Here is a 113,113-nt window from a genome sequence, read left to right as displayed (position 1 = left end):
CCGGCCGGCGGTGCGCTCCTCGCCCTGGGCGTGTTCCGGAAGACGGTGCTGCAGACGGCCGTTCCCGACGGGATGCGCGGCCGGCTCCAGGGGATCGACACGGTGGTGGCGGTCGGAGGACCACGGCTGGGCGACCTCCTGCACGGCACGGTCGGCGCCGCCCTCGGTGTCACCTGGACCGTCATGGGCGGCGGCGTCCTGACCGTCGTGGCGGCACTCGCCCTCCTCCTGTTCTTCCCGGGGTTCCGGCGCCATCGGGCACCGGACGGGAGCGAACAGGAGGCGCTCGGCGAGTGAGTCACACTTCGGGGTCGGCGGCAAGGAGTTGCATCCGCCGCCCCATGAACTCCCGTGCCCCCGACTCAGGGTGGCCGGGGCGGGCCGGCGCTGCTCCCAGCCCTCCCATGACGGTCGTCCTCAGACGTTGCGGCGGTACTGGCCACCCACCTCGAAGAAGGCCTCCGTGATCTGCTGGAGGGAGCAGACGCGGGTGGCGTCCATGAGGACGGCGAAGACGTTCTCGCCGCGTACCGCCGCGTCCTTGAGGGCGTCCAGGGCGGCCCGGGCCTCCTCGTGGTGGCGGGCGTGGAAGTCACGTACGCGTGCCAGCTGGGACTGCTTCTCCTCCTCGGTGGCCCGGGCGAGTTCGACGACGCCGGGCTGGGCGGTGTCGGCGTGGGGGTTGCGGAAGGTGTTGACGCCGACCAGGGGCAGGGAGCCGTCGTGCTTGCGCTGTTCGTAGAGCATCGACTCGTCCTGGATGCGGCCGCGCTGGTAGCCGGTCTCCATCGCGCCTAGCACACCGCCGCGTTCGTTGATCCGCTCGAACTCCTGGAGCACGGCCTCCTCGACCAGGTCGGTGAGTTCGTCGATGATGAACGACCCCTGGAGCGGGTTCTCGTTCATCGCCAGGCCCCACTCCCGGTTGATGATCAACTGGATGGCCAGGGCCCGGCGTACGGACTCCTCGGTGGGGGTGGTGACGGCCTCGTCGTAGGCGTTGGTGTGCAGGCTGTTGCAGTTGTCGTAGATGGCGATCAGGGCCTGGAGCGTGGTGCGGATGTCGTTGAAGTCCATCTCCTGCGCGTGCAGGGAGCGCCCGGAGGTCTGGACGTGGTACTTCAGCTTCTGGCTGCGCTCCCCCGCGCCGTACTTCTCCTTCATCGCCACCGCCCAGATACGACGGGCAACCCGGCCGAGGACCGAGTACTCGGGGTCCATGCCGTTGGAGAAGAAGAACGACAGGTTGGGGGCGAAGTCGTCGACGCGCATGCCGCGCGCGAGGTACGCCTCGACGTAGGTGAAGCCGTTGGCGAGGGTGAAGGCGAGCTGACTGATGGGGTTCGCGCCGGCTTCGGCGATGTGGTAGCCGGAGATGGACACCGAGTAGAAGTTGCGGACCTGGTGGGCGATGAACCACTCCTGGATGTCGGCCATCATCCGCAGGCTGAACTCGGTGGAGAACAGGCAGGTGTTCTGGCCCTGGTCCTCCTTGAGGATGTCGGCCTGCACGGTGCCGCGCACGTTCGCCAGCGCGTGTGCGCGCAGCTCGGCCGCCTCGTCGGGTGAGGGGTCGCGGCCCTCCTCGGCGCGGAACCGCTCGATCTGCTGGTCGACCGCGGTGTTGAGGAAGAACGCCAGGACCGCCGGCGCGGGACCGTTGATCGTCATGGAGACCGAGGTCGTGGGCGCCACCAGATCGAAGCCGTCGTAGAGCGCCTTCATGTCCTCCAGGGTGGCCACCGAGACGCCGGAGGTGCCGACCTTGCCGTAGATGTCGGGGCGCTCGTCGGGGTCACGGCCGTAGAGAGTCACCGAGTCGAAGGCAGTGGACAGGCGGGTCGCCGGCTGGCCCTGCGACAGGAGCTTGAAGCGACGGTTGGTGCGGAACGGGTCGCCCTCGCCGGCGAACATGCGCGCCGGGTCCTCGCCGTCGCGCTTGAAGGGGAACACCCCTGCCGTGAAGGGGAAGTGACCCGGCAGGTTCTCGTTCCGCCAGAACCGCACCAGCTCGCCGTGGTCGGTGAAACGGGGCAGGGCGACGCGGGAGATCTTGTTGCCCGACAGGGACTCGCGGGTCAGCTTGGTGCGGATCTCACGGTCGCGGACCTTCACGACCTGCTCGTCGCCGGAGTAGGAGGCGATGACGGCGGGCCAGTTCTCGATCTGCCGGACGATGTCATGCGGGAGGCGGGTGCGGGCGTCGTCGAGCAGCGCGTGCACGTTCGCGGCATCGGAGCCGGCGTCGGTGAGCTCGGCCCCGACCAGCTCCAGGCGCTGCACCCGCCGGGCCGCCTCGGCCAGCCGCTCGGTGTCGGCGTGGTAGGCCCGGACGGCCTCGGTGATCTCGGCGAGATAGCGCACCCGGTCCGGTGGAACCACCTGCCGGATACCGGAGGAGTGGCGTACGTCGACCCGCGGCAAGGAGCCCTCGGGCAGCGGCAGTCCCTTCTCCGCGAGAACGGCCGTGAGGTGCTGGTGGAGAGCGGTGACGCCGTCGTCGTTGAAGGTGGCCGCGGAGGTGCCGTAGACCGGCATGTCCTCGGGCCGCCGGCCGAACGCCTCACGGTTGCGGACCAGTTGGCGACCCACGTCCCGCAGGGCGTCCTTGGCGCCGCGCCGCTCGAACTTGTTGATCGCCACGACGTCGGCGAAGTCGAGCATGTCGATCTTCTCCAGCTGCGAGGCCGCACCGAACTCCGGCGTCATCACGTACAGGGAGGCGTCGACGAACGGCACGATCGCCGCGTCGCCCTGGCCGATGCCCGGCGTCTCCACGATCACCAGGTCGAACCCGGCGGCCTTCACGACGTCGATCACGTCGGAGAGGTGCTCGGGCAGCTCGCGGCTGCCGCGGGTGGCGAGGCTGCGGAAGAACACCCGGTCGCCGTCGAGGGAGTTCATCCGGATCCGGTCGCCGAGCAGTGCTCCGCCGCCTCTGCGCCGGGTCGGGTCGACCGCGATCACCGCGATGCGCAGGGTGTCGCGCTGGTCGACACGGAACCGGCGCACCAGTTCGTCGGTCAGCGACGACTTCCCCGAACCGCCGGTGCCGGTGATTCCGAGCACCGGCACCCGCCGCGTCGCCGCCGTAGCCCGTAGCTCCTGCCGGAACTCCTCGGACAGCTTGCCGAGTTCGGCGCCGGTGAGAGCGCGGGCGATGGCGAAGCGGTCGCCGGTCAGGACCGCGGTGAGGTCGGCCGGCTTGCCGTCCCAGAGGTCGAAGTCGCAGTCCTTGACGACCGTGTTCACCATTCCCGCGAGCCCGAGTCGCTGCCCGTCCTCGGGCGAGAAGATCGTCACCCCGCTCTCCCGGAGCCGGGCGATCTCCTCCGGCACGATCACCCCGCCACCGCCGCCCACCACCCGGATGTGTTCCGCGCCCTGCTTGCGGAGCGAGGCCACCAGGTACTCGAAGTACTCGACATGTCCGCCCTGATAGGACGAGACCGCCACGCCGTGCGCGTCCTCTTCGAGAGCCGCGTCCACGACCTCGCGCACGGATCGGTTGTGCCCGAGGTGGATGACTTCGGCGCCCTGCGACTGGAAGATCCGTCGCATGATGTTGATCGAGGCGTCGTGCCCGTCGAACAGCGCCGAGGCGGTGACCAGGCGGACGGGGTGGACGGGGCGATGCAGATCGCTCATGGCGGAGCCTTCCCGGAGCACATCGGAAGAACACGGGCTGAGAAAATAGTAGGACGTCCTAGTAAATATAGAGGGGTCCGGGTGACGAGAAGCACAGCGGCATGCGCATGGATGACGGACGGACCGGACGGACCGGATCCGGCCGCGGGCACCCGCCGGCGCCGAGCACCCCACCTGATGGTCCCGTTCGGCGCGCAAGAGGCGCGCAGGATGCGGTTCAGGCAGGCCATCGAGGGCGCCGCGGTCCCGGTCCCCCGCCTGGCCGACACATCGGCCGGTTCAACCTGACTCCCGGTCAAGCGATCTCGATCCTTGATCTCTACGATGAGAGCTCAAGACAACCATTCCGGCCGGTCCAACGGGGGGACCCTGAGGGACCGGCCGGGGGTCGCCGATGCCAGGGTCCGCTCCCCGGGCTGCGGTGATCTTCCTTCCCAGGAGGACCTTCCGCATGTTCCGAAGTATTGGCAACGCTGTCGTCCGACATCCCGTCTGGACGATCGTTGCGTGGTTGATCGCTGCTGTGGCGATCGTGGCCACCGCTCCGAGCCTGCCCTCGAACAGTGACGAGAGCAGTTTTCTCCCCAGAAGTTATGAGTCCATCAAAGCGGCGGAACTTCAGGAGAAGGCGTTCCCCAGCGCCTTCACCCCGTCCGCGATCGCGCTGTACAAGCGCACCGACGGCGGCAAGCTGACCGCCGCCGACCAGAAGGACGTCGCCCGGATCACCTCCGAGCTGGGCAAGAAGAAGATCGACCAGGTGCAGAAGGTGATCCCCGGCCAGCCGTCCTCCGACGGCAGGTACGCCCTGACCCTGGTCCAGATGGACAGCAAGAACGCCGGCCAGCCGAAGCAGGCCGACGCGGCCAAGGTGTTGCGCGACGACGTCAAACAACTGGCCAAGGGCACCAATCTCGACGTCAAGCTCGGCGGCTCCGCCGCCCAGGCCCTCGACCAGCAGGACTCGTCCAAGCGTGGTGAGGCGCTGATCGGTATCGGCACCTTCCTCATCATCCTGGTGACGCTGCTGATCATCTTCCGGGCACCGATCCTGGCCTTCCTGCCCCTGATCACGATCGGGTTGGTGTCGGCGATCGCGAACGGGCTGATCGCGTACGCCACCAAGCTGTTCGACCTCCAGGCCAACAGCTCGATCTCGTCGATCCTGATCGTGGTGCTCTTCGGCGTGGGCACCGACTACTTCCTGTTCCTGATGTTCCGCTACCGAGAACGTCTGCGACTCGGCGACGAACCGAAGCAGGCCATGATCAACGCCGTCGACCGGGTCGGCGAGGCCATCGCCTCCGCCGCCGGAGCGGTCATCATCGCCTTCCTCGCGCTGGTCCTGTCGACGCTGGGCTTCCTCAAGCAGATGGGTCCGGCGCTCGCGATCGCGGTCACCGTCACCCTGATCGCGGGCCTGACGCTGATCCCGGCCGTCGTCTCCCTCATCGGCCCGAAGGTGTTCTGGCCGTCCAAGTCCTGGCAACGCGAGCCGGAGAACGCCCGGTTCGCCGCCCTGGGCCGAGGCGTACGGAACCGTCCGGCGCTCACCGCCGGGCTCTCCGGGCTCATCCTGGTCGCGCTGTCGCTCGGGACGTTCGGCTACAACGCCACGTTCGACCTGGCGTCCGGCTCCATGCCCAAGACCAAGGAGTCGATGGTCGTCCAGGACGAGATGCAGAAGGCGTACTCGGCGGGTGCCGCCGCGCCGACCGACGTCTATCTGTCCAGCACCGACGGCAAGCCGATCGACACGACGGTCTTCGACGGGTACGTGAAGAAGCTCGGGGCCGTGGACGGCGTGGCGAACGCTCGCCTGTCGCAGTTGAACAAGGACGGCACGACCATCGACTTCACGGTCACCCTCAAGTACGAGGCGTCGACGGACAAGGCGATCGAGACGGTGGGCCGGGTCCGCGAGGTGGCGCACTCCGACGCCCCGGAGGGCACCGAGGCCGTGGTGGGCGGCATGTCCTCGATCTTCAAGGACATCGACACGGCGGTCAACCACGACTACCGGACGGTCTTCCCCGTCGCCGCCGCGCTGATCATGCTCATCCTGGGGCTGCTGCTGCGCAGCGTGGTCGCCCCCCTGTACCTGATGGCGTCGGTGGGCCTCGGCTTCGGCGCGACGCTCGGTGCCACGGTCTGGATCTTCCAGGAGGGCCAGGGACACTCGGGTCTGATGTTCATGCTGCCGGTGATCATGTATCTCTTCGTGGTCGCCATCGGCACGGACTACAACATCCTCATGATCGCCCGGCTGCGGGAGGAGGCCCGCGAGGGCCGCGAACCACGTGAGGCAGCCGGTATGGCGCTGCGGCACGCCGGTCCCACGGTGGCCGCGGCGGGCTTCATCCTGGCGGCGACCTTCGCCACGATGATGCTGGCGGGCAACGCACTGCTCACGGAGATGGGCTTCGCGGTCTCCTTCGGCATCGCCGTCGCCGCCTTCGTCATGGCGATGTTCTTCACGCCCAGCCTCACCGCCCTGATCGGCCACGCGGCCTGGTGGCCGGGGCACGCGGACCGGGCGAAGCAGCCAGCGACCGCGCCCGCACCGGTCTCCGGCGATGACCGCGACACCGCGGTGCAGGATCCGGCCGGTCGCCGCAACTGACGCCGAGGTGACGGGAGGGACGGCGTCCGCCGGGCCGCACGGCTCGGCGGACGCCGTCCCTTCGTCCGAGCTGCCGTCTCTTCCTCCCGAGTCACCCCCGCCCGGCCGGATGCGGCGGTTCTCTGCCACCCTGGACCCCGTGGCGAACCCCGCTCCCGTCACCCCGGACGCCCCCTCCCTCGTACGGGTCCCGCTTCTCACCCAGCAGTGGCTCGACCTCGCCTTCATCCACTGGGCCGTCGAGCCGGGCGTCGTGGCCGGGCTGTTGCCGCGCGGCACGGTCCCCGACACCCACGACGGGCTCACCTACGTCGGGCTGGTCGCGTTCCGGATGCACCGGGTCGGCTGGCTGGGGCTGCCGGGGGTGCCGTATCTCGGGACGTTCCCGGAGACGAACGTGCGCCTGTACTCGGTGGGCGGACACGGGCGGCGTGGCGTGGTGTTCCGCTCGATGGACGCCTCCCGGCTGATCCCGGTGGTGATGGGACGCGTCGGCTTCCGGCTGCCGTATCTCTGGTCCCGGATGAGCGTCCGCACGGCCGCTGACACCGTCACCTACACCAGCTCGCGCCGCTGGCCCGGCCCGCGCGGCGCCCGCAGCCTGATCACGGTACGGACCGGCGAACGCATCGAGGAGCCCACCGGTCTGGAGCACTTCCTCACGGCCCGCTGGGGCATGCACAACGCCTTCTTCGGCGGATCCGAGTCGCTGGCCTACCTGCCCAACGACCATCCGCGCTGGCCCCTGTACCGCGCCGAGCTCCTCACCTGCGAGCAGGACCTCGTCACCGCGGCCGGTCTGCCCGCCCCGACCGACCCCCCGGTCAGCGTCCTGTACTCCCCGGGCGTCCCGGTCCGCCTCGGCCGTCCGGCCCGCCCGGCAGGCATCCCCACGCCCTGACCGCGGGGGCGGTGTGTTCCGGGGCCGGTCGGTGATCTCCGGCCGACGCGTCCTCGAGTCGGCCGAACGGCGGCAGCGGCCACGTCGAGGTCGTACCCATTGCGCGCCCGGGCCACCGCGGCGAGGAACTCGTCGGCCACTCCACGAGAAGGAGATCTGTCCGCCTGGCCCCGGACCCCGACAGGAACGTCGTTCCTCGGACATTCACAGTGGGATCACGTCCGAGCACTTGAACCGGTCCACGACCTCACTAGCGTCTGTGTACGTCCCGACCCACACGAGTGAGGTGTCGATGTCCACAAGACATGTCCTCGCCGGCCTGGCGCTGGTGCCGGTGCTCGCACTGCCGGCCGCCACCCCCGCGACGGCGCACGGCGGCCACCAACTCCCGCCGCCCAAGCCGCACTTCGACCTGCAGGCCCACCGCGGCGGCCTCGGCATGACGACCGAGGAGTCCCTGGAGGGCTTCGGGAAGGCGATGCGCCTCGGGGTGTCCACCCTGGAGCTGGACACCCATGTCACCAAGGACCGCAAGGTCGTCGTCAACCACGACCGCCAGATCAGCGCGGTCAAGTGCCGTGACACGGGGCCGGTGGCGGCCGGTGACCCGATGTACCCGTATGTCGGCAAGTACATCAAGGATCTGACGCTGGCTCAGATCAAGAGCCTGGACTGCGGATACCAGCAGCTGCCCGGCTTCCCGGAGCAGGAGGTCGTCAAGGGCTTCCGGATGGTCGAGCTGAAGGACGTGCTGAACCTGGTCAAGAGCTACCGCGCCAAGCGGGTCAAGCTCAACATCGAGACGAAGGTCGAGGCCGGTGCACCCGAACAGACCGCGCCGCGTGGGGTGTTCGTGCGGCGCGTGTACGAGGAGATCCACCGCTCGGGCATCGAGAGGCAGGTCACCGTCCAGTCCTTCGACTGGGGCGCGCTCAGGGCGATGCACGAGCTGGCCCCGAAGTGGCCGCTGGTGGCGCTCACCAACTACGACTTCCTCCAGGTCGGCAAGCCCGGCGCGTCCCCCTGGCTCGGCGGGATCGACGCCGACGACTACGGCGGCGACTTCGTCAGGGCGGCCGCCACGATCCCCGGCGTCAAAACCCTCTCCCCCAACTACGGCTTCCCGCAGAGCGGCAAGGTCGGCGACCCCGACTTCCGCTTCTACGCCGACCGCACGATGGTCGAGGAGGCCCATGCCCGGGGCCTGAAGGTCGTTCCGTGGACCTGCGACGACCCGGCCACCGTGGAGGCGCTCATGGACATGGGCGTCGACGGCGTCATCACCGACTATCCGAACCGCGTACGGCAGATCATGGCCGAGCGCGGCATGCCTCTGCCGAGGGCGTACCGGCCCCACTGACGCGGTGGCGCCACCGCGAGCCCGTCGCGGCGCCACCGCCGGGCCGCCGGGCTGCCGGCCCGGCGGCCCGGCGGCCCGGCGGCCCGGCGGCCCGGCGGCCCGGCGGCCCGGCGGCCCGGCGGCCCGGCGGCCCGGCGGCCCGGCGGCCATGACACTGTGCCGTCGGGCTCGTCGGGCTCGTTCTACAGTGTCCCCAGACCCGTTCTGCGAGCTTGACGCCGCGTCTGGTGCCAGAAAGAATCCCCGAATGAATGTGACCGGTCACACGAGCAGTTCCGCGAGCATCCGGGATGTCGCCGCGGCCGCCGGGGTCTCCTACCAGACCGTCTCCCGGGTGATCAACGGTCACCCGAGCGTGCGGCAGTCGACGCGGGACCGGGTCCTCGCCGCCATCGACGAGCTGGGTTTCCGGCGCAACGCCACCGCGCTCGCCCTGGCCAGGGGCCGCAGCAGGGCCGTGACCGTGCTCACCGCCGACACCACCCACTACGGCTACGCCTCGATCCTCCAGGGCGTCGAGGAGGCGGCCCGCGCGGCCACCTACTCGGTGGGCGTGGGCGTCCTCGAATCGGCCGACGAGGCCGCCGTCGTCGCAGAGGTGCAGCGGGCCGCGGACCTGGGCGGCGGACTGATCGTGATCGCCTACGATCCGGCCGGCGTCCGGGCCCTGGAGGCGGTCCCGGCCGGGCTGCCGGTCGTCGGCGTGGTCGAGACCCCGGCGAGCGCGCCCACCGACAACCGGCCGTGGGTGTGGACCGACGACCGCGAGGCCGCCTACGAGGTGACCCGGCATCTGCTGTCCCTGGGTCACGAGACCGTGCACTACGTCGCCATCCCCTCCGGCACCCGGCGCACCAGCGCCCGTACCGGTGGCTGGCGGCAGGCCCTGAAGGAGGCCGGTGCTCCGGAACCCCGTCCGGTGCAGGGCAGTTGGGGCCCCGCCGGAGGTCATGCGGCCGGCCTGGAACTCGCCCGGGACCCGTCCGTCACGGCGATCCTGTGCGGCAACGACGACCTGGCGCTCGGCGTGCTGCGCGCTCTGCACGAGGCGGGCCGCCCGGTGCCGGGCGAGGTCAGCGTGGCGGGGTTCGACGACGCCCCGCACTCCGCCTATCTGACGCCGTCCCTGACGACCGTGCGCCTGGACTTCACGGGCCTGGGCCGGTCCGCGTTCGCCCTGCTGCACGCGGCACTGGAGGAGTCCGCGCCGATCACCCCGCACCCGGTGTCCGCGCCGGAACTGGTGATCCGGGAGAGCTCGGGACGGCCGCCCGCCTGAACGTCCCCCACACGGGCCCGCTCCGCCCGGCATGCCAACGACACGCCTATGGGCGGTAGTCGACCGCCGGGAGAGCCGGTCTCGGGGCGGGGCGCCTGCTCGCCCATCCGTACAGGTCCACCGAGCAGACCGCCGCCAGCGCGCACCAGATCGACACGAACTCCAGCCGCCACAGCAGCCAGCACACCAGCGCGCCAGCCCCGGCCAGGGCTCCGAGCCCGGTGAGCCACCGGTCGCCGGAGAGCAGCAGCGAGCCGACCGTGGCGATCAGGTAGCCCGCGACGAGCAGTTCCGCCCGGGGCAGTCCGATGACGTAGGCCATGGTGTGGCCGCGGATCTCGGCCCGGACCGGGCGGGTGGCGAGGTCGTGGGCGAGGAAGGCGGCGGTCAGCGCCCCCACCGCCACGAGCGCCGCGACCCGGCGTCCGGCTCGGCGCGGGGCGGCGCACCACACGCCCACCGGCACCCACACGGCGAGCACGGGCAGGGCGATGACGGCCCAGGTGACGGTGGCCGCCCCGGTCCCGCCCCCACGTGCCAGATCCGGGCCTCGACCAGTTGGTGGGCGCCGAGCAGCAGGGGCAACGCGGCGAGGGGCAGGTCCCCGGCACGGCGGGTCCGGATCAGGCAGGCCGCCCCGACGGAGGCGATGGCCGCGCCCGCCACGACGTCCGCTGTCGCACTCCAGCACATGACACCACCATGTCAGGCCGTGGCCCCCGGCCGTGCGCTCCGCCACGACACGCACCCGGCGGACCGCTCACGCGCAGATGCTCTGCGGTGGCCGGAACGTGCGGTCGGTGCCTGAGTCCGAGTTCGCCTGGACCCGTATGGTCTCCAACTGCTGGAGCAGCGAGTCGAGTTGCCGCTGGGTCGGGTCGCGGAAGAACTCCAGGACCGCTCGGTGGAAGGCGTCCCGCAGTTCGGGCGGCATCACGTCGGAGGCGTCGAAGCACAGGACGCGGGCGCGGGAGGTGAGCAGGGAGTCGAGCTTCCGCTCGACCGGCGTCGCGGAGGTCGACGGGGACAACCCGGCCGTGTCCGGGAACAGCGGCCGTACCGGGGGATCCGCCTGCTCCCGCCAGAGCTTCCTCCCGGCCGGGCTCGACAGCCGCTCCACCAGTTGCTGGGCGTCCGGGTCGTCGCTGAAGACGGCGGCCATGTCGCCCGCGACCTCGAAGGCGTCCTGGTATGCGGGCTCTCCGTCCAGATAGCGGGCCGACGGCTCGACCTTCACATCGTCACCCGTGTAGACGTACCGGATGAAGGCGCTCTGGTGCTCGTGCGTGCAGTCGAATCCGGGTGAGCCGAGCAGGCCGCGCGGCTGTCCTCCGGCGCCGGACACGCCCTCGAACGACGTGGTCAGGGACCGTTTCACCGACTCCGGGGGACGCTTGCCGAGCAGTCTCGCCCAGGTGGTCCAGGCGCGCTCGACGGCCGGGTCGCGCCAGTCGAGGAGGCCTCTGGCCCATGCGTCGTAGAGGGTGGGGCCCGCCTGGTGGAGCAGGAGGTCCTCGATCCAGTCGGTGCCGGGCCAGCCGGAGGTGGCCTGGGAGGCGAGCCCCACGCACCAGGTGGGCCTGTCGTCGGGCGCGTCCCGTCTGCTCCACACCAGGCTCTTGAGGTCGGCCTTGAGCGGCACCCAGTACGGACGCGCCTTGTTGTCCACGATCACGGTCGGCACCCAGGGCGGGTAGGCCCGCTGGGCGGTCTCCGCGTCGAGCGGCTTCAGCTGGTCACGGCGGGCGTACTCGGTGAGTTCGCCGATGCTGTTGAGGACCGCCACGTCCGGCGGGTCGTCGGCCTCCAGCTGTGAGACGAGGGTCTCACGCAGTGAGCGGGTGCCCTCGTAGGTGTACGTCCGTCCGGTCCCGTCGTCCAGCTTGTCGAGGACTGCTTCGAAGGCCTTGCCCTCCTCGCCGGTCCAGGGGCCGAGGACGACCAGCGGGTCGCGGGTGTCCGCACCGCAGCCGGGGACGAGGGCGAGCAGACACGCCACCAGGAGGACGCGCAGCACACGGCTCATGCGACGGCTCCCGGGCGGGCGACGACCAGGTACTCGCGGCGGTAGGCGTGCAGCGTGCCGGCGATCACGGCCGCGCCGGCGAGGCCCGTGGGGAACACGAACGGGGCGATGCCGTCGAGGAGGGCGAGCCGCCCGTCCGCCAGGTCCTCGTCGATCCGGGCCCGGAGCGTCTCGATGGCCTGCGGCTCCGGTCCGGCGAAGGGCCTTTGCTCGGCGACCGTCTCCGTCCTGGGCGAGGTCCGCTTCGCCAGCGCGTCCGCGACGGGGACGGTCTCGTGCTGGGCGTCCAGGGCCAGCAGGGCGTCAACCGTCAGGAACGGTACGGCGAGCAACGGCAGGGCGGCGGCCGCGAGGGGGATGCTCAGCCGGATCCGGAAGCGGCGGCGCAGGAAGGACACCGTTCGCCACAGCCCGACGGCGAGCAGGGCGAAGGCGAGCGCGGCGATCACCGCCGCGGCGATCGTGTCCGCACCCCAGGCGGCCCGGTCGGCGAGCCGTGCGCGCAGCCGCCCCTCCAGCCCGCTCACCCGGTCGACGATCGTGGTCGCGGCGGATCCGGTCTCGGCCGGACAGCTCGGATAGGGGTTCTCGCCGGTCGCTGCGACGGCCTGCGAGCAGAGCATGCTGCGCGCGTAGGTGAGTTCGGCGTCGCGCAGGACCGGGTCGGTCGCATGGCCCTGGGCCCGGCCGATCCAGCCGGTGTAGTCGACGACCAGCGCGGACACGACCCGTAGTTTCTGCTCCTCGGCGACGGTGAGGGCGCCGCTGCGGGTGACCTGGTTCAGGCTCTGCGTGGCGCGGGCGATCCGGGTCCGGTACCGCTCGCTGAGCCCGCTGAGTTCGGCCGCCCGTCCCTCGGCGAGGTTCCGCTCGGCCTCGCTCTGCGCGATGAGCAGTGAGGCCCGGGCGTCCGCGAGGTCGACCAGCGCGGGCGCCGCGCGTTCCCGGATGTACGCGGAGTCGCCGCGCACGCCGGCGTAGGCCCAGCCGAGCGCGCCGAAGGCCACCACGGCGAGCAGCGGCAGCGCGACGAGCCGGTCCCGCAGGTAGGCACGGTTGCGGTGGCCGACGCCGGAGGGCCAGGCGTAACGGTGGACACGGCGGACGAGTTCGCCGGTTACGGCGGCGACTGCCCGCGTGAGGCGGAGGGTGTCCTGTGTGACGGTGCGTGGGCGACCGTACGGAGCCAGTCGGCGACTCTCTTGCCGAGCCATGGGCTGTCCCTGTGGTGTCGGTAGGCGAGCGGGCGGATCTCGTAGGCGCGGTCCAGGAGGATTTCGGCCACGGCCGCGTCCTCGGGTGCGGCGGAGCGGGCGGCCTGGTGGGCGAGGGTGACGTAACGGCGGGACAGGTCCTCCCGCAGGCCGTGCTCGTCGGGCGGGAGGCCGAGCCGGGGGTCGGCGCCGGCGGACAGGGTCGCGAGGCCCGCCGCGTCGAGGGCGCCACGGGCGAGGGCGCCCTGTACGGCCTCCCAGACCTCGACGGTCATCCGGACCCTGGCCTCCTCGTCGGTCAGGCCGTGCGCGTGGAAGAGCAGAGCGAGGCGCTCCAGTGCCTCGCTCAGCCGCTGCGGCACCTCGTCGTCGTGCCCGGCCCTGCGCACGTACTCGATGCCGATGCGCACGGCCGCGGTCCGCGCGGCGGTCCGGTGCCGCGAATGCTGCGGTACGGCGTCCAGTTCGCGTACGGCCTCCTCGCGCGCCCTTTCGCCGTCCAGGGCGAGCCGGGCCCGGGCGGCGCCGAAGGCCGCGCTGCCCAGGGACGGGTTGCGCAGCCGGACCGCCTCGTAGAAGGTCAGGGCCTCGTGCCGGCGGCCGAGGCGTTCCGCGCAGTGTCCGAGGGCCAGCTTGGGCGCGTACTCGCCGGGGATCGCCGCGTACACCCGGTCGAAGTGCCGCCGGGCCGTGGCGACCTGGTCGCGGGCGAGGGCGAGGAGCCCGTGGTGCCAGTCCAGCCGCCAGTCGTAGGGGGCGCGTTGGGGGCCGATCCGAGCTTCGGCCGCCCGCAGTTCCCGTTCGGCGGCTTCCGGTCCGTCGGCCGGGTTCCGCAACCGCAGCCGGCAGCGCAGGAGATGGACCTCGGTGGAGTCCCGCCAGTCACCGATGTGCTGGAGCAGGGCCTCCGGGGCGGCGTCGGCGAGTCTGCTCAGCTCGGCGTGGTGCTCGTCGTGGGGGTCGGATCGCGGGACGGGCAGGCGCTGGGCGACTTCGGCGGGCGAGGGCGGGGCGAACGGCGACGGGGCGTCGGGGGCGGCCCAGTGGGCGAGGGGTGGGGCGGAGCCGAGGGCGCCGTCGAGGGCGTAGGGCGACTGGAGGAAGAGCGGCGAGGGCTCGAAGGTCTCGGCGCCGGTGCGCAGTGACCTCAACTCACGGAAGACACCCCGTAATTGCTGCTCCATCTCCCGCGCGTCGGCGAACCGAGCGGCGGGCCGGCTCAGCGTGGCGCGGTGCAGGACCCGGGCGAGCGAGAGGAGCCCGAGCCCGCGGGGCACGGGGGCAGTGGCGTCACCGGGCACCCACGGTTCCTTGCCGGGCCCTTCCCCGTCCCCCGGCAGATCCTCGGCGTCACCGGGTGCCTCTCCGTGGCCGGACAGGTGTCCGGAGCCCGGCGCCGCCCCGGCGTCCGGCGCCTGAAGGGGACCCGGAGAGTCCGGGTCGTCCCACGACTGCGCCGGCGCGGGGACTGGTGCCCGGCCCACTTCCGAGCCCTCACCGGCCCGCCGTGCCGCGCTGATGCCGGGCCCCTGGTCGACACCCGCCGCCTCGTCGCCGCCCGCCGGTTCCTCGACACCCGGCGCTTCAGCCACACCCGAGGTCTCACCGACGCGCGATGCCTCCTCGCCGCCTGACGTCACCCCGCAGCCCGACAGCCCCTCAGCTCCCGGCGTCCCCCCGGCATCTGGGGTCTCCCTCGCGCACGAGTTTTCATCGACGCCCAAGCTCCCCTCGACGCCCGGGGTTTCCTCCACGCCCGACGCCTCACCGACGCCGATCCCACCCTCGCCGGCCGGAACCCCCTCGCCGCCCTGCGTTTCAGTCACGCGCGAGGCCTCACCGCCATCCGGCGCTCCCTCAGCAGCCGTCCCCTGCGCAGCGGTCGGCGTCTCGCCCGTCGCCAACGCGTCCTCGACAACCCGTGTCCGTTCGGCGGCCGACAGCGCGCCCTCTGCCGCCTCGGCCACCTCCGCAGTCGACGCCGTTCCGGCATCCGCCCCCGCTGCCGTTCCGACACCCATCCCCGTCGACCCGCCGGACTCTTCCTCTTCCCCCTCCCCCAACGTCCCAAGGTCGCCCAAGCGAGCCAAGTCCTTCGCCGACGTGCCCAGTCCGCTCAGTCGGCGCAACGTCTCGCCCAGGCTGAACAGGTCGTCCTGTTGCCGGGACTCGCCGTTCGGGCCCACGGTCGGGGCCTTGAAGCCGGCGGTGGTCATCCCCGGTGCCCCGGCCGGGCGCACGCTGCCCACGTCGATGATCTTCGTCGTGGTGCCGTCGTGCATGACATTGTCCGGCTTCAGGTCGCCGTAGACCTTGCCGGGCCGGTCGGCGTGCAGATACGCGAGGGCGGACAGGATCCGTACGCCGTAGGCGAGCACGAACTCGTGGAAGCGTTCGTCGCCGAACTCCCCCGGGTTCAGTTTCGCCCGCGCCCGCACCTCCTCCAGCGTCAGCCCGTCCACGTACTGGAGGACGAGGAAGTCACCGACCCCGGGGTGATGGCCGTAGTTGAAGACGCGGATGATGTCGTCGTGGCCGAGGTCGACGAGGGCCCGCCGCTCCCGGGCCAGGGCGGCCGCCGCGGTCGCCGCCTGATCCGGGTGCAGCATCTTGATGGCGACCTCGCGGTTGTCGACCTTGGTGTCGAGCGCGAGGTACACCTCCCCCATGCCGCCGTAGCCGAGCGGCCGGATCAGCCGGTACTGGCCCGCGAGCAACTGCCCTGGGTGCAACGGCAGTTCTCCGGGGTCGATGCCGGGGCCCCAGCCGCGTCCCAGGAGCGTGATCGTGGGCAGCACGGTGGGGCCGGGGTTCTCCGCGGGAAGGTCGACATGCGCCGCCCTCAGATACATCGGCGGTCCGGCGACGACAAGCGGACCGAACGACCCCTCGGATTCCGGTACTTCACCGAACGCACTCCCGCCCCGAGCCCCCTTCATGCCTCCTCAGAATAGGGCCAGGTGCCCGGATCGACCCCTCGCGTTCCCCTTCGGACCCGGATGTCGCCGGGTTCGGCCGGTCGCAAGGCCGGGATCGGCGTCCCTCTCGACGCGGCGCCCCTCTAGAGTGAGGGGTCCCTGTCAGAAGCGTCCGGACCGCAGCCGTCCTGGCCAGCAGCGGTGAAGGAGACACGGTGACCCTGCGCGAGAGCGATCCGGAGTCTGTCGGCGGCTACCGGATCGAATCGCGGATCGGGACCGGCGGCATGGGTGTGGTCTATCTCGGCCGGTCGGCCTCGGGACGGGCCGTCGCGGTGAAGGTCGTCCACACGCGGTACGCCGACAACCCCGAGTTCCGGGCCCGGTTCCGGCAGGAGATCGCCGCCGCCCGCCGGGTCAGCGGCGCGTTCACGGCGCCGGTCGTGGACGCGGACCCGGAGGCGGCACGGCCGTGGATGGCCACCGCGTTCGTCCCGGGCCGTACCCTCGCGGAGCTGGTCGACGAGTCGGGACCGCTGGACTGGCCCGCACTGCGCCGCCTCGGCACCGAACTCGCCGAGGCGCTGCGGGAGATCCACCGCGCGGAGGTCGTGCACCGGGATCTGAAGCCGAGCAATGTGCTGCTCCTGGAGAGCGAGGGCGACGACGGTGCCGTACGCGTCATCGACTTCGGCATCTCGCGCGCGGCCGACAGCGATGTCCGTACCCAGACCGGCATGGTGATGGGCTCGCCGCCCTTCATGGCACCGGAGCAGTTCAGCCGCCCGCACGAGGTCGGCTCCGCGGTGGACGTCTTCTCGCTGGGTGCGGTGCTCGTGTACGCGGCCACCGGGCACAGCCCCTTCGAGGCGGAGAACGCCTATCTGGCCGCGTACAACACCGTGCACGGCGAGCCGCGGCTGGGGAAAGTGCCGGAGCAGCTGCGCCCGTTGGTCTCGCGCTGTCTGGCGAAGGAACCCGCGGACCGGCCGACGTCGGGCGAGGTCCTGGAGAGGCTGGCGGGCCTCCCGGAGGAACTGCCCGCCGGGACGCCGGCCGACGAGACGTCCCGGGCCCCGGAGGCCGGGACGACTCAGACGGTGACCTCGCCGCTCGGTGCCGGCGGGACGGTCCCCCGCAGGCGCCGCGGGAGGAGACTGTGGGCCGCCGTCGCCGTCGTGGCGCTCCTCGGCGGGGCAGGGGCGGCCGCGGTCGCCGTGGTGGGCGAGGAGCCGGCGGGCACGGTCGACGAGTTCGACGCTCTCGCCCCGCGGACGACGCCCGGAATGACGGCACCCACGGGCTGGCGGCCCTGGCACAACGCGCTGGGGTCGGACGGGAAGGACCAGCCGATGGGGATCGGCCCGTCGTGCACTCCGGACGCGCTGGGCGTCTTCTGCGCCTCCGAGGAGGTCGCCCTGATGCGGCTGGACCCGGCGACGGGAAAACTCGATTGGACGAAGTCCATGAGCCGCAAGCAGGTCAGCAGCTTCTCGGTGCGCAGGCCCGTCGTCCACGACGGTGTGGTGTTCGTCTACGGCACGGACCGCTCGCAGGGCATCGACGCCTATGACGGGAAGACCGGCGAGCGGCTGTGGCAACTGAAGGGCCCGCTCGGCCAGTTCGATGCACTGGGCGGAGTGCTGCTCGTGCCCCTGGACGAGCCGAGTCCCTCCAACACGGCACGCTATGCGGCCTATGAGCCGCGCACGGGCAAGGAGTTGTGGCGGCGCGAGCTGGCCTCCACCTCGTCGAGCCCCTTCTACGAAGGCCCCGGGGACACGCTCTACGCCGATCTGCGCGGCGGCGAGGGCGGCATCGCCCGCCTCGACGCGCGGACCGGCAGGACACTGAGCAGCGTCGACGCGCCCAAGGGCGACCTGTGGCTGGCGACGGTCCACGACGGCACGGCGTACTACGCGCGCTGGGAGGACGACTCCGGTGTGTCCGCGGCCTTCTTCGTCCAGGACCTCGCCAGCGGGAAGACCCGCCGGATCGACTTCCCCTGGAGCGTCGAGCCGGAGGCGCCGCCGCTGGTGCAGGGCGACACCATGTACATCTTCGACTACGGCAACGAGACCCTGCTCGCCCTCGACGTGAAGCGGGGCAAGCCGCTGTGGTCCAGCTCGCGCGACCTGCGCGTGTTCAGTGAACCGGCCTACCACGCGGGCCGGTTGTACGTCACGTTGCCGGACACCCGCATCGTGGCCCTCGACCCGAGGACCGGCAAGGAGATCGGCCGCACCGCCCCGTCCTTCGACACGGCCGGCCGATCCTTCGAGGAACTGTCGCCGACTTCGGTGCCGCCGCTGCTGGTGGGTGACGTGCTGTACGGGGTCAGCGGCCCGGGGATCTTCTCGGTGGCCGACGTCACCTGAGCCGGGCGCCGGTCGCACGGGGGTGGGCCCGGCCCGGAGGCCGGACCCACCCGGACGCTCAGGCGGTGTGCAGGGTCAGGCCGTACCGGTTGAGGATCTCGTTGACGGGCTGGAACCAGGTCTCGCCGCCACCGGCGCAGTTGCCCCAGCCGCCGGAGGTGACGCCCTGGGCCTGGTCGCCGCTGATGAACGAGCCGCCGGAGTCGCCCGGTTCGGCGCAGACGCTGGTCTTGGTCATCTGGTGCACCGCGCCCTGGCTGTAGTTGACGGTCTCGTTCATGGCGAGGACCGTGCCGCAGTGCCAGTGGGTGGTCGAGCCCGAGCGGCAGATCGAGGAGCCGACGGGTGCCACGTTGGAGCCGCGCACGAGCTGGTCGGAGACGGTGCCCCAGCCGAGCACGACGGGGACGGTCCACCAGCCGCTGCCCACGTTGACCCAGGCGTAGTCGTTGTCGGGGAAGGACGAGCCCTGGAAGTTGCCGACGTAGCTGCGGTCCCAGCCGTAGACGCTGCCGGTGTGCTGGTCGCAGTGGCCGGCGGTGATGAAGCCGCCGTGGACCGAGAAGCCGATGGAACAGCGGACGTTGCCGGTGTAGTAGGGGTCGCCTCCGACGGTTCCGGCGGCGAAGGTGGTCGGCGCGGCGGCCACCTCCCGCACGGTGACGGGGCCTGCCTTCCGGGCCCGGGCGACGAACGTCCGGACATCGTTGTCAGCCTGTCGGCCGCCGACGATGTTCACCACCACCGCGCCGGCCTTCGGGTCGACGTGCCAGCTGCTGACGGCGTCCGGTGCGGGGAGTTTGTCGATCCGGGCCTGGGTGGCGGAGAGTTCCCGGGCGGTGTGGGCGGCGGTGCGGACCGTGGCGCCGGTCGCGCGTATGTCGCGCAGGGCGGCGGTGGAGGCGTCGGAGGTGACGGCGACGGTCAGCGTGCCCTTGGCGGCGTCGAACCAGGAGCCGCCGTACGAACTGCCCGCGGCCCGGCGGACCTTGGGCTCCAAGGCCGTGGCTCGTTGCTCGGCGGCGAGCCTCGCCTCGGCCTGGGTCTTCGTGAGGTGGAAGTCCCGCTGCATCGCCGTGAGGAGTCCGGACGAGGCGGGCTGCTTCTCGTCGGCGGCCGCGGGGACCGTGCCCGCGGTCGCTCCGACACCGAGCAGGACCAGCACGGCCAGACCCGCGCGCAGGATTCGGCTGCGTCTCATGGAGATTGCCCTTCGTCGTTCCAACGGGGTGGGGGTGGAACAGCAGAGTTCTCTGAGAGCGCTCTCAGTGGTGTGGCTCGGCAGAGCGTAGCCGCTCGTGATTGACAGGTCCATACCAATACCGAGGTTGTCGAAATCCTGGCCCCCGGAACGGGGATTTCCCCGGGCCCGTGCGGGGGAACTCCCCAGGAGCCCTTTTCTGCCTCACGAAGGAAGAAGATGACACGTAAGAAAGCCCTTGTGGTCCGCGGCGGTTGGGAGGGACACCAGCCGGTCAAGGCCACGGAGCTGTTCCTGCCCTTCCTGGAGGGCAACGGCTACGACGTCCGGATCGAGGAGTCGACCGACGTCTACGCCGACACCGCCGAGATGGCCGCCACCGACCTCGTCGTGCAGTGCGTGACCATGTCCGAGATCACCGCGGAGCAGGTGTCGGGGCTGAGCGCGGCCGTCGCCGCCGGTACCGGTCTCACCGGCTGGCACGGCGGAATCGCCGACTCGTTCCGCGCCTCCTCCGACTACCTCCACCTGGTGGGCGGCCAGTTCGTGACCCATCCGGGCAAGGAACCGTGCGAACGGCGGGGCGGCGAGGAGGACAACTTCCTGCCGTACACCGTCACCCTCACCGAACTCGGCCGCGAGCACCCCGTCACCGCGGGCCTCGAGGACTTCGAGCTGAACACCGAGCAGTACTGGGTGCTCCACGACGCCCTGATCGACGTCCTCGCCACCACCACCCACCCGGCACAGCCGTGGCAGCCCTGGCACCGTCCGGTCACCTCCCCGGCGGTCTGGACCCGTCAGTGGGGTGCCGGACGGGTCGTGGTGACGACTCCCGGGCACAGCCTCGACGTCCTGGAGAACCGCGACGTCCGTACCGTCATCGAGAGGGGCATGCTGTGGGCGACGCGCACCGCATAGGCGTCATAGGGCTCGGCGTCATCTCCCGCGCCTATCTGGACACGCTCGTCGGCCACTCCGCCGTGCGCGTCACCGCGGTCGCCGACCTGGACGCCTCCCGCTCGGCCGCCGTCGCCGCCGAACTGCCCGGAGTGCGGGCGCTGTCCGTCGAGGAACTGCTGAGCAGCCCGGACGTCGACACGGTGCTGAACCTCACCGTCCCCGCCGCGCACGCCGAGATCGCCCTCGGAGCCATCGGCCACGGCAAGCACGTCTACGGCGAGAAACCGCTGGCCGCCCGACTCGCCGACGCCCGTGCCGTGCTGGAGGCCGCGGCGAAGGCGGCGGTCGGGGTGGGATGCGCGCCGGACACCGTCCTCGGCACCGGCGTCCAGACGGCACGGGCGGCGGTGGAGGCCGGAGCCGTCGGCCGCCCCCTGTTCGCCTCGGCCGTCATGGTCACCCCGGGCCACGAACGCTGGCATCCGCACCCGGACTTCTACTACCAGGACGGTGGCGGCCCCCTGCTGGACATGGGCCCGTACTACCTGTCCTCCCTGGTGCATCTGCTGGGTCCGGTGCGGGCCGTGATCGGGGCGTCCAGCCGGCTGCGCACCGAGCGGGTGATCGGGTCCGGCCCGCGCGCGGGCGAGCGGATCCCGGTCGAGGTGGACAGCCATGTCTCCGGAGTCCTGGAACACGAGAGCGGGGTCCTGACGACGATCACGACGAGCTTCGACGGTGTCGCCGCCACGGGCGCGCCGATCGAGGTCCACGGCGAGACCGGCACCCTCACGGTCCCGGACCCGAACCACTTCGACGGTGAGGTACGGCTCCTCGAACTCGGTGCGGACCAGTGGCGCACGCTCCCGCCCTCGGCCGGATACGTCGGTGCCGCGCGGGGCGTGGGGCTGCTCGACTTCGCCGCCGCGGACGGGCACAGGGCGCCGCGCGCGAGCGGTGAACTGGGCCTGCACGTGCTGGAGACGATGACCGCGCTGCTGCGTTCGTCGGCCGAGGGGCGGCGGATCGAGCTGTCGACGTCGGTGGAGCGGCCCGCGCCGGTGCCGTTGACGCCGTCGGAGAAGTGGCGCTGATCAGTCCACGGGCCAGGTGTGCGCGGGTGCGTTGAGGTGCATGTAGTCCATGTACGTCATCGTCATCCGCCGCAGCGCTTCCTGGCGGTCACAGCCCGCCTTCTCCAGATGGTGGACCGTCTCCGCCTGCCACAGGGCGCCGTTGCGGCCGGTGACGCACCGCTGCTCGATGACGCCGAGCAGGGGCTCACGCCACTCCGCGTCCATGCCGGCCAGCTCCAGGCCCCGGTGGGCGAGGGGCAGCAGCCGCCGCAACACCAGTTCCGTGACCGGCACTTCGCCCACTCCCGGCCAGTACAGGCGGGCGTCGATGCCGTCACGGGCGGCGGTGTGCAGGTTCTCCTCGGCGACCGAGAAGGACATCCGCGTCCACACCGGCCGGTCCTCGTCGACCAGGGCGCGCGTCAGGCCGTAGTAGAAGGCGCCGTTGGCGATGATGTCGGCCACCGTGGGCCCGGCGGGCAGCACCCGGTTCTCGATGCGCAGGTGCGGGCCGCTGTCGGTGACGGCGTAGATCGGGCGGTTCCAGCGGTAGATCGTGCCGTTGTGCAGGGTCAGTTCGCCGAGTTCCGGGACCCCGCCGGCGTCGAGTGCTTCCTGCGGGTCCTCGTCGTCGCAGATCGGCAGGAGCGCGGGGAAATAGCGCACGTTCTCCTCGAACAGATCGAAGACGCTGGTGATCCAGCGCTCCCCGAACCACACCCGGGGCCGTACGCCTTGTGCCTTGATCTCCTGGGGGCGGGTGTCGGTGGCCTGCTCGAAGAGCGGGATGCGGGTCTCGCGCCACAGCTCCCTGCCGAAGAGGAACGGCGAGTTGGCCGCCAGCGCGATCTGCACGCCCGCGACGGCCTGGGCCGCGTTCCAGTAGTCCGCGAACTCCTTGGGGGCGACCTGGAGATGGAACTGCGTGCTGGTGCAGGCGGCCTCGGGGGTGATGGCGTCGGCGTACATCGCGAGGCGGTCCACGCCGTCCACCTTGATGCGCAGGTCCTCGCCGCGCGCCGCGAAGATCTGCTCGTTGAGCAGCCGGTAGCGCGGATCGCCGGACAGGGCGGTCTCGCCGACGTCCGCCTCGCCCAGGGTCGGCAGGATGCCCACCATGATCAGGTGCGCGCCGACCGCCGAGGCGCGTTCCTCGGCGTGGTTGAGGGCGTCGCGGATCTCCTGCTCCCAGGAGCCGGGGCCGCCCGACAGCAGACGGCGCGGCGGGATGTTGATCTCCAGGTTGAAGCGGCCCAGCTCGGTCGACCAGGCGGGGTCGGCGATCGCCTGGAGCACCTCGGTGTTCCGCATCGCCGGGCGCCCGTCCTCGCCCACCAGGTTGAGCTCGATCTCCAGCCCGACCTGCGGCCGCTCGCTCTCGAAGCCGGACTCGCGCAGCATCTGCGCGAGGACGTCGAGGCAGGTGTGCATCTTGCCCCGGTACCGTCGGCGGTCCTCCCGCGTGAACACCAGAGCCGGCACGTCACGTCCCATAGGGCCCTCCCGAGTCCCCTCGGCGGATACCTCTCCCGTCCCAGAGTCCCACCTCCGCAGCACCCCGGACAGTCGGCGCACAGCGCCCGGGCGGTGCGCGACCCCCCGCTCACAGAACGTGCGCCCCGGCTCGCAGCCAGAGCGGGGCGGCGGTGAGGGGGATCCGGACCCGGCGCCAGGCGGGACCGGCGATCGGCCCGCCGGAGCCCGCGTACGGCAGCCACTCCCCCGGCGGGAACCACACCTGTCTCCGCCCGCCCGGCGCGTACAGCGGGGCGACCAGCAGATCCGGACCCAGCAGGTACTGCAGGTCGGCCGCGTGGGCGTCCGGGCGGTCCGGGTGGTCCAGGGCCATGGGGCGGGCGAGCGGCTCACCGGTGCGGACCGCGTCGGCGGCGGCCGAGTGGAGGTACGGCAGCAGGCTCCTGCGCAACCGGGCCGCGTGCAGGACGGCCGCGTACGCCTCCTCGCCGAAGTCCCAGGGCAGCCGGGAGGTCATGCCGTGGAACCGGCTGAGGGGCGACAGCAGGCCGAAATGGGCCCAGCGGGCGAAGAGTTCGGGGTCCGGTGTGCCGTGGAAGCCGCCGATGTCGTGGCTCCAGAAGGGGTGCCCGGAGAAGGAGAGCGAGAGGCCCGCGCGCAGGGTGGAGGCCAGGTCCTGCCAGCTCGCGTCGGGGTCGCCGGTCCACTTGGCGCCGTGTCGCTGGCCGCCGGTCCAGGTGGAGCGGCCCCAGGTCAGGCCGTGGCCCGCGACCTCCCGGGTGACCTCGGCGACCAGGTCGTTGAAGAGGAGGGGATAGAGGTTGTGCAGTCGGTCGCCCGTCATGCCGTTGTACGCCACCGCCGCCACGGGGACCGCCTCGCCGAAGTCGGTCTTCAGGACCGACACCCCGGTGGCCAGTACCCGGCGGACCCGGCCCCGGAGCCAGTCGGCGGCGCCGGGATGAGTGAGATCGAGGACGGCCGAGTCCGGGTGCGCGCCGCCCCAGACCTGGCCGATCCACGTGCCGCCCGAGGCGGTGCGCAGGAACCAGCCGTTCCTTTCGGCCTCGGCGAAGTGCGGGCTGTCGACACTGAGGTACGGGTTCATCCAGAGCGAGACGTGAAAGCCCTGTCCGGCCAGGTCGGCCATCAGCCCCTGGGGGTCCGGGAACGCCTCGGCGTCCCACTCCATGTCCGACCAGCAGCCGGATCGCTGCCAGTAGGTGTCGATGTGCAACACGTCGCAGGGGAAGCCCAGTTCGCGGATACGGCGGGCCCGCTCGCGTACCTCCCGCGCGCTGTCCCGGCAGAAGCCGCCGGAGATCCAGGGACCGAAGGCCCACCGCGGGGGCAGCAGGACGGGGCCGGTCAGGTCGCGGTAGGTGCGCAGGCACTCGCTGGGGGTGCCGGTGATCAGGTAGTAGTCGAGTTCCTCGTCGGGGACTATGAGCGACCAGGCGCCGGTGTTGTGGTGGGCGAGGTCGAAGGAGGCCGCGGCGGTGGTGTCCACGAGGACGGCGTAGCCCCGGCTGGAGAGCAGGAACGGGACGGCCTTGTAGGAGCGGGTGCCGGTCGAGCCCTGGGCGTCCTCGACCCAGCAGTCGACGCGTTGGCCGCGCAGGTCGGGGCCGGTGAAGCGTTCGCCGAGACCGTAGAAGTGCTCGTCGGGCTCCGTGAACCAGCTGTCGTGGTAGGCCGGTTGGCCGTCGGCGAGTTCGGTGACGCCGAGCGGCAGGACGGTCCCGCGGCCGCTGGGGTCGCTCACGTCGGTCGCCTGCCGGAGGTGAGGGTCGGTCAGTTCGAGTGCCAGGGGCGAGAGATGGATGTCCAGACGCAGGGCGTCGAGTCGGAGGGTGAGTGTGTCCGGTGACCGCTCGACCAGGCAGCCGGTGGTCGTGGGCGCGGTGACGACGGAGACCCTGGGTGTCGTGGGTACGCCGTCCAACCGCAGGGTGATCCGCAGGGAGTTGGCCGTCGCGGGGCGCAGGCGGAGCGTGCCCGTACGTCCGGCCGCCGTGCGTACGTCGAGGGTCACGCCGTCCGTGTCGGCGACGGCGACGCAGGCACCGGCCAAGGGGTCCAGCAGGGCCGGGACCAGGGGTGGAGGCGGTGCCACCCAGGGCGTGCGGTCTCTGGGATGCATGGCGTTCAGCCCCTCACGCTGCCCGTGGTGAGCCCGCCGACGATGAAGCGCTGGAAGACGGCGAAGACGCAGACCACGGGGATGCTGATGAGGGTGGCGGTGGCCATCAGGGCGCCCCACGACGTCCCGTGCTGCCCGATGAAGGCGTTCAGCAGGACGGTGACGGGCTGGACGTCGGGGTCCTCGGCGAGCGTGAGCCCGAACAGGAACTCGCCCCAGCCGATCAGGAAGGACAGCCCGGCCGCCGCGACCACACCGGGCACCATGAGCGGCAGCACGACCCGCAGCAGCACACCGGGCAGCCCGCAGCCGTCGACCAGGGCCGACTCCTCCAGCTCCGGAGCGACGCTGCGTATCACCGGACGCAGCACGATCACCGTGAAGGGCAGCGTGAGCGTGGTGTCGGCGGCGATCAGACCGAGGTAGGTGTCGGTGAGACCGGCCCGGCGTTCGAGGATGAACAGTGGGGCCGCCAGCACGATGGCGGGCGGGAGCTGGGCGACGAGGAGCGCGAGCACCATCGCGCCCGAGCCCCGCATCCGGACCCGGGCGAGGGCGTAGGCGAGCGGGACACCGAGCAGCAGGGTGAGCGCGACCACTCCGCAGGAGATGACGAGACTGTTGAGCAGGGCCCGGGTCAGGCCCTCGTAGCCCAGGGCCGTGGAGTAGTTCTCGCCGGTGACGGGAGTGGGCGCCCACTGCGGGTCGGGGGTCTGGATGCGGTCCGGGCGGGTGAGGCCGGTCTTCACCATCCAGTACACCGGCAGCAGGAAGACGGCGGTGATCAGCGTGGCGAGCGCGGTCAGCAGCCAGGGGTGGCGCGGTGGTCTCATCCGGCACCTCCCGCCGGCGCCTCGTCCTCGCGCCGCAGCCGTCGTACGTACCAGGCACCCGCCAGCAGCGGTACGACGAGCAGCAGCAGGCCCGCCGCGGCTCCCTGGCCGAACCGGAAGAACGTGAAGAACACCTCGTAGACGTAGAGGGACAGCACGCGGGTGGAGTCGACCGGGCCGCCGCCGGTCATCACGAAGACGAGGTCGAAGACCTTGAAGGTGTAGACGAGACCGAGGAGGAGGACGGTCACCGAGACGGGCCGCATCAGCGGGAGGGTGATGTGGCGCAGGCGCTGCCAGGCGCTCGCTCCGTCGATGGCGGCGGCCTCGTGGAGTTCGGGGTCGATGGTGTGCAGTCCGACCAGGAGCAGCAGCATGTTGAAGGGCACGCCGACCCAGACGTTGGCGAAGACGACCCCCGCCATCGAGGTGGAGGGGTCGGTGAGCCAGTCGTGGGACAGGCCGGCCGGCTTCAACAGGGCGTTGTAGGCGCCGGATTCGGCATCCAGCATCCAGCGGAAGAGGGTGCCGCTGACCACCGGGGGCAGCAGCCAGGCGACCAGCAGCAGGGAGCGCAGGAGGCCGCCCAGGGGGAACGGGCGGGCGAAGAGCAGGGCCAGGGCGAAGCCGATGGTGAACTGGAGCAGCAGCGAGCCCAGGGTGAAGACCAGGGAGAGGCGTACCGAGTGCCAGAAGGCCGGGTCGTCGGCCACGGTCCGGTAGTTGTCCAGTCCGTTGAACCGCGCGGCCCCGCCGAGAAGTTGGCCCAGGTCGACGTCGTGGACCGAGGTCCACACGGTGTAGAGGAGCGGGTAGGCCAGGAAGAGGGCGAGGAAGGCCATGCCCGGCAGGCAGAACAGGTAGCCGGTGCGGCGGCGGTGCGCGGAGAGCGAGAGGGGTTGTCTCATTGCTCGCCCAGAGCTTTGTCGATCTTTCCGGCCGCGGTCCTGGCCGCGGCGGACGGGGACGCGGACCCGGTGAGGACGGCCTGCTCCGCCTCCGCGACGGCCTGCGAGGCCTCGGCGTAGTGGGCGCCGTACTGGCGTGGCCGGGCCAGGGGCAGCTGGCTGAGGAAGAGCCTGAGGGCCGGGTCGGAGGCCCAGCTGCCCCGGTCGGCGAGGTCCTTGCGGGCGGGCAGCTCGCCGAAGGACACCAGGTACGGCACGAGGACCGAGGGGCGCTGCGTGTACTGCAGGACCTCCCACGCCTTGTCGACGTGCTTGCTGTTCGCCATCACTACCCAGTTCTCTCCGCCCAGGCAGGTGGCGGCCTCCTTGTCGCGGGGCAGGGCGACGACGTTCCAGTCGAAGTCGGCCTTCTTCAGGGTCGGGATCTGCCAGGGGCCGTTGATCTGCATCGCGGCACGCTGGTTGAGGAAGCGGGTGTTGACGTCCTGCTGGGTCCAGCCCACGCACTGCTCGGACAGGGAGCCCTTGGCGATCAGCTCGTCGAGGAAGGTGAGCGCGGTGGCGCCGTAGGTGCTGAAGGTGTCCAGGTCGCCGCCCGCCTGCCAGAGGAACGGCAGGAACTGGAAGACACCTTCCTCGGTCTTGATCGCGCTCAGGGCCAGGCCGTAGCGGTCGCCGCTGGTCAGTTTCTGGGCGGTGGAGGCGAGTTCGTCCCAAGTGGTGGGGGGCTCGACGCCGGCGGACTTGAGCATGCGGGTGTTGTAGTAGAGGGCGAGGCAGTTGCTGTTGTTGGGGATGCCGAGGGTCTTGCCGCCGACCTGGCAGCCCTCCCACGGGCCTTTGTAGTACTGGTCGGCCTGGCCCCACTTCTCGACTCTGGCGGTGAGGTCGGCCAGGAGCCGGCTGCCGCCGAGGGTGTTCATGGCCACGTTGTCGACGATGGCGAGGTCGGGGAGGTCGCCGGAGATCGCGCCCAGGGTGATCTGCCGTTCCAGTTCGGCGAAGGGGAAGGTGCGGCGCTCGATCCTGACGTCCGGGACACCGGCCTCGATGTCCTTGATCAGGCGGTTCATCCCGGGCTGGAAGTTGTCCAGGGTGAAGTAGTCCCACCAGCGCAGGGTCACCGGTCCCGACTCTTCGGAGCTGCACGAGGTCAGCCCGAGGGCGGCGGTGGCCGCCGCCACGCCGGTGACACGCAGGAAGCCACGGCGGTCGACGGGGTACGACATGGTCTGCTCCCAGAGGTTCGATGATCGGGCACAGAAACCGACGTATCAGAAATCAAGGTCAATATCGGGGAAATCGGGCAGGTCGGGGAGGTCGGACTCGGGTTCCGAGCCGGGCACCGGTCGGCAGCGTCCCGTGCTTCCGCGCAGGGTGATCAGCGGTTTCAGCAGGACGTGCCGGGCGGGCGCGTCCGGTGCGCGCAGCCGCCGCACCATCAGGTCCACGGCGACCCGGGTCATCTCCTTGGCGGGAATCTCGGCGGCGGTCAGGGGCGGGTTCACCTGTTCGGCCCAGGGGCTCGCCGCCACGCCGACCACGGAGAAGTCGCGCGGCACGCTGCGGCCGTTGCGGGTGAGTCCGCGGTAGACGCCCTCCAAGGCCGCTTCGTTCATGGTCACCAGCGAGGTCGTCGCCGGGTCGTCGCTCAGGATCCGCTCCACGGCCTCCTCCCCCGAGGCGACGTCGTCGCCGCACAGATAGGCGTGCGGGGTGAGCAGCAGTTTCTTCATCGCCTCGGTGTAGCCCTCGTCCCCGAGCCGGGCGAAGCCGTAGCCGCTGTCGAAGAGCTGCTCGGACCGGTTGACGAAGGCGATCCTGCGGTGGCCGAGGTCGGCGAGGTGCTGGACGCAGCCGCCGGCCAGACCGGCGAAGTCCAGGTCGACCCAGCCGGCCGCGTCGGCCCGGTGGTTGCGGCCGATGGCCACGAAGGGGAACCCCGCCTCGGCCAGGTACTCGACGCGGTCGTCCTCGCGGCGGATCTCCATGACGATGACGCCGTCCACCCGCCGGTCGTCGACCATCCGGGGGAACGAGGGGTCGTCATGGGCGCCGGCGGGTGCGAGCAGCAGGTCGTAGCCCTGCGCGGCGGCGGCCTCGGCCACGCCGCCGACGAAGGCGAGCTGCATGGTGGTGTACTCGCCCAGGCGGCCGGCGGGCGGGTAGAGGAGCCCGAGTGTGTGCGTGCCACGGCCGGGGTCGTCGGTTGCTGGTCGCGCTGCCATGGTCAGCCGGCCGGGAGGGACTGTTCGGCCCAGATGGTCTTGCCCGCGGGGGTCTGGCGGGTGCCCCAGCCCTGGGTGAGCTGGGCGACCATGTGCAGCCCGCGACCGCCCTCGTCGTAGGTGCGGGCGCGGCGCAGATGCGGGGCGGTGTTGCTGGCGTCGGAGACCTCGCAGATCAGGGTCCGGTCGCGGATGAGCCGGAGGCCGATCGGTACGGCGCCGTAGCGGATGGCGTTGGTGACCAGCTCGCTCACCACCAGCTCGGTGACGAACGCCGCCTCCTCCAGGCCCCACGCCCTGAGCTGGCGGGTGACCTGGGCGCGGGCGTCGGCCACGACCGACGGGTCGGAGGGCAGCGACCAGGCGGCGACCTGGTCGGCGTGCAGGGCACGGGTGCGGGCCAGGAGCAGCGCCACGTCGTCGGAGGGGCTCGCGGGCAGCAGGGCCTTCAGGATGGTGTCGCAGGTGGCCTCCAGCGAGGTGGCGGGGCCGGACAGCGCTGCACAGAGTTTTTGGAGACCCAGGCCCACGTCGCGGTTGCGCGTCTCGACCAGGCCGTCGGTGCAGAACGCCAGCAGACTGCCCTCGGGCAGCTCGATCTCGGTGCACTCGAAGGGCAGCCCGCCGACGCCGAGCAGCGGGCCGGGGGTCAGCTCGACCACGCGGGCCGTCCCGTCGGGGAGCAGCACGACGGGCGGGACGTGACCGGCGCTGGCGACGGTGCACACCCGGGACACCGGGTCGTAGACGGCGTAGAGACAGGTCGCGCCGATCTCGCCGCTGACGAGGTACGGCTCGTCCGGGGCGATGTCCTCCTTGTCCGTGGCGAGATGCGTGACCAGGTCGTCGAGGTGGGTGAGGAGTTCGTCCGGGGGCAGGTCGACGTCGGCGAGGGTGCGGACGGCGGTGCGCAGCCGGCCCATGGTGGCGGAGGCGTGGATGCCGTGGCCGACCACGTCCCCGACGACCAGGGCGACCCGGGTCCCGGACAGCGGCACCACGTCGAACCAGTCGCCGCCGACGCCCGCGCCGGTCCCGGCGGGCAGATAGCGGTACGCCACCTCGACGGCCGCCTGCCTGGGCAGGTCCCGGGGCAGGAGGCTGCGCTGGAGGGTGAGGGCGTTGGTGCGTTCGCGGGTGTAGCGACGGGCGTTGTCGACGCCGACCGCCGCCCGGCCGGCGAGCTCCTCGGCGAGGAGCAGGTCGTCCGGTTCGAAGGGCGGGGAGCCTTTCGCCCGGGTGAAGACCGCCACTCCGAGGGTGATGCCGCGGGCGCGCAGCGGGGTGGCCATGACGGAGTGGAAGCCGAACTCCGCCACCCTGGCGGTGCGCGTCTCGTGCCCGGCGATCCAGGCCTCGACGTCGGGGTCGTCCACGCCGCTGAGCACCGGTTTCCCGTCGGCCAGGCAGCGGGCGGGCGGTGAGAACGGCGGGTAGGTGTCCATGTCGCCCAGGTCGATGGCGGCCTCGGGCACATCCTCCCCCTCGGCGGTGGACTGATGGGCGGCCCTGCGCAGCACCACGGCCGCGTCGACCGGTCCCGGTACGGGTTCGTCGCCGCGCAGCACGGAGTCGAGGAGGTCCACGCTGACGAAGTCGGCGAGGCGGGGCACGGCGAGGTCGGCGAGCTCCTGGGCGGTGCGGGTCACGTTCAGGGTGGTGCCGATGCGGGCGCCGGCCTCCTGCAACAGTGCCAGCCGCTGCCGGGCCGCGTGCTGGTCGGTGCTGTCGAAGGCGGCGGTGCCGACCCCGACGATCTCACCGGTGCCGGGGTCGCGGAGGGGCCACAGCTCGATGACCCAGGCGCGGTGGTGGGTGGCGGTGAGGAGGGGGGTGGCGGGTGTGGCCCCGGGTGCGCAGGACGGCTCCGGGGCCAGACACTCGTAGCGCAGCGGGACGCCCTCCTCGGCGACCCGGCGCACAGTCCGCAGGAAGCCGTCGTCGGCGAGGGCGGGTGCCTGCCGCTCCCCGTCCGTCTCGGGAGCGCCCTCGCCTCCGCCCTGGGCGGCCGCGTTCCGCTGCCATGCGCCGGACGCCGTGGCGTGGGTCGAGAGCGCGATCGTGGCCTGGTCGAAGGCCCACTGCACCAGGGGCGCCCCGGAGTGCGGGAAGAGGGCCACGACGAAGCACCGGGCCCTGCCGTCGGCGTCCAGCGAGGGCTGGGCGTGCAGGGTCGTCTCGACGCGGTGGCCGTCCCGATGCCGTAGTGCGGCCGTGCCCCGCCATTCCTGGGACCCGGTGAGGGAGAGCCCGGTCGCCTCGGGAGCCGCCGCACCGTGGAGCAGATCGGTCGCGGCGCGCCCTACGACCTCGGGGGCATGGTGTCCCAGCAGTCGTCGAGCGCCCTCGCTCCACCCTGTGATCACGCCGTCCAGGCTGAGGGTGACCGTCGCAACATCGGATGACCACCCGCTGTGACCGTTGCCTTGATCAAAAGTGGCCATTCTTGCTCAATTCGCGCGGTGAGGTGCCTCACAGACCCAGGGTGCGCGCCGCACCGGAATCGGACAAGTCAGATCCTTCACAGCTCGGTCCCCGGATCGCAGCACCCCTCACGCCGCATCTGCCGGCTCACCTCGAGCCATTCCCGGTCGGAGGACGCGTCGGAGCGCCGCAGGGGGCCGAAGGCATCCACGAGGTCCGCCTGCTCGAAGGGCACACCCCCGCGCAGTACCGCCACCGTGCAGATGAGAGTGTCGAAGTCGGTGAAGGGATCACCGTCCACGACGGTGAGATCGGCGAGCTTGCCCTCCTCCAGGGTGCCCAGCTCGGCGTCCGCGCCGAAGACCCGGGCGGGCAGCAGGGTGGCGGTGCGCAGGGTCTCGGCCGGCGAGAGGCCGCCGCGGTGCAGCGCCCGCAGGGCGAGGTGCAGATGCAGTCCGACCGGCACGAGGGGCTGGTCGGTGCCGAGCGCGACGAGACCGCCGTCGGCGAGGATCCGCCGATAGATGGCCAATTCCCGGTCGAGCGTCGCGAGTTGGGCGGATGTGGGTGGCAGTCCGGCCTGTTGGCGGACCAGCGCGGTGTCCCACGGCGGCATCAGCCTGGTGACACGGCGGTCCTCGGCCAGCGCGGGGTCCGCGCCCAGCAGGGCGAGCGCCGTGAACGGGGTGGCGATCAGGTGGAAGCCCGCCTCGGTGTAGATCTCCTGTACGTCCTGGTAGGCGCGGCCGGTGGCGGTGGTCGCGTGCCCGAACTCCAGCCGCTGCGTGGCCTGCAGATGGGTCGTCAGGTCCTGCCCGAGCTGCACGCCGGGCGTACAGAGGTGGCTGCCGCTGCGCACCCCGAGCCTCTCGTGCGCGAAGTCCGCGGCCTCCTTCATCACCCAGCCCGGGGCGCGGACGTACGTCTTCACGAAGTCCCAGTCCAGCGCCGCCGCACGCGCCAGTGAGCGGCGCAGCCCTTCGGGAGTGCGGTGGGCCCGGCCCATGCTGTAGGCGACGCGGGCTCCGTCGAGCAGTTCGCCGGTGGTCAGCAGCCGCGGCCCGGCGAGCGCGCCCGCGGCGACCGCCTCGCGGATGCGGGCCTGCTCGTAGGCGAAGCCGCCCAGGGAGACGGCGGTCGTGATGCCGTAGGCGAGTTGGAGCGCGGTCTGCCGTCCGCCGTAGGTGCTCTGCCAGGGGTGGGTGTGCGCGTCCCACAGTCCCGGGAGCACGGTGCGCCCGCTCGCGTCGACCCGTCGTGCGGCCGACCGTCCGGCACGGTGCGGGGAGACCTCCGCGATACGGCCGTCACGGATCAGGAGGTCGATGTCCTCACGGACGTCCTCCCCGGTGCCGTCCCAGAAGCGGCCGGCGTGCACGAGGGTGTCGGCGGGGCGGGGGCGCCGGTAGCTCAACGGCACCTTGACGGTACGGGCCTTGCCGCTGCGGACGTCGATGAGGCGCGGGGTGCCTGCGGAGAGGTAGAGCAGGGTGCGGGCGTCGGCGGACCAGGAGGGGTGGTCGGCGGGCTCGGTGGTGAGGCGGCGCGGCTTCCCGTCGGGGGTGCCGTCCGCGCGGACCGGGAGCAGCCACAGGGCGGACTCGGTGACGACGGCCATCCAGTGGCCGTCCGGCGACCAGACCGGGCCCGAGTCGTAGCGGTCGGAGAGGGAGGTGTGCGGGGCGAAGGCGTGCAGGGTGGCGCTGCCCGTGGTGGTGTCGACGACCCTGATGAGGTTGTAGCCCTCGCGGAAGCGCTGGTTGAGCCGGTTGCGATCGCACAGGGCGACATACCGGCCGTCCGGGGACCAGCTGGGACGGCCGGGCAGCCCGCCCGCGCCGAGCGGGGCGACGAGGGTGCGTTCGGCGCCGTCCGGCAGGTCGCGCACGATCAGGTTGCCGGACATGTCCAGGCAGGCCAGCCGGGTCCCGTCGGGCGAGAGCGCGGGGAAGACCCGGCCGCCGTCGGCGAGCACGGTCTCCTCGCCGGAGTCGAGGTCGCGGCGCCGTACGGCGAACAGCCCGTCGCGGTCGTCGCAGTACAGCAGGGCGGTGCCGTCGGGTGTCCAGATCGGCCCCGACACATAGCGGGTGGGCGGGACATGGAGGATCTTCCGGGGTGAGCGGCCGCCCGATGTCCCGGCGGTCCACAGGGAGTTGAGTGCGGCGAAGGCGATGCTGCGGCCGTCGGGCGAGAGCGCGGGCAGGTGCAGGGCGCGCACCCGCCGGATGCCGGTGCCCTCGAAGTCGTAGGCCTTGCCCCGGTAGCGGGGCCGTTCGACGGGCATCTGAGCCGTGAACGGGATCTCCTCCGCCGCCGCGGGCGCCCCGGGGTCGAGGAGGCGGAAGTGGCCGTCCACCGCGAGCAGGAGTCGTTCGCCGTCGGTCCAGCGGGGCGGGGCGGGCAGGACGTCACCGTCGACGGCGACCGGCGTGCCGTCCACGACGAGGGTGCACGAGGCGCTGGGGGCGGGCGTGGTGCGCAGATACGCGAGAGTGCCGCCGGATGAGACGGCGGGGGTCATGAGCTGGGCGCCGGAGTCGTCGGTGTGCTCCACGGTGGCCGGTCCCGAGCCGTCGGCGGCGACCGAGGCGACGGTGTCGGCGCGCAGGGCGCCCGAGGCGGTGACGGCCGCGCGGACGAACAGCACGCGCTCGCCGTCCGGCGACCAGGTGGGGTCGAAGTCCTCCCAGGCACCGCCCTGCGCCGGGCCGTGCTGTCCGGGGTGCCCGGTGAGCCGGGTCAGCGCTCCGGAGCGCACGTCGACGACCCAGATGCGGTACGGGCTGCCGGTGACGGTGTCGCCGCCGCGCTCGGAGGCGAACGCGATCCGGGTGCCGTCCGGCGACCAGGCGGGACCGCGGTCGTCCCAGGGCCCGTCGGTGAGCTGTCGTACGTCGCCGCCGTCGGACCTCAGCGTCCAGAGGTGGAAGCCGCCGCCGCGGTAGGCGCACACGACGAGCCGGCTGCCGTCGGGCGAGAACTGCGGGCGGGTGGGTTCCAGGCCGGGCGGGGTGAGCGCGCGGGCGGTGCCGCCGGTGCGCGGAAGGGACCAGAGCACGTTCTGCACCTCGGCGACGAGCCGGTCACCGGCCGGGGAGAGCGTCGCGGAGCCGCCGGTGACGGCGGTCAGGGTGAGGGTTGCCGTGGCCGTGGCCGTGTGGGAGGGGCCCGCCGAGGCGGGTGGGGCGGCGGCCGCGACGGCGGTGGCGGTGGCCGTCACACCGGCGGCCTGGAGGAATCTGCGCCGGGTGAGCGGGCCGGGCCGGGAAGTGTCGTGGGTGCCGTGGGCGTCCAAGGGAGCCTCCAGTGGGCGCGGGTGAGGTGCCGGACGACAGGGCCCTTCCCCGCGGGGAGCGGTCCTGCGCACCAGCACGGTGTCCGGGGACGTTTTTCGCCCCCGGACACCAACCGCTCAGCTCACAGACCGTCACGCACCATCGCGGCGACGATCCGCACGTGGCGGTCGGCCGCCGTACCGGAGAACTCGTTCTCGTAGTTCAGGCCGTAGGGCCAGAAGTGCCCGCCGCCGGTCGACAACTTGGCCGAGGAACCGTGGAACTGCCGGACCAGAGCGGTCGCCTGGGCACCGGTCCAGGTGCCGCTGCCGCCCAGGGAGGACCAGCCCGCGCTCGTGCCCACGCCGATGGTGTGGGCGATCTCGTGCAGCGCGGTCCGCTCGGTCATGTAACTGCGGTTGCCGCCGAAGCGGATGGTCCCGTTGATGTTGCCGTCCGCGGTGGGCACGCTCGTGTCGTAGCGGACGGTGAGGGACTTCCCCAGGTCGCTGAGGTTGTTGTAGCGGGCCACCGCGGCGTTCATCGCCGAGGTGATGAGGGTGTACGCCGCCTGCTGGTCCGCGGTGGGGTTGCTCGCCCGCTCCAAGGTCCAGGTGATGGTGGCCGCCGCGACCTGCTCGTGGGGTGCGGTCGCGGCGGGCGGGGCGGCCTGGGCGATGCCGGGGCCGGCCAGGAGCAGGGCGGCGAGCGCTGCTGCCACTGCGGTCTTTCGTGGGTTCATGTGGGGGTCCTCTTGTGGGGGGTGGATCCCGTGGGGGGGATCCCGTGGGGGGGATCCCGTGGGGGGAAAGTCGAGGCATGAACAGTTGGAAAGCGCTTTCCAAGTGGCACGGATGTTAATGATTTGACTTGCTCACGTCAACGAGTTCGACCAGAGGGAACTCAGCGCACCAAGCACGGCCGCTTCGCGTCGAACGTCCAGCCCTTGATCAGGTACTGCATCCCGGCGGCATCGTCGCGACCCGCCGAGGCCACTTCCTCGTACAACTCCTCGGCGGCCCGGAGCCGGTCGCGGTCCAGCCGGACGCCGAGGCCGGGGGTGTCCGGGACGGCGACCTCGCCGCCGCTGATCCGCGGTGGTTCGACGGTGAGTCGCTCCATGCCCTCCTGCCAGATCCAGTGGGTGTCGAGGGCGTTGTAGTCGCCCGGGGCGGCGGCACCGCAGTGCGACATCATCGCGAGCGAGATGTCGAAGTGGTTGTTGGAGTGGCAGCCCCAGGTCAGCCCCATGGCGTTGCACAGCTGGGCGACCCGGACCGAGCCCTGCATGGTCCAGAAGTGCGGGTCGGCGAGCGGGATGGACACGGACTGCAGGGCCAGGGCGTGGGTCAGCTGCCGCCAGTCCGTGGCGATCATGTTGGTGGCGGTGGGCAGCCCGGTGGCCCGGCGGAACTCGGCGAGGATCTCCCGGCCGGAGTAACCGCCTTCCGCACCGCAGGGATCCTCGGCGTAGGCGAGCGTGCCGACGAGCGGACGGCACAGCTCGACCGCCTCCCGCAGGGACCACGCGCCGTTCGGATCGAGGGTGATCCGGGCGTCGGGGAACCGCTCCTTGAGGGCGCGTACGGCCTTCACCTCCTCGCTGCCGGGCAGGACACCGCCCTTGAGCTTGAAGTCGCGGAAGCCGTAGTGGTCGTAGGCCGCTTCCGCCTGGCGGACGATCGCGTCGGGGGTCAGCGCCTCCTCGCGCCGGACGCGGTACCACTCGACGTCCGCGTCGGGCTCACGGACGTAGCCGAGGTCGGTGCGGTCCGGGTCGCCGACGTAGAAGAGATAGCCCAGCACCCTTACCGCGTCGCGTTGTTGACCGTCACCGAGCAGGGCAGCGACCGGGACGTCGAGGTGCTGTCCGAGCAGGTCCACAAGCGCCGACTCGACGGCGGTGACCGCGTGTACGGTCGTACGGAGGTCGAAGGTCTGGGCGCCGCGGCCGCCCGAGTCGCGGTCGGCGAAGGTGTCGTGGATGGTGCGCAGGACGCGCTTGTAGTCGCCGACGCGAGCACCGACGACCAGGGGCTCGGCGTCGCGGAGAGTCCGGGTGATGGCGTCGCCGCCCGGCACCTCGCCGAGGCCGGTGCGGCCCTCGGAGTCCTCGAGAACGACGACGTTCCGGGTGAAGTAGGGGGCATGGGCGCCGGAGAGGTTCAGGAGCATGGAGTCCCGGCCGGCGACGGGGTGGACGGAGAACTTCGTGACGACGGGTTGGCTCATGGCGGGGCAGTGTCCTTCTGACGGGTGATGAGGGAGAGGTCAGACGTTCAGGGCGTCCAGCACCTGTTCCAGGACCAGTACACCGCCGAGGCCCAGGAGTGCGAGGACCGTCGTGTACGTGGTGCGCGCCTTGATCGCGTCGATGACGGACAGGTTGAAGTACTCCTTGAACATCCAAAATCCCGGGTCGTTGACGTGCGAGAAGGCGATCGAGCCGCAGGAGACGGCGAGCACCATGACCTCGGCGTGGACCCCGCCGCCCGCGAGCAGCGGCAGTGCGACGCCGGAGGCGGTGACGACGGCGACGGTCGCGGAGCCGAGGGCCACGCGCAGGATGGCGGCGATCAGCCAGGCCAGGATGATCGGGGAGATGGACCAGCCGTCGGTCGCGTCCTTGATGTAGTCGGAGATCCCGCCCTCGACCAGGACGTTCTTGAAGGCACCGCCCGCTCCGATGACCAGCAGGATCATCGCCATGGCCTGGGCCGCCTCCCGGCACGACGTGCTGACCTCCGCGAGGCTGCGCCCCATGCGCGGTCCGAAGACCCAGACGGCGACGAGCAGCGTGAGCAGCAGGGCGATGGGCGCGGAGCCGATGAAGGCGACGAAGTGCAGTCCGGCGCTGTCCCCCGAGGTGGCCAGGTCGGTCACCGCGGCACCGGCGATCAGTACGACGGGCAGCAGGGCCACCGCCAGCGACCAGCCCATGCCGGGCATCTCCTCGTCCTCGAAGACCCTTTCGCTGACCAGGCCCTTGGGGATCTCGGGGTTCATCCGCCGGACGAACGGCAGGCGCGGCCACAGCAGCGCGATGAACGCGCCGACCGGGACCGCGATGAACAGGCCGTAGAACAGGGTCAGTCCGACGGAGGCGTGGAAGGTGGCCGCCACGGCTGTGGGGCCCGGGTGTGGCGGCAGGAAGCTGTGCATGGTGGACAGGGCGATCGACATCGGCAGCCCGACCCAGAGCAGGTTGACCCGGGTGACCCGGACGAGGGTGAAGGCGACCGGCACGATGATGACGAAGGCGACCTCGTAGAACATGGTCACGCCGATGAGCATCGCGGACAGCACCATGGCGACCTGCACCCAGCGCGGGCCGCACACGTCGAGCAGTCGGCCGGCGATCCGTTGGGCGGCGCCGGAGTCCCCCATCACCCGGCCGACCATGGCGCCGAGCCCGATGGTGAGCATCGTGTCGCCGATCTGGCCCCCGATGCCATCCGACAGGACGTCCGGTATCTCCTCCAGCGCTATCCCCTGGACCAGGGCGACACCTACGGCGACCAGGAGGAGGGCGGCGAAGCCGTTCAGTCTCAGCTTCGTCATCAGAAAGAGCAGGACGAGGACGCTGATCCCGACCACGACGAGCGGCATGTGTCAGTTCTCCCTTGAACCGGCAGAGCGGTGAGGAGAGTTCGGCGGAGCGCCCCGGTGAGTCACCCCACTGAACTCGGTCCTCATACAAAGACATCGTCTACATATGAGGACGGAGGCTAGATGTAGGGATCATCGAAGGTCAATGGGTGGGCACAGGTCACCTTGCGATCGACCAACGCCGGAGCGCGTCGGCGTCCCCGCGGTGAGGTCGGCGGCCCGTGTCGCCGCGGTGCTCGATCTGCTCGCGGGGCGGAGCGAACTCAGGGGGGCGCCGGGGGGTTCCGCGGAGCGCGCGTGCGTCTTTTGCCGACCGTTGTGGAGCGCGGCTGAGTCAGCCGGTGTTGGCGAGCCGTTGGGGGCGTTCACGGGCTCGGTCGACCGGGAGGAGCGGACATCTGGCACGGTCAGAACGTGGGTTGGCGGGTACCCTCGCATGCCGGGGCGCCCGGGGGGGGCGGCATTGCTCGCGGAGTGCGCCGATGCCGAACTCCCCGGCCCGGACGAGCCGTTGGAGGCATTCGCAGGCTCGGTTGACCGGGAGGAGCGGGCATCTGCGCGCACGGTCAGCCGCGTGGGCCGGCAGGTGCTCGCGCATCCCTGGGCATCCGGGGAGGCACTGCTCGCGGAGCGCAACGATGTCGCTTCCCGTCGGCGGAGAGCCGTTGGGGACGTACCCGCACTCGGCCGACCGACAGGAGCGGCCATCTGACACGGGCAGAACGTGGGTTGGCGACTGCCCTCGCACGCCGGGGCGCCCGGGGAGGCACGCACCGATGCCGAACTCCCCGGCCCGGACGAGCCGTTGGAGGCATTCACAGGCTCGACCGACCGGGAGGAGCAGGCATCTCCGCAGGAACAGCCGCGTGCGCCGGCGGGTGCCCCGCATGCCAGGACTCCCGGGGAGGCACTGTTCGCGGAGCGCACCGATGCCGAACTTCCCGCCGCTGACGCACCGTTGGGGGCGTTCACGAGCTCGGTCGACATGAAGGAGAGGGTCGTGGGGATCGCCGGATTCGGACTCGCCTACGACACGCCCGCCGTCGACGCGTCCAGCTGCGGTGTGGCGGGAGGTTCGTTCGACGCTCGGATCGGCGGGGCTGCTCCACGAGGCAGGGGCGAGGGCGGGGCGCGCGGTCTCTTCGGCTGCGGCCCCGCGCGGGCGGAGTCGCGTTTCGCTGCGGACCGGCGTCAGCGAGGTCGTCGACCTCGGGCCTCCCCGGACAGCGTCCCGGCCGTCTGCCCCACTCCCCCGAGCCCACCAGGCTCGACGCAGAGGTGATGATGCACGGAGACGACGACGGCCTGCGCGTCCCGCCGCGGCTCGCACAGACCCAGGTCGCCGTGCTCGCGACGGCTGCGCGAGGCCCTCGGTCTGCTCCACCCCCGCGTGAGCGTCACCTCATCGACGCCGATGTGCTGTTGCAACCCACCCGTCCCGTCGACGACGACAGTCCGCGGCGTGCTGGGGCTGTGCCGTCACGACCGCAGGACTCGGCGGTCCGGGCCGGCGATGGGTCATCGACGGAGACGCGGTTGCCTACGTGCCGCTCCCCCGGACCGCAGTGTGTCCACGGCCGCCTTCTCGGCCGTGGACACCGCTCACTGCTGGCCTACGCCGGGACGTTCGGTGTGCGCCCGCCGCTCAGTACCAGTTCCTTCGCCCTGCGGAACTCGTCCTCGGTGATGTCACCACGAGAACGGATCTCGGACAGCCGGGCGAGTTCGTCGACGCTGCTGGACCGGCTGTCGGCACTGCCCGCCGTCTGCCGGATGTAGCTGTCGAAGGACTCCTGCTGAGCCCGCGCCTGCGCGACCTCCCGGCTGCCCATGTGCTTGCCGCGTGCGATCACGTACACGAAGACGCCCAGGAACGGCAGGATGATCACGAACACGAGCCAGCCGGCCTTCGCCCAGCCGCTCATGGCATCGTCCCGGAAGATGTCGACCACGATGCGGAAGAGCAGGACGAACCACATGATCCACAGGAAGAACAGCAGCATGCTCCAGAAGACGCTCAGGAGCGGGTAATCGTACGCGAGGTACGTCTGGGCGCTCATGTCTCTCCCCTTCTCTACCGGGCGACCGCCCGGTAGGAGTTGTCTCCTGTCACAGCGTGCGCATGGCGAGAACGGCCCTGCCTCACCCGAGGCGGGTGAGCGCGCTCGCCGAGTGGTTCACGGCGCGGGACCGACCGTCTTCACGCCGGGTGACCTGTGGGCGGCGGCTCGCAGTGCGAGAGCGAGAAGGAGCTCGACGACGCCCAGCAGGACGAGCCACAGTCCCAGCAGCCGGGTCAGCGCACGAGCCGATTCGGCGGGCAGGGCCAGCACCACGATCCCGGCGACGACGGCGAGCGCCGCGGCCCCGAGGACCAGGCCGCGGTGCGGCATATCCTCGGCGACCAGCGCGGTGTAGGCCGTCAGCACGCCGGAGAGCAGCCAGACGACGCCGACGATCAGGGACAGCGCCGTGATCGTCTGGAGCGGATTTCGCAGGCACAGCACTCCGGCCAGCAGGTACAGCACGGCGAGGATGAGCCGCGCGACCCGTTCACCGGGTCCCCCCGCAACGAAGGCCGTGACGAAACGGAACGCCGCGACCGTCAGCAGGTAGAGACCGACCAGGACCGCCAGGACGTGCAGGGTCTCGTCCGGCCACACCAGCACCAGGATGCCCGGCACCAGGGTGGTGAGCGCCGCCCCCAGGATCCAGGTCCATGAACCGCCGACTCCGGCGAGCAGCTCCCCCGGGGCCTGACCGGTGGCGGGGGCCGGCCCGTCGGACATCCGCTCCGGCCCGAACGGCCGTGCGGGGTCATGCGGTGCGGTCATGACGCCTCCTCGCGTGATCACGCTTCCTCGCGTGATCGCTTCACCGCGTCACCGTCCCCCGTGGCCGCAGGCCGCCGCGTCACCCATGACGGGTGATCCATACGCACGGCGACGGGGATGAAGTGGGGCCGGACGTCACGGACGGACCCGGAGGTCGGACCATGACCGTATTCAGCGAGTTCACGGCCTGCCTGTCGGCCACCGAGAAAGGGGCCCACGACCGCCACGCCCCTACGCACACGCCACGCTCGCTCCACGGGGCCTTCGAGGCCTGTCGTCGCGGGACAGCATCTGATCCAGACGACCAGTGACATCTTCCTGGGCTGGACGCACGTCGTGGGTCTCGACGGCAGGCGCCGGGACTCCTACGTACGTCAACTGCGGGACTGGAAGGGGATCGCACAGCCCGAGAGCATGCACCCCCGCCTGCTCTCGTTCTTCGGGCGGTTGTGCGGGGCCTCCCTGGCTCCGCCTACCCGGCTCCGCCTACCCGGGCGGCGGCGACCGCTTCGACCGTGCGCTCACGGAGTTCGCCCAGTCCCACGCCGAGCCGCCGCCCGGTCCGGCAGGATCCCCGCCCTACGGCTCTGACGCCACCGTCGGTGAACCGTCCGGGGTCGGCGCGCCGGGTCAGTGCGTCAGAAGGATCTTGAACAGGACGATCAGCAGACCCAGCAGCAGATTGACGAAGGCGGTGACCGCCATCAGACGCCGGCCGGCGCCCGCGCGATGTGCCGCGAGGGTCGACCAGCCGACCTGTCCCGCGACGGCGACGACGAGCGCGAGCCAGAGACCGCCTTGTACGCCGATGCCGAGCAACGGGCTCACGGCCACGGCGACGGCGGGCGGCACGGCGGCCTTGACGATCGGCCATTCGTCCCGGCACACCTGCATCACGACCCGGCGGTCGAGGGCTTGCCGGGCCAGCCGTGCCCCGAACAGCTGGGCGTGCACATGGGCGATCCAGAACACCAGCCCGGTGAGCAGAAGCAGCAACACCAGTTCCAGGCGTGGAAACTCGCCGAGTGTGCCCGCGCCGATCACCACGGAGGCGGCCAGCATGGACCCGTAGACACCGCCGGTGTAGTCGGCGTGCCGAGGATCCCGGACGCCGCCCTCGGGTCGCCCCGTATCGATCTCGCTCCTGGGCATGCTCACCACCCTTCGCGCGGTGTCCGCTCCGTGCCGACCGGCCCATCGCAGCCGATGGGAAGCGCCGTCCGCCTCACCCCCCGCGGGCGAGCCGGACGGCGCGCGGTTCACAGCAGCCCGAGCTCTCGCGCCCGGCGCACCGCGTCGTTGCGCCGGTTCACCGCCAGCTTTCGGTAGACGCTCTTGAGATGGGTCTTCACCGTGTTCACGGAGACGAACAGCTCGGCGGCGATCTCCTCGGTCGACATCATCAGGGCCAGACGCTGCAGCACGTCGCTCTCCCGCCCGCTCAGCTCCTCCACCACCAAGGGCGGGGACGGGTCCAGGAACTGAGGATGGCTGCCCGGACGCGGTGGTGGCCCGGCTGTCAGCCAGCCTGCCGCCAGGCCCTGGCAGGGCTCCGCGGTCAGCAGGTGACGCATCCAGGGGCCGGCCTCGAGGAAGGGCCGCCGCAGCCGCTCGTGCCGGGCTGCGGTGAGTGCCTGGACGACGAGCCCGCGGGCGGTGACGCGGTCTCCGCCGTCCTCCGCCGCCTGCGCCCGCACCAACAGGGCTCCGACGGTCACCGCGGGGCCGCTGGGGCCTTTGGCGCGCAGCCCGTCGAGCGTGTCGATGGCCGCACGGGCATTCCCCGTGGCGAGCTGAGCCCGAGCGGCTTGCACGGCACAGACCTGCTGGTCCTCGGGGGCGTCCAGCAGCACCTTCGCGGCCGTGTCCGGCCGTCCCTCGGCCAGATGCACGGCTGCGGTGGCGAGGGCCGACTGCCCGCGTGCCCAGGGCGAGACCTCGACGGCGGGCACGAGGTGGTCCAACGCCGCGGCGGCCGCGGCCGGTTCGCCCTTGGCGAGCAGCAGACGCGCGGTGGCCACCGACCGGCCGGCCATCGTCACCGGATCCCGCAGCGCCCCGCCCGAGTGTGCCGCCTGGTCCAGATATGCCTGCGACTCGGTCAGTTCGTTGCGGTCGGCGGCCACGGCGGCCAGGACCAACTGCTCGATACCGGAACCGGACGGTGTGGCCAGGCCGTACCGCGCCGTCTCGGTCATCGCCGCCAGGGCCTTCCGCTCCGCCCGGCCGAGCCAGCCGTTCAAGTAGTCGATCAGCGCCAGATGCCCCAGGGACTCCTCCCGCAGCGGCGCCGTCAAGGCTCCGCCGGCGGAGCCGGCCACGGCACGCAGCGCGGCGCGCGCCTCCTCGAACCGTCCGGCCCACAGCCGTGTGGAGCCCAGGTGAGTGAGCAGGAGAGCGGTGAGTTCGGGATGCTTGTCCAGAAGGTGGGCGGGCACCTCCTGCCGCAGTTCCTCCGCGGCCTCCGCCGCCTTCTCCGCCTCGCACGGCGAACCGGTCAGCCGGGCCGCCAGGGTTTCCAGCAGGGCACAGCTGAGTCGGCCCGTCGCGGGCTCGGACTCTTCCGCGGCCAGCCCCGCCTCGGCATGGTGCAGGTGGGCCAGGCCGTGGTCGATGTCGGACCGGGACAGGTCCCGGGCCGCGCGGACCAGGTCCGTCGTGGGGCTCGACGACTCGGGACCCATCCGGGAGAACAGTTCGGTGATGTCGTCGGCGCCCCGTCCGGTGAAGAGCCGGCCGATCGCGAGATCCTCCACGAAGGCGCGCGTGGTGAAATCCCAGTCGCCCGCGGCGGCTCCGTGCACCAGGGTCTCGGTGAGTGATCCGGAACTGCGCAGCCAGCGTGCGGCCCGCCGGTGCAGCTCCGGCTCCAGGTCGGGAGAGCGCAACCGCAGACGGGCCCGCAGGATTTCGCCCAGCAGCGGATGAAGACGGTGCCATCCGTGCCCGAGATCCTCGACGAACGCGTTCTCGCGCCGCAGCCCGTCCAGAAGGGGTGCGGCGTCGGTGCGGCCGGTCAGGGCGTTCGCCAGGTCGGGGCGGAACCGGTCCAGGACGCTGACGCGCATCAGGAGGTCCTGGGTCTCGGCCGGCTGCCGGCCGAGCACCTCGGCCAGCAGGAAGTCGGCGACCGTGCTCCGGTCCGCCTCGAAGTCCTGCAGATAGGCCTCCGGATCCCCGCTCTCCTGGGCGGCCAGGGCGCAGAGCCTCAGTCCGGCGGCCCAGCCACGGGTGCGGTCCACGACAGCACGCACGGCAGGCGGGGGCAGGCTCAGGTCGTGGAGATCGAGCAGCTCGGCGGCTTCCTCGGGGGTGAAGGCCAGTTCGCCGTCACGGATCTCGGTGATCTCGCCGGCCATCCGGTAGCGGTGCAGTGGCAGCAGTGGTTCGGTGCGGGTGACGAGGACCAGGCGGAGTCCGGAACCCGCGTGGTGCAGAACGAACTGGAGCTGTTCCTGGGTCTGCGGGGCGGTCACCCGGTCGTACTCGTCGAGCACGACGATCGCGGGAAGGGGACGACGGCTGAGATCGGCGGCCAGTCGGGCCAGCAGCTGGTCCTCGATCCGGTTCGCTTCCACCGGGGAGCCGACCTCGCCGGCCACCGGCAGGCCCGAGGCACGCAGGGCTTCGAGCAGGTACGCCCAGAACATCCCGGGGCCCTGCCCGCCCGCGTTCGCGTCGAGCCAGGCGACGGGCCGGTCCAGGCTCTCTGCCCAGTCGGCGACCAGCAGGGTCTTGCCCGCGCCGGCCGCGCCGTTGACCATCGTCAAGGGGGTGTGGAGGGCCTGGTCGAGGTGCCTGACCAGGCGCTCGCGCCGCAGGAAGGTGGGGGGTCTGGCCGGCACGGCGAACCGCATGCGCAGATAGGGGTCTCCCAGGGGATCGAGACAGGGAGCGGTCGCTTCCCGGGCCTTGTCGTCCCTCGTACTCATGGCGCTCACTCCCAGTGTTCTTGGGTGGCGCTCCGCCTCAGCAGCTCTCAGCATTACCGTACATATGCTTTCTTCACAGGGCCTCCCGGGACGGGATCGGCTCGTCCCCTCACCCGTGGCGGATGATGTCCTCGCGGCGCCGTGCTGGTGCGATGGCGGGGTGACCGGAAACAACGGCCTGGGGCTTGCCAGGGCGGTGGCGCGGCTGCCGCTTCGCGTGCTGGGTGTCCTCGCCGGGGGTACGGATGTCCTGACGCGGAGGCTGGTGACCGCCGTCGTGGACCGGATCGACCTGGACGACGTGGTCTCCCGGGTGGACGTGAACAAGGTGGCCGACCGAGTGGACATCGCGCGGGTAGCGGACCGGGTGGACGTGAATCGGATCGCGGCCCGGATCGACGTGGACGACATCGCCGGCCGGATGGACGTCGACCGGATCGCGGCCCGGATCGACCTCGACGGCATCGCCGGGCGGATGGACGTGAACCGGATCGCCGACCGGATCGACGTGGACCGGGTCGCCCGGCGGCTGGACGTCGACGCGGTCGCCGGGCGTATCGACGTCGACGCCGTGATCGCCCGCGTCGATCTGGTCCCGTTGACCTTGGGGGTGCTGACGCAGATCGATCTGGGACGGATCGTCAAGGACACCGGCGGCGGAATGGCCCAGGAGACGATCGACGCCGTCCGTGTCCGCGGTCTTCGGGCCGACCGGCTGGTGAACCGGGTGACGGACCGGCTGCTGCGCAGGACGGGGCTGCCCGAGGTGCCGACCGAGATGCCGACGCCGCCGTGACGTCTGCCGGGCGGGCGCGGCCACGGGGGCTCCTGGGGTACCCGGCCGGACTGGTCTCCCGTGCGGTCGCGGCCGGTGTCGACGCGGTCGTGGTGGCCGGACTGGGACTCGTCGCCCAGCTGTGCGTCGGGGCCGCCAGGCTGCTGGTCACCGGACCGCCGTTCCGGTACCCAGACCCGCCGGACTGGCTCACCGCGACGGGCGGCACGCTGATCGCCGTCCTGTATCTCACCGGCAGTTGGGTGTCGTCCGGGCGTACGGTCGGAGACCGGTTGATGGGCCTGCGCGTGACCGCCCGTACGGGACGGGAACTCGGCGTCCCGCGCGCCTTGTCGCGAGCGCTGCTGTGCCTGGTGTTCCCACTGGGACTGCTGTGGGTCCCGGTCAGCGCAACCCGTTCGTCGGTGCAGGATCTCCTCGTCTCCAGCGCCGTCCGCCACGACTGGCGCTGAGCGCGCGCCCGCCGCCTCACCCGCGCGGGGTGGTGCGGTCACTTCCCGCCCACCGCAGCCTGATCCCGGCGCCCCCGACGAAGGGGTGATCCCTGGCGCTCGATGAGGAACTCGACCGGGCGCAACGGTAGCCGGGCCTCGCGAAAGCGGGGCGTACGGTCACCGAGGGGGCCCGGTCCGCGGCAGCTTCGCCGCCGCGACCAGCCCCCCGCACCCGATCACGACCAGCACGATCAGCGCCGCCGCGTACGCCCCGAAGGCGGGGTCGGCGACGAGGATGGTGCCGGCGATCGCGGTGCCGAAGGACGATCCCAGGTTGGACACGCTGCGCGACAGGCCCGAGATCTCGCCCTGCTGCTGTTCTCCGAAGCTGGACTGCACCACGTTCACCGACGGGGTCAGCATGACGCCCAGTCCCAGCCCGATCAGCAGCAGCCCGGGCACGAACGCCCAGGCGCTCGTCCAGGCGTTCACCAGGACGATGAGCAGCCCGATCCCGCAGATCGTGCCGGCGAAGCCCGTCATGATGAGCGTCCGCTGCGACCACTTTTTCGCGAGGCGCTCGGCGCCGAGCGACGCCGCGAGGAGGCCGGCCGTGGCCGCCGTGAAGACCACGCCGGTCCGGATCGCGTCGTACCCGCGGACGACCTGGAGGTAGGCCGCCGCGACGAACGACACCCCCATGAGCATCAGCCACTGGGCGTTCTGGGTGATGAGGCCGAGATTGGAGGTGCGGTCGCGGAACAGGCTCGTCGACAGCAGCGGCTCCGCGCCGGAGCGTTCCCTGGCGCGTATCCACCGGTAGAACCAGGTGAGCACGAGCGCGCCGAGGACGAGCAGACCGGCTGCCAGCCAGCCGTTGTCGTCGGTGGCCAGGATGCCCATGACGACGAGGACGAGCCCGACGGCCGACAGGACGGCACCACCGGTGTCGAAGTCCCGCGTCGGATCGGGCGGCAGCGGATCCGTGATCCGCCGGCTCAGCAGGATGATCACCACGATGACCAGGGCCTGGAAGACGAAGGCGGCCCGCCAGCTGAGTGCCGAGGTGATGAGCCCGCCGATCAGCGGTCCGGCGGCGGCTCCTATGCCGGCGAATGCCATGACCGTTCCGAACGCGCGGGCCCGGGCCACCACGTCCGTGAACAGGAGTGTGGTCAGGATGTAGACGGGCGGGATGAGCAGGGCCGTACCGACGCCCTCCAGCAGGGAGTTGCCGAGGATGAGGACACCGAGGTTGGGCGCGGCCGCGCTGAGGAGGGCTCCGACGCCGTAGACGGCGAGACCGATCAGGAGGCACCGCTTGCGGCCGAGGCGGTCGGTCAGCTTGCCGCCGGGGATCATCAGGGCCGCCATGACCAGCAGGAAGAGCGTGATCGCGAGTTGTACGCCCTGCACGGTGGTGTCGAGGTCCTCGCTGATGTCGTTGATCATCACGTTCATGTTGGAGCCGGCGAAGCTGCACACGAACTGGGCGAGCGCGAGCGGCGCCAGCACGGCGCGCGCGGTGGCCGGTGACCGGCCCGCCGTACCGCCTCCGGTGGGGGTGTGCTGTACCGGCATGTCTTGCCTCCGGCTGCTGGGTTCGCCTCATCGTCGCCAGTCGGCGACCCACCGGTCGTCACCCCCCGGGGGTGAGGACAGGGGCGGCCCACCTGGAGCGACACTCGTGGGCGTAGCGCTGCAACCAGTGCCGGAACCGAAGACGGAGGTATCTTCCATGGCCACTACGACCGCTTCGCACCACCGTTCGGCAACCACCGTTTCCGCCGCCGGCGGCTTGACGGTCTTCGCCGCCGTGATGCTGTTCCTGACCGGCGTCCTCGGCATCTTCCGGGGGATCATGGCGATCGCCGAGGACGAGGTCTTCCTGAACACCCGCAACTACGTCTTCAAGTTCGACCTGACGAGCTGGGGCTGGATCCACCTCGCCCTCGGGGTGATCGCGGTGGCGGTGAGCCTGGGCCTGTTCTCGGGTGCCACCTGGGCCAGGGTGTGCGGGGTGGGCATCGGCGGGCTGGTGATCATCGCCAACTTCCTGTCCCTGCCGTACTACCCGTTCTGGTCGCTCACGCTGATCACCATCAGCGGGTTCATCATCTGGGCGCTGTGCGTGGTGAGGCCGGACGACCTCCACGACTAGCGGTCCGGCTGCGGTCCGGTGGTCCACGACCCGGGGGGAGGTGGTGAGCGTGCGCGACTTCGTGCCAGGGCTGCGGACGTTCTCGGCCTACCGGCGGGAGTGGCTCCTCAAGGACGCCGTCGCCGGGGTCGTGCTCACCACACTGCTGGTGCCGCAGGGAATGGCGTACGCGGAGCTGGCGGGGCTGCCGCCGATCACCGGTCTGTACACCTCCGTGCTGTGCCTGCTGGCCTACGCGGTGTTCGGCCCGTCGCGGTTCCTGGTGCTCGGTCCCGACTCCTCGCTCGGGCCGATGATCGCCGCGACGGTCCTGCCCCTGATCGCCGCCGGCGGGGACCCGGGGCGGGCGGTCGCGCTCGCCTCGGTGCTCTCCCTCATGGTCGGTGCGATCACGCTCCTGGCCGGTGTCGCCAAGCTCGGCTTCATCGCCGACCTGATCTCCAAGCCGACCATGATCGGTTACATGAACGGGCTGGCCCTGACCATCCTGATCGGCCAGTTGCCGAAGCTGTTCGGCTTCAGCACGGACGCCGACGGGCTGGTGCACGAGCTGGACGTGTTCGTGCGAGGCGTGGCCGACGGCGACACCGTGCCCGCCGCGCTGGCGGTCGGTGGCACCGGCATCGTGCTGATCCTGCTGCTGCAACGCGTGCTCCCGAAGGTGCCGGCGGTGCTCGTCATGGTCGTGGCGGCCATCGGGGCGACGGTGTTCTTCGGTCTGGGCGAGCGCGGGGTCGACCTGGTCGGCACCCTGCCCGAGGGGCTGCCGCCGCTCACGATCCCCCACGTCGGCCTGGACGACCTGGGGCCCCTGTGCGTCGGCGCCCTGGGCATTGCCCTGGTGTCCCTGGCCGACGGCATCTCCAACGCGACGGCGTTCGCGGCCCGCACCGGGCAGGAGGTCCGCGGCAACCAGGAGATGATCGCGATCGGTACGGCGAACGCGGCGGCCGGTCTCTTCCAGGGCTTCCCGGTCAGTACCAGCGGATCACGTACGGCCGTGGCCGAACGTGCGGGTGCCAGAACGCAGTTGACCGGTGTGGTCGGGGCGGGGCTGATCGTCCTCATGCTCGTGCTGGTCCCCGGTCTGTTCCGCAATCTGCCGCAGCCCGCGCTCGCGGCGGTCGTCATCACGGCGTCCCTGTCGCTGGCCGACCTCCCGGGCGCGGCCCGGCTGTGGCGGCAGCGCAAGGCGGAGTTCCTGCTGTCGACGGCGGCCTTCCTCGGGGTGGCGCTCCTCGGTGTGCTGCCCGGGATAGCGGTCGCGGTGGGCCTGTCCATCCTCAATGTCTTCCGGCGGGCCTGGTGGCCCTACAGCACGGTCCTGGGGCGGGTCTCGGGTCTGGAGGGCTACCACGACATGCGTTCCCACCCGGGCGCCCAACACCTGCCCGGCCTGGTGATGCACCGCTTCGACGGCCCCTTGTTCTTCGCCAACGCCAAGGCCTTCCGCAACGGTGTCGTCCGGCTGACCCGCTGCACGCCGCCGCCCCGATGGGTGCTGCTCGCCGCCGAGCCCGTGACCGACGTGGACACCACCGCTTCCGACGTGCTGGAGGATCTCGACGAGGCGCTCGACGAACGCGGCATCAGCCTGGTCTTCGCCGAGCTGAAGGATCCGGTGCGGCGCAAGATCGAGCGCTACGGGCTGACCCGCACCATCGACGCGGACCGCTTCTATCCCACCGTCGAGGCCGCCGTCGCCGCGTTCCGGGAGCAGACGGGCGCCGAGTGGGCACCGGCCCCGCCGTCGCCCGAGGAGCTGACCGATAAGGACCCGAACACGGGCGAGCCGACACCCGGCAGGTCGCGGGCCGCGTGGTAGCTCCTCGCCCCAGCGGCCAGGGAGGCGAGCGGGCGGGGTCGTGCGGTCCCTGCAGCCCCCAGGGGCCCGGCTGCCTCCTCACGCGCTTCCCTCCGTGCCGGGGGCTGCTCCGGCGCCCGTCTCCGCCGGCGGTCCTGTCGCGGCTTCACCCTCCGCGGGCGAGGCGGTCCGGTCTGCCATGTGGGTGACTGTGGCCTCGTACGACGCCAGTGGCACCGCCACCACGAGCGACGGCCTGTGCCGTCGTCCCCTCGTGGGCCATCGGCGCCGCACCTCCGTGTCCACGGTCGCGGGTCATCCACGGCGGTTTCCTCACCTGTCGCGGGTGACGCGAGGGCGGGCGCACTGCTGCTGGATGTGGAGGGATGGTTCCGCCGAAGGGAGTGGTCGTGAACAGCATCGGACCGGTCCAGCTGTTGACCGTCGAGTTCGGCCCCGACGCGAAGTTCGAGGGCCGTATCGTCGAGGAGCTGGACATTCTGGAGGCGAACGGGCAGATCTGCGTCCTGGACATGCTCTTCGTGGGGAAGGGGCCCGGCGGTGCTCTGTTCGCCCTGGGCTACCAGGCCGAGGGCATGGGCGACACCGTGGCCGCGCTGCTCGGGCTTCCCAGCGAACGCATCCAGTCCGCCGTGGCCACCTACCCGTCGCTTGCCGAGGGCAACGCCTTCGGACTCACGCCCGACGAGATCAGGCAGACGGCCGAGGCCCTGGACCCCGAGAGCTCGGCGGGGTTCATCCTGCTCGAACACGTCTGGGCGAAGTACCTGAGGAGGGCGATCCGCGACGCGGGTGGCGTGCCGGTGGCCGAGGGGTTCCTCACCGAGGAGGCGCTGCGACCGGTGACCGCGGAACTCGTCGCCTCGGCACGACGGGCGGACTGACCCCCTCGCCGGGTGATCCGGCAGCCGGTGCGGTCAGGGCCGTCGGTGATGCCCGCCGGCGGACCGGGCCAGTCCGAGCCCGGCGACCCGGCGCCAGTCGAGCGGCGGCCGGACCCGGCGCAGGCCCGGCCGCTGCCGGGGCACGATCACCCGCAGCGCCCGGGGCCGCAGCTCGCAGCGCACCGGCACGGGCAGCCGTACCGCCTCTCCGTCGATGCCGACCGGGATCCACGCCTGGTCGGCATCGACGACGACGTCCCGGGCCGCGGCCCGCGTCAGTTCGGTGGACTTCCGTGTCCGCAGCAGCCCTACGACCCTGACCGCACCGGTCACATGGACACCGACCACGCCCAGCTCGCCGCCGTCCAGTCGTCCCCGGCGGCCGAGACCGGCGAAGTCGCCGGTGGCGTAGGGATTGTTGCTCACCAGCAGGGCCTGCGGATCGGTGATGGTGAGCTCGCCGACCCGGGCGCTGAGGTGTGCGCCCTGATGACCCGTGAGGAGGTCGGGGAGCAGTCCCAGGGTGGTGCGGGTCTTGTCGTCACGGTAGGAGGGGCTCTGGACCACCTCCGCGTAGGCACCGAGCGACACGTTGTTGACGAAGGGGCGGCCGCCCGCGCGACCGAGGTCGACGTGGAGTTCCACACCGTCGTGCAGGGCGTCCAGCGCCTTGGCGGGGTCCTCGCGGTCCAGGCCGAGGTCGAGGGCGAAGTGGTTGCGGGTGCCGGCCGGGATCACCAGGAAGGGCACGCCGAGCGTGGCGGCGACATCGGCGACCAGCGCCTGGGTCCCGTCCCCGCCGGCGACGCCGAGCAGGTCGGCGCCCTCCGCGACGGCCGTGCGGGCCAGCGCGGCCACATCGGTGTCGCCGCCACGCTCCAGGATCAGCACCTGTGCTCCGAGCGCCTCGGCCCGCTCCTGAAGGGCGAACCGGCCTACTTTCCCGCCGCCCGAACGCGGATTCATGATCAGCACCGGGTGACGGATTCCCGGCGCGGGGAGTTCGGGCATCGGGGCGGGCACGTCGTCCCGCGCAAGGGCGGCCCGCCCCGCTCCGACCGCGACCAGCCACAGTGCTCCCGAAAGAGCGACGACCCAGGCCAGATGGGCCCTGGTGAACATCACCAGCACCCAAGCGGGCGCGGTCAGGGCCAACAGGACGGCCAGCGTCCGCAACAGCCCCCGCCTGGTCAAGGCCCACCAGATGGCGGCTCACGTCATGACCAGGCCCGCGATCGCCACGCCCACGAGGGCGAAGGTGCGCAGCCCCGCGAAGACACCCAGGGTCAGCACGGCCGCCGCGGCCGCGGCCAGCGAGAGGCGAGCCTGCCACGGCCGGCTCCGTACGGTCGGTTCCATGGCGCCACCGTGACGTGCCGTGCCGGGGTGGTCCTCACCCCCGAAGGGCGATTCCGGTGCCGTCCGAGGAGGCCGGCGCGTCCTCGCGCAGGCCCGGTGTCCGGCCGGCCGCGGCGCGATACCAGCGGCCGTAGCGCCCGGCCAGGACTCCGGCGCTGACACCGTGGGCGTACACGCTGATCGTCACGGTCAGTGCCACGACCGCCGAGACCTGCTCGGTGCCGGGTATCCGCTCCTCGAGGACCAGCAGCCCGAGCACGATGGAGGCAAGACCCCGGGGCCCGAACCAGGCGACGTAGGCCACCGTGGGCGGACGGAGCCCCGAGCGGGCCAGGCTCAGCGCGACGGGCAGCCCGCGGATCACGGTGAGACTCAGCACCGCGTAAACCGCCATCCGCCAGGTGAGCTCGTTCAGCGCCGGGGCGAGAAGGAGCGCGCCGAACGCGAAGAAGCTCAGCATCGCGAGCAACGCGCCGAGCCGTTCGGTCAGTTCGCACTCCGGGTCCGGTGTCCCGCGCTCGGTGGGATGGCGCCGTACGGCGTTGCCGTAGGCCAGGCCGGCGACCCAGGCGGCGATGAACCCGCTGCCCTCCAGCGCGGCGGCCGCCGCGAACGAGGCGAAGGCGATCATCGCCGGCAGGAGCTGCCGCCACTCGCCTGCCGCCCAGCCGCGGCGCCGCGACCGCACCAGGGCCCACCCGGCGGGCAGGCCCAGCCCGATGCCGCACACGGTGGACAGAAGCAGGGCCCGGACCACCACCTCACCGGCGCCCGGTGTCCCCGCCCGGCCAGCCTCCTGGCCCGCGGCGGCGATGAAGAGGACGAAGAAGGGCACGCACAGACCGTCGTTGAGTCCGCTCTCGACATTGAGTCCCTGCCGGACGAGCGCCGGGACCCGGCGGTCGGTGATCGCGGGTTGCCCGAGGGCGGCGTCGGTGGGCGCCAGGATCGTGCCGACCAGAGCGAGCCCCCAGACACCGAGGCCCGGCAGCAGCGGCCATGCCGCCAGCCAGCCGAGGCCGATGGTCAGCGGCAGCCCGATGCCGAGCAGCCGTACGGGCAGGAAGTCGTCACGGCGCAGCTCCCGCGAGTGCACGCCGGCGGCGTCGGTGAACAGCACCAGTGCGAGGGCGGCTTCGAGCAGCGCCCGCACGGGTTCCACGTCGTGCGCGGGACTGACCAGGCCGAGCCCGGGCTCGGCCAGAGCCGTGCCGACCGCCACGAAGATCATGGGGCCGGACACCGCCCAGGCGGCTGCCCGGGCCGACACCAGGGCATATCCCGCGACGACCGCCGCGACGACGAACACCGCCCAAGCCGACATGAGCCGCTCCGCTCCGCCCTCCGTGTCCTGCGAGCCCTCCGTGTCCGGTGGCCGAGGCCATCCTGCGGGCCGGGGGCGTCACGGGGCCTCACTCGCGGAAGGTGAACCGGGCCACCGGGCCGGCCTGCGCGGCGGCTGGAGGAGACCGGTCAGCGGCTCAGCAAGGGCAGGCCCGGCACTTCCGCTCACCCGAACACCCTTGCCCACAATCGAGCACGCACCTACCCTGACTTTGTGCCGCTGATAAACAAAATGCGTACACGCATCGCCGTACCGGACAACTCCCTCACCCGACTCCGTATCGCCCTCACCGTCTTCTTCGCCGTCGACGGCTTCATCTTCGCCGGGTGGGTCGTCCGGATTCCCGCGATCAAGGAGCAGACCGGCGCCTCCGCCAGCGCCCTCGGCCTCGCCCTCCTCGGTGTCTCGGCCGGCGCGGTGATCACCATGACGCTCACGGGACGGCTGTGCCGCCGCTACGGCACCCACCGGGTCACCGTCGTCTGCGCCGTCCTGCTCTCCCTCAGCGTCGCCCTGCCGCCGCTCACCCACTCCGCGCCGGCGCTCGGCGCCGTACTGCTCGTCTTCGGCGCCGCGTACGGCAGCATCAACGTGGCGTTCAACAGCGCCGCGGTCGATCTGGTGGCCGCGCTGCGGCGGCCGATCATGCCCAGCTTCCACGCGGCCTTCAGCCTGGGCGGAATGCTCGGTGCCGGGCTCGGCGGGCTGGTCGCCGGAAGCCTGTCACCCACGCGGCACCTGCTCGGTCTCACCGTGATCGGTCTGCTCGTCACCGCCGTCGCGGGCCGGACCCTGCTGCGCATCCAGCCGCCGGCACCCCAGCAGGACACGCCGCGGCACCAGTCCGCACCCCGTCAGCCGGGCACCGGCACCCGCACCCGCGGCCTCGTCATCACCTTCGGCCTGATCGCCCTGTGCACGGCCTACGGCGAGGGGGCCCTGGCCGACTGGAGCGCCCTGCACCTGGAGCACGACCTGGACGCCACGCCCGGCGTCGCGGCGGTCGGTTACTCGTGTTTCGCGCTCGCCATGACCATCGGCCGACTGACCGGCACCAGACTGCTCGAACGACTCGGCCAGACCCGGACGCTGGTGGGCGGCGGCACGGTCGCCGCGCTCGGCATGCTGTTCGGCGCCCTTGCCCCGTCCGTCTGGGCGGCACTGCTCGGCTTCATGATCACGGGGCTCGGTCTGGCCAATCTCTTCCCCGTCGCCGTCGAGCGGGCGGGCAGGCTGGCCGGGCCGGACGGGGTCGCCGTCGCCTCCACCCTCGGCTACGGCGGCATGCTCCTCGGCCCGCCCGCCATCGGCTTCATGGCCGACTGGTTCTCCCTCCCCGTCGCCCTCACCAGCGTCGCGGCACTCGCCGCCACCGCCGCGGTGATCGCCACACTGACCCGACGCGCGGCAACAGCCTGACCGGGCTCCCGCCAGGTCACCGCCACCACGAGGCACAGTCCGGCGCCCCGGCCCCGATCACCACCGGACCCCGAAACGCACCCCAACCTCCGCCAACCCGGGGTCATGCACCGCACACCTGACGCACGACACCAACCTGACCACACCCCCGCCAGCCCATAACCACCACGAGAAACCGTCCGGCGCCCCGGCCCCGATCACCACCGGACCGCGAAGCACACCCCGACCTCCGCCAACGCCCACCACCACGCCGCGGCCACCCCCCGCCCCTGGCCTCCACGCGACGAATGGCTCAGCCGGATCACTCCGGATGAGCCACCGCCTCCTTCTGCAGCTGCACGGCCGCCAACAGGCTCAGCTTCGGCTCCGCCTTGCGCAGGGCGCGTACCGCCGCGACCGAGGTGATGTCGCCCGTGAAGCCGACGGCGGCCAGGCGGGAGCGGACCCAGCGGGCACGCAGCACCGTCTCGGTGGCGGCGGCGGTGGACTCGACGAGGGCCACGGCGCGTTCCAGCCCGGGGCGTTCCTCCGGCGGGGCCTCCGCCAGCGCCTGGCGCAGGGCCGCCGCCACGACGTCCGCGTCCCGGACGAGCAGCACGAAGTTGTGTTTCTTGTTCAGTCCCGCGATTACCGACATGCGGTCATCGTGGCGGTCATCTTCCGCGTCCGCCAAGCGACTTGAGGAGCCTCAGAGGCTCAGCCCAGCCTTTTCAGAAGTTCGACGGCGAGCGGCGCGGAGGATGCCGGGTTCTGCCCGGTCACCAGGTTGCCGTCGACGATCACATGCGGAGCCCACGGCTCGGCCACCTCGACCTGCACGCCGGCCTCGGTGAGCCGGTCCTGGAGCAGCCACTTGGCCTTGTCGGCGAGGCCCGCCTGGGTCTCCTCGGCGTTGGTGAAGGCGGCCACGCGGCGCCCGGCGAACGCGTTGGAACCGTCGGCCTTCGTGGCGGCGAGCAGCGCGGCCGGGGCGTGGCAGACGACCCCGAGGGGCTTGCCGCTCTCCAGGGCGCTGCTGAGCAGCCGGCCCGAGACCGCGTCGACGGCGAGGTCCTCCATCGGCCCGTGGCCGCCGGGGTAGAACACGGCCGCGTAGTCGTCGAGGTTCACCTCGTCCAGCCGCAGCGGGGCCTGGAGTTCGGGGGCCGAGGCGAGCACCCCGGCGATGCGGTCGGCGTTCTCCTGCCCACCGTTGACCTCGGCCGCGAGGCTGCCCTTGTCCACGGTCGGCACGACACCGCCCGGCGTGGCCACGACGATCTCGTGTCCCGCAGCCTTGAACGCCTCGTACGGGGCGACGGCCTCCTCGGCCCAGAAGCCGGTCGGGTGCTGGGTGCCGTCGGCCAGGGTCCAGTGGTCGGCGCCGGTCATTACAAAGAGGATCTTCGACATGATGAAACCGTAGTCCTCTCGTGTCATAGAAATCCAATAGGCTCATGCATATGAGGGATAGGAACAGCAATGGCTCCGAGGATGCGGGCCGGACTGTCGGCACCCCGCCCGACCTGAACCTGTTGCGGACCTTCCTCACCGTGTACCGCACCGGCTCCTTCACCGCCGCGGCCCGTCTCCTCGGCCTGTCCCAGCCCACGGTCACCACCCAGATCCGCACCCTGGAACGGCAGTGGGGCCGCGAGCTGTTCGAGCGCCGGGCGCGGGGCGTGACCCCGGCACCGTACGCGGACGAGCTCGCCGCCCGGATCGTGCACCCCCTGGACTCGCTCGCCGCGGTGGCCGGACCCGCCGGGGACACGGAGGACGCCCCGGCCGAGCCGGTGCATCTGGCCGGCCCGGCCGAGCTGCTGTCCCGCAGCGTCCTGCCCGGCGTGGCGCCCTTGGTGGACAAAGGGGTACGGCTGCGCATCACACCCGGTCTGACCGAACCGCTCCTGGACGACCTGCGCACGGGGCGGCACGACCTGGTGATCGCCACGTTCCGGCCGCGCGGCCGCGCGCTCACCGCCCTGCCGCTCAACGACGAGGAGTTCGTGCTGGTCGCCTCCCCCACCCGGGCCCAGCGGCTCGGCGCACCGGAACACCTCGCGGCCGCGCTGCACGGCGTCCCGCTCGTCGCCTACGCCGAGGACCTGCCCATCGTGCGCCGCTACTGGCGGCACGTCTTCGGGCGGCGCCTGGTGCAGCAGCCGGCCGTCACCATGCCCGACCTGAACGCGGTCAAGGCCGCGGTGGTCGGCGGAACCGGATTCACCGTGCTCCCCCGTTATCTGTGCGCCGAGGAACTGGCGTCGGGTGCACTGGTTCTGCTCAACGACCCCGACGACCCGCCCATCAACACGGCCTACCTGGTACAGCGCCCCGGCACCTCGGGCAATCCGCACGTGGCACTGGTCCGCGACCACCTGCTGCAGGCCGCCCGCGACTGGTAGCCCCGGCGGGGCCGGTGGCCGGGTGTCGTCAGGCACACTCCTCCCATGGAGACAGCCGAGTTCATCCGGATCCTGGACCGCGAAGGCCAGTACCTCTCGTCTCCCCGGAATCACCGTGACCCTAGGGCATGGGCACAGAAAACGCACAGGACCACGGCGACCCGTCCCCCTGCTTCATCCGTAGCTCGCGTCGGCCGCCGAGGAGGCCGGTCCCGACGCCAAGGTGCCGACCTGCCCGGAGTGGCAGGTGCGCGACCTGCTGCGGCACACGGGCACGGTGCATCGCTGGGCCACGGCGTTCGTGGCCGAGGAGCAGACCGACTTCCGCCCCTTCGGTGACGAACCCACCCTGGACGGGGAGGAGTTGCTGGTCTGGTTCCGCACCGGCCACCGCCGTCTGGTCGACGCTGGGCTCCGCCGCGCCCGACCTGCGATGCTGGCACTTCCTTCCCGCTCCCTCACCGCTCGCCTTCTGGGCCCGGCGGCAGGCGCACGAGACGGCCGTGCACCGCTTCGACGCGGAGGCGGCGCGCGGCGGCACCCCCGAGGAATTCGGGCGGGACTTCGCGGCCGACGGCATCGACGAGTTGCTCCGCGGCTTCCACGCCCGCGACAAGAGCCGGGTCCGCAGCGCCGAGCCCCGGGTGCTGCGGGTGCGGGCGAGCGACACGGACGGCGCCGTGTGGACCGTACGCCTGACCGAGGAGCCGCCGGCGACCTCGTACGGCGAGGCGGGGGACGCCGACTGCGAGGTGTCCGGGCCCGCCGCGCGGCTGTATCCGGCCCTGTGGAACCGGCTGCCGTTCCCGCGGGTGACGGGGGACGTGTCGGTCGCCGAGCTGTGGCGGGAGAAGTCCGGCGTGATCTAGGAGGATGCCAACATCCTTGTGAGGACCGCGCGTTGCACCGGCAGGGCGTCACGGTGCAGCGCGCGCCCCTTGGAGGTGAGTGAGACGCGTACGCCCCGCCGGTCCTCCGCGCACATCCCGCGCTCGACGAGCCCGTCCTTCTCCAGCCGGGCGACCAGCCGTGACAGCGCGCTCTGGCTCAGGTGGACCCGCTCGGAGATCTCCTGCACGCGGTAGTCGCAGCCGCCGTGGGCCAGGACGTCCAGTACCTCGAAGTCGCTTGCGCACAGGCCGTGTTGATGAAGAGCGCGGTCCAGTTCGCACTGCGTGCGCGCGTGCAGCGCCAGGATGTCCCGCCATTGCTCCGCGAGTGCCTGCTCGGGCTTCTTCGCCACCATGCGCGGCACCGTAGCAGAGAAGACGAATTATTGCATCGGAATTAAATGCGTTCGCATTCGATGCATGCGCATGTAGTGTCTTCGCCATGACCTCTCCGCTCACCACCCCCGCGGACCCGTCCTCAGCGGTCCGCTGGACACCCAGGCTCTGGGGCACCCTGCTGGTGCTGTGCGCCGCGATGTTCCTGGATGCCCTGGACGTGTCCATGGTCGGCGTCGCGCTCCCGTCCATCGGCGCCGACCTGGGCCTTTCCACCTCGACGCTGCAATGGATCGTCAGCGGCTACATCCTCGGCTACGGCGGCCTGCTGCTCCTGGGCGGCCGCGCCGCCGACCTGCTGGGCCGGCGCCAGGTCTTCCTGGTGGCCCTCGGTGTCTTCGCGGTCGCCTCTCTCCTGGGCGGCCTCGTCGACTCGGGCCCGCTGCTGATCGCCAGCCGCTTCATCAAGGGCCTGAGCGCGGCCTTCACCGCGCCCGCGGGCCTGTCCATCATCACCACGACGTTCCCGGAGGGCCCGCTGCGCAACCGCGCGCTCTCCATCTACACCACCTGCGCCGCCACCGGCTTCTCCATGGGCCTGGTGCTCTCCGGCCTGCTCACCGAGGCCAGTTGGCGCCTCACCATGCTGCTGCCCGCACCCATCGCCCTGATCGCGCTCGTCGCCGGTCTCAGGCTGCTGCCGCGCAGCGCCCGCGAGAAGGACCACAACGGCTACGACATCCCCGGCGCCGTTCTCGGCACCGCCTCGATGCTGCTCCTGGTCTTCACCGTCGTCCAGGCTCCGGAGTCCGGCTGGGCCTCGGCCCGCACCCTGCTGTCCTTCCTCGCCGTGACGGTACTGCTGACGGTGTTCGTCCTGGTCGAGCGGCGTTCGCCGGGCCCGCTGGTCCGGCTCGGCGTGCTGCGCTCCGGCACCCAGATCCGCGCCCAGCTGGGTGCCATGGCCTTCTTCGGCTCGTACGTGGGCTTCCAGTTCCTCGTGACCCTGTACATGCAGTCGCTGCTCGGCTGGTCTGCGCTGCACACCGCGCTCGCCTTCCTGCCCGCGGGCGCACTGGTGGCGGTGTCCTCGACGAAGGTCGGCTCGATCGTCGACCGGTTCGGCACCCAGCGGTTGATCCCGGCGGGCTTCGCCCTGATGGTCGTCGGATACGCGCTGTTCCTGGGGGTCGACCTGAACCCCGGTTACGCCGCCGCGATCCTGCCGTCGATGCTGCTCATCGGCGCCGCCTGCGCACTGGTCTTCCCGTCGCTCAACATCCAGGCCACCAACGGCGTCGAGGACCACGAGCAGGGCATGGTCTCCGGACTGCTCAACACCTCGGTCCAGGTCGGCGGTGCGATCTTCCTGGCCGTCGTGACCGCCGTGGTGACCGCGGGCGCCCCCGAGAACGCCACCCCGCAGGCCGTCCTCGACAGCTACCGCCCCGGCCTCGTCGTGGTCACGGCCATCGCCGCGGCCGGGCTGCTGATCACCCTCACGGGACTGCGCACCCCGCGCCGCCCGCAGCGGTCCGTCGTGGTCGCCAAGTCCCCTGTCCAGGAGGCGGAACGCGTCACCGTACGCGACTAGGGGGACGCCTCCGACACCGTGTGCCCGGCCGAGCTGCTTGCTCCGCCGGGCACACGGCTGTGAGACTCGGCGAGTGGAGACTTACGGGGGACGCCGGAACCAGGCCGAGCGGGATGCCATCACCGTCGAGATCGGATACGCGCTGTGCAGTGCGCTGTTCGCGGCGGCGGTGCTGTTCGGGGCGGTGGCCGGACCGGCGCTGCTGTTCGAACTGCCGGGAACCGTGGAGAAGTTGCTGCTGCGCATCGGGCTCACGATCGCGCCCGTGGTCTTCGTCGCCCGGGTGATCAGTGTGCTCGTGCGCTTCCGGCAGCAGCGCCCTCAGCCCAGCCAGCCGGGCCGTACCAAGCCCGACTCGTAGGCCAGCACCACCAGTTGGGCGCGGTCGCGGGCGCCGAGTTTGACCATCGTGCGGCTGACGTGGGTCTTGGCGGTGAGCGGGCTGACGACCAGGCGGCGGGCGATCTCCTCGTTGGACAGGCCGATCCCGACCAGGGCCATCACCTCCCGTTCCCGCTCGGTGAGCCCGGCGAGGGCGCCTTCGGCCGCGGGCTCCTTGGAGCGGGCCGCGAACTCGGCGATGAGACGGCGGGTCACGCCGGGCGAGAGGAGCGCGTCGCCGTCGACCACCGCCCTTACCGCGCGCAGGAGTTCCTCCGGTTCGGTGTCCTTGACCAGGAAGCCGGAGGCGCCGGAACGGATCGCCTCGAAGACGTACTCGTCGAGTTCGAAGGTGGTGAGCATGACCACCTTCACGTCCTTCAACGCGTCGTCCTCGGTGATGCGCCGGGTCGCGGCGAGACCGTCGAGCAGCGGCATCCGGATGTCCATCAGGACGATGTCCGGCCGCAGTTCGCGCACCTTGCGCAGCGCGTCCTCACCGTCCGGGGCCTCTCCCGCCACCTCGATGTCCGGCTGCGCGTCGAGCAGGGCCCGGAAACCGGCCCGCACGAGTGACTGGTCGTCGGCGAGCAGTACGCGGATCACCGGTCGTCCTCCTTGGCCTTCACCTCGAGCGGCAGTACGGCGAGCACCCGGAACCCTCCGTCGGGCCGCGGGCCCGCCTCGATCGTGCCACCGAGTGCGGCGGCCCGCTCCCGCATTCCGGCCAGACCGTTGCCGCTGCCGCCCGCGTCGGTGCCGGTCGCGGGCCCGTCGTCGTCGATACGCAGCCGTAGCGCGTCCCCGCCGGGATCGAGCCGTACACGCGCGTGCCGCGATCCCGAGTGCCGTACGACATTGGTGAGCGCCTCCTGGACGATCCGGAAGGCGGCGAGATCCGCGCCGGGCGGCAGGGCCGGCGCCGACCCCTCGACCTCGACAGTGAGGCCCGCGTCGGCCGCCTGGGACACCAGCTCGGGCAGGCGGTCGAGGCCCGGCGCGGGGGCGCGCGGTGCGTCACCGGGGGTGCGCAGCGTGTCGAGCACCTGGCGCACCTCGCCGAGCGCCTCCTTGCTGGCGGCCTTGATGGTGGTGAGGGCGGTGCGGGCCTGTTCGGGGTCGGTGTCGAGGAGGGCGAGGCCCACGCCGGCCTGGACGTTGATGACGGAGATGCTGTGCGCGAGGACGTCGTGCAGTTCGCGGGCGATCCGCAGCCGCTCCTCGTCCGCGCGGCGCCGAGCGGCCCGGGCGCGCTCGGCCCGCTCCCGGGCCCACTGTTCCCGGCGGGTCCGGGCCAGCTCCGAGACGGCGACGATGGCGACGACCCAGGCGGCGATCACACCCTCCTGCCCCCAGGGCGCGGCCGGGTCCCCGGCCGGGGGCAGCCACTGGTAGAGCCAGTGAGCCACCAGGACATGCCCGGCCCAGAGCATGCCGAGCGCGGTCCAGGCGGCCTTGCGGTGTCCGGTCACGACCGCGCTGAAGCAGGCGAGGGCGACGGTGAGGAACACCGGCCCGTACGGATACCCGGCCCCGAGGTACAGCATCGCCGCAGCCGCCGTACCGAAGACGACGAGCACCGGCTGCCGATGCCGCCACAGCAGCAGCCCGGAGCCGGTCACCAGGAGCACCCGTGCGAACACATCGAGCGCGGCCCGGTCACCGGCCTGCTGATGGGCCGCGTAGTTCGACCCTCCGAGCACGAAGAAGGTGAGCAGCAGGGTGGACGGCCACGGCCACCGGGCGCCCTGCCCGTCACCGCCGGCTCCGCGCCACCACGACGGCCCGTGCCGCCACCACCGCGGCGGACCGCCCCCGCGCACGCCCTGTTCACCGTCCATGACAGCCACGCTAGACGCCACCGCCCGGCCGGGGCGTCAGCCGAGCGTGGTGATCACGCGTACTCCCGGCGGCGTACGCCCGCTCCCGTCCCGGCCGGTCATCGGAGGCCCACCTCCCGCCCGAGCCGGGTGACGGCGCGCCGGAAGAACGTCTCCCGGTCCGCCACGATCCGGTTGAACTGACCGAACAGCTCGAATCCGACGAGGCCGAACAGCTGGGCCCAGGCGGCCACCAGCGCGGTCACCGCCTCGGCCGGGAGGTCGGGGGCGATGTCGGCGTTCATACGCTCGGCCTCGGGTCGCAGCTCCGGGGGCAGTGCGGGCAACGACAGACCGGGGCCCGTGTGCGCGTCGCGTGCGATGCCGATGAGGAGCAGGCCCACCCGGGACGCTGCGGGAATGGTCGTGGCGGGGGCGGTGTAGCCGGGGACCGGGGATCCGTAGATCAGCGCGTACTCGTGGCTGTTCTCCAGCGCCCACCGACGCACCGCCTCGCACACCGCCACCCAGCGCTCCACGGGGGCCTCGTCGCGGACCGCGTCGTGCGCCCGCTCCGCGCTCTCGCCCAGCGAGTCGTAGGCGTCGATGATGAGAGCGGTCAGGAGGTCGTCGCGGCTGGCGAAGTAGCGGTACAGCGCGGAGGAGACCATGCCGAGCTCACGGGCCACGGCCCGCAGCGAGAGCTTGGCGGCGCCCTCGGCGGCGAGCTGTCTGCGCGCCTCGTCCTTGATGGTGGCGGTGACCTCGATCCGGGCTCGGGCTCGGGCGCATTGTGCGGTACTCATGGGCGCCAGTCTCCCATGAAATGAGAGCGGCGCACACAAACGAGAGCACCGCTCTTGCTCCGACGCCCCGGCCGTGCCAGACTGAAGACCGGGAGAGAGCGGTGCTCACAAAAGAGAGCGACGCTCTCCCGAATCCTGGGGGTCACATGTCCACGCACGTACAGAAGCCCGGCTGGTTCACGGTCAACGTCCTCAACCGCTCGGTGGCCTTTCTGACCCGCCGCGGCTTCAGCGTCTGGGGCTCACGGGTCCTGGCCGTCCGGGGACGCAAGAGCGGCGAGTGGCGCACCACCCCGGTGAACCTGCTGACGGTGGACGGCGAACAGTATCTGGTCGCCCCGCGCGGCCACGTCCAGTGGACCCGCAACATGCGCGCGGCCGGCGGCGGCGAGCTGCACCTGGGCAAGAACGCGGAGGCCTTCACCGCCACCGAGGTGATCGGCGAGGAGAAGGTCCCGCTCCTGCGCGCCTACCTCAAGCGCTGGAAGGCCGAGGTCGGCGTGTTCTTCAAGGGTGTCGGTCCCGACTCCCCCGACGCCGACCTGCTGCGCATCGCCCCCGACCACCCCGTCTTCCGCGTCACGCTCACGAAGTGACTCCGTCGTCCGCGGCGCGCTCGGCCGGACGCGGGTCCAGCGCGGCCAGCGCCCGCTGGGCCATCGGCCGGCCCCGGACCAGCTCGCCCAGTGAGGTCGCGCCCTGGGTGATGTCCTTGAACGCGTTCCACGCGGGCCGGAAACCCGTCAGCGCCGCGTGGAACAGGCCGGGCCGGCGCTCGAACGCGGTCAGCATCCGCTTGCCGACGCTCATCTCGACGCCGAGGCCCGCCTTGACGGCGAACGCGTAGTTCAGCGCCTGGCGCCGGGCGTCCACCGCGTCGTGGGCCTCGGCGATCCTGACCGCCCACTCCCCCGCGAGCCGCCCGGAGCGCAGCGCGAAGGAGATGCCCTCGCGGGTCCACGGCTCCAGGAGCCCCGCCGCGTCACCGCACACCAGCACCCGCCCGCGCGAGAGCGGCGAGTCGTCGGCACGGCAGCGGGTCAGGTGGCCGGAGGAGATGCTCGGTTCGAACCCGGCCAGGCCGAGCCGCCCGATGAAGTCCTCCAAGTACCGCTTGGTGGCCGCGCCTTCGCCGCGCGCGGAGATCACGCCGACCGTCAGGGTGTCCCCCTTGGGGAAGACCCAGCCGTAACTGCCGGGCATGGGGCCCCAGTCGATGAGCACCCGCCCCTTCCAGTCCTCGGCGACGGTCTCCGGCACCGGGATCTCCGCCTCCAGGCCGAGGTCCACCTGGTCGAGCTTCACCCCGACATGCGCGCCTATCCGGCTGGCGCTGCCGTCTGCCCCGACGACCGCCCGGGCGAGGAGCGTCTCGCCGCCCTGGAGGACCACGGCGACGGTACGCCGGTCGGGCACCGCCGAGCCGTGCTGCTCGACGCGCTGGACGGTGACGCCCGTGCGCAGCTCGGCGCCCGCCTTCTGCGCGTGCTCGACGAGCTGCTGGTCGAACTCGGGCCGGTTGATCAGCCCGAACAGCATCTGCTTGGAGCGCCGGGTCCGCGTGAAGCGTCCGTTGTTCGAGAACGTGACCGCGTGCACCCGGTCCCGGAACGGCAGCTCGAAGCCGGGCGGCAGCGAGTCCCGCGAGGGGCCGATGATCCCGCCGCCGCACGTCTTGTACCGCGGCAGCTCGGCCTTCTCCAGCAGCAGCACGCGCCGCCCTGCCACCGCCGCCGCATAGGCGGCCGAGGCCCCCGCGGGGCCCGCGCCCACGACGACGACGTCCCACACCCGCTGTCCGTCGTCCCGTACGCCGTCCGCCGGGGAGTCGTCCGCCGAAGGGTCGCCCGCCGAAGTGTTCTCGCTGCTCACGATGGTCTGCTGCTCCCGATCAAGCCATTGCCGCACCTGTCTCCCGCATCCTACGGCGGGCCCGCCCACAGACCACTGTGGGAGGATCTACGGCACTCACAGGTACAACGTCGCACCCACAAGGAGCGTGCCCATGTCGTCGAATCCGGTCGCCGAGACCGTCGCCTCGCTGATGCCCAGGGCGCGGGCGGAGCTCAGCGAACTGGTGGCGTTCAAGTCGGTGGCGGACTTCGACCAGTTCCCGAAGAGCGAGAGCGAGGCCGCCGCCCGCTGGGTCGCGGACGCGCTCGCCACCGAGGGATTCCAGGACGTGGCACTGCTCGACACCCCGGACGGGACCCAGTCCGTCTACGGCCACCTGCCCGGCCCGGCGGGCGCGAAGACCGTCCTCCTGTACGCCCACTACGACGTGCAGCCGCCGCTGGACGAGGCCGGCTGGACGACCCCGCCCTTCGAACTGACCGAGCGCGACGGCCGCTGGTACGGGCGCGGGGCCGCCGACTGCAAGGGCGGCGTGCTCATGCACCTGCTCGCGCTGCGCGCCCTCAAGGCCAACGGCGGGGTCCCGGTCCACGTCAAGTTCATCGCCGAGGGCTCGGAGGAGCAGGGCACGGGCGGCCTGGAGCGGTACGCCGAGGAACATCCCGCGCTCCTGGAGGCGGACACCATCGTCATCGGCGACGCGGGCAACTTCCGCGTCGGTCTGCCGACGGTCACCGCCACCCTGCGCGGCATGACCATGATGCGCGTCCGGGTCGACACCCTGGAGGGCAACCTGCACTCGGGCCAGTTCGGCGGCGCCGCCCCCGACGCGCTGGCCGCGCTGATCCGCGTACTGGACTCGCTGCGCGGGAAGGACGGTACGACGAGGATCGACGGCCTCACGCCGGACGCGTCCTGGGACGGCCTGCAGTACGACGAGGAGCAGTTCCGGGCGGACGCCAAGGTCCTGGACGGCGTCGAGCTGATCGGTGACGGCACGGTCTCCGACCGCCTCTGGGCGCGCCCGGCCGTGACGGTCCTCGGCATCGACTGCCCGCCGGTCGTCGGCGCCACCCCGTCGGTGCAGGCGAGCGCCCGCGCCCTGATCAGCCTGCGGGTGCCGCCGGGCATCGACACCGACGAGGCGACCAGGCTGCTCGAGGCCCACCTGGAGGCGCACACCCCGTGGGGCGCGCGGGTGAGCACCGAGCGGATCGGCCACGGCCAGCCGTTCAGCGCGGACACCACCAGCCCGGCGTACGCGGCGATGGCGGAGGCGATGGCGGTGGCCTACCCGGGCCAGGAGATGCAGTACGCCGGCCATGGCGGCTCCATCCCCCTGTGCAACACCCTCGCGGCGCTCTACCCGCACGCCGAGATCCTGCTCATCGGCCTGAGCGAGCCGGAGGCCAAGATCCATGCCGTGAACGAGAGCGTCTCACCCGAGGAGCTGGAGCGCCTGTCGGTGGCGGAGGCCCTGTTCCTGCGCAACTACGCGGCGAGCTGACCCGACGGCTCTGCTGTCGGCAGAAGGCCCTCGTCCACGGACGGGGGCCTTTCTACGGTCGTCCCATGGACGTCATCGAGCTGCTCCCGCACCTCCACCTCCTGCGCTTCCCCGTCGGCCAGGCATACCTCTGGCGGGACGGCGACGAGTCGACGCTGGTCGACGCCGGCCCTGCGGGTTCCGCCGCGCCGATCGCCGCCCGCCTCCAAGGACCCCTACGACGGATCGTGCTCACCCACTTCTACGAGGACCATGTGGGCGGGGCGGCCGAGTTGGCCGCGGTGACCGGCGCCGAGGTATTGGCGCACCGGCTCGACGCCCCCGCCGTACGGGGTGAAGTGGCGGGCCCGCCACCGGTGTTCGAGGACTGGGAGCGCCCCCTGCACGCGGAAGCTCTACGGCACCTGCCGCAGGACGGGTTCGCGAGGCCGCCGAAGCTCACCGAGCTGTCCGAGGGCGATGTCCTCGACTTCGGCGGCGGAGCCCGGGTCGTCCATGTCCCCGGCCACACCCCCGGCAGCATCGCGCTCCATCTCCCTGCGCACGGTGTGCTGTTCACGGGGGACGCGGTGGCCGCGTCCCGTTCGACGGAAAAGTGATGCTCGGCGTGTTCAACGTCGACCGGGCCCAGGCCGTGGACTCCTTCGCGAAGTTGGCGGCACTCGACGCGAGCATCGCCTGCTTCGGCCACGGGGACCCGATCATGGGGCCATGGACACCCTCCCCCGTCTCCGCACCCACGCCGACACCGCCACCTCCCTCGCCCTCCTGAGCGACCGGGAGCTCGCCGACCTCGTGGCGTCGGGCACCCCCGCGGGCACCGGGATCGGTGGCCGGGCGACCCTGCTGGAGGTGGACGGCGTACGGGTCTTCGTGAAGCAGGTGCCACTCACCGACACCGAGCTCCACCCGGACCACGTCCACTCCACGGCGAACCTCTTCGACCTGCCCGCCCACTGCCACTACGGCATCGGCGAGATCGGCAGCCCCGGCTTCGGTGCCTGGCGCGAACTGGCCGTGCACGAGATGACGACCAACTGGGTACGCTCGGACCGCTTCCCGGGCTTCCCCTTGCTGCACCACTGGCGGGTGCTGCCCGACACCCCGCAGCCGCTCCCCGAGGCGCTCGCCGACGTGGAGCGGGCCGTGACCTACTGGGGAAATTCACCAGGCCTCAGGGAGCGCATCGAGGCCCTGCGCACCGCGTCCGCGAGCCTGACCCTGTTCCTGGAGTACGTGCCGCACACCCTCCACGACTGGCTCTCCGCCCAACTGCGCACGCCTGACGCCGACTCGGCGTGCACCCTCGTGGAGCGGGGGCTGGAGGCCGTCACCGGTTTCCTCCGCGCACAGCAACTCGTCCACTTCGACGCCCACTTCGGCAACATCCTCACCGACGGACACCGGCTCTACCTCACCGACTACGGACTGTCCCTGTCCAGCCGATTCCAGCTCACCGCACGAGAAAGCGACTTCCACGCCCGCCACCGACGCTACGACCGCGCCTACGCCCTCTCCTACCTGGTGCACTGGCTGGTCGTGGACCAGTACGGCCTCCCCAGGGACGAACGCGAGGACTTCATCCGCGCCTGCGCCGACGGTCACCGCCCCGAGGGCATCCCCGGGGCCGCCGCCGCACTCATCTCACGTCATGCCCGACTGGCAACCGAGGTCGGTGACTTCAACCGGCGGTTTGTACAGGCAAGCAGGCTCACCCCCTACCCTCACGACGAAGTCGACGCGATCTCTCCCGACGCGGTCAGCCGCGGGTCGAGCACGATGTCCTCGTCCCGGGCCTCGACGCTCGGTTCCTCAGGAAAGTGACAGGCGGTCAGGTGGTCCTCGGCATTGCCCGTCAGGCGCACCAGGGGCGGCTCCTCCGTCGCGCACCGGTCCTGTGCCTTCCAGCACCGGGTACGGAAGCGGCAGCCGGAGGGAGGGTCGACCGGTGAGGGGACGTCCCCCGCCAGCCGGATGCGCTCCCGGCGCCGGGTGCCGTCCGGGTCGGCCTCGGGGACCGCGGACAGCAGTGCGTGGGTGTAGGGGTGCCGGGGCCTCGTGTACAGCGTCTGCCGGTCGGCGACCTCGACGATCTTGCCGAGGTACATCACCGCGACCCGCTCGCAGAAGTGCCGTACGACGGCGAGGTCGTGGGCGATGAAGACGAACGCGATGCCGAACTCCCGCTGGAGGTCCTGGAGCAGGTTGACGATCTGCGCCTGGATGGACACGTCCAGGGCCGACACCGGTTCGTCGGCCACGATGAGTTTGGGCCGCAGCGCGAGGGCGCGGGCGATCCCGATGCGCTGGCGCTGGCCCCCGGAGAACTCGTTCGGGTAGCGGTTGTAGTGCTCGGGGTTGAGCCCGACCGTCTCCAGCAGTTCCTGGGCGCGCCTCTTGTGACCCTGCGGCGGATTGATGCCGTTGAGCCGCATCGGTGTCTCGACGATCGTGCCGACCGTGTGCCGGGGGTTCAGCGAGGAGTACGGGTCCTGGAAGATCATCTGGAGGTTTCGGCGGGCCTCCTTCATCCGGTTCTCCGGGGTGTGGGTGATGTCCTCGCCGTCGAACACCACCTTTCCGGCCGTGGGTTCCAGCAGCCGGGTGACCAGGCGGCCCGTCGTCGACTTGCCGCAGCCGGACTCGCCGACCAGGCCGAGCGACTGGCCGGCGCCGACCGTGAAGTCGATGCCGTCGACGGCGTGCACGGCCCCGATCTGCCGCTGGAAGACGATGCCGTGGCGGATCGGGAAGTGCTTGGTGAGGCCGCTGACTTCGAGCAGGTGCTCCCCGGCGGCGGGCTGTGTGGTGCTCACGGCATGCTCCTGTTCGTCCGCCGCCCTCACTGCGCGGCTCCGGCGGCCGTACGACCGCGGATCTCTGTTCTGGTCTCCGGGGTGAGGTGACAGGCGGCGAGGTGCCGGCCGGTTCCGGCGACGGCCACCAGTTCGGGCCGTTCCGCCGCGCAACGCCCGCTGGGCACCCGGCCCTTGTAGGTGCAGCGGGGGTGGAAGGCGCAGCCGGAGGGAGGGTTGATGAGGCTCGGCGGGGAGCCCGCGATGGGGTTCAGCCGTCGCTCGACGTCCCCGGTGATCTGCGGCATCGACTCCAACAGACCCCAGGTGTAAGGGTGCTGGGGCTCCTTGAGCACATCGCGCACGGTGCCGTACTCGATGCGGCGGCCGCCGTACATCACCAGGATGTCGTCGGCGATGTCGGCCACCACACCGAGGTCGTGGGTGATGAGGATGACCGCGGAGCCGAACTCCTCCTGGAGATCGCGGATCAGGTCGAGGATCTGCGCCTGGACGGTGACGTCCAGGGCTGTCGTGGGCTCGTCGGCGATGAGCAGTTCGGGGTCGCAGACCAGCGCCATGGCGATCATCGCGCGCTGGCGCATGCCGCCGGAGAACTGGTGCGGGTAGTCCCGCGCCCGGCGTTCGGGCTGCGGGATGCCGACCCGTTTCAGCATCTCCACGGCGCGCTCCCGCGCCTCCTTCTTCGAGACCTTGTGATGGACCCGGTAGGCCTCGGCGATCTGGGCGCCGACGGTGAAGTACGGGTGCAGGGCGGACAGCGGGTCCTGGAAGATCATGGAGACCGTCCGGCCGCGCAGCGCGCGCATGTCGCGCTCGGGAAGGGAGACCAACTCCCTGCCGTCCAGCCGGATCTCGCCCGAGACGTCGGCGCGCGTGCCCTTGTGCAGCCCGAGCAGGGCCAGCGAGGTGACCGACTTTCCCGAGCCGGACTCGCCGACGATGCCGAGGGTGCTGCCCTTCTCCAGGGTGAAGGAGACGCCGTCGACGGACTTGACGATGCCGTCCTCGGTCGGGAAGTGCACCCGTAGATCCCGTACGTCGAGGAAGGGCGCGGCCGCGGGATCGGCGGCCGCCGGTTGCGGTGAGGTCTGGAGGGACACGGCGTTTCCTTGCTGCGGTGAGGGGCTCAGGCGAGGCGGACACGGGGGTCGACGAGGCCGTAGACCACGTCGACGACCACGTTGGCGAGCACGACGAAGGTGGCCGCGAAGAGCGTGGTGCCGAGGATGACCGGCAGGTCGGAGTTCTGCACCGAGTCGACCGCGAGCTTGCCGATGCCGTTGATGCCGAACACCGACTCGGTGATGACCGCGGAGCCGCCGATCAGGGAGCCGACGTCCATGCCGAAGATGGTGATGATCGGGGTGATCGCGGCCCGCAGGCCGTGCTTGAGGACGACCCGGCCGGTGGACAGGCCCTTGGCCCGGGCGGTGCGCATGTAGTCCTCGGCGAAGACCTCCAGCATGGAGGAGCGGGTGAGCCGGGTGTACAGGGCGAGGTAGACGATGACCAGGGTGGCCCACGGCAGGATCAGCCCCTGGAACCAGGCGCTGGGGTCCTGGGTGATCGGGGTGTAGCCGGAGGCCGGCAGGATCTGCCACTTGTCGACGAACAGGTAGAGCAGCAGCAGGCCGACGAAGTAGATCTGCACCGAGACACCGAGCAGGGCAAGTCCCACCGCCGCCTTGTCGGCCGCCCTGCCCCTGCGGACCGCGGCGAGGGTGCCGAGGCCCACGCCCAGGATCAGGAAGAACACCGCGGCGCCGAGACCCAGCGACAGGTCCGCGGGGAAGTCGTCCAGCAGGGTCGACAGGACCGGGCTGTCGGTCTGGAAGGAGATGCCGAGGCAGGGCGCGCCGCAGTGCACGCGCACGCTCTGGTCGCCGAAGTCCCGGCCGACGAAGAGTCCCTTGAAGAACTCCCAGAACTGGGTGAGGAAGCTCTGGTCGAGCCCGAGCGAATGCTTGATCTCGACCAGCCGGGAGGGCGAGCAGGTCTTGCCGCAGGCCAGGAGCGCGGGGTCGGACGGCAGCGCGAAGAAGATCACGAAGGTGATCACGGTGATCACCAGCAGGATCGCGGCCGCTGCCAGCAGGCGCCGGATGAGGTAACGAAGCATGTCGTGCTGGACCCTGACGTGAGAGGGGGTGTGCCCGCCGGCCGGGGCCGCCGGCGGGACTGGGAGGGCTGCGTCAGTTCCTGACGCGTCAGCTCTTGACGTAGGCGTGGACCAGGCTGGGCTCGGCGAGGATGGGGTCGGAGATGACCCCGCCGACCTTGGAGCCTGCCAGCTCGCTGAAGTTCATGTACATCAGCGGGACCACGGCGGCGTCCTTCATGATCTGCTCGTCCAGGGCGCCGTAGGCGGCGTCGGCCTGCTTGACGTCGGTCATCTTGGCGATCTTGTCGATCTGCGCGTTGACCGCGGGGTCGTTCAGGTACGACAGGTCCTGGTTGGACTGCGGCAGCTTCGCGATCTGCCGTCCGTCGAAGAGCACGGGCAGCACGGTGGAGGCGTTCGGCCAGTCCGCGATCCAGTCGCCCCACGTGAGGTCGTACTGGTTCTTCACGTTGTCGATGGTGCTGAAGTAGTTCGCCGCGTCGATCGGCGTGATGTTCACCGTGATGCCGATCGCGCCGAGCGAGGTCTTCACGGCGTCGGCGAAGTGCTCCTCGGTGGTGGTGTTCTCGACCGCCAGCGACATGGTGAGCCTGGGGTTGCCGGCCTGCTTCATCAACGCCTTGGCCTTGGTGGCGTCCCCGGCGGGGTCGGTGCTGTAGAAGTTGAACTTCTGGTAGCCGCCGATACCGGGGCTGAGCATGGTGCTCGCGTAACCGCCGTACGCCGAACCGCCGAACGCGCCGCGCACGGTGGTCTTGTCGATCGCGTCCTCGATGGCCTGACGGACCTTCAGGTCCTTGACCCGGGTGGTGTTGATGGCGAGGTAGTTGATGCCCGGGGCCGGGATGTTGTAGAGGCGGGACTTCAGGGACGGGTCACCGGAGATCGTCGTCAGGTCGGAGCCCGCGATCGGCCACTGCATGATCGAGGTCTGGGCGGTACCGGCGTCGGACTTGATCTGCTGGTCGATCGCCGACTGGTCCTGCCCGAGCTTCACGTCGATCTCGTTGACGTTCTGCTGCCGGATCGGGTCGGTCGACTGCTTCCAGGCGGTGTTCCTGACGAGGACGAGTTCCTTGTTCTTGGTGTACGACTTGATCATGTACGGCCCGTCGGAGCAGACGTGCGTGTCGTACGTGGCACCCGTGTCGTGGGCCTTGGGCACCGCCGACCAGCCGGGCATGGCGGTCGTCTGGTTGAAGTCCGCGACGGGCTGGCCCAGATGGAACACGATCGTGGACGCGTCCGGCGTCTGGATCGAGGCGAGTTCCTTGCCCGAGTAGGGCCCCTTGTAGGAAGAGCCGCCCACCAGCCACTGACTGGCGTACGGCGGACCGCCGTTGATGTCGGGCGAGAAGGTCCGCTCGACGCCGTACTTGACGTCCTGTGCGGTGACCGCCTTGCCGTCCTGCCAGGTGACCCCCTTGCGCAGGTGGAAGGTCCACACCGTGTCGTCCTTGCTGGGCGTTCCGGTGTCGGTGGCCAGGTCGCCGACGAGCTTGGGCCGGGACCCGGTCTCGTCCCACCCGGTCAGGGTGCGCACGAGCTCCTGGTCCATGCTCGAACCCTCGGTGGTGTAGACGCGCTGGGGGTCGAGGTGGTCGAAGTCGGCGTGGTCGAGGACGGTCAGCGTGCCGCCCTTGGCCGGGGAGCCGCTCCCGGTGGTGCTGGAGGAGCCCCCGCATGCGGTGGCCCCCAGTGCGATCGCCACGGCGGTGGCCGCGAGCGCGATCGAGCGCCTTCTGCGCGTCATGAGGTAACACTCCGTTCTTCTACGGGCTCGGCGGCGGCCCAAGTGGGGCCGGGTACGCCGGTGTTGAGAGGACCGCGTCAGCCGCGGGCCGCGCGGGGATCCAGGGCGTCCCGGACGCCGTCACCGAGGAGGTTCAGCGCCAGGACGAGCATCAGCAGCAGGACTCCGGGGACGAACAGGTACATGGGGTCCTGGAGGAAGAACTGCGAGGCGTCCGACAGCAGCGCCCCCCAGTCCGGGTTGGGCGGGATGACGCCCACGCCGAGGTAGGACAGGGCCGCCTCGGTGGTGATGTTCTGCGGGACGGCCAGCGCGAAGGAGATCAGCACCGGCGCCCACAGGTTGGGCAGCAGCTGGCGGAACAGGATGTGCCACCGTCCGGCGCTCATGATCCGCGCGGCGTCGACGAACTCGCGCTCGCGCAGGGACAGGACCTGTCCGCGCACCAGCCGGGCGGTGTAGGCCCAGGCGAACACCGCGATGTTCAGGACGAGGACCAGCAGCCGGAGGTTCTCATCGGTGCCGCCGTGGCTGTTGGTCTGCATCGCGTTCTGGATGACCGGGGTCAGCGCGATGATGAACAGCAGCTGCGGGAAGGCCAGCATCACGTCCATGATCCGCGACAGCACGGAGTCCATCCAGCCGCCGGAGTACCCCGCCGCGAGACCGGCCACGACACCGACGACGGTGGACAGCACGGCCGAGGCGAAGCCGACGACCAGCGAGGTGCGCAGTCCGTAGACGATCCGGGCGAACAGGTCGTACCCCGTGCCCGGTTCGACGCCCAGCAGGTGGGTGAGGCCGATGCCGCCCAGTGCTCCGCGCGGGAAGTTGCCGGTGTCCGGGTCGATCGCCCTGCCGTCGGGGGTGATCGGCCCCCAGCCGGTGACCGCCGTCAGGACCGGGGCCAGCAGCGCGATCAGGATGAAGAACACCGTGATCACGAACGCGGCCATGGTGACCTTGTCCCGTCTGATGCGCCGCCAGGCCATCCGGGCGGGCGAGCGCCCGGTGATGACCGTGCCGTCGCTCCGCGGGTCCGGCGAGGGTTCACCGGCTTGCGTGGTGCCGGTGTCGGCGGGCATCGGCTGCTGTTGCGTCGTCATCGTGCGGACGTCCCGGGTAGGTGCTGGGGCTGGCGCGGAGTTTTCGCCGTCGCCAACGGACAGGGTCTCGTCATGGGGTGTTCCCTGAGGGGAAAGACGTCGGTCGCCGGCCGTTGTCGGCGCCGTGAGACTGAGCGGACTGTCGCAACCCGCCAAGAGGCCGGTCAAGGCGGAAAATGACCGGAAAGGGGATTGTTTGCGCTCCTTGCCAAGAGTTGACGAGGGCGGGACGTTTCGTTAGCTCTGACATGGAGGTATCGCGACGATTTACTTGACGGGCTCTCGCACCCCGCTTGCCTGAATCGAACGTGCCTCGAACATGACGAAGCCCCGTCGGCGGCGGTGCGCACCGACGGGGCTCATCCGGAGGTCAGCCGACCGGCACCCCGGCTTCCAGGTACAGCGCCGCCCCGCGCTCCCGGGCCCGCAGCGCCCACCTGAGCCGCTCGTAGCGCACCGGCGGCAGCAGCTCCGCTGCCTCCTCCTCGCTGGCGAAACACCAGCCGCGCAGTTCGGGACCGGGCAGCAGGACACCTCGCGCCCGGGTGGAGTCGAGCCGCCCGCCGTCGAAGAGGAGGCGCAGTCCGCCGTATCCGGGAGGGGCGGGCGGTTCCCAGTCGACGACCAGGAGACGCGGTACGTCATCCAGTCGGATGCCGGTCTCCTCAGCGACCTCGCGCATCCCGGCCCGCGCGGGCGCCTCACCGGGCTCGACGACGCCGCCGGGGAACTCCCAGCCGGCCTTGTAGGTGGGGTCGACGAGCAGCACCCGGTCCTGCTCGTCGAAGAGGAGGACCCCGGCGGCCACGGTCTCGGCGGTGGGCTCGGGGGTCTGCACGATGTCGCACACGGGCACGGTCCCGGCGCCGAGGTCCTCGGTGATGCGGGCGGCCGTCTCGTACGGGGTGAGTGCGCTGGTGTCGATCGGATGGGCGTCGGCGGCGAGCCAGGAGGCGAGGGCGGCCCGGTAGGGCGCGATGCGGTCGTACGCCCAGTGCCCCTGCCCCACCCCGCCGAGCGGAAGGGTCGGCGGGGTCTCCCGCCCGGCTATTCGCTCACGCAGGATCGTTTCCGCCGGAGCGAGGAGAATGTGGTGGACAGCGATCCGGCGGGCGGCGAGCCCGCCGAAGATCTCGTCGCGGTACTCCTGGCGCAGCAGGGTCATGGGGACCACGAGGGTCCCGCCGAGTTCGGCGAGCATCGCGGCCGCCGTGTCGATCACCAGTCGTCGCCAGATCGGCAGGTCCTGGAAGTCGCCGACCTCGGCGAGGTGCTTGGCCGGCAGCAGCCGCACGACCGCCGCGCCGATGTCCTCGGGGTCGAAGAGCGTGCTGTTCGGGATCAGTTCGATCAGTTCCCGTGCGGTGGTGGTCTTCCCCGCACCGAACGCGCCGTTGATCCAGACGATCACGGACTCCCCCTCTTCTGTTTGGCCCCCTGAGGCTTGCCCGTTCCACCCTGCCACGGAAACCAGCCGCAGATGAGGGCGCACAAACGCGGCACCGCGGTCCTCGTGCCGAGAGCCCCGGTGCCGCGGTCCGTGCGGTCGCCCGCCGCCCTTGTCAGCCGCTCTGCCCGAGGGCGGTCCCGTCCAGGCCGTCCAGGCTCTCGTCGGCGACAGTGTGATCGAGACTACTGAGGCTCTTGTCGACGTCGAGGTGATCGAGTTCCTCGCCCAGGGCGTGCGAGGGGCTGACCGCCGCGACGACGAAGCCGGTGGCGAGGGAGGCGATGGCGAGCATGCTGCGCTTCTTCATGGCCTGATCAACGGCACCGGACGGAATGAGTCACGCTGCCGTACGCCGCGCCGCTCCCTTCCACCAGAGTCCAACACGTCCTAACGTAAACGCCCACAACATGACGCGTGCATGCCGTCATGACACCTTCCGCTGGTTCGGAGGAACGTAACGATGCGTCACCTTCACACCCGCACGACCCGCCGAAGGATGGTCACCGCACTCACGGTGCTGCTGTTCGCGGCGTCCGGGGCGGCCCCCGCCGTCGCGGCCGAGGAGGGCACGGGCTCCCCCGCCCTGGCCGACGGCCTCGCCCTCACCCCTCCCATGGGCTTCAACAACTGGAACTCCACCCACTGCCGGGCCGAGTTCAACGAGTCCATGGTCAAGGGGATCGCGGACATCTTCGTCGACAAGGGCCTCAAGGACGCCGGGTACCAGTACGTCAACCTCGACGACTGCTGGGCCCTGCCGGACCGGGACGCCGACGGCAAACTCGTCCCGGACCCGGCCCGCTTCCCGAACGGCATCGAGGCCGTCGCCGACTACGTGCACTCCAAGGGGCTCAAGCTCGGCATCTACACCAGCGCGGGCACGAAGACGTGCAGCAGCTCCGGTTTCCCGGGCGCGCTGGGCCACGAGTACAGCGACGCCCAGCAGTTCGCCGACTGGGGCGTCGACTACCTGAAGTACGACAACTGCAACAACCAGGGCGTGGACGCCAAGCTGCGCTACACGACCATGCGCGACGCCCTGAAGGCGACCGGCAGACCGATCGTCTACAGCATCTGCGAATGGGGCCAGAACAAGCCCTGGGAGTGGGCGGCGGACGTCGGCCACCTGTGGCGCACCACCGGCGACATCAGCGACACCTGGGGCTCGATGCTCTCGATCCTCAAGCAGAACCTGCCCCTGGCGCCCTACGCCGGCCCCGGGCACTGGAACGACCCCGACATGCTGGAGGTCGGCAACGGCGGCATGACGGCCACCGAGTACCGCTCGCACTTCTCGATGTGGTCGGTCATGGCCGCGCCCCTGCTCATCGGCAGCGACCTGCGCTCGGCCTCCGCGGAGACCTTCGAGATCCTCGGCAACAAGGAGGTCATCGCCGTCGACCAGGACCCGCTGGGCAAGCAGGGCAGCGTGGTCTCCTCCGGGGGCGGGCGCTGGGTCGTCGCCAAGGAGATGAAGGACGGCAGCCGTACGGTCGCCCTGTTCAACGAGTCGGGCAGCCCCCAGCGCATCGCCACGACCGCCACGGCCGTCGGCCTGCCCGCCGCCGACGCGTACACCCTGCGCGACCTGTGGCGACACCGGAGCTACAACACCGCGGGCACGATCTCGGCGACGGTCCCGGCGCACGGGACGGTTCTCGTACGGGTCTTCGCCGACCGCAGGTGGCACCAGCACCCGCCCGCCGTCGAACTCGGCCTGGACGGCGACACCTTGGTCCAGGCCGGCACGCCCGCCGCGCTGACGACGACGGTCACCGACCTGGGACGCACCCCGGCCACGCGGGTCTCCGTACGACTGTCCGGTCCCGAGGGCTGGGCCGTGCGGGCCACGTCACCGGCCTCCGCCGCCGTCCTGCCCACGGGCCGTTCGCTGCGCACGAAGTGGTCGGTCACCGCTCCGCCGGGGACGCCGACGGGGTCGTACGACCTGACGCTCAGGGCGAGTTACCGCTCACCGACCGGCGTCCGGGCCGACAGCACCCTGTCCTTCGCCGCGACCGTGGTGGTCCCGCCGCCCCCGGGCACTTCGGGGCTCGGTGATCTGCCCTGGCTGTCGGCCGCCAACGGCTACGGTCCCGTCGAACGCAACACCAGCAACGGGGAGAGCGCCGCGGGCGACGGTCATCCGATCACCATCGGCGGGGTGGTGTACGCCAAGGGGCTCGGGGTGCACGCGGAGAGCTCCGTCGAGTACTACACGGGCGCGGCCTGCGAGACGGTCACCGCGCAGGTCGGCGTGGACGACGAGAAGGGCGCGAACGGCACGGTCGCCTTCGAGGTGTGGGCGGACGGCACCAAGGTGGCGTCCACCGGCGTCCTGACCAATGCCATGCCGGCCCAGCCGCTCACCGCGGACGTCACCGGCGCCCGGCTGGTCCGGCTGGTCGTCACCGACGGCGGCGACGGTATCGACTCCGATCACGCCGACTGGGCCGACGCGCAGTTGAGCTGCTGAGCGGTGTCATACGCACTTGGCGGCCGGGTCCGGTCCGGGCCCGACCGCCAAGTGAACGTTTCTCCAACCGTGTCGGCCCGGGACCCGGGGTCAGACCACGGCGGCCGTGTCGGTCCGTTTCGCCAGCGCCGCCGCGGCCGCCCCGACCAATCCGGCGTCCGTGCCCATCTGCGCGGGCACGATCGTCAGGCGCTGGACGAAGGACAGGGTCGCGTAGTCGCTCAGCGCCTTGCGCAGCGGTTCGAACAGGACGTCGCCCGCCTTGCCGACCCCGCCGCCGATGACCGCGATGTCGATCTCCACGAGGGTCGCGGTGGCCGCGATGCCGGCGGCCAGTGCCTGGGCCGCCCGGGCGAACGAGGCCACGGCGACCGGATCGCCGCCCCGGGCCGCGTCGGCCACCGCGGCGGCGGAGGTGTCGCCGTCGGGGCCGGGCCGCCAGCCGTTCTCCAGCGCGCGCCGGGCGATGTTCGGGCCGCTGGCTATGCGTTCCACACAGCCGCGTGCGCCGCACGGGCACGGGTCACCGTCGAGATCGACACTGATGTGCCCGATGTGACCGGCGTTCCCGGTGGGTCCGGCGTGCAGTTGGCCGTTCAGCACCAGCCCGCCTCCCACCCCGGTCGACACGACCATGCACAGCGCGTTGTCGTGGCCGCGCGCGGCCCCCTGCCAGTGTTCCGCCGCCGTGATGGCCACACCGTCGCCGATCAGCTCGACGGGAAGCCCGCCGGCCGCCTCCCGGACCCTGCGGACCAGCGGATAGTCGCGCCAGCCGGGCACGTTCACCGGGCTCACGGTGCCGGTGGAGGCGTCCACCGGCCCCGCGCTGCCGATGCCGAGAGCGCCTGCGCGCCCCCACAGCGGCGAGTCGGTGAGCTCGCCGAGGGTCTCCTCGACGGCCCGCATCACGCTCTCGCCGTCCTCCTGCGCGGGCGTGGCCCGCTGTGCGCGCAGCAGGATCCGGCCGTGGCCGTCCACCAGCGCTCCGGCGATCTTGGTGCCGCCGATGTCGAGCGCAGCCACGAGGTCGGTGTGCATCAGTGTCAGTTCTCCCCGGTCAGCCTTGAGGGATGGACAGGCCGGTCTCGCGGTGGGGGTGCCGGCCGACAGATTGCGGTGGACAGTGTCTCCCGCATCTGACAACGTTGTCCAGGCTCTATGCTCGACGCCACATCCTCATACAAAATCATGGACCAGCGCATCCCCGTCGACGACAGGACAGGACGCCGTATCGTGCCCGACACCCACAGCCGAGCAGACCGCCTCGCCACGACCCGGTACGGCAACCGGCCGACCATGAAGGACGTGGCCGCGCGAGCCGGCGTCGGACTCAAGACGGTCTCGCGTGTGGTGAACGGCGAAGCGGGTGTCACAGCGGAGACGGAACACCGGGTCCGGGAGGCCATCGAGGCCCTCGGCTTCCGCCGCAACGACAGCGCGCGCGTGCTGCGCAAGGGCCGTACCGCCAGCATCGGCCTGGTCCTGGAAGACCTCGCCGACCCGTTCTACGGCCCGCTCAGCCGCGCGGTGGAGGAGATCGCCCGGGCCAACGGCGCCCTGCTCATCAACGGTTCCAGCGCCGAGGACCCGGAGCGCGAGCAGGAGCTGGTGCTGGCGCTGTGCGCCCGGCGGGTGGATGGCCTGGTGGTCATTCCGGCCGGTGACGACCACCGTTATCTGGAGCCGGAGCTCAAGGCGGGCGTCGCCACGGTGTTCGTGGACCGTCCGGCGGGCCGGATCGACGCCGACGTCGTCCTCTCCGACAACTTCGGCGGCGCCCGCGACGCCGTGGCCCACCTCATCGCCCACGGCCACCGGCGGATCGGCTTCATCGGCGACATGCCCCGCATCCACACGGCCGCCGAGCGGCTGCGCGGATACCGGGCCGCCATGGAGGACGCGGGTATCGAGGTGGCGGACGCCTGGACGTCGCTGGGCGTCACCGACCCGCAGCGGGTGCGCCGGGCCGCCGAGGGGATGCTCACCGGCCCCTCCCCCGTCACCGCGATCTTCACCGGCAACAACCGGGTGACGGTCACCGTGATCCGGGTCCTCGCCGAACACACCCGCCGGGTCGCCCTCGTCGGCTTCGACGACATCGAACTCGCCGATCTGCTGCAGCCGGGCGTCACGGTCGTCGCCCAGGACGCGGCGACGCTCGGGCGTACGGCTGCGGAGCGGCTGTTCCGCCAGCTGGACGGCACGCTGCTGACGCCGGAGCGGATCGAACTGCCGACCCGACTGATCACCCGGGGCTCGGGCGAGCTCCCGCCGGCGGACTGAGCGACCGATGGAGGACTTCACCCTTGAGGCACTCGGCCTGGCCGAGGCCCCCCGCGATCATCCGCTCCGCTATCCCGGCGCCTGGCCGCCGGACTCCGCGCTGCTCGACGGTGACCGGTTGGTTCCGCTCCCCCGCGACGGGAGGTGGCACGAGGAGCGCGCCCCCGTCCTCGCGGTCGGCTCCAACGCCAGTCCGGCACAACTGCGGCACAAGATGGCCGAGTTCGGGATCACCTCGCCGATCCCGATGGTGAAGGCACGGGTGACCGGCGTCGACGTGGGCGTCTCCGCGCACGTGAGCCGCATGGGATACGTGTCCGCGTCGCCCGTCGAAGCGCCGGACGCGGTGCGGGAGTTGTTCGTCCTGTGGCTGGACGCCGAGCAACTGGCGATCATCGACGCGAGCGAGGGGGTGCCCCTGGCGCACGGCAACTACGCGCGGGCCTGGCTGCCCGCGCCCGAGGTGCGCGTCGAGCTGTCCAGCGGCGTCACGCTGCCGGGCGTCCACGCGTACGTCAACCGCCACGGCGTCCTGCGCGACGGCACCGGCGTCCCGCGCACCCACCCCGGACAGCGGGAGCTGCTGACCGAGCTCCTCGTGGGGTCGGCCCGGTTGCGGGAGCTGTTCGGGGTCACCCCGGAGGAGTTCGTGGCACGGGCCCGCGCCGACCGGCAGCTGTGTGCGGCGGGCACCCGGTTGTTCGCCGACGAGAAGCGGTTCACGGAGTCCGGCCTGGAGCGGTACGTGACGGCTCAGCAGACCGGGAGTCCGGGCACCGGCTCGTCGTTGTTCCCGCCCTTGAGGTAGACGTCGCTGACGTAGACGCCGGTGTTGCCGCTGTCGTCGTCCGTCTTCGCCCACCACACGTTGGTCCACTGGCCGGACGTCTCGCGGCGGCCCAGGTTCGACTGGCAGAAGAAATAGTTGGTGCCCGCGTAGAGGACGCCGGCCTCGGCGCCGGAGGCGGTGTAGGACTTGGCGGTCTTCCAGACGGTGCAGTTGTACTTGCCGCCGCCGATGGCCGTGCAGGCCGGTGCCGGGGCCGGGGTGGCGGTGTCGTCGTCGCCGGTCGTACCGCCGTTCCCGGAGTCGCCGCCGCCGGCATCGTCGCCGGCCGAGCCGCCGCCCGAACGGTGCCCTGGGGAGGACGTGGAGGCACGGCTCGTGGGTTCGGCGTTGTCGTCCTCGCCCGGCGTCTTCTTCGCGCCCGGGGTCTTCTTGGCCTGCCCGTCCGTCAGCGCGGCGTTGCCTGCATGGTCGCCGTCGGTCCGCGCGGAGGCGGAGGCCGAGGCCGACTCACTCGTGCCGGAGGCGGTCGGCCGGGCGTCGGCCTCGGCCTTGCCCGAGTTGTTCATCCACGCGACGGCCGTGCCGGCCACCGCGAGAACGACCACGACGGCCGCGGCGGCGAGCAGGACGCGCCGGTTGCGACGGGGCGCGCGGGAGGGGTCCATGGGGCGCGTGTCGCGAAGGACGGGCGTCTCGTAGCTGTGCGCCAAAGGTGCCGGCGGTCCCGGAACAGGGCCCTGGGGTACCGCGGACGTCGCCGAACCAGGTGCCGGAGCACCGCCTTGGGAGGCGGGCCCGAAGCCCTGCTCCGGAGGGCCGGCCTGTCCCCCGGCATCGCCCTGAGCAGCGGACCCCACCCACCAAGGCGCCGGGGCCTCGGACTGGCCCGTGGCACCCACGGCAGGAGTCCCGGGCCCGGTCGGCTGGGCGACCGCCGGTCCCGGTGCCGCTGCGGGTTCCGCCGTTTCGTGCCGCCCGTCCGGCTCGGCCTCATTCGTCGCCGGCGATCCGGATCCCGGCGCCGCCGGGACGTCGGGTGCCGTCCCGGCCTGCCCCGCCGAGCCCGCCGTACTCCGCAAGGTCGTCGTGGCACTGTCCGCCCGGGCCTCGGCGCCGTCCGCCACCGCCTGCAGCAGCACGCGCGCCTCCTCGGCCCCCGGGCGGGCCTCGGGCCGCTTGTCCAGCAGCCGCTGCAGGACGGGGCCGAGGGGGCCGGCACGGTGGGACTCGGGGAGCGGTTCGCCGACGATCGCGGTGAGCGTGGAGAACGTCGACGTACGACGGAACGGCGAGGCCCCCTCGATCGCCGCGTACAGCGTGGCGCCCAGGCCCCACACGTCGGAGGCCGGTCCCGGATCGGCGCCCTGGGCGCGCTCGGGGGCCATGTAGTCCAGGGAACCGACGAGATGCCCGGTGCGGGTCAGGCTGGTGGCCGAGCCGTCGCCCGGGTCCTCCATGGTGGCGATGCCGAAGTCGGTGAGCAGGACACGCCCGGAGCGGTCGAGCAGGATGTTGCCGGGCTTGACGTCCCGGTGCAGTACGCCGACCGCGTGGGCGGCGGCCAGCGCGTCCATCACCTTGGCGCCGATCGAGGCCGTCTCACGCGGGTCGAGGGGGCCCCGGCTGCGCAGCACGGCGTCCAGGGACGGGCCGTCGACCAGCTCCATGACGATCAGGGGGCGCCCGTCGACCTCGGCCACGTCGTGCACCGCGACGACGCCGGGATGCCGGACCCGGGCGGCCGCTCGGGCCTCGCGCTGCATCCGCAGCCGCAAATCGGCGAGTTCGGGGCCGTCGGCGTCGGTGTAGGTGCGCAGTTCCTTGACGGCGACCTCGCGGCCGAGGACCTCGTCGACGGCCCGCCAGACCACGCCCATACCGCCGCGCCCGAGCTGGGCCACGACACGATAACGCCCGGCCAGGAGCCGACCTGCCTCGTCCTGGCCCTTTCCGTTGGTCTCCCCCGAAGACACCGCTGCCCCGTTTCTGTGACCCGTCAATCCGTGCGAGACAGCCTACGGGGCAGGAGTGACAACTCCAGCCGCTGGTTGCGTCTGTGACAGGGCCGCTACGTCTTCCCCTACTTCGTGGAGACCGTCAGATCACCGCGCCGGGGCGCCGCGTAGCCCTGCAGGTCGGCCCGGGTCAGGCCGGTCAGCCGCGCGACCTCGCCGATGTCGAGGGCGCCGCAGTCGAGACCGCGCAGCAGATAGCCGCTGAGCGCCTTGGCGGTGGCGGGCTCGTCCATGACGTCACCGCCGACCCGGCCCGCGTACCGGGCGAGCCGGCCGGCGGCCTGCTCGAAGCCCTCGCGGTAGAAGGCGAACACGGCCGCGTACCGGGTGGGGAGGTGGCCGGGGTGCATGTCCCAGCCCTGGTAATAGGCGCGGGCCAGGGCGCGGCGCGTGAGGCCGTAGTGCAGCCGCCAGGCGTCGTGGACCTTCGCGGTCGGTCCGACCGGCAGGACGTTGGTGGAGCCGTCCGAGACGCGTACGCCGGTGCCCGCGGCCGCGACCTGCATGACCGCCTTGGCGTGGTCGGCGGCGGGGTGGTCACTGGCCTGGTGGGCGGCGGAGACGCCGAGGCAGGCGCTGTAGTCGAAGGTGCCGTAGTGCAGTCCGGTGGCGCGGCCCTCGGCGGCCTGGATCATCCGGGCGACCGTGGCGGTGCCGTCGGTGGCGAGGATGGACTGGCTGGTCTCGATCTGGATCTCGAAGCCGATTCGGCCGCGGTCCAGGCCGTGCGCCTTCTCGAAGGCCTCCAGGAGCCGGGCGAACGCGCTGACCTGCTCGGCGTACGTCACCTTCGGCAGCGTGAGCACCAGCCCCTCGGGCAGGCCACCCGCCGCCATCAGGCCGGTGAGGAAGACGTCGAGAGTGCGGATGCCCCGGTCCCGGACGGCCGCCTCCATGCACTTCATGCGGATGCCCATGTACGGCGCCGCCGTGCCGTTCTCGTACGCCTCGGCGATCAGCCGTGCCGCGCGGGCCGCCGTCTCGTCCTCCTCGGCGTCCGGGCGCGGGCCGTAGCCGTCCTCGAAGTCGACGCGCAGGTCCTCGATCGGCTCGCGCTCCAGCTTGGCGCGCACGCGCGCGTGGACAGGCTCGGCGAGTTCCTCGGACAGCCCGAGGACGGCGGCGAGGGAGGCGGCGTCCGGGGCGTGTTCGTCGAGGGCTGCGAGGGCCTTGTTGCCCCAGGAGCGGACGGTGTCGGCGGTGAAGGCGTCAGCGGGGACGTAGACGGTGTGCACGGGCTGGCGGGTGCCGGGGTCTCCGGGGTAGCGGCGCTCCAGTTCGGCGTCGACCGGCGCGAGGGAGGCGCTGATCTCCTCGCTGACGGCACCCGCGAGGCTCGTCGCCACCTGCTCCTGCTGGCCCTGACCCATCCCACAGCCTCCTATTTTCCGCGATACGGAATCAACAATCCGTAGAACGAAGTTATCCGCGAAGCTTCCCGACGGTCAACACCCCGTCCACAGCATGAGCCACCCGGTTCATTCAAGGTGCCGAGAACCTCTACGCCCTCTACCGCACTCCGGTTCGAACATTCATCCTGTCCCGTCGGGAGGGAACAACATGTCGGACACCCACAGAATGACGCGTCGCATGGGCCTCAGAACCGTCCTGGCCGCCGCCGTCACCGTGCCGCTGATGGGCACGCTGCCGGCCTCCGCCGCCAGGCCGTACCACCGCCGACTCGATGTCATGACGTTCAATCTGCGCTTCGCCAGCACCTCCGAACCCAACAGCTGGGCCGCCCGCCGCCCGGTGATGCGCCGCCTGCTCCGCCAGGAGGCCCCCACCCTGATGGGCACCCAGGAAGGCCTCTACCAGCAACTGCTCGACATCCACGCCGACCTCGGAGCGCACTACGACTGGATCGGCACCGGCCGCGAGGGCGGCAGCCACGACGAGTCCACGGCGGTCTTCTACGACACCCGGCGCCTGGCCCCCGTCGAGCACGACACGTACTGGCTCTCCGACACGCCCAGGGTCATCGGCTCGAACACCTGGGGCGCCGCACTCCCCCGGATCGTCACGTGGGTCCGCTTTCGCGACCGGGCCGCCGGCGGACGGGAGTTCCACGTCCTCAACACCCATTTCGACCATGTCGGCCAGTACGCGCGCGAGCGGTCCGCGCAGTTCCTCGCCGAGAAGATCGCCGCGTTCGACCCGGCCCTGCCGGTCGTCGTGACCGGCGACTTCAACGCCGCGGCCCACGACAACCAGGCGTACGACACCCTGCTCGCCACGGGACTGGTCGACACCTGGGACGCGGCCGCCGAACGCAGCGCCCTGTACGCCACCTTCCACGGTTACCGACCCCTCGTCCCCGACGGCGACCGCATCGACTGGATCCTCGCCACGCCCGGCACGACCGTGCACCGGGCCGCCGTCAACACCTATGCGAGGAACGGGCAGTTCCCGAGCGACCACCTGCCGGTGCAGGCCACACTCACCCCGGGATGAGCCGAGGCCCCCGTGACCGCCGACGCGGTCGCGGGGGCCTCGTACGCCCGGAGCGGGATCAGCCCTTGCGGGTCTTGACCTCCTCGGTGAGGGCGGGGACGACGTCGAAGAGGTCGCCGACTACGCCGTAGTCGACGAGGTCGAAGATCGGGGCCTCGGCGTCCTTGTTGATCGCCACGATCGTCTTCGAGGTCTGCATGCCCGCGCGGTGCTGGATCGCGCCGGAGATGCCGTTGGCGATGTACAGCTGCGGCGAGACGGACTTGCCGGTCTGGCCGACCTGGTTGGTGTGCGGGTACCAGCCCGCGTCCACCGCGGCACGCGAGGCGCCGACGGCCGCGCCGAGGGAGTCGGCGAGCGCCTCGATGATCGCGAAGTTCTCGGCGCCGTTGACGCCACGGCCACCGGAGACCACGATCGCGGCCTCGGTCAGCTCCGGACGCCCGGTCGACTCACGCGGGGTACGGCCGGTGACCTTGGTGCCGGTCGCCTGGGCGGAGAAGGTCACGCTCAGCTCCGAGACCTCGCCGGCGGCCGGGGCGGCCTCCACGGCGGCGGAGTTGGGCTTGACGGTGATGACCGGGGTGCCCTTGGCGACACGGGACTTGGTGGTGAAGGAGGCGGCGAACACCGACTGGGTGGCCACCGGACCCTCGTCGCCGGCCTCCAGGTCGACGGCGTCGGTGATGATGCCGGAGCCGATGCGCAGCGCCAGACGGGCGGCGACCTCCTTGGCGTCGGCGGAGGACGGCACCAGCACGGCGGCCGGGGAGACGGCCTCCACGGCGGCCTGGAGGGCGTCGACCTTGGGTACGACCAGGTAGTCGGCGTACTCGGCGGCGTCGTGGGTGAGGACCTTGACGGCGCCGTGCTCGGCGAGGGTGGCGGCGGTGTCGGCGGCACCGGCACCGAGCGCGACGGCGACCGGCTCGCCGATGCGGCGGGCCAGGGTCAGCAGCTCCAGGGTGGGCTTGCGGACGGCGCCGTCCACGTGGTCGACGTAGACGAGAACTTCAGCCATGGGAATGCTCTCCTGCGGATTGCGAAGGCTTAAGGGGCGGTAAGGGGGGTGAGCCTCAGCGGGCCAGTGACCCTCAGATGAACTTCTGGCTCGCGAGGAACTCGGCGAGCTGCTTGCCGCCCTCGCCCTCGTCCTTGACGATCGTGCCGGCCGTGCGGGCCGGACGCTCCGCGGCGGAGTCGACCGTGGTGTAGGAGCCCTCCAGGCCGACCTGACCGGCTTCCAGGTCCAGGTCGGACAGGTCCCAGGACTCCACCGGCTTCTTCTTGGCCGCCATGATGCCCTTGAAGGAGGGGTAACGCGCCTCGCCCGACTGGTCGGTGACGGAGACGACGGCCGGGAGGGAGGCCTCCAGCTGCTCCGAGGCGGCGTCGCCGTCGCGGCGGCCCTTGACGGTGCCGTCCTCGACGGAGACCTCGGAGAGCAGGGTGACCTGCGGGACACCCAGGCGCTCGGCCAGCAGGGCCGGGACGACACCCATGGTGCCGTCGGTGGAGGCCAGGCCGGAGATCACCAGGTCGTAGCCGGCCTTCTCGATGGCCTTGGCCAGCACCAGGGAGGTGCCGATGACGTCGGTGCCGTGCAGGTCGTCGTCCTCGACGTGGATGGCCTTGTCGGCACCCATGGACAGCGCCTTGCGCAGCGCGTCCTTGGCGTCCTCGGGGCCGACGGTCAGGACCGTGACCTCGACGTCGTCGTCGGAGTTCTCCGAGATCTGCAGCGCCTGCTCGACCGCGTACTCATCCAGCTCGGAGAGCAGACCGTCCACGTCGTCACGGTCGACGGTCAGGTCATCGGCGAAGTGCCGGTCGCCGGTGGCGTCGGGCACGTACTTCACAGTGACAACGATCCTCAAGCTCACGCCGGCTCTCCTACTGCATCGTCATTTCTCGGCTGCCTCTTGCAGGCAGCATAGGCGCCCCAAGCGGCCGATCCCGGTCGGGGCGGGCTCTGCTCCGACCGCAATATTACTCACCAGTACATCCAGTTCCTGCCCGCTAAGCAAGCGCTTTGAACTGTGACCTTCGCAACGCAGCGTAATCGGAACTCGACGGCCCCGCACACCGGCGGTCGGCGTCGACGAGCCGATCAGTCGCGCAGGCTGTTGAACCGGCCCTGGTGATAGAGCAGCGGCCGGCCGGCGCCCGCCGGGTCGCCGAGCCGCACCTCGGCCAGCACGATGCGGTGATCACCGGCAGGCACGCATGCGTGCACCCGGCACACCAGCCAGGCGAGCACGCCGTCGAGGACGGGGACGCCCTCGGGCCCCTCGCGCCAGACGGTGGGGGCACCGAAGCGGTCGGCGCCGCTGCGGGCGAAGGTGGCGGCCAGCTCCTCCTGGTGCTCGCCGAGTATGTGCACGCCGATGTGTTCGGCCCGGGATATCGCGGGCCAGCTGGAGGCGGTGGTGCCGATCCCGAAGGACAGCATGGGGGGTTCGGCGGAGACCGAGGCGAGGGAGGTGGCGGTGAAGCCGACCGGGCCGGCGTCACCGCTCGCGGTGATCACGGCGACTCCGGCCGCGTGCCGCCGGAAGACGGAGCGCAGGAGGTCGGGAGAGGCGAGGCGAGGACTGCCGAGGTCGGGCGTGGCCGTCATGCGGTGTTCCTTCTACGAGGAGTGTCGAGCTGGACCGTGGCTGCTCAACAGGCCGGACAGCGCGCGCTCGCGGTGCGGGCGAGGTCGACGTGGACCCGCCCGAACAGAAGGAGTTCCGTAGGCATACGGTCAGGCTGACGATAGGTGTGGTGCACAGTCAAGTGGGTCCCGGCATATGGGAGATGCCTCACCGCGGGCGCGTGGGGCGTCACACCGCCTCTCCGATCGCCGCGATGACGTCCGCCTTGCGCGGCTGGCCGGTGGCACGCCGTACGACCCTGCCGTCGGCGTCGAGGACCAGCACGGTCGGCGTCTTGAGGATGTCCAGTTCACGGACCAGGTCGAGGTTCTTCTCGGCGTCGATCTCGACGTGGGCCACGCCCGGAACCATGTCGGCGACCTCACCCAGCACCCGCCGGGTCGCCCGGCAGGGCGCGCAGAAGGCGCTGGAGAACTGCACGAGCGTGGCACGCTCGCCGAGGTCCTCCCCCAGCTCGGCCGCACCGATCCTCTTGCCGTCGTCGCGCCCGCGCACCCGCACTCTCCCGCTCCGCCGCCGTTGCAGCACCCCATAGGCGCTCGCCGCCGCGAGCACCACCACGCACACCACCAGTCCGGTCATCTACGCGTAAGCATTCACGAGACTGCAAAGATTCCCGTCTCCTCACAGTCTTTCCGTTGCGGAATGCTTGATTCATGGACATTGATGCAAGGGGGCCGCGTTTCGGCGCGGCCGTGACGACGGTCGTGCTGGCGGCCGTTCTGATCACGGGCAACGTCTGGCTGCTGGCCTGGCAGACGCTGGCGTTCGCGCTGGGCGCGGCGGGCGGGGTGGGCCGCTCGCCGTACGGCTGGCTGTTCCGCACAGTCGTACGGCCGCGGATCGGGCCGCCGACCGAGTTCGAGGCCCCGGAGCCGCCGCGGTTCGCGCAGGCCGTTGGCCTCGCCTTCGCGGCCCTCGGACTCGTGGGATACGGGCTCGGGCCGGAGTGGCTCGGGCTCGCCGCCACCGGCGCGGCGCTCGCCGCGGCCTTCCTCAACGCCACGTTCGGGTACTGCCTGGGATGCGAGATGTACCTGCTCGTGCGGCGGGTGACGGTACGCGCGGAGTAAAGGTGACTTAAAACGCCGAGGTGGATCACCGGACGGACGTGACGAGAATCTCGCGCCGAGCGGGCACCAGGGCTGGCTCCCCGTCCGTTCTTGGGGCACGATCTGCGAGATGCCGTAAACCTACGGCTGCGTAACTTACCGCCGGGATCTCCCTTCCCGGGCAGAGCAGGAAAGGGCCCATCCCGCCCATGGCAGAGCTTGTCTACCGTCCCGTCATCGGATTCGCGCAGGCCTTGTTCAAGGCTTGGGATCTCAAGATCGACCTCAAGGGTTCGGAGAACATCCCGCGCTCGGGCGGTGCCGTGCTGGTGAGCAACCACATCAGCTACCTGGACTTCGTCTTCAACGGCCTGGCAGCTCTCCCGCAGAAGCGTCTTGTGCGGTTCATGGCGAAGGAGTCCGTCTTCCGCCACAAGGTCTCGGGTCCGCTGATGCGCGGGATGAAGCACATCCCGGTCGACCGCGAGCAGGGCGAGACGGCCTACGCCCACGCCCTGGAGTCGCTGCGGTCGGGCGAGATCGTCGGTGTCTTCCCGGAAGCGACGATCTCGCAGTCCTTCACGCTGAAGAGCTTCAAGTCGGGTGCGGCGCGGATGGCTCAGGAGGCGGGTGTCCCCCTGATCCCGATGGCCCTCTGGGGCACGCAGCGGCTGTGGACCAAGGGGCACCCCCGCAACTTCAAGCGCAGCCACATCCCGGTCACGATCCGGGTCGGGGAAGCGATCGAGGCGTCCCGGGACAAGTACGCGGGGGCGATCACCCGACAGGTGCGGGAGCGGGTCAACGAGTTGCTGGAAGCCGCCCAGCGCGCCTACCCGGTGCGCCCCAAGGGGCCGGACGACACGTGGTGGATGCCGGCGCATCTCGGGGGTACGGCGCCCACGCCCGAGCAGGTCCGCGAGGCCGAGGCCCGCTAGCGTTACCGAACGGCCGTCGTGATCCGCGCTCCCGGACTGAACTTCTCCAGCAGCTCGGCCAGTTCGGCGGCCGCCTTCTCCACGTCCGCCACCGGCATCGGCGCGAGGCTCTCCAGCAGGAAGATCCCCGAGACCGTCTCCTCGGTGAGCCTGGTGCGAGGGCCCTGCCGCCAGTTCCAGCGGCGGCAGGTCACGCCTGCGTCGTCGCGCCATACGACCTCACCCGCGTCGGGATGCTCGACGACCTCCTCGCCACCGGCCACCGTCACGAAGCCCTCGTCGCCGGTGGCCCTGACGAGGCGCATCCCGCCCCGGACGTGGTCGAGGTCCTCGCCGCCGACGGGGATGAGGTGCGCGACGCTGATCGCGTTGTAGAGGTCGACCAGGAGGTTGATGCGGGGCAGGCCCGTGTCCGACAGGGCCCTCTTCGCGAGCGCCTCCGCCGAGTTGCGGGTGCGTGAGGGCTTCGAGCCGAACGCCGTGTACACCTCCCGCCAGGCCGCCATGTGCGGGTCCTCGTGCGGGGCGCGCCCGTCCAGCCGTACGGCGAGACGGCGGGCCGCGTCGTCGAGCAGCGCGGAACTGGCGTCGGTGGTGGGCCCGTTGACGAGTCCGTGGGCCTCGATGGCGAGGTGCGTGAAGCCGGGCGCGAGAGCGCGCACCTCGTCGGACACGGTCAGGGAGAGGGTCATCGGGTGCCTCAGAGTGCGGTGGGGAGCGTTTTCCAGAGGTACGGCCGGTCGGGGGCGGCCTTGAGGACGCTCAGGACGGCCGGGTGCGGTTCAGCGTACAGCACCGGGTAGTCCATCTCGTTGGACTCCGGATCGGGCGTGAAGGCCAGCCGCTCGCCATCCAGGGAGAACTGGGCGTCCACACCGGGCTTGTTGCCCCGGGGATCCTGGCGGTGCCAGGCGCCGTTGAACCGCACAGCGACCAGGCCGTGCACCACGTCGAGCTTCTGATAGCAGAGCGCGGTCGGGATGTCCTCGGCACGCAGCAGGGCGGCCAGCGCGTGGGCCTTGGCGTAACAGATGCCGGTGCCCTGCTCCAGGACGTCGGAGGCCCGCCAGGTGACGCGGAGGTCGCCGGAGTCCTGGGAGTGCGGGATCGCATCGCGGACGAACTCGAAGGCGAGCCGCGCATAGGCATACGAGTCGTCTGCCTCCCTGGCAAGCCGTGCGGCCGTCTCCCTGATGACCGGGTGGTCATGGTCGATGGCGTCATCGGCTGCCAAGTACGCGGAAAGGTCGGGGGTGTTCTGGATCAGCTCCATGCCCGCAGAGCATAGGAAGACGATCACCCGGTAGTCAATTATTTTACGCAACTCCGTATATTTATGCGGCATAGCAGTGGATGGTCACCACCTGGGACGCGTTCCATCGCTGTTCGACCGTGGCGAGCCTCGTCCAGCCCAGTCGTTCGTACAGGGCCGCGGCGGCGGTGTCGGACGCGAGGACGTCGAGCACCGGGTGCAGGCCGCGGTGCCGCGCTTCCGCCACCGCCCCGTCCATCAGCAGGGCGCCGATCCCGTGCCCTCTTGCCTGCGGGGCGACGAACAACCGGCCGATCACAGCGGCCTGTTCCCTGTCCGTGCCGTTGCGCTCGCTCCACAGGACGGGGGCCACGTCGCCTTCGCCGGCGCGGGACAGGCTGACGTGGCCCACCACCCGGCCGTCCAGCTCGGCGACCCAGCTGCCCAGCGCAGAGGCCTGCGACAGCCAATCGCCGGGCCGGACGGGCCAGTTCAGCGGATAACCGTCGCGGCGGTGGACCTCTGCCAGGGCCCGCACGCATGCTTCGACGTCGTCATCGATCCTCGCCCGGACCCGGGGTTCTGTCCTGTTCGCACCGGCATGCAAGCACAGGCGGTCTCCGGCCTAGCGGGCCATCTCCTCCTTGAGAGCCGCCACAAAAGCGTCCACGTCGTCCTCCGTGGTGTCGAAGGCGCACATCCAGCGGACCACGCCCGCGGCCTCGTCCCAGAAGTAGAAACGGAAGCGCTTCTGGAGGCGCTCGCTCACGTCGTGCGGGAGCTTGGCGAAGACGCCGTTGGCCTGGACCGGGTAGAGGATCTCGACACCGTGGACGGTACGGACGCCCTCGGCCAGGCGCTGGGCCATCTCGTTGGAGTGGCGGGCATTGCGCAGCCACAGGTCCTTGGCGAGCAGGGCCTCCAACTGCACCGACACGAAACGCATCTTGGAGGCGAGCTGCATGGACAGCTTGCGCAGGTGCTTCATGTGGGAGACCGCGTCCTGGTTGATCACCACGACCGCCTCGCCGAACAGCGCGCCGTTCTTCGTCCCGCCGAGCGAGAGGATGTCGACGCCGACCGCGTTGGTGAACGTCCGCATCGGGACGTCCAGGGAAGCGGCCGCGTTGGCTATGCGCGAGCCGTCCAGGTGGACCTTCATGCCGTGCGCGTGGGCGTGCTCGCAGATCGCGCGGATCTCGTCGGGCGTGTAGAGGGTGCCGAGTTCCGTGGACTGGGTGATCGAGACGACCTGAGGCATCGCGCGGTGCTCGTCGTCCCAGCCGTAGGCCTGCTGGTCGATCAGCTCGGGGGTGAGCTTCCCGTCGGGGGTGGGGACGGTGAGCAGCTTGAGGCCGCCCATCCGCTCCGGGGCGCCGCCCTCGTCCACGTTGATGTGCGCGCTCTCGGCGCAGATCACCGCGCCCCAGCGGTCGGTGACCGCCTGGAGCGCGACGACGTTGGCGCCGGTGCCGTTGAAGACGGGGAACGCCTCGGCCGTGGCCCCGAAGTGGCTGCGGACGATCCGCTGGAGGTTCTCGGTGTAGTCGTCCTCGCCGTACGCGACCTGGTGCCCGCCGTTGGCGAGGGCCAGGGCGGCGAGCACCTCCGGGTGGGCCCCGGCGTAGTTGTCGCTGGCGAAGCCGCGGACCTCGGGGTCGTGATGGCGACGAGCGTCGGTCTTCGGAGGGTTCACGGCTTCTCGGTCAGCCACAGACGGTTTCCGTTCACTTCGGCGGCGGGCTTGTCCCAGACACCGGCGATGGCCTCGGCCAGGTCCTTGACGTCGGTGAAGCCCGCGAACTTCGCGTTGGGCCGATCGGCGCGCATGGCCTCGTGCACCAGTGCCTTGACCACCAGGATCGTAGCCGCGGACGTCGGCCCGTCGGCGCCCCCGGCCTTGCGGAAGGCGTCGGCGAGAGCGAGCGTCCAGGCCTCGGCGGCGGCCTTGGCGGCGGCGTACGCGGCGTTGCCCGCGCTGGGCTTCGTGGCTCCGGCGGCGCTGATCAGCACGTACCGGCCGCGCTCGCTGCGCTGGAGGGCCTCGAAGAAGGCGAGCGAGGTGTGCTGCACGGTCTTGATGAGCAGCAGCTCCAGGAAGTCCCAGTCGTCCAGGCTGGTCTTGATGAACGCCTCGCTGCCCCGCCAGCCGCCGACGAGGTGGACCACGCCGTCGACCCGGCCGAAGTCCTTCTCGACGCGCAGCGCCCAGTCCCGGGTCGAGTTCAGGTCGAGCAGGTCGACGGGCTCACCGATGACGGAAGCGCCGCCTGCCCCGTAGCGGGCCGCGTCGACGGCCTCCGCCAGACGCTCCGGGTCGTTGTCCGCGCCGACGACGGTCGCGCCGGCCTCCGCGAGCCTGAGCAGCGTCGCCCGGCCCGCGGGCCCGCCCGCACCAGCCACCGCGATCACCGCACCGCTGAGAGCCCCGTTCCCCATGTTCTTCGCCTCCTGAGCAGTGTTCTCGGTACGCGGCTCGCTCACGCGGCGATCCGCTCGGCGCTGTCCGCCGTGATGCCCCTGGTGGAGGCGATCACGTGCTTCAGCTTCTTGGACAGAGCCTCATAGAACATGCTCAGCGGAAACTCGTCCGGAAGCACGTCGTCGACGAGTTTGCGGGGCGGCAGCGACAGGTCGAGGGCGTCGGGACCCTTGGCCCACTTGGAGCCCGGGTGCGGGGCGAGGTAGGTGGAGACGAGCTCGTAGCCGGCGAACCAGTGGACGAGCTTCGGGCGGTCGATGCCGTCGCGGTAGAGCTGCTCGATGTCCGCGCACAGCTGGTTGGTGACCTGGGGGGCGCGCTGCCAGTCGATGAACAGCTTGTTGTCGGTCCAGCGGACGACGTCGTGCTTGTGCAGGTAGGCGAAGAGGAGCTGGCCGCCGAGGCCGTCGTAGTTGCGGATCCGTTCGCCCGTGACCGGGAAGCGGAACATGCGGTCGAAGAGGACCGCGTACTGCACGTCACGGGCCTGCGGGACGCCGTCGGCCTCCAGCTTCACGGCCTCCTTGAAGGCGGTGAGGTCGCAGCGCAGCTCTTCGAGGCCGTACATCCAGAACGGCTGGCGCTGCTTGATCATGAAGGGGTCGAAGGGCAGGTCGCCGTGGCTGTGGGTGCGGTCGTGGACCATGTCCCACAGCACGAAGGCCTCCTCGCAGCGCTTCTGGTCGTGGACCATGGCGGCGATGTCCTCGGGCAGCTCCAGGCCCAGGATGTCGACGGCCGCGTCGGTGACCCGGCGGAAGCGGGCGGCCTCGCGGTCGCAGAAGATCCCGCCCCAGGAGAAACGTTCCGGCGCCTCGCGCACGGCGATCGTCTCGGGGAAGAGAACGGCCGAGTTGGTGTCGTAACCGGCCGTGAAGTCCTCGAACTTGATGCCGCAGAACAGCGGGTTGTCGTAGCGGGTGCGCTCCAGCTCGGCCAGCCACTCGGGCCAGACCATGCGCAGCACGACCGCTTCGAGATTGCGGTCCGGGTTGCCGTTCTGCGTGTACATGGGGAAGACGACCAGGTGCTGGAGGCCGTCCGCGCGGTTCGCGGCGGGCTGGAATGCCAGCAGGGAGTCGAGGAAGTCGGGCACCTCGAAGCCGCCCTCGGACCAGCGCTGGAGGTCCTTGGCGAGGGCCGCGTGGTAGTCGGCGTCGTGCGGCAGCAGCGTCGAGAGCTCCTGCACGGCCTCGACGACACGCCGTACGGCGGCCTCGGCGTCGGCGCGCGCGGGGGCGCCCTCGGCCTCGAAGTCGATCGCCCCGTCCTTGGACTGCCATGGCCGGATCCGCTCCACGGCATCCTTGAGCACAGGCCATGCCGGGTGCTCCACCACCCTGCTCACGGGAGGAACCCGGTCCCCCGACGCCGCCTGTTCAAGAATTTCCGTCATGTCCCATCCTCCACGGGAGAAGCTCTCGTACGGAGACCGTATATGTACGAGCTTCCGTCCAGCAAGAGCAGTCACGGGAAGTTATCCCGCCTGGGCCCATGGTCACAGAACTTTTTCCTGTCATGGCCCATGAACACCGCCATTCCGGGTAAGCGAGATCACTTCCCCGCACCTCACCACGTTCCCTCGCGTACGTACGGGTCCATCACACGGCGTAGCCATTAGGCTGCGGCTCTGCACCGAGCCGCCACCGAGCCGCCGTCGACGGAAGCGAGTTGAACCTTGAACTTCCTTACCATCGGTCATCGCGGAGTCATGGGTACCGAACCCGAGAACACCCTCCGTTCCTTCGTCGCCGCCCAGCAGGCCGGCCTCGACGTCATCGAACTCGATCTGCATCTGAGCAAGGACGGCGCCCTCGTCGTCATGCACGACACCGACGTGGACCGCACGACCGACGGAACCGGCCCGATCGCCGAGAAGACTCTCACCGAACTGCGCGCCCTGGACGCGGGCCGCGGAGAACGTGTCCCGGTGTTCGAGGAGGTCCTGGACGCCGTACGGTCGCCGCTCCAGGCCGAGATCAAGGACATCGCGGCGGCCCGCGCGCTGGCCGAGGTGATGCTCCGGCGGGACCTGGTCTCCCGGGTCGAGGTGTCCTCGTTCCACGACGAGGCGATCACCGAGATCGGCCGCCTGGTGCCCGGGGTACGGACCGCGCTGATCGGCAGTCGGTTCGGCCCCGACATCGTGGAGCGCGCCGTCGAGGCCGGGGCGGGGACGGTCTGCCTGAACATCCGCCGGCTGACCCTGGAGGTCGTGGAAGCGGCCCGCAAGGCGGACCTGAAGATCATCGGCTGGGTGGTGAACACCCAGGACCATCTGAAGCTGGTGCGGGCCCTGGAGCTGGACGGCGCGACGACCGACTATCCGCAGATCAAGCGCACCGGCCGCTTCACCGCGTGAGGCGGGGCAGGAACGTCACACGAGCGGCTTGACCAGCAGCTCGAACTGCAGATCGTCACGCTGCGGAACGCCGAAGCGCTCGTCGCCGTACGGGAAGGGGGTCATCTCTCCCGTACGGCGGTAGCCGCGCCGCTCGTACCAGGCGATGAGGTCGTCACGCACGGAGATCACGGTCATGTGCATCTCCGTGACGCCCCAGGTCTCCCGGGCGGTCCGCTCCGCCTCCGCGATGATCACCTTGCCGAGGCCGCCGCCCTGGAGCGTGGGGCTGACCGCGAACATCCCGAAGTACGCGTAGGTGCCCCGGTGTTCGAGCTGGCAGCAGGCGACGACCTGGCCGTCCCGCTCCACCGTCAGCAGCCGGCTGTCGGGCGACTTGATGACCTGGAGCACACCCTCCGGGTCCGTCCGCTGCCCCTCCAGGAGGTCCGCCTCGGTGGTCCACCCGGCCCGGCTGTCGTCCCCGCGGTACGCCGCCTCGACCAGCGAGACCAGCGTGTCCACATCGGCGTCGGTGGCGTCACGGAAGGTGAGGCCGGCGGTGGTCTCCATGGGGCGCGTCTCCACTTCAGGGGCACGATTCGGGCACGGTCGAGACTAGCGCCCCGGATAGGCTCGCCCCCATGGTGCACGTACTGAGCGGCCGCGTCCTGCTGCGGCCCACGGATCCGGAACGTTCCCGAGTCTTCTACGGCGACCAGCTGGGCCTCGCGGTGTACCGCGAGTTCGGTACGGGGCCGGAGCGGGGCACCGTCTACTTCCTCGGCGGCGGGTTCCTGGAGCTGTCGGGACGCTCCGAGGCCCCGCCGGCCGCGGACGTCCGGCTGTGGCTCCAGGTCCCGGACGTGACCGCGGCGCACGGGGAACTGCTGGCCAAGGGTGTCGAGATCGTACGGCCGCCGGTGAAGGAGCCGTGGGGGCTGGTCGAGATGTGGGTCGCGGACCCGGACGGCACCCCGATCGTGCTGGTGGAGGTACCGGCGGACCATCCCGTCCGGTACCGGCCGGGCATCTGAACCCCGCACCACACACGCACGATCCCGGTCGTTCCGACGACTTGGATATGCTCCGCCGACCGCCGTGGCCCGAGGGCGCCGAGCAGTGGAGGAGCACATGAGCGTGGACCTGAACGCCGCGGCCTGGCGCAGTCAGCGATGGGCTGCCCGGACCTCCCTGGCGGCAGCCGCCCTCGCGGTGCTGCTCCCGCTCGGGTACGGCGGTCTCGGCGGCGTTCTGCTGCTGGCCGCCGGGCTCGCGGGCGCGGCCGGCACGGCGGCGGCGGTGTGGTGGACGCTGACCCGGCGCGGACCGGAGCGCTGGCTGGCCGCGGGACTCGCGGTCGTCACCCCCGCCCTCGTCCTGGTCCTCTTCGTGGTCACCCTGGGATGGGTGCTCGTGCTGTCGCCGGTGCTGTGGAGCGTGGCCGTGTGGAGCGGGCGGTACGCGCTGCGCAGCACCGGCACCCGCCCCAAGCGCATGAAGGAACACCGGGCGCGGTCCGTGCGGCAGCCCGTCCTGATCATGAACCCCCGCTCCGGGGGCGGGAAGGTCGAGCAGTTCCGGCTGCGGGAGAGGGCCGAATACCTGGGCGCACGGGTCGTGCTGCTCGATCCGGAGGGGTACCAGGACGTGACCGCGCTGGCGCGGGCGGCCGTGGCGGAGGGTGCGGACCTGCTCGGGGTCGCGGGCGGCGACGGCACCCAGGCGCTGGTCGCCGCTGTCGCCGCGGAACACGACCTGCCGTTCCTCGTCGTCTGCGCCGGTACCCGCAACCACTTCGCGATGGACCTCGGCCTCGACCGCACCGACCCCGCGACCTGCCTCGACGCACTCACCGACGGTGTCGAGCTCCGGGTGGACCTCGGCTTCGTGGCGGACCATCCGTTCGTCAACAACGCCTCCTTCGGCGCGTACGCGGCGGTCGTCCAGAGTCCCGCCTACCGCGACGACAAGATCGGCACCACTCTGGAGCTCCTGCCCGATCTGCTCACCCGTCAGCGCGGCCCGCATCTGACCGCGCGGATCGAGGCCACCACGATCGACGGCCCGCAAGCCCTGCTGGTGAGCAACAACGCCTACCGCACCGGTGACCCCGTGGGCCTCGGCCGCCGCGAGCGGCTCGACTCCGGGCTGCTCGGCATCCTGGGCGTCAGGGTGGACAGTGCGGCCGAGGCCGCTGCGCTGTTGCTCGATCCCGCCCCGGAGGGTCTGGCGGTCCTGTCCGCGCGGGAGGTGGTCGTCGACGCCGACCATCCGGAGATCGAGGTCGGCGTCGACGGCGAGGCCCTGGTCCTGCCGACCCCGGTGCACTGCCGCCTCGCACCCGGGGCACTGCGCGTCCGCGTCCCGCGGAAACGGCCCGGGGTACCGACGGCACAACCCCGCCTGAACTGGCGCCGGTTACGCAAGCTGGCGGCGCCCGCCGGGCGGGCCTGAGCCTTCAGCGGCCCGCGCTCCCGGACCGTCGCCGGCGGTCAGGCAGGTGCCTCCTCCGGGGCGAGCGGCGTCACCGTGACCTGGTCGATGACGGGGGCGTAGGCGGAGCGCTGGCCGAACTCGTTCCTGGTGTCGCCGGCGAAGTCGGGGAGCTCGTCGGCGGTGAAGGTGAGCGTGTTGAGCCCCGGGCGCAGGGTGACGGGTACGGACAGGTTCCAGAAGTTGTTGAAGTGGAAGGTGGTGGGGAACAGGACGCGGTGGGCAGGGGCGCCGTTGACGGAGACGTCGGCATGGCGGCAGACCGGGTCCGGGTTGTAGTGGGTGGAAGGGGGCTGCTCACCGTTGGAGTAGCGGATCGTCAGCGCGTGGCGTCCGGCACGGTCCGCCGTGACCGTCAGGGTGAGCGCGTTCGCGGGCCCGGCACCGACCCCGTCGACCGCCTTGCCGCCCGTGGCGTACGGGTATCCGGTGACCCTCGCCGCGCCGGTCAGGAGGCCCTCCTCGGCGGCGTACGCGGTGGTGGGCAGGAGGCCGCGGGAGGGGGCGACCCGCAGCCGGTCGACGATCAGCCGGTCCGAGGTCCCGGTGACCGTGACTTTGTTGACGCCCCCGGCCAGGAAGAGGGGTACGGCACCGCGCTCGACGCGCCCGGTCTCCTCGCCGTTGACGCTCAACAGGCCCTCCCCGGGCCCGAGCACGTCGACGGTCACGGAGGCCTCGCCGTCGTCGGCCGCGTACACCCAGAAGGTGACGGTGCCGCCCCCCGGGAGCACGGCCACTCCGGGTCCCGAGGCGCCGCAGTGGGCGTGGCTGACCCGGGCCCCGCCGCCGAGGTCCGCGAACTCGGCGTCGTACAGGGCGGTTTCGTCCTTCTCCCGCAGCACGACGTCCAGCTTGTCGATGACCGCGTCGCCCTTGGTGACCCCGAGGTCGCGGTCCTGGGCGGCGAGGGTGATCCGGTGGCGGCCCTCGGTGAGTTCCACCCGGGTGTCGGTGTGGCCCCACACCGCCCACTTGTAGCCGAGCGGCAGCCGCAGCTCGCGCGGCTCCTCGCCGTCCACGCGCAGGAAGACGTTGGTGGGACCCTGTTCTCGCACCAGTTCGGCGAGGTTGTGCGAGCCGGCGAACACCACGAGGTCATAGGTCCCGTCCTGGGGGACCTCGACGTCGAAGGCGAGCACACCGTCGGAGCCGGTGCGCAGTCCGCCCACGTGGTAGCCGCCGGACGTGGCGAACCGGTCGACGGCGGACGGGGATCCCTCGGGCCCGTTCTTCGAGTAACCGCCGCCCGTGTAGCTCGCGTCCTCGGCCTCGTAGGTCCGCCTCCAGCGCACCACGGGCGGCAGGGACACGGCTCCGTTGCCACCGGGCGAAAGGATCACCTGGTAGGCGGACATCTCGTCGAGGTCGCCCAGAGCCAACGTCACCTCGCCCTGGCGAACCGGCATTTCCTCATCCAACAGCCTCAACGGCTGCATGCTGGACCCCACTTGGCCCGTCCAGGGAATCTCCACCAGACGCGCGTGGACCACGGTGCCGAACACCTCCGCGTCCACGCCCTCGAACACGATGTCCACCGCGCCGCCCGCACCCCCGAACACCGCCCTGGCCTGGCGCTTCTCCCGGTCGAGGGTGGCGACGCCCTGCAGGGTGTACTGCGCGTCGGGGTGCGGGGCGAGGACCCGGACGGTATTCCCGGTCAGCTGTCCGTAGGCGTTGTACAGCCACCACTGGCCGTTCGCCTTGTTCGCCTCCACCGCCGAGTCGTTGAGATTGCCGGCGATGTTCCAGTACGCCAGGTCGGCGTCGACCTTCGACTCCTCGATCGCGGCGATCCACTGGATCATCTGGCCGGGGACGGAGACGTGGTAGTTGTGCGCGTACTCGTTGATGTTGACGGGCAGCGGACCGATGCCCAACTCCCGCTCCAGTTCCCGGTACTCGGCTATGTTGGTGCGGACCTCGGCGGGCGAGGACAGCTCGTGCCAGGTGACGATGTCGGGCAGCACGTCGTGTGACTTCGCGAACTCCAGGAAGTCCCTGACCTCGGGGTACAGGATGCAGGTGTTGGGTCCGGCCACCCGGGCGTCCGGGTCGAGTTCCTTGATGAGGCGGTAGGCGGCTTCCCAGGCGGCGAAGTAGTGGTCCGGCCGGGTCCGCCAGGAGACCCGGTCGTAGCTCCACTCCCCCTCGCCGAACATGTTGCCCTCGGGCTCGTTGAACGGCACGTACACGACATGGGACCTCAACTCCCCCAGAGTCAGGACCTGTTCGACCTGACGGCGGATCACGTCCAGGTGCCCGGCGAGCCGCTCCTCACCTGTGGCACCCGGCCACTCGTAAGGAAACCCCCGGTAGAAGTCGGGCAGATAGACGTAGACGTCCTTGCCGCCCGCCGCGACGAACGGCGGCAGGATCTCCAGGGCGTCGCCGCCGGGATGCTGGGTACCGTCCTGGGCCTTCGTCGTCACCGTGCGCGGGTACATGCCCTCGACCACCGTGCGGCTGGGCACGCCGTCGCCGTAGAGGCCGTAGAGCGTGCCGCTCGCTCCCCCGTGGAAGGGGCCGGTCTCGGTGCCGAGGTCGATGGTGAGCTTCTCGGGGGCGGGGCCTTCGGCTGCCACGGCATCCATCCTTCGTTCGACATTCCGTACGACAGTCGATGATCCGCACCGACTGGTCGAACGTAGGAAGCGCGGATGGACCGCGTCAACAGGCAGCGGGCTTCGAAACTTCCGAAACCGCAGGTCGGAGGGTCAGACGCGCAGCACTCCCAGGCTGCCCTCCAGGCGGCCGAGCAGTTCCCCGAGCCGGGCGGCGAGTTCGTCCCGCGCCTCGGGCGTCAGCACTGACAGCACGGCCGTCTCGTACGCCAGTTGCTCGGGCAGGATCCCGTCGACCAGCTCACGGCCGGCCTCGGTGAGGCGGACGTGGGCCACGCGGCGGTCGCGGGTGTCGCCCCGGCGCTCCACCAGGCCCCGTTCGGTCAGCTGTTTGACGCGCTTGGTGACGGCGGCGCCGGAGGAGAAGGTCTCGCGGGCCAGGTCGCCGGGGGTGAGTTCGTGGCCGGTGCGGCGCAGCGCGCCGAGCAGGTCGAACTCGGGGCGGCTGAGCCCGGCCCGGCGCAGGGGGGCGTCCTCGGCCTGCTGGAGGAGGGCGGCACAGCGGTTGACGCGGCCGATGATCTCCATGGGGCCGGTGTCGAGGCCGGGGTGGACGGTCTGCCACTGCCGGACGACGGCGGCGACGGTGTCGTTTCTCGTCGGGTCCGCCGGTCGGCCGTTCGGTGCCGTCATGGACGTACGCCCTCCGCTCTGTGGTGCCGGATCGTCGCGGCGAGCGTACGGTGTGCGGCCTGCTCGACGCGCACGACCCTCTCCTGGGGCAGGGCGCGTTGCCACCATTCGCCGGACGCGGCCTCGACGGTGGCCCGCAGGTCGACCAGGGCGGTGGCGAGAGTGCGACGGGCCAGGTCGAGGGCACCGGGGGCAGGATGCGGCTCGGCCAGGAGGCGGGCCGTGTCGTCACGGGCGCCCTCCACGGCGGCCAGCGACTGCTCGACCCGATCGCCCGCGCGCCGGTTGGTGACCGCCAGGGCGGCGCCGAATCCGACCAGCGCCCCGACGAAGGTGTCCATGACCCGTTCGGTGATCAGCCGGCCCGGCTCCTGGTGACCGGCGAACTCGGTGATGAGCAGGGCCATCGGGGTCACGCAGACGCTGCCGAGCCAGTAGTTGCGGGCGATGAGCGCCTCCGCTCCGAAGTTGAAGGCCAGGCAGCACAGGACGAGAGCGGCGGGCCCGAGATGGGCGAGCGGGACGACGGCGGCGAACACCAACACCCCGACGAGGTTGCCGACGACCCGCTGGACGCCCCGACTCCAGGTGAGGGTGATGTTGGCCTGGTAGAGGGAGGCCGCGGTGACCAGGGCCCAGTAGGGGCGGCCGATGCCGAGAGCGAGGGAGGCGTACCCGGCGAGGGCGCAGCCCAGGGCGGTGCGTACGGCGATCGGGGCGAGCATGCGCCACACCGGGTGGGCCGGGGCGGCGAGTTCGATGTCCACGCCGAGGAGTTCGTCGTCGTCCGGCGCCTGCGGGACGGGGGCTGTGCCGCGCAGGTCGCGGGCCCAGGTGCGCAGACGGTCCGGGTCGGCGTCGGCGGGGGCGGCGAGGGCGACCTCGGCGCGGACGACGAGGCGTTCGAGGGCGCGCCGGGTTGCGGAGCGGGCTCCGGCCGACAGGAGGGTCTGCCAGGCGGCCTGGACGGCGGCGTGGGCGGTTCCACTCGCATGGGAGCGCGGGTTTTCCGCGTACGCGGCAGCCGCGTCCAGGGCGCGGGCGGTGGCCCGTCGCTCCGGGCCGTGCGGCCGCAGCAGGCCGGGGGCCATGCCGACCAGCCAGGCCCAGGCACCCGCCGCGAGGGCCAGGGCGAGGTGGCCGGGAACCTGGGCGAGGGTCTGCGGGGCGAACAGGGAGGCGGAGCTGATGAAGGTGAGGACCACGTGGCCCGGGGGGCCTATCCGGGTCGCGTCGCAGAGCGTCTTCTGTACGGCGGCCACCAGTGCGCCGACGGTGACCAGCACCATCGCGCTGCCGGTGAGCGAGGCGGCGACCAGGCCGACGCCGAGGCCGGCGACCATGCCGAGCACCACCCAGGCCAGGGCGCGGGCCCGGGCGGCGTAGGGCCGGTTGTGGGCGTACAGCGCACACAGGGACCCGGCCATGGTGTACATCGCCAGGTCGAGGCGGCCGAGGGCCAGCAGGAGCAGGTTGGACGGGGCGACCGCGACCACGACGCTCAGGGCGGGCTTGAACCAGATGTCGGAGGGCCTGCCGAGGCGCAGCACGCCGGCCATCGGGAGACGGCGTACGCGCGGGTTGTCGGTGTGGGGGGTCGCACTGCTCATGGTCAATACTTTAACAGGTGTTTTACCTGTGAACGATGTCGGGAACATCACCCTGACCTGCTGTGCTCCGCCGCACGCTCCCCGCGTACACCCTTGCGCTCGATTGCGCGCCGCATGGCCCGGGCATTCCTTGACCGACTGTCGAGCGGGGAGGTGGGCGTGCACGGACCGGCTTCGCCCGGCTGGCTGCTGGTCGCGCTCTGCGCGGCGACCGGGGTGTACTGCCTGCTGCGGATGCGCAGCAGCGTCGAGGAGCAGCGCCGGGCCGCGGGCGGTGAGGCGCTGATGGGCTTCGGGATGGCCGCGATGGCCGTACCGGCGGCCGTGTTCACGCCACCGGCGTGGGTCTGGCCGCTGTGCACGGCGGTGTTCGGCGGGGCCGCGCTGCGCGCACTGTGGGCGGCGCGCACGAGCACCCATCATCTGCATCACCTGGTGGGGGCGGGGGCCATGGTCTACATGGCGGTGGTGATGGCGGCCTCCCCCGGCCACCACGGCGGTTCGGGAGTCCCCGTAGTGACGGGCGTACTGCTCCTCTACTTCGCGGGATACGTCCTGCTCTCCGGCGCCCGCCTGATACCGGTGACCGCCGCCGGCGGCAGCGTCGGCTGGGGCGACCGTCCCGAACTCGCGCGGGCGTGCCGCCTGTCGATGGGCATCGCGATGGTGGCCATGCTGCTGACGCTCTGACGCGCGCGGCGACGCGCCCTCCTACGCGAACACCGACCACCGGGACAGCGACAGGCGGCGGCCGGGGCATACACCCACGGATCCCGGGGAACCCGGCACGACCATGCCCCCCAACGCGAGCAGCCGGACATGACCGCGGCCCCGGACCACGGACCGTCCGGCCCACCCGCGCCCCGGAATTCGCCCCCCACCGCACAGGTCGGCGAGGATCGCAGTATGCACACCCAGTCCGTCGATTCCCCGCCCCGCCCCCCGGAGCACCGGACCGCCGCCCGCGCGAGCGGTGTCCTCGCCCTGTGCTCGGTGCTGCTGCTCGTCCTGGTCGTGGCCAAGTGGCATCCGCTGCTCACCGTGGACGGCGACATCGCCGACACCTCCCACCGCTGGGCGGTCGACGAACCGGGGCTCACGCATGCCTTCCGCATCCTCACGGACTGGGTCTGGGACCCCTGGGCGATGCGCATCCTGGCAGCGGTCGCGGCGATCTGGCTGGTGTGGCGACGCAATGCCCGCTGGACCGCCGTATGGCTGGTGGCCACATGTGCGCTGGGCACGCTGCTCCAGCAGGTCCTGAAGGCCGCGGTCGGCCGCGAACGCCCCGTCTGGCGCGACCCCGTCGACACCGCGCACTTCGCGGCCTACCCGTCGGGCCACGCGCTCACGGCCATGGTCGTGTGCGGCCTCCTCCTGTGGCTCCTCCATCACTACGGCGTCGGCCGCGCTCTGTGGCTCACGGCCCTGACCCTCGCCGTGATCTCCGTCGTGGGCGTCGGCCTGACGCGCATCTGGCTGGGCGTCCACTGGCCCTCCGACGTCCTCGGCGGCTGGTTCCTGGGCGCCCTGCTTGTGACTCTGGCGGTGATGGTCCACCAGCGGTGTCGGCCGTGACCTACGGTCCAGGGCGGCTCCACGGCCATCGGGAGCCGTCCGTGCCGACCCGTAAGATCACCGTATGACTGCCGTCCTGTTCGACTTCTCGGGCACCCTCTTCCGGATCGAGTCCACCGACTCCTGGCTGAGGGCTGTCCTCGCCGAGGTGGGACTCACCCTCCCCGAGGCCGAGTTGACGCGGGCCGCGCGGGAGCTGGAGAAGGTGGGGGCGTTGCCCGGCGGGGTGGCACCCCGGGTGCCGATGCCGGACGAGCTCGCCGCCCTGTGGGCGATCCGGGACGAGAGCGCCGAGCTGCACCGGGCCGCGTACACCGGGCTTTCGCGGCTCGTCACGCTGCCGGATCCCGCGCTGCACGACGCTCTGTACGACCGGCACATGCTCCCCGCCGCCTGGCAGCCGTATCCCGATGCCGCCGAGGTGCTGCGCGCGCTGCGCGAGCGCGGGATCAAGGTGGGCGTGGTCAGCAACATCGGCTGGGACCTGCGTCCGGTCTTCCGCGCGCACGGGCTCGATCCGTATGTCGACGTGTATGTGCTGTCGTACGAACACGGCATCCAGAAGCCGGACCCCCGGCTGTTCAAGACCGCCTGCACGGCGCTCGGTGTCGAGCCCCGGGACGTCCTGATGGTCGGCGACGACCGGCGGGCGGACGGCGGTGCGGCGGCCCTCGGCTGCGCAGTGCACTTCGTGGATCATCTGCCGGCCGCACAGCGGCCCGACGCACTGCGGTCCGTCCTCGGCCTGGTGGGCTGACGGGCGGGATCGACGCCCGCGACCGGCACCGGAAAAAGTGTCCGAAAACCGGGTGGCCACCCCGCTGAGAAGGTCGCCCGAGCACACCATTGGGTCGTATGCTCGCCCACCCTGGACGATCCCCCGCGTCGCCCAGAGCAGGCGGCAGCCCCGACCAGGCCTTTTTCGGGCCGGTCCGGACGCACTGAGTATAGTTGGCTGATAGCCAGTCAACGCAGGAGTTACAGGATGTCCCCGCGCAGCGCCTCGGTCAATGAAGAGCTGCGCCGTCGTTCCCGGGAGCGGCTCCTGCAGGCGGCAGTCGAACTGGTCTCCGAGCGCGGTTACGAGGCGACGACCCTCGGCGACATCGCGGACCGGGCCGGATCGGCGCGCGGTCTGGTGTCGTACTACTTCCCCGGCAAGCGTCAACTCGTGCAGTCCGCCGTGCACCGGCTCATGCACCGCACGCTGGAGGAGGCACTGGAGCGCGAGCCGCGCTCCGAGGACGGCCGGGAGCGGATGGCCCGGGCCATCGACGCGATCCTGGGCCTGGCCCGGGACCGGACGGTGCTGATGCGCCAGCACATGGCGGGTCTGCTGGACACCGAGGGCTTCGTCGAGTGCCCGGAGCAGCAGCGCCTCGCCGAACTGCTGCGGGACACGATGGAGCGGCACGGTTCGCAGACGGTCGGGACCGACTATCCGATGCTGCGCTCGCAGCTCATGGGCGCGGTCTACGCGATGGTCCTGCCGAACGTCCCGATGTCGCTCACGACCCTGCGCGCCGAGCTGTTCACGCGTTACCGGCTCGACTGGGAGCAGGGCGTCCCGCCGGGCACCGGGGCACCCGACGGGACGTACGGCACGGACCTGTCGCGTTTCTTCGAGACGGGCCCGGAGCCCGTGGATCAGTCGAAGTAGTCAGGCTGCGTCTGGACGTTGAGCTCGCCGAGCCGCACCTTCCTGGCCGGGTTTGTGCGCTTGTCGCTGAGCTTCAGGACGTCGAAGCCCTTGGCGATGTCGTTGGAGTAGATGTAGCCGTTGTAGTAGTACGCCGACCAGGAGCCGCCCACCGTGAGCGCGCCGGTGGTCAGCGGGCCGCGCTCGAAGTACGCGATCTCCTTGGGCTTCGAGGAGTTGGTGAAGTCCCAGACGGAGACGCCGCCCTGGTACCAGGCCTGGACCATGAGGTCCTTGCCCTTGACCGGGATCAGCGAGCCGTTGTGGGCCACGCAGTTCTCGGTGCCGGCCTGGTGGCGCGGGATCTTGTAGTAGCTGCGGAAGACGAGCTTGCGCTTGTCGCCCTTGCCGACGATGTCGTAGACGCCGTCGGCGCCGCGGTTCGGACCGATCTCCGCGTTGCAGGTGGCCGCACCGCCGCCGCCCAACTCGTCGGTGAAGACGACCTTGTTCGCCTTCTGGTTGAAGGTCGCCGAGTGCCAGAACGCGAAGTTCACGTTGTCCTGCACCCGGTCGATGACCTTCGGGTGCTCGGGGTCCTTGATGGAGAACAGGATGCCGTCACCCATGCAGGCGCCCGCCGCCAGATCCTTGTCCGGGAGCACCGTGACGTCGTGGCAGCCGGTGGTCTTGGAGACGCCCGGGTTGGTGGGCGAACCGGGGTTGCCGCCGCCGTCGGGGCCCTCGCCGGGGAAGAGCACCGGGAAGTTGACGACCGCCGCCTTCTCGGGGGCGTTGCGCGGCACCTTGATGACGGAGATGCCGTCGTGCGGCGGTTGGCAGTCGGGGTAGGTCGCGTTCGGCGAGTACGAGGAGACGTAGAGGTAGACGTTCTTGCGCTCGGGCACCAGGGTGTGGGTGTGCGAGCCGCAGGCGGTCTCCACGGCGGCGACGTACTTCGGGTTGCTCTTGTCGCTGATGTCGAAGACCTTCATGCCCTCCCACGACGACTTCTCGGTCGCGGGCTGGGTGGTGCTGCTGCAACTGCTGTCGCTGCGCGAGGAGTCGGTGGACAGGAACAGCAGGTTCCCGGAGACGGAGATGTCGTTCTGCGAGCCGGGGCACAGCACCTGGGCGATCGTCTTCGGCGCCTTCGGGTTGCCGATGTCGAAGATGCGGAAGCCGTCGTAGTTGCCGGAGAAGGCGTACTTGCCCTGGAACGCCAGGTCCGAATTGGTGCCGGGCAGTGCGTCCTTGGGGATGTTGACGAGGTGTTCGATGTTGTCGGAGTGGACGATCTCGTCCTGGCCGGGTATCTCGCCGTCGGCGATCGCCGCCTTCACCTCGGCTTTGGTGCTCTTGGAGACCTCCTTGCCCGCCGCCGGGCTGTCCCCGGGGTCGGGGGTCGCGGCGGCCGGGCCCGCGGTCAGCAGCGCGGCCAGGAGACCCACGGCGGCCGTGGCAACTCCCAGTCGTCTGTGCCGGGTTCGGGAATCTTTCAACAGGATCACTGTTTCCTCCCTGTGCCGTTCATGTGGAACGGTTCACACGTCCCCGCAGTATCGTCTTCACCATGCACAGATCAACAGAGGGCAACGAACCTGTAATGAAGGGACCATGGGTGGCCACTGTGCTCTTCCGCCGCGCTCCGTACGCGACGGCCGCTCTGGCCGCTCTGGCCGCTCTCGCAGCCCTGACCCTCGGAGGCTGCGACTCCGGGGCGGACCCGAAGTCCCCCCCGGCGACCGGGCCTTCGGTGCTGGTGCCCGGCAAGCCCGGTGAGGCGAACCGCACCCTGTCCGCCGAGGACGCACAGGAGCAGCGGGCCGACGACGACACGCCCAACTCGGCGGACGTCTCGTACGTGCGGATGATGATCGCGCACCACGCCCAGGCCCTGGAGCTGACCGAACTGGCACCGCAACGGGCCGGGTCGGCGAAGCTCAAGGCCCTCGCCGAGCGGATCTCGGCCGCACAGGGACCGGAGATCAGCGCGATGAGGGCCTGGCTGAAGGAGTACGGCCAGTCCGAGAAGAGCGACGGCCACGCGCACGCCACGATGCCCGGCATGGCGACCGAGGCGCAGGTCGAGAAGTTGCGCGCGGCGAAGGGGAAGGCCTTCGACGAGCTCTTCCTCACCCTGATGATCACTCACCACGAGGGGGCGATCACCATGGCGACGGACGTGAAGGGGCAGGGCAACAACGTCCGGATCGAGGAGATGGCCGACGACGTGGTGGCCCAGCAGACGAGCGAGATCAACCGGATGCGGGACATGCTCTGAACGGCGTGCTCCAGCGAACTCGGCAGTTCAGCGCCGCGCGTGACGTGGCGTCAGGAATCCCGCGTCGCGCGCCTGGGAGATGAGCCGGAGCGACCTGCGGCGGCTGTGCCCGGTCGCGCACATCACGGCGAGGACCGGGTCGACGCCGTCCTCCTGGGCGGCCCGGTACTCCTCGGCGATCAGCCGGCGCCCTTCCATGCCACGCGGCCAGGCGGGCCGGGCACGGCTGCCCACCTGCTCCGCGGCGCCGGGAGGCGCCACTCCACAGGCCTCGAACAGCGGGCCCTCGATCCAGTCGCCGAGGGCGCCCAGGTCCTCGAGCGACAGCGCCGGCTGTGCCCGTACGTCCTCCAGGGACACGCCGCCCTCGGCCACCACCGCGAGCGTGTCCACCCGGGCACCGTCGGTGAAGGCGAGCCGGACGTGGAACCACGTCATCGTGCCCCCGTCCTCCCGCACTTCCCACGCGGGCCACACGGACACGCTGCCGTCCGTCGGACAACGATCAGAAAGATTAAGAAAGGATGCTTCTAGCACACACGCAACGTAACCGCATGATCACACCCTCTACTGACGGACACGCGTGCGCATGCCGCGCGCAGCACCCTGTCAGCGGAGCGGTGGCGGTGCGATCCTGGAAACATGCGTGTCGCCGTCGTCGGCTCCGGGCCCAGCGGGTGCTACACCGCCCAGAGCCTCGTCCAGGAGGACCCGGACGTGCTCGTCGACGTCCTGGACCGGCTGCCGTGCCCGTACGGCCTGGTGCGCTACGGCGTGGCACCGGACCACGAGAAGATCAAATCGCTCCAGAACAACCTGCGGGCCGTCCTGGAGCACGAGCGGGTGCGGTTCCTCGGCGGTGTGGAGGTCGGCCCCGGCGGGATGCCGGCCGCACGGCTGCGCGAGCTGTACCACGCCGTCGTGTACTGCGTGGGCGCCGCGACCGACCGGCATCTCGGGATCCCGGGCGAGGAGCTGCCGGGCAGCTGGTCGGCGACGGAGTTCGTGTCCTGGTACAGCGCGCATCCCGACTCCACGGCCGACGGTTTCGTGGCCGGCGCCCGGTCGGCGGTGGTCATCGGTGTGGGCAACGTCGCCGTGGACGTGACGCGGATGCTGGCGCGCGGGACGACCGAGCTCAGCCCGACCGACATCCCGCATCCGGCACTCACCGCGCTGGCGGCCAGCCGGGTGACGCAGGTCCACATGGTGGGCCGGCGGGGCCCTTCCCAGGCCCGCTTCACCACCAAGGAGCTGCGCGAGCTGGGTTCACTGCCGGACACCGAAGTGGCCGTCCAGCCGGAGGAGTTGGCGCTGGACCCGGCGTTCCTCGACCCCGCTCCCCTGCCGGCACCGCAGCGCCGCAACGTGGAGGTGCTGCGCGGCTGGGCGGCCGCGGAGTCACGGCCGTCCTCCCGCAGGATCTCGCTGCGCTTCTTCCTGCGTCCGGTCGAACTCCTCGCCGACGGCGGCCGCGTGGGCGCGGTCCGCTTCGAAAGGACGGTGCCGGACGGGCATGGCGGCGTGCGCGGCACGGGTGAATTCGAGGAGATCGAGGCACAGTTGGTGCTGCGCTCGGTGGGCTACCGGGGGATGCCGGTGCAGGGGCTGCCGTTCGACGCGGAGAGCGGCACGGTGCCCAACGTCGACGGCCGTGTCGTGCAGGGCGGTTCCGCGGTCCCGGGAGAGTACGTGGCCGGCTGGATCAAGCGCGGCCCGACAGGCGTGATCGGCACCAACCGCCCGGACGCCAAGGAGACGGTGACCTCGCTGCTCGAGGACGCCCCCACGCTCGTACACAACGAACTGCGCGAGGACCCGCTCGACGCACTGCGGGCAGCCGCGGCCGAAGTGGTGGAGTGGGCGGGCTGGTGCGCCATCGAACGAGCGGAGGCACAGCTCGGCGCGTCACTGGGCCGGGGTGTGGTGAAGCTCCCGGACTGGCAGTCCCTGATGAACGCGGTGCACGGCACTGCTTCTTAGGGCGCGTGCACCGCCCTGACCCGCACCTGGCAACGAACCGGCAACACCCCCGCAATCAACAAACTGTTCAACACGTTTACGGTCTCGGACATGGCTCAAACCACCGCTGTGCATCCCGTGGACGAAGTACCCCCGGTACGGCAGCTCGCCGCCTTCGGCCTCCAGCACGTCCTCGCGATGTACGCGGGCGCCGTGGCCGTTCCCCTGATCGTCGGCGGCGCGATGAAGCTGTCTCCGGCGGACCTGGCATATCTGATCACCGCCGATCTACTGGTGTGCGGCATCGCCACACTCATCCAGTGCGTCGGCTTCTGGCGCTTCGGCGTACGGCTCCCGATCATGCAGGGCTGTACCTTCGCGGCCGTGTCCCCGATGGTCCTGATCGGCACGACGGGCGGCGGACTCCCGGCGATCTACGGCTCGGTGATCGTCGCGGGTCTCGCGATCATGCTGCTCGCACCGGTCTTCGGCAAGCTGCTCCGCTTCTTCCCGCCGCTGGTCACAGGCACGGTGATCCTGATCATCGGCATCTCCCTGCTGCCCGTCGCGGGCAACTGGGTGGCGGGCGGCGTCGGGTCGGCCGACTTCGGCGCGCCGAAGAACATCGCGCTGGCCGTGTTCGTCCTGGCGGTGGTGCTGGGGGTGCAGCGGTTCGCGCCGGCGTTCCTGAGCCGGATCGCGGTACTGATCGGCATCGTGGTGGGTCTGGTGGTGGCCCTTCCCTTCGGGTTCACGGACTTCGACGGGGTCGGGGACGCGGACTGGGTCGGGATCAGCACGCCGTTCCACTTCGGGGCGCCCACCTTCGAGTTCTCGGCGATCGTGTCGATGCTGGTCGTGGCGCTGGTGACGATGACCGAGACGACCGGCGACCTGATCGCGGTCGGCGAGATGGCGGATCGCGGGGTCGAGCCGCGTTCCCTCTCGGACGGCCTGCGCGCCGACGGCCTGTCGACCGTGCTCGGCGGCGTCTTCAACACCTTCCCCTACACGGCCTACGCCCAGAACGTGGGCCTCGTCGGCATGACCAGGGTGCGTAGCCGCTGGGTCGTCGCCACGGCCGGCGGCATCCTGGTCCTGCTGGGCCTGCTGCCCAAGCTGGGCGCGGTGGTCGCGGCGGTACCCGCGCCGGTGCTCGGTGGGGCGGGCCTGGTGATGTTCGGTACGGTCGCGGCGAGCGGCCTGCGGACCCTGACCCAGGTGGACTTCAAGGGCAACCACAACCTGACGGTGGTGGCCGTCTCGGTGGCCATGGGCGTGCTGCCGGTCGGCGTGCCGAC

General features: G+C 71.3%; 93 protein-coding genes and 4 pseudogenes (2 of these 97 cut by a window edge). 39 read left to right on the top strand and 58 right to left on the bottom strand.

What is annotated here, in order from left to right; all coding sequences use genetic code 11:
* A protein-coding gene (locus ACZ39I_RS18855; protein ID WP_467245479.1) for an MFS transporter crosses the window boundary here: on the top strand, positions 1–297 show its end. 963 nt of this gene lie to the left of the window's left edge; the window shows 297 of its 1,260 coding nt (coding positions 964–1,260); the start codon falls outside the window, past its left edge; the stop codon is at positions 295–297.
* Between the two features lie 120 nt (positions 298–417).
* On the opposite strand, the gene icmF is transcribed toward ACZ39I_RS18855, so the two are convergent.
* Positions 418–3,648: a fused isobutyryl-CoA mutase/GTPase IcmF gene (gene icmF / locus ACZ39I_RS18850; RefSeq protein ID WP_467245478.1), complete on the bottom strand. Its 3,231-nt coding sequence runs from the start codon at positions 3,646–3,648 to the stop codon at positions 418–420.
* A 451-nt stretch (positions 3,649–4,099) separates the two neighbouring features.
* Here icmF and ACZ39I_RS18845 point away from each other — a divergent pair, with 451 nt between their 5' ends.
* From ACZ39I_RS18845 to ACZ39I_RS18830, 4 genes are all read left to right on the top strand, one after another.
* Complete coding sequence (locus ACZ39I_RS18845) at positions 4,100–6,271, top strand: MMPL family transporter (protein ID WP_467245477.1); 2,172 nt, start codon at positions 4,100–4,102, stop codon at positions 6,269–6,271.
* Between the two features lie 139 nt (positions 6,272–6,410).
* Positions 6,411–7,172: a YqjF family protein gene (locus ACZ39I_RS18840; protein ID WP_467245476.1), complete on the top strand. Its 762-nt coding sequence runs from the start codon at positions 6,411–6,413 to the stop codon at positions 7,170–7,172.
* Between the two features lie 292 nt (positions 7,173–7,464).
* A complete protein-coding gene (locus tag ACZ39I_RS18835) occupies positions 7,465–8,532 on the top strand; it encodes a glycerophosphodiester phosphodiesterase family protein (protein ID WP_467245475.1) in 1,068 nt (355 codons plus the stop codon).
* A gap of 247 nt (positions 8,533–8,779) precedes the next feature.
* On the top strand, positions 8,780–9,811 hold the full coding sequence (locus ACZ39I_RS18830; RefSeq protein ID WP_467245474.1) for a LacI family DNA-binding transcriptional regulator: 1,032 nt from the start codon (positions 8,780–8,782) through the stop codon (positions 9,809–9,811).
* A gap of 46 nt (positions 9,812–9,857) precedes the next feature.
* Here the strand turns inward: ACZ39I_RS18830 and ACZ39I_RS18825 are convergent.
* From ACZ39I_RS18825 to ACZ39I_RS18810, 4 genes and pseudogenes are all read right to left on the bottom strand, one after another.
* Positions 9,858–10,504: pseudogene (locus tag ACZ39I_RS18825) on the bottom strand (DUF6629 family protein).
* A 67-nt stretch (positions 10,505–10,571) separates the two neighbouring features.
* Positions 10,572–11,837 (bottom strand): extracellular solute-binding protein, encoded by a 1,266-nt coding sequence (locus tag ACZ39I_RS18820; RefSeq protein WP_467245473.1) that lies wholly within the window; start codon positions 11,835–11,837, stop codon positions 10,572–10,574.
* Entirely contained in the window at positions 11,834–13,051 is a 1,218-nt protein-coding gene (locus ACZ39I_RS18815) for a hypothetical protein (protein ID WP_467245472.1), read from the bottom strand. The genes ACZ39I_RS18820 and ACZ39I_RS18815 overlap by 4 nt, the downstream gene beginning before the upstream one ends.
* A complete protein-coding gene (locus tag ACZ39I_RS18810) occupies positions 12,955–15,903 on the bottom strand; it encodes a tetratricopeptide repeat protein (RefSeq protein ID WP_467245699.1) in 2,949 nt (982 codons plus the stop codon). Before ACZ39I_RS18810 ends, ACZ39I_RS18815 begins: the two co-directional genes overlap by 97 nt.
* Before the next feature lie 281 nt (positions 15,904–16,184).
* Between ACZ39I_RS18810 and ACZ39I_RS18805 the strand changes: the two genes are divergently transcribed.
* Positions 16,185–18,347, top strand: a complete 2,163-nt coding sequence (locus ACZ39I_RS18805; RefSeq protein ID WP_467245471.1) for a serine/threonine-protein kinase — start codon at positions 16,185–16,187, stop codon at positions 18,345–18,347.
* Between the two features lie 58 nt (positions 18,348–18,405).
* Here ACZ39I_RS18805 and ACZ39I_RS18800 read toward each other — a convergent pair whose 3' ends face one another.
* The gene (locus ACZ39I_RS18800) at positions 18,406–19,548 is read right to left on the bottom strand and encodes a S1 family peptidase (RefSeq protein WP_467245470.1); all 1,143 of its coding nucleotides are present in this window, start codon (positions 19,546–19,548) and stop codon (positions 18,406–18,408) included.
* A gap of 219 nt (positions 19,549–19,767) precedes the next feature.
* Between ACZ39I_RS18800 and ACZ39I_RS18795 the strand changes: the two genes are divergently transcribed.
* Both ACZ39I_RS18795 and ACZ39I_RS18790 read left to right on the top strand, forming a co-directional pair.
* Positions 19,768–20,469 (top strand): ThuA domain-containing protein, encoded by a 702-nt coding sequence (locus tag ACZ39I_RS18795; protein WP_467245469.1) that lies wholly within the window; start codon positions 19,768–19,770, stop codon positions 20,467–20,469.
* Positions 20,448–21,545, top strand: a complete 1,098-nt coding sequence (locus ACZ39I_RS18790) for a Gfo/Idh/MocA family protein (protein WP_467245468.1) — start codon at positions 20,448–20,450, stop codon at positions 21,543–21,545. The genes ACZ39I_RS18795 and ACZ39I_RS18790 overlap by 22 nt, the downstream gene beginning before the upstream one ends.
* On the opposite strand, the gene ACZ39I_RS18785 is transcribed toward ACZ39I_RS18790, so the two are convergent.
* From ACZ39I_RS18785 to ACZ39I_RS18725, 13 genes are all read right to left on the bottom strand, one after another.
* Positions 21,546–23,021: a glutamate-cysteine ligase family protein gene (locus tag ACZ39I_RS18785; RefSeq protein WP_467245467.1), complete on the bottom strand. Its 1,476-nt coding sequence runs from the start codon at positions 23,019–23,021 to the stop codon at positions 21,546–21,548. It lies immediately after the preceding gene.
* Between the two features lie 109 nt (positions 23,022–23,130).
* A complete protein-coding gene (locus tag ACZ39I_RS18780) occupies positions 23,131–25,146 on the bottom strand; it encodes a TIM-barrel domain-containing protein (RefSeq protein ID WP_467245466.1) in 2,016 nt (671 codons plus the stop codon).
* A 5-nt stretch (positions 25,147–25,151) separates the two neighbouring features.
* Entirely contained in the window at positions 25,152–25,979 is an 828-nt protein-coding gene (locus ACZ39I_RS18775; RefSeq protein WP_467245465.1) for a carbohydrate ABC transporter permease, read from the bottom strand.
* Positions 25,976–26,887 (bottom strand): carbohydrate ABC transporter permease, encoded by a 912-nt coding sequence (locus ACZ39I_RS18770; RefSeq protein WP_467245464.1) that lies wholly within the window; start codon positions 26,885–26,887, stop codon positions 25,976–25,978. Before ACZ39I_RS18770 ends, ACZ39I_RS18775 begins: the two co-directional genes overlap by 4 nt.
* The gene (locus tag ACZ39I_RS18765) at positions 26,884–28,116 is read right to left on the bottom strand and encodes a sugar ABC transporter substrate-binding protein (protein ID WP_467245463.1); all 1,233 of its coding nucleotides are present in this window, start codon (positions 28,114–28,116) and stop codon (positions 26,884–26,886) included. The genes ACZ39I_RS18770 and ACZ39I_RS18765 overlap by 4 nt, the downstream gene beginning before the upstream one ends.
* A gap of 45 nt (positions 28,117–28,161) precedes the next feature.
* The gene (locus tag ACZ39I_RS18760) at positions 28,162–29,115 is read right to left on the bottom strand and encodes a LacI family DNA-binding transcriptional regulator (protein ID WP_467245462.1); all 954 of its coding nucleotides are present in this window, start codon (positions 29,113–29,115) and stop codon (positions 28,162–28,164) included.
* A gap of 2 nt (positions 29,116–29,117) precedes the next feature.
* Positions 29,118–31,559 (bottom strand): ATP-binding SpoIIE family protein phosphatase, encoded by a 2,442-nt coding sequence (locus ACZ39I_RS18755; RefSeq protein WP_467245461.1) that lies wholly within the window; start codon positions 31,557–31,559, stop codon positions 29,118–29,120.
* A gap of 77 nt (positions 31,560–31,636) precedes the next feature.
* On the bottom strand, positions 31,637–34,837 hold the full coding sequence (locus tag ACZ39I_RS18750) for an amidohydrolase family protein (protein WP_467245460.1): 3,201 nt from the start codon (positions 34,835–34,837) through the stop codon (positions 31,637–31,639).
* Between the two features lie 122 nt (positions 34,838–34,959).
* Positions 34,960–35,559 (bottom strand): hypothetical protein, encoded by a 600-nt coding sequence (locus ACZ39I_RS18745; RefSeq protein ID WP_467245459.1) that lies wholly within the window; start codon positions 35,557–35,559, stop codon positions 34,960–34,962.
* 161 nt (positions 35,560–35,720) lie between these two features.
* On the bottom strand, positions 35,721–37,049 hold the full coding sequence (locus tag ACZ39I_RS18740) for an enolase C-terminal domain-like protein (RefSeq protein ID WP_467245458.1): 1,329 nt from the start codon (positions 37,047–37,049) through the stop codon (positions 35,721–35,723).
* 39 nt (positions 37,050–37,088) lie between these two features.
* Positions 37,089–38,426, bottom strand: a complete 1,338-nt coding sequence (locus ACZ39I_RS18735) for a gluconate:H+ symporter (RefSeq protein ID WP_467245457.1) — start codon at positions 38,424–38,426, stop codon at positions 37,089–37,091.
* 1,613 nt (positions 38,427–40,039) lie between these two features.
* Positions 40,040–40,486 (bottom strand): PLDc N-terminal domain-containing protein, encoded by a 447-nt coding sequence (locus tag ACZ39I_RS18730; protein ID WP_352386460.1) that lies wholly within the window; start codon positions 40,484–40,486, stop codon positions 40,040–40,042.
* Between the two features lie 117 nt (positions 40,487–40,603).
* A complete protein-coding gene (locus tag ACZ39I_RS18725; RefSeq protein ID WP_467245456.1) occupies positions 40,604–41,260 on the bottom strand; it encodes an HdeD family acid-resistance protein in 657 nt (218 codons plus the stop codon).
* A 249-nt stretch (positions 41,261–41,509) separates the two neighbouring features.
* Here ACZ39I_RS18725 and ACZ39I_RS18720 point away from each other — a divergent pair.
* Positions 41,510–41,810 (top strand): annotated as a pseudogene (locus tag ACZ39I_RS18720) (DUF2252 family protein); the annotation flags it as partial.
* Between the two features lie 80 nt (positions 41,811–41,890).
* On the opposite strand, the gene ACZ39I_RS18715 reads toward ACZ39I_RS18720, so the two are convergent.
* Together ACZ39I_RS18715 and ACZ39I_RS18710 are read right to left on the bottom strand one after the other, a co-directional pair.
* Positions 41,891–42,412 carry a hypothetical protein gene (locus tag ACZ39I_RS18715; RefSeq protein WP_467245455.1) on the bottom strand — a complete coding sequence of 174 codons (522 nt, stop codon included), beginning with the start codon at positions 42,410–42,412 and terminating at the stop codon, positions 41,891–41,893.
* A gap of 107 nt (positions 42,413–42,519) precedes the next feature.
* Positions 42,520–45,192, bottom strand: a complete 2,673-nt coding sequence (locus ACZ39I_RS18710; protein ID WP_467245454.1) for a helix-turn-helix transcriptional regulator — start codon at positions 45,190–45,192, stop codon at positions 42,520–42,522.
* Positions 45,193–45,352: 160 nt separating this feature from the next.
* Here ACZ39I_RS18710 and ACZ39I_RS18705 point away from each other — a divergent pair, with 160 nt between their 5' ends.
* The gene (locus ACZ39I_RS18705) at positions 45,353–45,988 is read left to right on the top strand and encodes a hypothetical protein (protein ID WP_467245453.1); all 636 of its coding nucleotides are present in this window, start codon (positions 45,353–45,355) and stop codon (positions 45,986–45,988) included.
* Positions 45,985–46,440 carry an RDD family protein gene (locus ACZ39I_RS18700; RefSeq protein WP_467245452.1) on the top strand — a complete coding sequence of 152 codons (456 nt, stop codon included), beginning with the start codon at positions 45,985–45,987 and terminating at the stop codon, positions 46,438–46,440. Before ACZ39I_RS18705 ends, ACZ39I_RS18700 begins: the two co-directional genes overlap by 4 nt.
* Before the next feature lie 159 nt (positions 46,441–46,599).
* On the opposite strand, the gene ACZ39I_RS18695 is transcribed toward ACZ39I_RS18700, so the two are convergent.
* Positions 46,600–48,003, bottom strand: a complete 1,404-nt coding sequence (locus ACZ39I_RS18695; protein ID WP_467245451.1) for an MFS transporter — start codon at positions 48,001–48,003, stop codon at positions 46,600–46,602.
* Between the two features lie 157 nt (positions 48,004–48,160).
* Here ACZ39I_RS18695 and ACZ39I_RS18690 point away from each other — a divergent pair, with 157 nt between their 5' ends.
* The 3 genes from ACZ39I_RS18690 (at position 48,161) to ACZ39I_RS18680 (ending at position 51,292) form a co-directional block, all read left to right on the top strand.
* Positions 48,161–48,583, top strand: coding sequence for a DUF7144 family membrane protein (locus ACZ39I_RS18690; RefSeq protein ID WP_403666126.1), 423 nt, complete (start codon positions 48,161–48,163; stop codon positions 48,581–48,583).
* A gap of 49 nt (positions 48,584–48,632) precedes the next feature.
* On the top strand, positions 48,633–50,408 hold the full coding sequence (locus ACZ39I_RS18685; RefSeq protein ID WP_467245450.1) for a SulP family inorganic anion transporter: 1,776 nt from the start codon (positions 48,633–48,635) through the stop codon (positions 50,406–50,408).
* Between the two features lie 389 nt (positions 50,409–50,797).
* Entirely contained in the window at positions 50,798–51,292 is a 495-nt protein-coding gene (locus ACZ39I_RS18680; protein WP_467245449.1) for a DUF1269 domain-containing protein, read from the top strand.
* 33 nt (positions 51,293–51,325) lie between these two features.
* Here the strand turns inward: ACZ39I_RS18680 and ACZ39I_RS18675 are convergent, their stop codons facing one another.
* From ACZ39I_RS18675 to ACZ39I_RS18665, 3 genes are read right to left on the bottom strand one after another with little or no spacing between them, the layout of a single operon-like run.
* Entirely contained in the window at positions 51,326–52,486 is a 1,161-nt protein-coding gene (locus tag ACZ39I_RS18675) for a diacylglycerol/lipid kinase family protein (protein WP_467245448.1), read from the bottom strand.
* A gap of 18 nt (positions 52,487–52,504) precedes the next feature.
* Positions 52,505–52,651 carry a hypothetical protein gene (locus ACZ39I_RS18670; RefSeq protein ID WP_467245447.1) on the bottom strand — a complete coding sequence of 49 codons (147 nt, stop codon included), beginning with the start codon at positions 52,649–52,651 and terminating at the stop codon, positions 52,505–52,507.
* Positions 52,652–52,685: 34 nt separating this feature from the next.
* Positions 52,686–53,975 carry a cation:proton antiporter gene (locus tag ACZ39I_RS18665; RefSeq protein ID WP_467245446.1) on the bottom strand — a complete coding sequence of 430 codons (1,290 nt, stop codon included), beginning with the start codon at positions 53,973–53,975 and terminating at the stop codon, positions 52,686–52,688.
* 252 nt (positions 53,976–54,227) lie between these two features.
* Here ACZ39I_RS18665 and ACZ39I_RS18660 point away from each other — a divergent pair, with 252 nt between their 5' ends.
* A complete protein-coding gene (locus tag ACZ39I_RS18660) occupies positions 54,228–55,415 on the top strand; it encodes an MFS transporter (RefSeq protein ID WP_467245445.1) in 1,188 nt (395 codons plus the stop codon).
* Positions 55,416–55,716: 301 nt separating this feature from the next.
* Here ACZ39I_RS18660 and ACZ39I_RS18655 read toward each other — a convergent pair whose 3' ends face one another.
* The gene (locus ACZ39I_RS18655; protein ID WP_467245444.1) at positions 55,717–56,052 is read right to left on the bottom strand and encodes a hypothetical protein; all 336 of its coding nucleotides are present in this window, start codon (positions 56,050–56,052) and stop codon (positions 55,717–55,719) included.
* Between the two features lie 59 nt (positions 56,053–56,111).
* Entirely contained in the window at positions 56,112–56,807 is a 696-nt protein-coding gene (locus tag ACZ39I_RS18650; RefSeq protein ID WP_467245443.1) for a type 1 glutamine amidotransferase domain-containing protein, read from the bottom strand.
* A gap of 50 nt (positions 56,808–56,857) precedes the next feature.
* Here ACZ39I_RS18650 and ACZ39I_RS18645 point away from each other — a divergent pair, with 50 nt between their 5' ends.
* Both ACZ39I_RS18645 and ACZ39I_RS18640 read left to right on the top strand, forming a co-directional pair.
* On the top strand, positions 56,858–57,802 hold the full coding sequence (locus tag ACZ39I_RS18645; protein ID WP_467245442.1) for a LysR family transcriptional regulator: 945 nt from the start codon (positions 56,858–56,860) through the stop codon (positions 57,800–57,802).
* A gap of 184 nt (positions 57,803–57,986) precedes the next feature.
* Positions 57,987–58,671 (top strand): annotated as a pseudogene (locus ACZ39I_RS18640) (maleylpyruvate isomerase family mycothiol-dependent enzyme); the annotation flags it as partial.
* Here the strand turns inward: ACZ39I_RS18640 and ACZ39I_RS18635 are convergent.
* Entirely contained in the window at positions 58,668–59,048 is a 381-nt protein-coding gene (locus ACZ39I_RS18635) for a MarR family winged helix-turn-helix transcriptional regulator (RefSeq protein ID WP_451475544.1), read from the bottom strand. The pseudogene ACZ39I_RS18640 and the gene ACZ39I_RS18635 overlap by 4 nt on opposite strands.
* A gap of 86 nt (positions 59,049–59,134) precedes the next feature.
* Here ACZ39I_RS18635 and ACZ39I_RS18630 point away from each other — a divergent pair, with 86 nt between their 5' ends.
* Positions 59,135–60,622: an MFS transporter gene (locus tag ACZ39I_RS18630; protein ID WP_467245441.1), complete on the top strand. Its 1,488-nt coding sequence runs from the start codon at positions 59,135–59,137 to the stop codon at positions 60,620–60,622.
* 73 nt (positions 60,623–60,695) lie between these two features.
* Positions 60,696–60,983, top strand: coding sequence for a DUF6332 family protein (locus ACZ39I_RS18625; RefSeq protein WP_467245440.1), 288 nt, complete (start codon positions 60,696–60,698; stop codon positions 60,981–60,983).
* Here the strand turns inward: ACZ39I_RS18625 and ACZ39I_RS18620 are convergent.
* From ACZ39I_RS18620 to ACZ39I_RS18610, 3 genes are all read right to left on the bottom strand, one after another.
* Positions 60,944–61,609 (bottom strand): response regulator, encoded by a 666-nt coding sequence (locus tag ACZ39I_RS18620; protein WP_467245439.1) that lies wholly within the window; start codon positions 61,607–61,609, stop codon positions 60,944–60,946. The genes ACZ39I_RS18625 and ACZ39I_RS18620 overlap by 40 nt on opposite strands.
* A complete protein-coding gene (locus tag ACZ39I_RS18615) occupies positions 61,606–62,844 on the bottom strand; it encodes a sensor histidine kinase (protein ID WP_467245438.1) in 1,239 nt (412 codons plus the stop codon). The genes ACZ39I_RS18620 and ACZ39I_RS18615 overlap by 4 nt, the downstream gene beginning before the upstream one ends.
* A gap of 98 nt (positions 62,845–62,942) precedes the next feature.
* Entirely contained in the window at positions 62,943–63,629 is a 687-nt protein-coding gene (locus ACZ39I_RS18610; protein WP_467245437.1) for a TetR/AcrR family transcriptional regulator, read from the bottom strand.
* Between the two features lie 146 nt (positions 63,630–63,775).
* Here ACZ39I_RS18610 and ACZ39I_RS18605 point away from each other — a divergent pair, with 146 nt between their 5' ends.
* Positions 63,776–64,225 (top strand): nitroreductase family deazaflavin-dependent oxidoreductase, encoded by a 450-nt coding sequence (locus tag ACZ39I_RS18605; RefSeq protein ID WP_467245436.1) that lies wholly within the window; start codon positions 63,776–63,778, stop codon positions 64,223–64,225.
* Here the strand turns inward: ACZ39I_RS18605 and ACZ39I_RS18600 are convergent.
* On the bottom strand, positions 64,215–65,501 hold the full coding sequence (locus ACZ39I_RS18600; RefSeq protein ID WP_467245435.1) for a geranylgeranyl reductase family protein: 1,287 nt from the start codon (positions 65,499–65,501) through the stop codon (positions 64,215–64,217). The two genes, ACZ39I_RS18605 and ACZ39I_RS18600, sit on opposite strands and share 11 nt — an antisense overlap.
* 133 nt (positions 65,502–65,634) lie before the next feature.
* Here ACZ39I_RS18600 and ACZ39I_RS18595 point away from each other — a divergent pair, with 133 nt between their 5' ends.
* From ACZ39I_RS18595 to ACZ39I_RS18585, 3 genes and pseudogenes are all read left to right on the top strand, one after another.
* Positions 65,635–66,990: a M20/M25/M40 family metallo-hydrolase gene (locus tag ACZ39I_RS18595; protein WP_467245434.1), complete on the top strand. Its 1,356-nt coding sequence runs from the start codon at positions 65,635–65,637 to the stop codon at positions 66,988–66,990.
* 65 nt (positions 66,991–67,055) lie between these two features.
* Positions 67,056–67,762, top strand: a pseudogene (locus ACZ39I_RS18590) (MBL fold metallo-hydrolase).
* Positions 67,702–68,814, top strand: coding sequence for a protein kinase family protein (locus ACZ39I_RS18585; RefSeq protein WP_467245433.1), 1,113 nt, complete (start codon positions 67,702–67,704; stop codon positions 68,812–68,814). The pseudogene ACZ39I_RS18590 and the gene ACZ39I_RS18585 overlap by 61 nt, the downstream one beginning before the upstream one ends.
* Here ACZ39I_RS18585 and ACZ39I_RS18580 read toward each other — a convergent pair.
* The 7 genes from ACZ39I_RS18580 to ACZ39I_RS18550 all read right to left on the bottom strand — a co-directional run bounded on the left by ACZ39I_RS18580 (position 68,715) and on the right by ACZ39I_RS18550 (position 76,547).
* On the bottom strand, positions 68,715–69,836 hold the full coding sequence (locus tag ACZ39I_RS18580) for an ABC transporter ATP-binding protein (protein WP_467245432.1): 1,122 nt from the start codon (positions 69,834–69,836) through the stop codon (positions 68,715–68,717). The genes ACZ39I_RS18585 and ACZ39I_RS18580 overlap by 100 nt on opposite strands.
* Entirely contained in the window at positions 69,833–70,909 is a 1,077-nt protein-coding gene (locus ACZ39I_RS18575; RefSeq protein ID WP_467245431.1) for an ABC transporter ATP-binding protein, read from the bottom strand. Before ACZ39I_RS18575 ends, ACZ39I_RS18580 begins: the two co-directional genes overlap by 4 nt.
* A 26-nt stretch (positions 70,910–70,935) precedes the next feature.
* A complete protein-coding gene (locus ACZ39I_RS18570; RefSeq protein ID WP_451475531.1) occupies positions 70,936–71,928 on the bottom strand; it encodes an ABC transporter permease in 993 nt (330 codons plus the stop codon).
* Positions 71,929–72,016: 88 nt separating this feature from the next.
* On the bottom strand, positions 72,017–73,684 hold the full coding sequence (locus tag ACZ39I_RS18565) for an ABC transporter substrate-binding protein (protein ID WP_467245430.1): 1,668 nt from the start codon (positions 73,682–73,684) through the stop codon (positions 72,017–72,019).
* 77 nt (positions 73,685–73,761) lie between these two features.
* Positions 73,762–74,790 (bottom strand): ABC transporter permease, encoded by a 1,029-nt coding sequence (locus ACZ39I_RS18560; RefSeq protein ID WP_467245429.1) that lies wholly within the window; start codon positions 74,788–74,790, stop codon positions 73,762–73,764.
* A 370-nt stretch (positions 74,791–75,160) separates the two neighbouring features.
* A complete protein-coding gene (locus ACZ39I_RS18555) occupies positions 75,161–76,201 on the bottom strand; it encodes an NUDIX hydrolase (protein ID WP_467245428.1) in 1,041 nt (346 codons plus the stop codon).
* 151 nt (positions 76,202–76,352) lie between these two features.
* Complete coding sequence (locus ACZ39I_RS18550; RefSeq protein ID WP_467245427.1) at positions 76,353–76,547, bottom strand: hypothetical protein; 195 nt, start codon at positions 76,545–76,547, stop codon at positions 76,353–76,355.
* A 153-nt stretch (positions 76,548–76,700) separates the two neighbouring features.
* Between ACZ39I_RS18550 and ACZ39I_RS18545 the strand changes: the two genes are divergently transcribed.
* On the top strand, positions 76,701–78,716 hold the full coding sequence (locus ACZ39I_RS18545) for an NPCBM/NEW2 domain-containing protein (RefSeq protein ID WP_467245426.1): 2,016 nt from the start codon (positions 76,701–76,703) through the stop codon (positions 78,714–78,716).
* Between the two features lie 90 nt (positions 78,717–78,806).
* On the opposite strand, the gene ACZ39I_RS18540 is transcribed toward ACZ39I_RS18545, so the two are convergent.
* Positions 78,807–79,757 (bottom strand): ROK family protein, encoded by a 951-nt coding sequence (locus ACZ39I_RS18540; protein ID WP_451477083.1) that lies wholly within the window; start codon positions 79,755–79,757, stop codon positions 78,807–78,809.
* Positions 79,758–79,952: 195 nt separating this feature from the next.
* On the opposite strand from ACZ39I_RS18540, the gene ACZ39I_RS18535 reads away from it, so the two are divergent.
* Both ACZ39I_RS18535 and ACZ39I_RS18530 read left to right on the top strand, forming a co-directional pair.
* The gene (locus ACZ39I_RS18535) at positions 79,953–81,002 is read left to right on the top strand and encodes a LacI family DNA-binding transcriptional regulator (protein ID WP_467245698.1); all 1,050 of its coding nucleotides are present in this window, start codon (positions 79,953–79,955) and stop codon (positions 81,000–81,002) included.
* A 7-nt stretch (positions 81,003–81,009) separates the two neighbouring features.
* Positions 81,010–81,810, top strand: coding sequence for a hypothetical protein (locus tag ACZ39I_RS18530; protein WP_467245425.1), 801 nt, complete (start codon positions 81,010–81,012; stop codon positions 81,808–81,810).
* Here ACZ39I_RS18530 and ACZ39I_RS18525 read toward each other — a convergent pair.
* Positions 81,756–83,765: a serine/threonine-protein kinase gene (locus ACZ39I_RS18525; protein ID WP_467245424.1), complete on the bottom strand. Its 2,010-nt coding sequence runs from the start codon at positions 83,763–83,765 to the stop codon at positions 81,756–81,758. The genes ACZ39I_RS18530 and ACZ39I_RS18525 overlap by 55 nt on opposite strands.
* A gap of 107 nt (positions 83,766–83,872) precedes the next feature.
* A complete protein-coding gene (locus tag ACZ39I_RS18520) occupies positions 83,873–85,177 on the bottom strand; it encodes a DUF6986 family protein (protein WP_467245423.1) in 1,305 nt (434 codons plus the stop codon).
* Between the two features lie 220 nt (positions 85,178–85,397).
* Between ACZ39I_RS18520 and ACZ39I_RS18515 the strand changes: the two genes are divergently transcribed.
* Positions 85,398–86,261, top strand: a complete 864-nt coding sequence (locus tag ACZ39I_RS18515) for an endonuclease/exonuclease/phosphatase family protein (protein ID WP_467245422.1) — start codon at positions 85,398–85,400, stop codon at positions 86,259–86,261.
* 58 nt (positions 86,262–86,319) lie between these two features.
* Here the strand turns inward: ACZ39I_RS18515 and ACZ39I_RS18510 are convergent, their stop codons facing one another.
* The 4 genes from ACZ39I_RS18510 to ACZ39I_RS18495 all read right to left on the bottom strand — a co-directional run bounded on the left by ACZ39I_RS18510 (position 86,320) and on the right by ACZ39I_RS18495 (position 89,503).
* Positions 86,320–87,282: an electron transfer flavoprotein subunit alpha/FixB family protein gene (locus ACZ39I_RS18510; protein WP_467245421.1), complete on the bottom strand. Its 963-nt coding sequence runs from the start codon at positions 87,280–87,282 to the stop codon at positions 86,320–86,322.
* 73 nt (positions 87,283–87,355) lie between these two features.
* Complete coding sequence (locus ACZ39I_RS18505; RefSeq protein WP_393601218.1) at positions 87,356–88,144, bottom strand: electron transfer flavoprotein subunit beta/FixA family protein; 789 nt, start codon at positions 88,142–88,144, stop codon at positions 87,356–87,358.
* Between the two features lie 227 nt (positions 88,145–88,371).
* A complete protein-coding gene (locus ACZ39I_RS18500; RefSeq protein ID WP_467245420.1) occupies positions 88,372–88,881 on the bottom strand; it encodes a flavin reductase family protein in 510 nt (169 codons plus the stop codon).
* Between the two features lie 208 nt (positions 88,882–89,089).
* Positions 89,090–89,503 carry a TlpA family protein disulfide reductase gene (locus ACZ39I_RS18495; RefSeq protein WP_467245419.1) on the bottom strand — a complete coding sequence of 138 codons (414 nt, stop codon included), beginning with the start codon at positions 89,501–89,503 and terminating at the stop codon, positions 89,090–89,092.
* Between the two features lie 74 nt (positions 89,504–89,577).
* Between ACZ39I_RS18495 and ACZ39I_RS18490 the strand changes: the two genes are divergently transcribed.
* Both ACZ39I_RS18490 and ACZ39I_RS18485 read left to right on the top strand, forming a co-directional pair.
* Entirely contained in the window at positions 89,578–89,994 is a 417-nt protein-coding gene (locus tag ACZ39I_RS18490) for a DUF4395 domain-containing protein (protein WP_467245418.1), read from the top strand.
* 188 nt (positions 89,995–90,182) lie between these two features.
* On the top strand, positions 90,183–90,911 hold the full coding sequence (locus ACZ39I_RS18485) for a lysophospholipid acyltransferase family protein (RefSeq protein ID WP_352386544.1): 729 nt from the start codon (positions 90,183–90,185) through the stop codon (positions 90,909–90,911).
* A gap of 2 nt (positions 90,912–90,913) precedes the next feature.
* Here ACZ39I_RS18485 and ACZ39I_RS18480 read toward each other — a convergent pair whose 3' ends face one another.
* The 6 genes from ACZ39I_RS18480 to ACZ39I_RS18455 form a co-directional block, all read right to left on the bottom strand.
* Positions 90,914–91,603 (bottom strand): B3/B4 domain-containing protein, encoded by a 690-nt coding sequence (locus ACZ39I_RS18480; protein ID WP_467245417.1) that lies wholly within the window; start codon positions 91,601–91,603, stop codon positions 90,914–90,916.
* Between the two features lie 8 nt (positions 91,604–91,611).
* Positions 91,612–92,184: a transglutaminase domain-containing protein gene (locus ACZ39I_RS18475; RefSeq protein WP_467245416.1), complete on the bottom strand. Its 573-nt coding sequence runs from the start codon at positions 92,182–92,184 to the stop codon at positions 91,612–91,614.
* Between the two features lie 61 nt (positions 92,185–92,245).
* The gene (locus tag ACZ39I_RS18470) at positions 92,246–92,701 is read right to left on the bottom strand and encodes a GNAT family N-acetyltransferase (protein ID WP_467245415.1); all 456 of its coding nucleotides are present in this window, start codon (positions 92,699–92,701) and stop codon (positions 92,246–92,248) included.
* A gap of 87 nt (positions 92,702–92,788) precedes the next feature.
* Positions 92,789–93,859, bottom strand: a complete 1,071-nt coding sequence (locus ACZ39I_RS18465) for a threonine aldolase family protein (RefSeq protein ID WP_467245414.1) — start codon at positions 93,857–93,859, stop codon at positions 92,789–92,791.
* Positions 93,856–94,602, bottom strand: a complete 747-nt coding sequence (locus tag ACZ39I_RS18460; protein ID WP_467245697.1) for an SDR family NAD(P)-dependent oxidoreductase — start codon at positions 94,600–94,602, stop codon at positions 93,856–93,858. Before ACZ39I_RS18460 ends, ACZ39I_RS18465 begins: the two co-directional genes overlap by 4 nt.
* A 41-nt stretch (positions 94,603–94,643) precedes the next feature.
* Entirely contained in the window at positions 94,644–96,041 is a 1,398-nt protein-coding gene (locus tag ACZ39I_RS18455; protein ID WP_467245413.1) for a DUF6421 family protein, read from the bottom strand.
* 282 nt (positions 96,042–96,323) lie between these two features.
* Here ACZ39I_RS18455 and ACZ39I_RS18450 point away from each other — a divergent pair, with 282 nt between their 5' ends.
* Entirely contained in the window at positions 96,324–97,007 is a 684-nt protein-coding gene (locus tag ACZ39I_RS18450; protein ID WP_352386552.1) for a glycerophosphodiester phosphodiesterase, read from the top strand.
* A 15-nt stretch (positions 97,008–97,022) separates the two neighbouring features.
* Here ACZ39I_RS18450 and ACZ39I_RS18445 read toward each other — a convergent pair whose 3' ends face one another.
* A complete protein-coding gene (locus tag ACZ39I_RS18445; protein ID WP_467245412.1) occupies positions 97,023–97,559 on the bottom strand; it encodes a GNAT family N-acetyltransferase in 537 nt (178 codons plus the stop codon).
* Between the two features lie 71 nt (positions 97,560–97,630).
* Here ACZ39I_RS18445 and ACZ39I_RS18440 point away from each other — a divergent pair, with 71 nt between their 5' ends.
* Positions 97,631–98,023, top strand: a complete 393-nt coding sequence (locus tag ACZ39I_RS18440) for a VOC family protein (protein WP_467245411.1) — start codon at positions 97,631–97,633, stop codon at positions 98,021–98,023.
* A gap of 97 nt (positions 98,024–98,120) precedes the next feature.
* Positions 98,121–99,443 (top strand): diacylglycerol/lipid kinase family protein, encoded by a 1,323-nt coding sequence (locus ACZ39I_RS18435; protein WP_467245410.1) that lies wholly within the window; start codon positions 98,121–98,123, stop codon positions 99,441–99,443.
* A 38-nt stretch (positions 99,444–99,481) separates the two neighbouring features.
* Here the strand turns inward: ACZ39I_RS18435 and ACZ39I_RS18430 are convergent, their stop codons facing one another.
* The 3 genes from ACZ39I_RS18430 to ACZ39I_RS18420 all read right to left on the bottom strand — a co-directional run bounded on the left by ACZ39I_RS18430 (position 99,482) and on the right by ACZ39I_RS18420 (position 104,349).
* The gene (locus ACZ39I_RS18430; RefSeq protein ID WP_467245409.1) at positions 99,482–102,076 is read right to left on the bottom strand and encodes a cellulosome protein; all 2,595 of its coding nucleotides are present in this window, start codon (positions 102,074–102,076) and stop codon (positions 99,482–99,484) included.
* Positions 102,077–102,199: 123 nt separating this feature from the next.
* Complete coding sequence (locus ACZ39I_RS18425) at positions 102,200–102,739, bottom strand: MarR family winged helix-turn-helix transcriptional regulator (RefSeq protein WP_403666046.1); 540 nt, start codon at positions 102,737–102,739, stop codon at positions 102,200–102,202.
* Complete coding sequence (locus ACZ39I_RS18420; protein WP_467245408.1) at positions 102,736–104,349, bottom strand: FUSC family protein; 1,614 nt, start codon at positions 104,347–104,349, stop codon at positions 102,736–102,738. Before ACZ39I_RS18420 ends, ACZ39I_RS18425 begins: the two co-directional genes overlap by 4 nt.
* Positions 104,350–104,508: 159 nt before the next feature.
* Here ACZ39I_RS18420 and ACZ39I_RS18415 point away from each other — a divergent pair, with 159 nt between their 5' ends.
* The 4 genes from ACZ39I_RS18415 (at position 104,509) to ACZ39I_RS18400 (ending at position 107,587) form a co-directional block, all read left to right on the top strand.
* Positions 104,509–105,039, top strand: coding sequence for a DUF5134 domain-containing protein (locus tag ACZ39I_RS18415; RefSeq protein WP_467245407.1), 531 nt, complete (start codon positions 104,509–104,511; stop codon positions 105,037–105,039).
* 216 nt (positions 105,040–105,255) lie between these two features.
* Positions 105,256–105,927 carry a phosphatase PAP2 family protein gene (locus tag ACZ39I_RS18410; protein WP_467245406.1) on the top strand — a complete coding sequence of 224 codons (672 nt, stop codon included), beginning with the start codon at positions 105,256–105,258 and terminating at the stop codon, positions 105,925–105,927.
* A 64-nt stretch (positions 105,928–105,991) separates the two neighbouring features.
* Complete coding sequence (locus ACZ39I_RS18405; RefSeq protein WP_467245405.1) at positions 105,992–106,684, top strand: HAD family hydrolase; 693 nt, start codon at positions 105,992–105,994, stop codon at positions 106,682–106,684.
* Positions 106,685–106,912: 228 nt separating this feature from the next.
* On the top strand, positions 106,913–107,587 hold the full coding sequence (locus ACZ39I_RS18400; RefSeq protein ID WP_467245404.1) for a TetR/AcrR family transcriptional regulator: 675 nt from the start codon (positions 106,913–106,915) through the stop codon (positions 107,585–107,587).
* Here ACZ39I_RS18400 and ACZ39I_RS18395 read toward each other — a convergent pair.
* A complete protein-coding gene (locus tag ACZ39I_RS18395; protein ID WP_467245403.1) occupies positions 107,575–109,077 on the bottom strand; it encodes an LVIVD repeat-containing protein in 1,503 nt (500 codons plus the stop codon). The genes ACZ39I_RS18400 and ACZ39I_RS18395 overlap by 13 nt on opposite strands.
* Positions 109,078–109,196: 119 nt before the next feature.
* On the opposite strand from ACZ39I_RS18395, the gene ACZ39I_RS18390 reads away from it, so the two are divergent.
* Positions 109,197–109,850, top strand: coding sequence for a DUF305 domain-containing protein (locus ACZ39I_RS18390; protein ID WP_467245696.1), 654 nt, complete (start codon positions 109,197–109,199; stop codon positions 109,848–109,850).
* Between the two features lie 27 nt (positions 109,851–109,877).
* Here ACZ39I_RS18390 and ACZ39I_RS18385 read toward each other — a convergent pair whose 3' ends face one another.
* A complete protein-coding gene (locus ACZ39I_RS18385) occupies positions 109,878–110,333 on the bottom strand; it encodes a DUF6214 family protein (RefSeq protein ID WP_467245402.1) in 456 nt (151 codons plus the stop codon).
* Between the two features lie 159 nt (positions 110,334–110,492).
* On the opposite strand from ACZ39I_RS18385, the gene ACZ39I_RS18380 reads away from it, so the two are divergent.
* Complete coding sequence (locus tag ACZ39I_RS18380) at positions 110,493–111,833, top strand: FAD-dependent oxidoreductase (RefSeq protein WP_467245401.1); 1,341 nt, start codon at positions 110,493–110,495, stop codon at positions 111,831–111,833.
* Between the two features lie 90 nt (positions 111,834–111,923).
* Positions 111,924–113,113, top strand: the 5' portion of a protein-coding gene (locus ACZ39I_RS18375) for a nucleobase:cation symporter-2 family protein (RefSeq protein ID WP_467245400.1). Its footprint extends 199 nt past the window's final position; 1,190 of the gene's 1,389 nt are visible here — the first part of the coding sequence; its start codon is at positions 111,924–111,926; the stop codon falls past the right edge of the window.

Source organism: Streptomyces sp. NPDC024687 (assembly GCF_055559055.1).
Note: the sequence above shows the minus strand (reverse complement) of the source record. Positions and strands in the feature narration are given on the sequence as shown.

What these genes read in the sequence shown, in the direction of transcription:
- ACZ39I_RS18595 (WP_467245434.1), top strand. Translation starts at nt 65,635, where the DNA reads ATGTCGTCGAATCCGGTCGCCGAGACCGTCGCCTCGCTGATGCCCAGG.
- ACZ39I_RS18650 (WP_467245443.1), bottom strand. Translation starts at nt 56,807, where the DNA reads ATGTCGAAGATCCTCTTTGTAATGACCGGCGCCGACCACTGGACCCTG.
- icmF (WP_467245478.1), bottom strand. Translation starts at nt 3,648, where the DNA reads ATGAGCGATCTGCATCGCCCCGTCCACCCCGTCCGCCTGGTCACCGCC.
- ACZ39I_RS18510 (WP_467245421.1), bottom strand. Translation starts at nt 87,282, where the DNA reads ATGGCTGAAGTTCTCGTCTACGTCGACCACGTGGACGGCGCCGTCCGC.
- ACZ39I_RS18435 (WP_467245410.1), top strand. Translation starts at nt 98,121, where the DNA reads ATGAGCGTGGACCTGAACGCCGCGGCCTGGCGCAGTCAGCGATGGGCT.
- ACZ39I_RS18405 (WP_467245405.1), top strand. Translation starts at nt 105,992, where the DNA reads ATGACTGCCGTCCTGTTCGACTTCTCGGGCACCCTCTTCCGGATCGAG.
- ACZ39I_RS18480 (WP_467245417.1), bottom strand. Translation starts at nt 91,603, where the DNA reads ATGACCCTCTCCCTGACCGTGTCCGACGAGGTGCGCGCTCTCGCGCCC.
- ACZ39I_RS18770 (WP_467245464.1), bottom strand. Translation starts at nt 26,887, where the DNA reads ATGAGACAACCCCTCTCGCTCTCCGCGCACCGCCGCCGCACCGGCTAC.
- ACZ39I_RS18830 (WP_467245474.1), top strand. Translation starts at nt 8,780, where the DNA reads ATGAATGTGACCGGTCACACGAGCAGTTCCGCGAGCATCCGGGATGTC.
- ACZ39I_RS18425 (WP_403666046.1), bottom strand. Translation starts at nt 102,739, where the DNA reads ATGACGGCACCGAACGGCCGACCGGCGGACCCGACGAGAAACGACACC.
- ACZ39I_RS18810 (WP_467245699.1), bottom strand. Translation starts at nt 15,903, where the DNA reads ATGTATCTGAGGGCGGCGCATGTCGACCTTCCCGCGGAGAACCCCGGC.
- ACZ39I_RS18715 (WP_467245455.1), bottom strand. Translation starts at nt 42,412, where the DNA reads ATGCCCAGGAGCGAGATCGATACGGGGCGACCCGAGGGCGGCGTCCGG.
- ACZ39I_RS18520 (WP_467245423.1), bottom strand. Translation starts at nt 85,177, where the DNA reads ATGGGTCAGGGCCAGCAGGAGCAGGTGGCGACGAGCCTCGCGGGTGCC.
- ACZ39I_RS18670 (WP_467245447.1), bottom strand. Translation starts at nt 52,651, where the DNA reads ATGGAACCGACCGTACGGAGCCGGCCGTGGCAGGCTCGCCTCTCGCTG.
- ACZ39I_RS18420 (WP_467245408.1), bottom strand. Translation starts at nt 104,349, where the DNA reads ATGAGCAGTGCGACCCCCCACACCGACAACCCGCGCGTACGCCGTCTC.
- ACZ39I_RS18530 (WP_467245425.1), top strand. Translation starts at nt 81,010, where the DNA reads ATGGAGGACTTCACCCTTGAGGCACTCGGCCTGGCCGAGGCCCCCCGC.
- ACZ39I_RS18745 (WP_467245459.1), bottom strand. Translation starts at nt 35,559, where the DNA reads ATGAACCCACGAAAGACCGCAGTGGCAGCAGCGCTCGCCGCCCTGCTC.
- ACZ39I_RS18545 (WP_467245426.1), top strand. Translation starts at nt 76,701, where the DNA reads ATGCGTCACCTTCACACCCGCACGACCCGCCGAAGGATGGTCACCGCA.
- ACZ39I_RS18780 (WP_467245466.1), bottom strand. Translation starts at nt 25,146, where the DNA reads ATGCATCCCAGAGACCGCACGCCCTGGGTGGCACCGCCTCCACCCCTG.
- ACZ39I_RS18460 (WP_467245697.1), bottom strand. Translation starts at nt 94,602, where the DNA reads ATGGGGAACGGGGCTCTCAGCGGTGCGGTGATCGCGGTGGCTGGTGCG.
- ACZ39I_RS18560 (WP_467245429.1), bottom strand. Translation starts at nt 74,790, where the DNA reads ATGACGACGCAACAGCAGCCGATGCCCGCCGACACCGGCACCACGCAA.
- ACZ39I_RS18515 (WP_467245422.1), top strand. Translation starts at nt 85,398, where the DNA reads ATGGGCCTCAGAACCGTCCTGGCCGCCGCCGTCACCGTGCCGCTGATG.
- ACZ39I_RS18410 (WP_467245406.1), top strand. Translation starts at nt 105,256, where the DNA reads ATGCACACCCAGTCCGTCGATTCCCCGCCCCGCCCCCCGGAGCACCGG.
- ACZ39I_RS18690 (WP_403666126.1), top strand. Translation starts at nt 48,161, where the DNA reads ATGGCCACTACGACCGCTTCGCACCACCGTTCGGCAACCACCGTTTCC.
- ACZ39I_RS18570 (WP_451475531.1), bottom strand. Translation starts at nt 71,928, where the DNA reads ATGCTTCGTTACCTCATCCGGCGCCTGCTGGCAGCGGCCGCGATCCTG.
- ACZ39I_RS18550 (WP_467245427.1), bottom strand. Translation starts at nt 76,547, where the DNA reads ATGAAGAAGCGCAGCATGCTCGCCATCGCCTCCCTCGCCACCGGCTTC.
- ACZ39I_RS18710 (WP_467245454.1), bottom strand. Translation starts at nt 45,192, where the DNA reads ATGAGTACGAGGGACGACAAGGCCCGGGAAGCGACCGCTCCCTGTCTC.
- ACZ39I_RS18565 (WP_467245430.1), bottom strand. Translation starts at nt 73,684, where the DNA reads ATGACGCGCAGAAGGCGCTCGATCGCGCTCGCGGCCACCGCCGTGGCG.
- ACZ39I_RS18695 (WP_467245451.1), bottom strand. Translation starts at nt 48,003, where the DNA reads ATGCCGGTACAGCACACCCCCACCGGAGGCGGTACGGCGGGCCGGTCA.
- ACZ39I_RS18725 (WP_467245456.1), bottom strand. Translation starts at nt 41,260, where the DNA reads ATGACCGCACCGCATGACCCCGCACGGCCGTTCGGGCCGGAGCGGATG.
- ACZ39I_RS18540 (WP_451477083.1), bottom strand. Translation starts at nt 79,757, where the DNA reads ATGCACACCGACCTCGTGGCTGCGCTCGACATCGGCGGCACCAAGATC.
- ACZ39I_RS18610 (WP_467245437.1), bottom strand. Translation starts at nt 63,629, where the DNA reads ATGAGTACCGCACAATGCGCCCGAGCCCGAGCCCGGATCGAGGTCACC.
- ACZ39I_RS18800 (WP_467245470.1), bottom strand. Translation starts at nt 19,548, where the DNA reads ATGAGACGCAGCCGAATCCTGCGCGCGGGTCTGGCCGTGCTGGTCCTG.
- ACZ39I_RS18495 (WP_467245419.1), bottom strand. Translation starts at nt 89,503, where the DNA reads ATGACCGGACTGGTGGTGTGCGTGGTGGTGCTCGCGGCGGCGAGCGCC.
- ACZ39I_RS18380 (WP_467245401.1), top strand. Translation starts at nt 110,493, where the DNA reads ATGCGTGTCGCCGTCGTCGGCTCCGGGCCCAGCGGGTGCTACACCGCC.
- ACZ39I_RS18655 (WP_467245444.1), bottom strand. Translation starts at nt 56,052, where the DNA reads ATGTCGGTAATCGCGGGACTGAACAAGAAACACAACTTCGTGCTGCTC.
- ACZ39I_RS18485 (WP_352386544.1), top strand. Translation starts at nt 90,183, where the DNA reads ATGGCAGAGCTTGTCTACCGTCCCGTCATCGGATTCGCGCAGGCCTTG.
- ACZ39I_RS18440 (WP_467245411.1), top strand. Translation starts at nt 97,631, where the DNA reads ATGGTGCACGTACTGAGCGGCCGCGTCCTGCTGCGGCCCACGGATCCG.
- ACZ39I_RS18835 (WP_467245475.1), top strand. Translation starts at nt 7,465, where the DNA reads ATGTCCACAAGACATGTCCTCGCCGGCCTGGCGCTGGTGCCGGTGCTC.
- ACZ39I_RS18730 (WP_352386460.1), bottom strand. Translation starts at nt 40,486, where the DNA reads ATGAGCGCCCAGACGTACCTCGCGTACGATTACCCGCTCCTGAGCGTC.
- ACZ39I_RS18665 (WP_467245446.1), bottom strand. Translation starts at nt 53,975, where the DNA reads ATGTCGGCTTGGGCGGTGTTCGTCGTCGCGGCGGTCGTCGCGGGATAT.
- ACZ39I_RS18445 (WP_467245412.1), bottom strand. Translation starts at nt 97,559, where the DNA reads ATGGAGACCACCGCCGGCCTCACCTTCCGTGACGCCACCGACGCCGAT.
- ACZ39I_RS18820 (WP_467245473.1), bottom strand. Translation starts at nt 11,837, where the DNA reads ATGAGCCGTGTGCTGCGCGTCCTCCTGGTGGCGTGTCTGCTCGCCCTC.
- ACZ39I_RS18755 (WP_467245461.1), bottom strand. Translation starts at nt 31,559, where the DNA reads ATGGCCACTTTTGATCAAGGCAACGGTCACAGCGGGTGGTCATCCGAT.
- ACZ39I_RS18775 (WP_467245465.1), bottom strand. Translation starts at nt 25,979, where the DNA reads ATGAGACCACCGCGCCACCCCTGGCTGCTGACCGCGCTCGCCACGCTG.
- ACZ39I_RS18630 (WP_467245441.1), top strand. Translation starts at nt 59,135, where the DNA reads ATGACCTCTCCGCTCACCACCCCCGCGGACCCGTCCTCAGCGGTCCGC.
- ACZ39I_RS18760 (WP_467245462.1), bottom strand. Translation starts at nt 29,115, where the DNA reads ATGGCAGCGCGACCAGCAACCGACGACCCCGGCCGTGGCACGCACACA.
- ACZ39I_RS18795 (WP_467245469.1), top strand. Translation starts at nt 19,768, where the DNA reads ATGACACGTAAGAAAGCCCTTGTGGTCCGCGGCGGTTGGGAGGGACAC.
- ACZ39I_RS18785 (WP_467245467.1), bottom strand. Translation starts at nt 23,021, where the DNA reads ATGGGACGTGACGTGCCGGCTCTGGTGTTCACGCGGGAGGACCGCCGA.
- ACZ39I_RS18735 (WP_467245457.1), bottom strand. Translation starts at nt 38,426, where the DNA reads ATGCCGCTCGTCGTGGTCGGGATCAGCGTCCTCGTCCTGCTCTTTCTG.
- ACZ39I_RS18400 (WP_467245404.1), top strand. Translation starts at nt 106,913, where the DNA reads ATGTCCCCGCGCAGCGCCTCGGTCAATGAAGAGCTGCGCCGTCGTTCC.
- ACZ39I_RS18740 (WP_467245458.1), bottom strand. Translation starts at nt 37,049, where the DNA reads ATGAGCCAACCCGTCGTCACGAAGTTCTCCGTCCACCCCGTCGCCGGC.
- ACZ39I_RS18635 (WP_451475544.1), bottom strand. Translation starts at nt 59,048, where the DNA reads ATGGTGGCGAAGAAGCCCGAGCAGGCACTCGCGGAGCAATGGCGGGAC.
- ACZ39I_RS18815 (WP_467245472.1), bottom strand. Translation starts at nt 13,051, where the DNA reads ATGGCTCGGCAAGAGAGTCGCCGACTGGCTCCGTACGGTCGCCCACGC.
- ACZ39I_RS18490 (WP_467245418.1), top strand. Translation starts at nt 89,578, where the DNA reads ATGGACATTGATGCAAGGGGGCCGCGTTTCGGCGCGGCCGTGACGACG.
- ACZ39I_RS18645 (WP_467245442.1), top strand. Translation starts at nt 56,858, where the DNA reads ATGAGGGATAGGAACAGCAATGGCTCCGAGGATGCGGGCCGGACTGTC.
- ACZ39I_RS18605 (WP_467245436.1), top strand. Translation starts at nt 63,776, where the DNA reads ATGTCCACGCACGTACAGAAGCCCGGCTGGTTCACGGTCAACGTCCTC.
- ACZ39I_RS18765 (WP_467245463.1), bottom strand. Translation starts at nt 28,116, where the DNA reads ATGTCGTACCCCGTCGACCGCCGTGGCTTCCTGCGTGTCACCGGCGTG.
- ACZ39I_RS18455 (WP_467245413.1), bottom strand. Translation starts at nt 96,041, where the DNA reads ATGACGGAAATTCTTGAACAGGCGGCGTCGGGGGACCGGGTTCCTCCC.
- ACZ39I_RS18845 (WP_467245477.1), top strand. Translation starts at nt 4,100, where the DNA reads ATGTTCCGAAGTATTGGCAACGCTGTCGTCCGACATCCCGTCTGGACG.
- ACZ39I_RS18615 (WP_467245438.1), bottom strand. Translation starts at nt 62,844, where the DNA reads ATGGACGGTGAACAGGGCGTGCGCGGGGGCGGTCCGCCGCGGTGGTGG.
- ACZ39I_RS18585 (WP_467245433.1), top strand. Translation starts at nt 67,702, where the DNA reads ATGGACACCCTCCCCCGTCTCCGCACCCACGCCGACACCGCCACCTCC.
- ACZ39I_RS18475 (WP_467245416.1), bottom strand. Translation starts at nt 92,184, where the DNA reads ATGGAGCTGATCCAGAACACCCCCGACCTTTCCGCGTACTTGGCAGCC.
- ACZ39I_RS18500 (WP_467245420.1), bottom strand. Translation starts at nt 88,881, where the DNA reads ATGACGGCCACGCCCGACCTCGGCAGTCCTCGCCTCGCCTCTCCCGAC.
- ACZ39I_RS18660 (WP_467245445.1), top strand. Translation starts at nt 54,228, where the DNA reads ATGCGTACACGCATCGCCGTACCGGACAACTCCCTCACCCGACTCCGT.
- ACZ39I_RS18430 (WP_467245409.1), bottom strand. Translation starts at nt 102,076, where the DNA reads ATGGATGCCGTGGCAGCCGAAGGCCCCGCCCCCGAGAAGCTCACCATC.